This is a genomic window from Alkalicoccus luteus (assembly GCF_012034335.1).
GTDB classification, from domain to species: Bacteria; Bacillota; Bacilli; order Bacillales; family Salisediminibacteriaceae; genus Alkalicoccus; species Alkalicoccus luteus_A.
Genome location: NZ_JAATHJ010000011.1, coordinates 1 through 82,349, shown reverse-complemented (window position 1 = coordinate 82,349; position 82,349 = coordinate 1). Strand labels below are relative to the sequence as shown.

General features: G+C 51.5%; 77 protein-coding genes and 1 pseudogene. 43 read left to right on the top strand and 35 right to left on the bottom strand.

Annotation, left to right across the window (positions count from 1 at the left end):
• Positions 1 to 257: 257 nt before the first annotated feature.
• The 4 genes and pseudogenes from HCN83_RS09420 to HCN83_RS09405 all read right to left on the bottom strand — a co-directional run bounded on the left by HCN83_RS09420 (position 258) and on the right by HCN83_RS09405 (position 3,098).
• Positions 258 to 1,475, bottom strand: coding sequence for an MFS transporter (locus HCN83_RS09420; RefSeq protein ID WP_168006629.1), 1,218 nt, complete (start codon positions 1,473 to 1,475; stop codon positions 258 to 260).
• Between the two features lie 12 nt (positions 1,476 to 1,487).
• Positions 1,488 to 1,925, bottom strand: coding sequence for an Rrf2 family transcriptional regulator (locus tag HCN83_RS09415; protein ID WP_168006627.1), 438 nt, complete (start codon positions 1,923 to 1,925; stop codon positions 1,488 to 1,490).
• Between the two features lie 113 nt (positions 1,926 to 2,038).
• Positions 2,039 to 2,529, bottom strand: a pseudogene (locus HCN83_RS18855) (hypothetical protein).
• Between the two features lie 26 nt (positions 2,530 to 2,555).
• Entirely contained in the window at positions 2,556 to 3,098 is a 543-nt protein-coding gene (locus HCN83_RS09405; RefSeq protein ID WP_168006625.1) for a flavin reductase family protein, read from the bottom strand.
• A gap of 119 nt (positions 3,099 to 3,217) precedes the next feature.
• Between HCN83_RS09405 and HCN83_RS09400 the strand changes: the two genes are divergently transcribed.
• From HCN83_RS09400 to HCN83_RS18615, 5 genes are all read left to right on the top strand, one after another.
• A complete protein-coding gene (locus HCN83_RS09400) occupies positions 3,218 to 3,829 on the top strand; it encodes a histidine phosphatase family protein (protein ID WP_168006623.1) in 612 nt (203 codons plus the stop codon).
• Between the two features lie 21 nt (positions 3,830 to 3,850).
• Positions 3,851 to 6,367 (top strand): penicillin acylase family protein, encoded by a 2,517-nt coding sequence (locus HCN83_RS09395; protein WP_168006621.1) that lies wholly within the window; start codon positions 3,851 to 3,853, stop codon positions 6,365 to 6,367.
• The gene (locus HCN83_RS09390) at positions 6,364 to 6,990 is read left to right on the top strand and encodes a pyridoxamine 5'-phosphate oxidase family protein (RefSeq protein ID WP_168006619.1); all 627 of its coding nucleotides are present in this window, start codon (positions 6,364 to 6,366) and stop codon (positions 6,988 to 6,990) included. The genes HCN83_RS09395 and HCN83_RS09390 overlap by 4 nt, the downstream gene beginning before the upstream one ends.
• Before the next feature lie 72 nt (positions 6,991 to 7,062).
• Complete coding sequence (locus HCN83_RS09385; RefSeq protein ID WP_168006617.1) at positions 7,063 to 7,812, top strand: SDR family oxidoreductase; 750 nt, start codon at positions 7,063 to 7,065, stop codon at positions 7,810 to 7,812.
• Positions 7,813 to 7,853: 41 nt separating this feature from the next.
• Positions 7,854 to 7,982, top strand: a complete 129-nt coding sequence (locus HCN83_RS18615; protein ID WP_281351715.1) for a hypothetical protein — start codon at positions 7,854 to 7,856, stop codon at positions 7,980 to 7,982.
• Between the two features lie 724 nt (positions 7,983 to 8,706).
• On the opposite strand, the gene hpt is transcribed toward HCN83_RS18615, so the two are convergent.
• The gene (gene hpt / locus HCN83_RS09380) at positions 8,707 to 9,246 is read right to left on the bottom strand and encodes a hypoxanthine phosphoribosyltransferase (RefSeq protein WP_168006615.1); all 540 of its coding nucleotides are present in this window, start codon (positions 9,244 to 9,246) and stop codon (positions 8,707 to 8,709) included.
• A 142-nt stretch (positions 9,247 to 9,388) separates the two neighbouring features.
• Between hpt and HCN83_RS09375 the strand changes: the two genes are divergently transcribed.
• Positions 9,389 to 9,811, top strand: coding sequence for a VOC family protein (locus HCN83_RS09375; RefSeq protein ID WP_168006613.1), 423 nt, complete (start codon positions 9,389 to 9,391; stop codon positions 9,809 to 9,811).
• Between the two features lie 14 nt (positions 9,812 to 9,825).
• On the top strand, positions 9,826 to 10,587 hold the full coding sequence (locus HCN83_RS09370; RefSeq protein WP_168006611.1) for a 3-oxoacyl-ACP reductase: 762 nt from the start codon (positions 9,826 to 9,828) through the stop codon (positions 10,585 to 10,587).
• A 19-nt stretch (positions 10,588 to 10,606) separates the two neighbouring features.
• Here HCN83_RS09370 and HCN83_RS09365 read toward each other — a convergent pair whose 3' ends face one another.
• Positions 10,607 to 10,768 carry a hypothetical protein gene (locus tag HCN83_RS09365; RefSeq protein WP_168006609.1) on the bottom strand — a complete coding sequence of 54 codons (162 nt, stop codon included), beginning with the start codon at positions 10,766 to 10,768 and terminating at the stop codon, positions 10,607 to 10,609.
• 85 nt (positions 10,769 to 10,853) lie between these two features.
• On the opposite strand from HCN83_RS09365, the gene HCN83_RS09360 reads away from it, so the two are divergent.
• From HCN83_RS09360 to HCN83_RS09340, 5 genes are read left to right on the top strand one after another with little or no spacing between them, the layout of a single operon-like run.
• Positions 10,854 to 11,741, top strand: a complete 888-nt coding sequence (locus tag HCN83_RS09360; RefSeq protein WP_168006607.1) for a phosphotransferase family protein — start codon at positions 10,854 to 10,856, stop codon at positions 11,739 to 11,741.
• The gene (locus tag HCN83_RS09355) at positions 11,729 to 12,319 is read left to right on the top strand and encodes an NUDIX domain-containing protein (RefSeq protein ID WP_168006605.1); all 591 of its coding nucleotides are present in this window, start codon (positions 11,729 to 11,731) and stop codon (positions 12,317 to 12,319) included. The genes HCN83_RS09360 and HCN83_RS09355 overlap by 13 nt, the downstream gene beginning before the upstream one ends.
• Before the next feature lie 15 nt (positions 12,320 to 12,334).
• The gene (locus HCN83_RS09350) at positions 12,335 to 12,898 is read left to right on the top strand and encodes a GNAT family N-acetyltransferase (protein WP_168006603.1); all 564 of its coding nucleotides are present in this window, start codon (positions 12,335 to 12,337) and stop codon (positions 12,896 to 12,898) included.
• Positions 12,895 to 13,407, top strand: coding sequence for a GNAT family N-acetyltransferase (locus HCN83_RS09345; protein ID WP_168006601.1), 513 nt, complete (start codon positions 12,895 to 12,897; stop codon positions 13,405 to 13,407). The genes HCN83_RS09350 and HCN83_RS09345 overlap by 4 nt, the downstream gene beginning before the upstream one ends.
• On the top strand, positions 13,398 to 13,799 hold the full coding sequence (locus tag HCN83_RS09340; RefSeq protein ID WP_168006639.1) for a VOC family protein: 402 nt from the start codon (positions 13,398 to 13,400) through the stop codon (positions 13,797 to 13,799). The genes HCN83_RS09345 and HCN83_RS09340 overlap by 10 nt, the downstream gene beginning before the upstream one ends.
• Here HCN83_RS09340 and HCN83_RS09335 read toward each other — a convergent pair.
• The 3 genes from HCN83_RS09335 to HCN83_RS09325 form a co-directional block, all read right to left on the bottom strand.
• Positions 13,796 to 14,425 carry a hypothetical protein gene (locus HCN83_RS09335; protein ID WP_168006599.1) on the bottom strand — a complete coding sequence of 210 codons (630 nt, stop codon included), beginning with the start codon at positions 14,423 to 14,425 and terminating at the stop codon, positions 13,796 to 13,798. The two genes, HCN83_RS09340 and HCN83_RS09335, sit on opposite strands and share 4 nt — an antisense overlap.
• A gap of 807 nt (positions 14,426 to 15,232) precedes the next feature.
• On the bottom strand, positions 15,233 to 16,372 hold the full coding sequence (locus HCN83_RS09330; protein ID WP_168006597.1) for a S8 family peptidase: 1,140 nt from the start codon (positions 16,370 to 16,372) through the stop codon (positions 15,233 to 15,235).
• A 31-nt stretch (positions 16,373 to 16,403) separates the two neighbouring features.
• Positions 16,404 to 16,544 (bottom strand): hypothetical protein, encoded by a 141-nt coding sequence (locus HCN83_RS09325; RefSeq protein WP_168006596.1) that lies wholly within the window; start codon positions 16,542 to 16,544, stop codon positions 16,404 to 16,406.
• A 68-nt stretch (positions 16,545 to 16,612) separates the two neighbouring features.
• Between HCN83_RS09325 and HCN83_RS09320 the strand changes: the two genes are divergently transcribed.
• The 3 genes from HCN83_RS09320 to HCN83_RS09310 all read left to right on the top strand — a co-directional run bounded on the left by HCN83_RS09320 (position 16,613) and on the right by HCN83_RS09310 (position 21,038).
• Positions 16,613 to 17,509 carry a helix-turn-helix domain-containing protein gene (locus tag HCN83_RS09320; protein ID WP_168006595.1) on the top strand — a complete coding sequence of 299 codons (897 nt, stop codon included), beginning with the start codon at positions 16,613 to 16,615 and terminating at the stop codon, positions 17,507 to 17,509.
• 386 nt (positions 17,510 to 17,895) lie between these two features.
• Positions 17,896 to 20,196 (top strand): glycoside hydrolase family 65 protein, encoded by a 2,301-nt coding sequence (locus HCN83_RS09315; RefSeq protein ID WP_168006637.1) that lies wholly within the window; start codon positions 17,896 to 17,898, stop codon positions 20,194 to 20,196.
• Between the two features lie 5 nt (positions 20,197 to 20,201).
• Positions 20,202 to 21,038, top strand: coding sequence for an aminoglycoside 6-adenylyltransferase (locus HCN83_RS09310; RefSeq protein WP_343033688.1), 837 nt, complete (start codon positions 20,202 to 20,204; stop codon positions 21,036 to 21,038).
• A 75-nt stretch (positions 21,039 to 21,113) separates the two neighbouring features.
• Here the strand turns inward: HCN83_RS09310 and HCN83_RS09305 are convergent, their stop codons facing one another.
• From HCN83_RS09305 to HCN83_RS09295, 3 genes are read right to left on the bottom strand one after another with little or no spacing between them, the layout of a single operon-like run.
• On the bottom strand, positions 21,114 to 22,112 hold the full coding sequence (locus tag HCN83_RS09305; RefSeq protein WP_168006593.1) for a FecCD family ABC transporter permease: 999 nt from the start codon (positions 22,110 to 22,112) through the stop codon (positions 21,114 to 21,116).
• Positions 22,109 to 23,098, bottom strand: a complete 990-nt coding sequence (locus HCN83_RS09300; RefSeq protein ID WP_425483608.1) for a FecCD family ABC transporter permease — start codon at positions 23,096 to 23,098, stop codon at positions 22,109 to 22,111. Before HCN83_RS09300 ends, HCN83_RS09305 begins: the two co-directional genes overlap by 4 nt.
• Positions 23,099 to 23,128: 30 nt before the next feature.
• Positions 23,129 to 24,034 (bottom strand): iron-hydroxamate ABC transporter substrate-binding protein, encoded by a 906-nt coding sequence (locus HCN83_RS09295; protein WP_168006591.1) that lies wholly within the window; start codon positions 24,032 to 24,034, stop codon positions 23,129 to 23,131.
• Between the two features lie 126 nt (positions 24,035 to 24,160).
• Between HCN83_RS09295 and HCN83_RS09290 the strand changes: the two genes are divergently transcribed.
• Positions 24,161 to 25,183 carry an NAD(P)/FAD-dependent oxidoreductase gene (locus HCN83_RS09290; protein ID WP_168006590.1) on the top strand — a complete coding sequence of 341 codons (1,023 nt, stop codon included), beginning with the start codon at positions 24,161 to 24,163 and terminating at the stop codon, positions 25,181 to 25,183.
• A 175-nt stretch (positions 25,184 to 25,358) separates the two neighbouring features.
• On the opposite strand, the gene HCN83_RS09285 is transcribed toward HCN83_RS09290, so the two are convergent.
• A complete protein-coding gene (locus HCN83_RS09285; RefSeq protein ID WP_168006589.1) occupies positions 25,359 to 26,558 on the bottom strand; it encodes a cation:proton antiporter in 1,200 nt (399 codons plus the stop codon).
• Positions 26,559 to 26,706: 148 nt separating this feature from the next.
• Here HCN83_RS09285 and HCN83_RS09280 point away from each other — a divergent pair, with 148 nt between their 5' ends.
• Complete coding sequence (locus HCN83_RS09280; protein ID WP_168006588.1) at positions 26,707 to 27,717, top strand: permease; 1,011 nt, start codon at positions 26,707 to 26,709, stop codon at positions 27,715 to 27,717.
• A 16-nt stretch (positions 27,718 to 27,733) separates the two neighbouring features.
• A complete protein-coding gene (locus tag HCN83_RS09275) occupies positions 27,734 to 28,609 on the top strand; it encodes a TIGR03943 family putative permease subunit (RefSeq protein WP_246238171.1) in 876 nt (291 codons plus the stop codon).
• A gap of 178 nt (positions 28,610 to 28,787) precedes the next feature.
• On the opposite strand, the gene HCN83_RS09270 is transcribed toward HCN83_RS09275, so the two are convergent.
• Positions 28,788 to 30,215 carry a sodium/glutamate symporter gene (locus HCN83_RS09270; protein ID WP_168006586.1) on the bottom strand — a complete coding sequence of 476 codons (1,428 nt, stop codon included), beginning with the start codon at positions 30,213 to 30,215 and terminating at the stop codon, positions 28,788 to 28,790.
• 161 nt (positions 30,216 to 30,376) lie between these two features.
• Between HCN83_RS09270 and HCN83_RS09265 the strand changes: the two genes are divergently transcribed.
• Together HCN83_RS09265 and HCN83_RS09260 are read left to right on the top strand one after the other, a co-directional pair.
• Positions 30,377 to 30,535 carry a hypothetical protein gene (locus HCN83_RS09265; protein ID WP_168006585.1) on the top strand — a complete coding sequence of 53 codons (159 nt, stop codon included), beginning with the start codon at positions 30,377 to 30,379 and terminating at the stop codon, positions 30,533 to 30,535.
• Positions 30,536 to 30,636: 101 nt separating this feature from the next.
• Entirely contained in the window at positions 30,637 to 31,356 is a 720-nt protein-coding gene (locus tag HCN83_RS09260; RefSeq protein WP_168006583.1) for a hypothetical protein, read from the top strand.
• A gap of 57 nt (positions 31,357 to 31,413) precedes the next feature.
• On the opposite strand, the gene HCN83_RS09255 is transcribed toward HCN83_RS09260, so the two are convergent.
• Positions 31,414 to 31,812 carry a hypothetical protein gene (locus HCN83_RS09255; RefSeq protein ID WP_168006581.1) on the bottom strand — a complete coding sequence of 133 codons (399 nt, stop codon included), beginning with the start codon at positions 31,810 to 31,812 and terminating at the stop codon, positions 31,414 to 31,416.
• A 233-nt stretch (positions 31,813 to 32,045) separates the two neighbouring features.
• Here HCN83_RS09255 and HCN83_RS09250 point away from each other — a divergent pair, with 233 nt between their 5' ends.
• The 5 genes from HCN83_RS09250 (at position 32,046) to HCN83_RS18760 (ending at position 37,800) form a co-directional block, all read left to right on the top strand.
• A complete protein-coding gene (locus HCN83_RS09250) occupies positions 32,046 to 32,726 on the top strand; it encodes a lytic transglycosylase domain-containing protein (protein ID WP_246238170.1) in 681 nt (226 codons plus the stop codon).
• 132 nt (positions 32,727 to 32,858) lie between these two features.
• Positions 32,859 to 34,664, top strand: coding sequence for an oligoendopeptidase F (gene pepF, locus HCN83_RS09245; RefSeq protein ID WP_168006579.1), 1,806 nt, complete (start codon positions 32,859 to 32,861; stop codon positions 34,662 to 34,664).
• Positions 34,665 to 34,927: 263 nt separating this feature from the next.
• Positions 34,928 to 35,446 (top strand): GNAT family N-acetyltransferase, encoded by a 519-nt coding sequence (locus HCN83_RS09240; protein ID WP_168006577.1) that lies wholly within the window; start codon positions 34,928 to 34,930, stop codon positions 35,444 to 35,446.
• A 65-nt stretch (positions 35,447 to 35,511) separates the two neighbouring features.
• A complete protein-coding gene (locus HCN83_RS09235; RefSeq protein WP_168006575.1) occupies positions 35,512 to 35,856 on the top strand; it encodes a hypothetical protein in 345 nt (114 codons plus the stop codon).
• A gap of 471 nt (positions 35,857 to 36,327) precedes the next feature.
• The gene (locus HCN83_RS18760; RefSeq protein WP_168006573.1) at positions 36,328 to 37,800 is read left to right on the top strand and encodes a methyl-accepting chemotaxis protein; all 1,473 of its coding nucleotides are present in this window, start codon (positions 36,328 to 36,330) and stop codon (positions 37,798 to 37,800) included.
• A gap of 5 nt (positions 37,801 to 37,805) precedes the next feature.
• On the opposite strand, the gene HCN83_RS09225 is transcribed toward HCN83_RS18760, so the two are convergent.
• From HCN83_RS09225 to HCN83_RS09215, 3 genes are read right to left on the bottom strand one after another with little or no spacing between them, the layout of a single operon-like run.
• Complete coding sequence (locus HCN83_RS09225) at positions 37,806 to 39,173, bottom strand: HAMP domain-containing sensor histidine kinase (protein ID WP_168006571.1); 1,368 nt, start codon at positions 39,171 to 39,173, stop codon at positions 37,806 to 37,808.
• Positions 39,170 to 39,850, bottom strand: coding sequence for a response regulator transcription factor (locus tag HCN83_RS09220; protein ID WP_168006569.1), 681 nt, complete (start codon positions 39,848 to 39,850; stop codon positions 39,170 to 39,172). The genes HCN83_RS09225 and HCN83_RS09220 overlap by 4 nt, the downstream gene beginning before the upstream one ends.
• Positions 39,851 to 39,877: 27 nt before the next feature.
• Entirely contained in the window at positions 39,878 to 41,272 is a 1,395-nt protein-coding gene (locus HCN83_RS09215) for a cell wall-binding repeat-containing protein (RefSeq protein ID WP_168006567.1), read from the bottom strand.
• A 182-nt stretch (positions 41,273 to 41,454) separates the two neighbouring features.
• Between HCN83_RS09215 and arcA the strand changes: the two genes are divergently transcribed.
• The 3 genes from arcA to HCN83_RS09200 all read left to right on the top strand — a co-directional run bounded on the left by arcA (position 41,455) and on the right by HCN83_RS09200 (position 44,476).
• Positions 41,455 to 42,678, top strand: coding sequence for an arginine deiminase (gene arcA / locus HCN83_RS09210; protein WP_168006565.1), 1,224 nt, complete (start codon positions 41,455 to 41,457; stop codon positions 42,676 to 42,678).
• A gap of 179 nt (positions 42,679 to 42,857) precedes the next feature.
• A complete protein-coding gene (locus HCN83_RS09205) occupies positions 42,858 to 44,033 on the top strand; it encodes a DUF2157 domain-containing protein (RefSeq protein ID WP_205774565.1) in 1,176 nt (391 codons plus the stop codon).
• Entirely contained in the window at positions 44,030 to 44,476 is a 447-nt protein-coding gene (locus HCN83_RS09200) for a GDYXXLXY domain-containing protein (protein ID WP_168006561.1), read from the top strand. The genes HCN83_RS09205 and HCN83_RS09200 overlap by 4 nt, the downstream gene beginning before the upstream one ends.
• Before the next feature lie 791 nt (positions 44,477 to 45,267).
• Here HCN83_RS09200 and HCN83_RS09195 read toward each other — a convergent pair.
• Positions 45,268 to 46,320, bottom strand: coding sequence for a fatty acid desaturase family protein (locus tag HCN83_RS09195; protein ID WP_168006559.1), 1,053 nt, complete (start codon positions 46,318 to 46,320; stop codon positions 45,268 to 45,270).
• Positions 46,321 to 46,755: 435 nt separating this feature from the next.
• A complete protein-coding gene (locus HCN83_RS09190) occupies positions 46,756 to 47,469 on the bottom strand; it encodes a 3-ketoacyl-ACP reductase (RefSeq protein WP_168006557.1) in 714 nt (237 codons plus the stop codon).
• Between the two features lie 208 nt (positions 47,470 to 47,677).
• On the opposite strand from HCN83_RS09190, the gene HCN83_RS09185 reads away from it, so the two are divergent.
• The gene (locus tag HCN83_RS09185; protein ID WP_168006555.1) at positions 47,678 to 48,661 is read left to right on the top strand and encodes a ring-cleaving dioxygenase; all 984 of its coding nucleotides are present in this window, start codon (positions 47,678 to 47,680) and stop codon (positions 48,659 to 48,661) included.
• Between the two features lie 325 nt (positions 48,662 to 48,986).
• Here HCN83_RS09185 and HCN83_RS09180 read toward each other — a convergent pair whose 3' ends face one another.
• Positions 48,987 to 49,136: a hypothetical protein gene (locus tag HCN83_RS09180; RefSeq protein WP_168006553.1), complete on the bottom strand. Its 150-nt coding sequence runs from the start codon at positions 49,134 to 49,136 to the stop codon at positions 48,987 to 48,989.
• A 398-nt stretch (positions 49,137 to 49,534) separates the two neighbouring features.
• Here HCN83_RS09180 and HCN83_RS09175 point away from each other — a divergent pair, with 398 nt between their 5' ends.
• Complete coding sequence (locus HCN83_RS09175; protein WP_168006551.1) at positions 49,535 to 50,290, top strand: DUF2087 domain-containing protein; 756 nt, start codon at positions 49,535 to 49,537, stop codon at positions 50,288 to 50,290.
• Between the two features lie 69 nt (positions 50,291 to 50,359).
• Complete coding sequence (gene htpX, locus HCN83_RS09170; protein WP_168006549.1) at positions 50,360 to 51,280, top strand: protease HtpX; 921 nt, start codon at positions 50,360 to 50,362, stop codon at positions 51,278 to 51,280.
• Positions 51,281 to 51,346: 66 nt separating this feature from the next.
• Here htpX and HCN83_RS09165 read toward each other — a convergent pair whose 3' ends face one another.
• From HCN83_RS09165 to HCN83_RS09155, 3 genes are read right to left on the bottom strand one after another with little or no spacing between them, the layout of a single operon-like run.
• A complete protein-coding gene (locus HCN83_RS09165) occupies positions 51,347 to 51,745 on the bottom strand; it encodes a carboxymuconolactone decarboxylase family protein (protein ID WP_343033687.1) in 399 nt (132 codons plus the stop codon).
• Between the two features lie 21 nt (positions 51,746 to 51,766).
• Complete coding sequence (locus HCN83_RS09160; protein ID WP_168006545.1) at positions 51,767 to 53,383, bottom strand: thiamine pyrophosphate-binding protein; 1,617 nt, start codon at positions 53,381 to 53,383, stop codon at positions 51,767 to 51,769.
• A gap of 29 nt (positions 53,384 to 53,412) precedes the next feature.
• A complete protein-coding gene (locus HCN83_RS09155) occupies positions 53,413 to 55,662 on the bottom strand; it encodes a putative bifunctional diguanylate cyclase/phosphodiesterase (RefSeq protein ID WP_168006543.1) in 2,250 nt (749 codons plus the stop codon).
• A 249-nt stretch (positions 55,663 to 55,911) separates the two neighbouring features.
• Here HCN83_RS09155 and HCN83_RS09150 point away from each other — a divergent pair, with 249 nt between their 5' ends.
• Together HCN83_RS09150 and HCN83_RS09145 are read left to right on the top strand one after the other, a co-directional pair.
• Positions 55,912 to 56,442, top strand: coding sequence for a GNAT family N-acetyltransferase (locus HCN83_RS09150; protein WP_168006541.1), 531 nt, complete (start codon positions 55,912 to 55,914; stop codon positions 56,440 to 56,442).
• On the top strand, positions 56,417 to 57,082 hold the full coding sequence (locus HCN83_RS09145) for a haloacid dehalogenase type II (protein WP_168006539.1): 666 nt from the start codon (positions 56,417 to 56,419) through the stop codon (positions 57,080 to 57,082). The genes HCN83_RS09150 and HCN83_RS09145 overlap by 26 nt, the downstream gene beginning before the upstream one ends.
• A 324-nt stretch (positions 57,083 to 57,406) precedes the next feature.
• Here the strand turns inward: HCN83_RS09145 and HCN83_RS09140 are convergent, their stop codons facing one another.
• The 7 genes from HCN83_RS09140 to HCN83_RS18755 form a co-directional block, all read right to left on the bottom strand.
• Positions 57,407 to 58,030 carry a YesL family protein gene (locus HCN83_RS09140; protein ID WP_168006537.1) on the bottom strand — a complete coding sequence of 208 codons (624 nt, stop codon included), beginning with the start codon at positions 58,028 to 58,030 and terminating at the stop codon, positions 57,407 to 57,409.
• A 2-nt stretch (positions 58,031 to 58,032) separates the two neighbouring features.
• Positions 58,033 to 59,610: a glycoside hydrolase family 43 protein gene (locus HCN83_RS09135; RefSeq protein ID WP_168006535.1), complete on the bottom strand. Its 1,578-nt coding sequence runs from the start codon at positions 59,608 to 59,610 to the stop codon at positions 58,033 to 58,035.
• A gap of 75 nt (positions 59,611 to 59,685) precedes the next feature.
• Positions 59,686 to 60,567 carry a carbohydrate ABC transporter permease gene (locus HCN83_RS09130; protein WP_168006533.1) on the bottom strand — a complete coding sequence of 294 codons (882 nt, stop codon included), beginning with the start codon at positions 60,565 to 60,567 and terminating at the stop codon, positions 59,686 to 59,688.
• 17 nt (positions 60,568 to 60,584) lie between these two features.
• Entirely contained in the window at positions 60,585 to 61,463 is an 879-nt protein-coding gene (locus HCN83_RS09125; RefSeq protein WP_168006531.1) for a carbohydrate ABC transporter permease, read from the bottom strand.
• 85 nt (positions 61,464 to 61,548) lie between these two features.
• Positions 61,549 to 62,901: an extracellular solute-binding protein gene (locus tag HCN83_RS09120; protein ID WP_246238169.1), complete on the bottom strand. Its 1,353-nt coding sequence runs from the start codon at positions 62,899 to 62,901 to the stop codon at positions 61,549 to 61,551.
• Positions 62,902 to 63,011: 110 nt separating this feature from the next.
• Positions 63,012 to 63,791 (bottom strand): response regulator transcription factor, encoded by a 780-nt coding sequence (locus HCN83_RS09115; protein ID WP_168006529.1) that lies wholly within the window; start codon positions 63,789 to 63,791, stop codon positions 63,012 to 63,014.
• Positions 63,760 to 65,532 (bottom strand): histidine kinase, encoded by a 1,773-nt coding sequence (locus tag HCN83_RS18755; protein WP_168006527.1) that lies wholly within the window; start codon positions 65,530 to 65,532, stop codon positions 63,760 to 63,762. Before HCN83_RS18755 ends, HCN83_RS09115 begins: the two co-directional genes overlap by 32 nt.
• Before the next feature lie 396 nt (positions 65,533 to 65,928).
• On the opposite strand from HCN83_RS18755, the gene HCN83_RS09105 reads away from it, so the two are divergent.
• On the top strand, positions 65,929 to 66,300 hold the full coding sequence (locus HCN83_RS09105) for a hypothetical protein (RefSeq protein WP_168006525.1): 372 nt from the start codon (positions 65,929 to 65,931) through the stop codon (positions 66,298 to 66,300).
• A 214-nt stretch (positions 66,301 to 66,514) separates the two neighbouring features.
• Here the strand turns inward: HCN83_RS09105 and HCN83_RS09100 are convergent, their stop codons facing one another.
• Positions 66,515 to 67,687, bottom strand: coding sequence for an ROK family transcriptional regulator (locus tag HCN83_RS09100; RefSeq protein WP_168006523.1), 1,173 nt, complete (start codon positions 67,685 to 67,687; stop codon positions 66,515 to 66,517).
• 273 nt (positions 67,688 to 67,960) lie between these two features.
• Between HCN83_RS09100 and xylA the strand changes: the two genes are divergently transcribed.
• The 5 genes from xylA (at position 67,961) to HCN83_RS09075 (ending at position 73,525) form a co-directional block, all read left to right on the top strand.
• On the top strand, positions 67,961 to 69,298 hold the full coding sequence (gene xylA, locus HCN83_RS09095) for a xylose isomerase (RefSeq protein WP_168006521.1): 1,338 nt from the start codon (positions 67,961 to 67,963) through the stop codon (positions 69,296 to 69,298).
• Between the two features lie 101 nt (positions 69,299 to 69,399).
• On the top strand, positions 69,400 to 70,923 hold the full coding sequence (gene xylB, locus HCN83_RS09090; RefSeq protein ID WP_168006519.1) for a xylulokinase: 1,524 nt from the start codon (positions 69,400 to 69,402) through the stop codon (positions 70,921 to 70,923).
• A gap of 229 nt (positions 70,924 to 71,152) precedes the next feature.
• Positions 71,153 to 72,181 carry a LysM peptidoglycan-binding domain-containing protein gene (locus HCN83_RS09085; protein ID WP_168006517.1) on the top strand — a complete coding sequence of 343 codons (1,029 nt, stop codon included), beginning with the start codon at positions 71,153 to 71,155 and terminating at the stop codon, positions 72,179 to 72,181.
• Between the two features lie 166 nt (positions 72,182 to 72,347).
• Complete coding sequence (locus HCN83_RS09080) at positions 72,348 to 72,878, top strand: GrpB family protein (RefSeq protein ID WP_168006515.1); 531 nt, start codon at positions 72,348 to 72,350, stop codon at positions 72,876 to 72,878.
• A gap of 2 nt (positions 72,879 to 72,880) precedes the next feature.
• Positions 72,881 to 73,525: an SDR family oxidoreductase gene (locus tag HCN83_RS09075; protein WP_168006513.1), complete on the top strand. Its 645-nt coding sequence runs from the start codon at positions 72,881 to 72,883 to the stop codon at positions 73,523 to 73,525.
• Between the two features lie 509 nt (positions 73,526 to 74,034).
• Here HCN83_RS09075 and HCN83_RS09070 read toward each other — a convergent pair.
• Positions 74,035 to 75,333 (bottom strand): Na+/H+ antiporter NhaC family protein, encoded by a 1,299-nt coding sequence (locus tag HCN83_RS09070; protein WP_168006511.1) that lies wholly within the window; start codon positions 75,331 to 75,333, stop codon positions 74,035 to 74,037.
• Positions 75,334 to 75,706: 373 nt separating this feature from the next.
• On the opposite strand from HCN83_RS09070, the gene abc-f reads away from it, so the two are divergent.
• Positions 75,707 to 77,242 carry a ribosomal protection-like ABC-F family protein gene (abc-f, locus tag HCN83_RS09065; protein WP_168006509.1) on the top strand — a complete coding sequence of 512 codons (1,536 nt, stop codon included), beginning with the start codon at positions 75,707 to 75,709 and terminating at the stop codon, positions 77,240 to 77,242.
• 57 nt (positions 77,243 to 77,299) lie between these two features.
• Here abc-f and HCN83_RS09060 read toward each other — a convergent pair whose 3' ends face one another.
• Positions 77,300 to 77,746, bottom strand: coding sequence for a DUF4385 domain-containing protein (locus HCN83_RS09060; RefSeq protein ID WP_168006507.1), 447 nt, complete (start codon positions 77,744 to 77,746; stop codon positions 77,300 to 77,302).
• Between the two features lie 82 nt (positions 77,747 to 77,828).
• Here HCN83_RS09060 and HCN83_RS09055 point away from each other — a divergent pair, with 82 nt between their 5' ends.
• Entirely contained in the window at positions 77,829 to 78,647 is an 819-nt protein-coding gene (locus HCN83_RS09055; protein WP_168006505.1) for a methyltransferase domain-containing protein, read from the top strand.
• 54 nt (positions 78,648 to 78,701) lie between these two features.
• On the opposite strand, the gene HCN83_RS09050 is transcribed toward HCN83_RS09055, so the two are convergent.
• Positions 78,702 to 79,187, bottom strand: coding sequence for a glutathione peroxidase (locus HCN83_RS09050; RefSeq protein ID WP_168006503.1), 486 nt, complete (start codon positions 79,185 to 79,187; stop codon positions 78,702 to 78,704).
• Positions 79,188 to 79,332: 145 nt separating this feature from the next.
• On the opposite strand from HCN83_RS09050, the gene HCN83_RS09045 reads away from it, so the two are divergent.
• Positions 79,333 to 80,526, top strand: coding sequence for a GTP-binding protein (locus HCN83_RS09045; protein WP_168006501.1), 1,194 nt, complete (start codon positions 79,333 to 79,335; stop codon positions 80,524 to 80,526).
• A gap of 154 nt (positions 80,527 to 80,680) precedes the next feature.
• A complete protein-coding gene (locus tag HCN83_RS09040; RefSeq protein ID WP_246238168.1) occupies positions 80,681 to 82,171 on the top strand; it encodes a potassium/proton antiporter in 1,491 nt (496 codons plus the stop codon).
• Positions 82,172 to 82,349 lie beyond the last annotated feature (178 nt).

Here is an 82,349-nt window from a genome sequence, read left to right as displayed (position 1 = left end):
TATATTCTGGCGATACATGATAGCTCAATCTATTCACGTCCTTCCCAGATTTTGAACTCCGTGATCGTGCGTTACCTTTGAGTCTACCTGTCACGCCTATCATCGTCCACTTTAGAGACTAACACCATTTCAGGCCCCCCACTGTCGTTTTATTCGTTATAACGTATGCTTGTGTTGCCTGAGTTACTTTTGCACCGTCTTGTGTCACGTTTGACCGCTCCCGCAAAAAAGACCGTCTCCTACGAGACAGCCTAAGGTTATTGCGCCGGCAGGATTCGTTTTTTTGGAAAGACGAGCGGCAGCAGAAGCAGCGACAGCAGTCCGCCGGCTGCTGCGAGAAACGGAAAGCTTGTTCCGGCGACGACCATGCCGGAAAGGGCACCGCCGGAGGCGCCGGAGAGGGCGACGAAAATATCGGCCCGGCCTTGTACAGCAGCTCTTTCTTTTGGCGGAGCAGAGTCAACGATCACTGTTGTGCCGCTGATCAGACCGATGTTCCAGCCGATTCCGAGCAGGATCAGCGCGGTCGTAATCAGAACGAGAGAAGGGCCTGCCAAAGCAGCCATGACGCCGGAAGCGAGCAGAATGACGCCGGCTGCGGCAGTCATCACCCTTCGCCCGAGCCGGTCGATCAGGCGGCCGGTAACGAGGGAAGGCAGGTACATCGCTCCGATATGCAGCCCGATCACGAGTCCGACAGCCTGCAGGTGATGCCCGTGTCCTTCCATGTGAATCGGCGTCATCGTCATAATCGCCACCATAATGAAATGGGAGAGCACCATGATAAAGACGCCCGCAAAGAGGCCGGTTCTAACAGCAGGAGCGGAGACGGTTTCCTCTACGGCTGGAGTAGACAGTTTACGGGCAAGCTCCATCGGTTCCGGGCGCAGAAACAAAGTTAAAATAAGTCCCGCGCCAGCATATGCAAAAACAGCAAAGAGAAAGGGGCCGCTCAGCGGAGGCAGGCCGATGAAGGCTGCTGCGTTCCCTGTCACATCAACAAGAAACGGACCGGCGACTGCACCGAACGTCGTCGCGACGAGAACGAGGCTGATCGCTGTTGCGCGCTGGTTTTCAGATGCGAGATCTGTCCCTGCAAAGCGGGCCTGCAGGTTCGTTGCCATCCCCGCGCCGTAAATAAACAGCGCTGGCAGCAGCAGCAGAAAATGACCGGAAGCAGCGGCGGCTACGACGGCGAGAGAGCCGATGGCGCCGGTGTAAAAGCCGGCAGAGAGTCCTTTTCGCCGTCCATATTTTTGACTTGCTTTTCCGACGAGCCAGGCAGCGAGTGCCGATCCCAGCGTAAAGACTGCAATCGGCAGTCCGCCGGCGGTTGCGGTTCCGGTCATATCGCGGGCGAGCAGCGAGCCGACGGTGATTCCGGCTGCGAGCCCGCCGCCAGCGAGCACCTGTGCCAGAGCGGTGACGAGAAGCGTACGCCGGAACCAGTATTCTCTTGATTTTCCGTTATACATCGCTTCTTCCTCCTAACGCTGGTGCTTCAGCAGAAATGATTTCACACTCTCATCCAGCTCTTCTACTATTTCCAGAATCGTAATGCCTGCAAGATAGGACTTCAGCTGTTGTTCTCCAACTTCCATCTTCTGCTGAATGACGCACGCCTCTTCTTTTTCAACGCCGGCAAGCTGGCACGTTAAAATCGCCTGCCTTCCTTCGACGGCTTCAATGATGTCGAGAAACGTGATCGAATCAGCGGAACGGGCAAGACGGTAGCCTCCGTTGACACCTGGGCTGGAGGAAACAAGGTCTTCTTTGGCAAGCTTCGTTAATATTTTGGATAAGTACGTGGTTGAGACGCTTTGCAGCTCTGCAAGCAGCCGGACGCCGACGAGCGAATCGGGAGAAATGCTCGCTAAATAGACCATCGTGTGAAGGGCATAGTTCGTAGCCTGCGCGTATTTCATCTACAGCGCTCCTTTTTAACGTAATTAAAGAGTCTTAATGTCTATAATTAGTATAACATAGAAAAAAGGCGCGGAGTAAAAGGAATGACCTTTACTCTGCGCCTTTCGATGAGTCAGTCAAACAGACGGTACCAGCGCCGTGCATTGTGATGGAAAATACGTTCACTGTTGGAGAAAGCATGCTGCACGCGTTCGATATCCTGCTCGGAAAAAGGAACGGGCGCTCTTGTTGAAGGAAGGTCAGTGCCGAACATAAGCGCTTCGAGGTTTTCCTGGTTAATCTGCACCATGGCCTCGATCGGATCTCCTTGATAGCGTCCAAAGCCGGTCGCTTTCACTGCAGCGCCGTTACTTCCTCTGCTGTCACCGTGGAAGGCAGCTGGGTGACGCCGACATAGCCGCTGCCAAGCTGCCTGAGCGCATTGGTTACATACGTTTGATCGACCCCTTGAAACGATCCGGAAACGACAGCTCCGCCGCCGTTCTGCCACGCGCGCTGTTTTTCGTAGTCAGAAACGGTGAATACCGGCGGTTCATAGCCGTTGTTCATCTGCAGCGGATAAGCCGGATCGATGATATGCAAATGAGCATCAAACAGATTGATCATGAACGCTGCCTCCTCCTGTCCGGCTACTTTTTCAAATCAAATCCGTCAAACGGAAGCGTCAGCGGTCCGGTCATATAATCGGCGTTGCGCTCGGCGGAAAGGTATTCGACGTTCAACGTTTTTTTATCAGGGTGAAGCGCCTCTCCTTCGACAATATAACCGATGGCGATGACAAAATCGCCGCTGTCGATCAGCTCGCGCACCTCCATATCAAAATAGGCCACGGCATCCTTTAAAATCGGCGTACCGTTTTTCGTGTAGAAAAACTGGTCCTCGCCTAGTGCCTCGATCGACTGGCTGCCTGAGAAAAACGTATCGTGGAGCTGTTCCTGATCGGCTGCGGCCATGCTGAGTCCCCATCGTTTAGAGGTTTCAAGCAGCTTCGTCCCTTCAAAATCTTTCGGGAAGCACGTGATCATCTGCGGCGGCTCATGGGAGCACTGGGTGCTCCAGCAGCCGAAGTGAAAGTGGCCCCGGTCCCCGTCTCGGACAGAGACGAAAAAGACACCCCGAGAGCGCAGGTCATAAATGGAGCTGTAGCGGTCTTTCGATTGTTTGGAATCCATTTGTCTTCCTCCTTTCGTCGTCCGTTTACTCATACCCGCTCAGCCGGAAAGCTAACAGCAGGCAGGAAAATGCACGGCCGGCAGGGAAGTAAAGAGAAGCATAGAAAGGGAGGATGCCGATGAAGCTGTATATCGTGAGGCACGGACAGACAGAATGGAACGTGGAAAAGCGGATGCAAGGATGGGGTGATTCACCTCTCACCCAGACGGGAATACGCGATGCCGGGCTGCTTCGGGAGAGGATTAAAGAAGTTTCCTTTGATGAAGCATGGGCCAGTCCGCTCAAGCGGGCAGAGCAGACAGCTGACATTCTTGTGCCTGATCAGCAGATCCACCTGCACGATGGCTTAAAGGAAATGAGGCTCGGCTCGATGGAAGGAAAGCGTCAGGAAGACCTGCATCCCTCCGAAAAAAAGACGTGGCAGACGTTTTGGAAAGATCCGGAGCGCTTTCAGCCGAACGGCGGCGAAACGTACGGTGAAGTGGAGAAGCGCGTGGACGGCTTTTTGCAGGAAATCAGCCGGTGCTCGGCCGGTAACGTCCTGCTCGTCACCCATACTGTCGTGATCAAGCTTCTGATTAACCGATTTGAAGATCGTCCGCTCCGTCGTATTTGGGAACCGCCATATGTGCATGAAACGTGTTTGACGATCGTGGACTGGAACGGAACGAACGGACAGATCGAGGTAAGCTGCAGCATCGACCACACGAAAGCCGGCAGAGGCTGGTAACAAAAGCAGGGGGAATCAACGATGCAGGACCGAGGCTACATAGAGAAAAAACCATTTTTTCAGCGCCGCTACGTGCGTGTCGGAATTATCATGCTGCTCACGATGTGCAGTTTGCTGCTGGCAGGACTGCTGTTTATCTGGTGGTTTTCAGCTCAGAGCCATCCGCAGCTCGACGGGGAAACGATCGAGGCGCCTCTCACGGCAGAAGTGGAAGTAATCCGGGACAGCCGCGGCGTCGCAAAGATACAGGCGGACGAGCTGGAAGATTTGTTTTATACGCAAGGATACGTGATGGCTCAGGACAGGCTGTTTCAAATGGATATGACCCGCAGGCTAGCCGGCGGGCGCCTGGCAGAGGTGATCGGCGAGGATGCACTGGAAAGCGATAAGTATTTCCGTTCCTACGGGATGCACCGCGCAGTCGATGGGATCATCGAGCAGTTTGATGACGAAACGGAGCGGATGGTGGATGCCTTTGCGGCCGGGGTCACAGGTTACATTGATGATGCGTTTGAGGCAGGCGAACAGCCGTTGGAATTTCGCATTCTCGGCTACCGGCCGGATGAATGGACAGCAGAAGATACGGCCATTGCCGTTAAGTACATGGGCTACACGCTTACAGGGAATTTCCGGGATGAGCTGACCCATTATGAACTCGTGCGCCGCTTCGGGGCAGAAGCGGAAGCGATGTTTCCCGATTATGCGGCTGTCGATGAATTTCCGGTGATCGGCGACGGGCTGCCGGAGCCTTCAGAAAGCACGGCTGTCGCAGCATACGAGGAACTGACGAAGGAGCAGGCGGGAATCGTGGAGCCGGATCTGGAGGAGCTGTCAGCCTTTTTGCCGGAGCCGTGGAACGGGAGCAATAACTGGGTCATCGGCGGGGAATGGACCGAGTCAGGCGCTCCGCTGATCGGCGACGATCCCCACCTGGATCTTGCTGTGCCGAGCGTCTGGTATCAGACACACCTGGAGCTCACCGGCGATTTTCATTCGATTGGCGTGACGGTGCCCGGTATCCCCGGCGTCGTGCTCGGTCATAACGGAGAGGTTGCCTGGGGTGTCACGTCATTGAGCGCGGACTACGAGGATGTGTTTCTGGAGCAGGTGAATCCGGAAAATCCGAATGAATACTTATACGACGGTGAATGGGAAGAAGCAGAGCGTCATTATGAGGAAATACACATTGACGATGAACCGGAGCCGTATGTTCACTACGTGGACGAAACGAGAAATGGCCCGGTCATGAACCGGGTGATCGAAGAAGGACCGTATCAGGCATATTCTTTGCGCTGGAGCGGGCTGGAGCCCGGTGAAGAACTCGACGGTATTCTCCGTGTCAATCGGGCGGAAACCGCTGAAGAATTTGCGGCCGGGCTGGAAGGGTTTGTCACTCCGGGACTTGGCTGGGTTTTTGCAGATACAGACGGTAATTTCGGCTGGCAGGGACAGGCGCTTCTGCCAGTGCGCCAGAACGGTGACGGCATGTTTCCGGTTCCGGGGTGGGACCCGGACTTTCAGTGGGATGGGTTTCTGGAGCCGGATGAACTTCCGGGCGAGATGAATCCGGAGCAGGGCTATGTGATGACGGCAAACCACATGCCGGTTGATGAGGACTTTGACTATGAAATCGGACGCAGCTACTTTCCTTACCGCGGTCTCCGGCTGGAGGAGATGATTGCGGAACAGCAGGCATCCGGCGATCCATTTACGCTGGAAACGATGCGGGAGATGCAGACCGATGTCGTCAATACGCAGGCAGAAATGCTCGTTCCGCTCATGACAGAAGCGGTCCGTGACTGGGATGCAGAACTGCACGGCGGAACGGATCTGGAAGGGGAGATACTGGACGAGCTGTCCGATCTGGAGGAAGAGGCACTGGAGCAGCTCGAGCAGTGGGATTATCTCGAAGATGTCGACAGCAGCGGAGCGCTCATCTGGCACCTTTGGTACGAGGGGCTGCCGCAAACGCTGTTTGAGCGCTACCTGCAGGTTGAAGTGACGAATCACGTATCGAGACACCGGGTCATAGCCGATGCTGCGGAAACGGAAGTCGTTTTTGCTTATTTGGATGAGCGGTATCAAGTCCCGTTTGCGCAGGCTGCGCGGGAAACATTTTTTGAAGCCGTCCAGCAGGCAGAGGAGCTGCAGGGAGGAAATGCCTCATCCTGGCGCTGGGGAGACTGGCATCAGGTGGAAATTGCACATCCGCTCGGAGCAGTCTGGCCGTTAAATCATCTGCTGAACGTAAACGGCGGGGAGATGGGCGGAAGCGGATTTACGCCGGGAGCGTCGAGCTTTGATGAGGAAACCGGGATCGCCAATCATGGTGCGGGCTGGCGGTTTATCGGAGATTTAGCCTCCACAGACCGGTTTTACGACGTGAACATTCCAGGACAGTCCGGTCAGTGGCGCTCGCCGCATTATGAGGATCAGATGACCATTTGGACGGAAGGAGAATTTGAAGAGATGATTTATAATAAAGAAGAGGCAGAAGACATGAACCGCGTGCGGTTCGTGCCGGAGGGTGCATCATGACGGACTGGAAAGACATGATCGCCTCCGAGGCTGCGCTGCGGGAAAAGCTGGGAGCCCCGAGTGAACTTGCCGTAAAAAAAGAAATTCAGCTGATTGACCATCATGCGGCTTCGTTTATCGCACGCTCCCCATTTCTGGTCATGGCAACGGCGGACGCGTCAGGGAGCTGCCAGGCGTCGCCGCGCGGCGATCAGCCCGGCTTTGTCCGCGTGCTGGACGATCAGCGGCTCGTCATACCGGAGCGGCCGGGCAATAAGCGATTCGACTCCCTGCTTAATCTGATCGAAAATCCGCGCATCGGACTGGAGTTTTTCATCCCGGGGATGGGTGAAACGCTCCGCGTCAATGGGACAGCCGTGTTGACAGAAGAGGAAGACCTGCTCGCGAGCATGGCGATGAAGGAGAAGAAGCCGTGGCTTGCGATCGGGGTGACAGTGGAAAGCTGTTTCGTCCATTGTGCCAAGGCGTTGAGGCGTTCCGAGCTGTGGAAGCCGGATACGTGGCCGCCGGTCGAAAGCCTGCCGCGCGCTGCAGAAATGATAAAGGCGCACGCCGCTTCCGAGCAGTCGGCAGCAGAGCTTGAAGAACGCCTTCAGACCGGATACCGGGAGCGGCTGTACTAAGTCGCGTTTTTAATCAGACAATTGCGGGTAGACAAACCTTGCACGCAAAAATGACGAAAAGGTGGTTCTACCATGTCTGATATGAACGGAAAAACGATTGTCATCACCGGCGCAAGCAGCGGAATCGGAGAAGCAACAGCTGCAAAGTTTGCAGGAGAAGGAGCGAACGTCGTGCTTGCTGCGCGTCGAAAAGACCGGCTGGAGGAGCTTCAGAACAGCCTGCAGGACAAGCCGGGTAAAGTAGAGATCAAGCAGACGGACGTGACATCAAAGGATGAAGTCCACGAGCTGATCCAGTTTACGGTCGACACGTTCGGCGGCGTCGATGTGCTTTTCAACAACGCCGGCTTGATGCCGCTCAGCTTCATGGAAAAAGGCAAGGTCGATGAGTGGGAAAAGATGGTCGACGTTAACATCAAGGGCGTTTTGTACGGCATTCACGCTGTGCTGCCGCATATGCAGGAGCAGAACAGCGGACACATTATTACGACGTCCTCAATTGCGGGCCATGAAATTATGCCTTCCGGAGCCGTCTACTGCGGGACGAAGTTTGCAGCACGTGTGATTATGGAAGGTCTCGGTAAAGAGCTTGCCGGCACCGATATCCGCACAACATCTATTTCACCAGGCGTCGTGGATACGGAGCTGACAGAAACAATCACAGACGAAGACGTGCTGGAAATGTTCGAAAAGAACTTCGGCAAAGGCAAAATGACGCCGCTTGACAGCAAAGACATCGCCGAAGCTGTCTACTATACGGTGCAGCAGCCGAAAAACGTCGATGTGAACGAAATCATCGTCCGCCCGAACAATCAGGGCTGATAGAGAAAGACCGGGAAGCGGCCGCACGCCGCTTCTTTTTTGTGCAGGTGCAGCCAGACCGGCACCGTTCATCGGTCGTTGCACAGGAACAGCTTCACGCCTTTGCATGGCTTTCCGGATCGAATGATCAGCAAAAAAACCGCCTTCAGGAGGCGGTTTCAGGCTGTTGACAAAGTCAATCAGCTTATATGTTGATTCATTTGGGGGTATTTCCCCTTTGTTTCCCGAGCCTGCCGTGGGCTTCTCTTCAGCTATTTCTCGGGTGGCCCCTGTATGAATGGAAGAAAGGCACTAGGATGGCGCGGCTTCACACGGACACAGGCTTCTCGCGAGAAGCCTTTAAGACCCGGTCCGGCTCCACTCGCGCTTTTCATGCCGTTCAAGATCGAACGGCTATGAGGCTTCACTCGGACACAGGCTTCTCGCGAGAAGCCTTTAAGACCCAGACCGGCTTCACACGTGCGTTAATGCCGTTCGCAGATTTGAACGGCATTGAATCTTCAGACTGCTTGTTGCGCCCCCGCCGGACCCGTCGGTGAAACGGATCTGCTTATTGGAGAATAACGATACGATAGGAAGACGTGACTGCTCTTTTGCTTTCATGGTGATTTCCATGACGTACTGGCAGTGCTATTCCACATAGAAACGTCACATAACGAAAGGTTTCATCTGCATCTAATAAGCTCGTGCCAATCAGAATCAGGCATTTGAATCGTACTGTCAGCTGCCGACATGGGAGGACCTCGACTCCGAGAGGATCAGAACGAGACGAAAGCCGAGCCCGTTCCCTCCGGAAAGCGAGTGTCCGCAGATACAGGCAGGTGCAATCTTATTCACCTGAAAATACGTTATCGACACACTGAAGCCGCCCCCTGAGGACGGCTTACGTATCGCTTATTCAGCTGTCTGACGCACGCTTGCGATATACGGAAGGTTGCGAAACTGCTGGGCGTAATCAATGCCGTAGCCGACGATAAATTCATCGGGAATGACGAAGCCGACGTAATCGATCGGCAGCTCCACGCGGCGGCGCTCCGGTTTGTCGAGCAAGGTACAGACAGCCATCTTTTTGGGACGGTGCATACGCAGGTGGTCGACGAGAAAATCAAGCGTCAGGCCGCTGTCGACGATGTCTTCAACGACGACGACGTTTTCACCGGTGATGTTGCTGTCGAGATCCTTTAACAGCTTGACCTTGCCAGTTGTTTCTGTCTGATTGCCGTAGCTGGAAACCGAGATGAAGTCGACCTGGACATTGACCGTTGACTTAAACGCCCGCATCAGATCAGCTGCAAAGACGAACGAGCCTTTCAATACTGCAATCAACGTGACGGGCTCATCGTGAAAATCCTTCTGAATCTCATCCGCAAGCTCCTGAACACGTCGTTGAATCGTTTCCTCGGAAAGCATCGTATCATGGATTTCGTATGCCATAACGTCTCCCTCTTTTCACATAAATATCGAGAAGAATATCCCTACGTATCATAACGCCACAAGCTGAAAATGTAAAACGCCTGCAGGAAAAAAGAGGAATCCTTGAATCAGAATCGAATAAAAGAGCGGAGGAGGGATTTACGTGAACAGCATTCATCTCATTACGCTTGGGTGCAGCAGCCTGGAGCGCTCGCTCGCCTTTTATCGGGACGGGCTCGGCATGCAAACGAGCGGCAGCCCGGAGGACGGGATTATCTTTTTTCAAAACGCAGGCACCCGGCTTGCTTTGTTTCCAAAAGACCAGCTTGCTGAAGATATTGGCGCAGCACCTGCCGAAGGGTTTACCGGCATGACGCTTGCTTATAATACAAAATCGGAGCAGGAAGTGCGGGACGTGCTGCAAGCTGCTCATGATGCAGGCGGAACGATCGTCAAAGAAGCGCAGCGCGTCTTTTGGGGAGGGTACAGCGGCTATTTCCGCGACCCGGACGGCTACTACTGGGAAGCCGCCTATTCAGAAGACTGGGAATTTAACGATCACGACATGCTGATTATAAAAGAATAAGGGGAGAAGCAGATATGAATATTCGGGACCAGGTTGTTCTGATCACCGGTGCAGGGCGCGGACTCGGTGCCGCATGCGCCAAGGCATTTGCAGCACAGGGAGCGCGGGTGATCATTAATTATTATCAAAGCCAGGAAAAAGCAGAGGCGCTGGCCCGTGAAATCGGGGAACAGGCAGTGGCTCTTCAGGCCGATGTCAGAAAGAAAGAAGAACTAGCGCGTCTCGTTCAGGAAGGAGAGCGTCATTTTGGAGCGCCGGTGTCCACCGCTGTTCATAATGCGCTCGTCGATTTCCGCTTTGACCCGGAGGCGCAGGAGGATCTGGAGCACGTCTCATGGGAATCGTTTGAAACGCAGATGGAAGGAAGTGTGAAGGGCGCGCTGAACGTCGTGCAGGCCGTGCTGCCTTCGATGAAGAAGCAGGAGTTCGGCCGCCTCATCATGATCGGTACGAATCTCGTCCAGAATCCGGTCGTCCCGTATCACGAGTATACGTCAGGCAAAGCTGCGCTCCTCGGCTTTACCCGTAATGCAGCGAAGGAGCTCGGCCCGTCCGGCATCACCGTCAATATGGTATCGGGTGGTTTGCTGGAAGAGACCGACGCAAGCAGCGTGACGACGCCTGAAGTTTTTGATATTATCCGGCAGACAACGCCGCTGCAGCGGGTGACAACACCGGAGGAAATGGCAGATGCCGTTCTGTTTTTCAGCTCGCCGTGGTCGCGCGCAGTGACCGGACAGAATTTGATTGTTGACGGCGGACTGGTCATGAATTAATCACGCCGGTGGCCGCCGGCTAACGCTTCGGGTAGCCGCGCCGCTCAGCGTAAGGTACACACTGAAAGCAGACGTGGATCGGCCTGCCTGTTTCATCTTCATAGCGCTGTGCTTCACTGGAAGCTTTGCCGCAGAACTCGCAGCGTCGTCCTCCAAACAGGGTGCGGAGTTTTCGAAACATGCGTATCGCCTCCTTCGTAAAGACAGTGTACATAACGAGAGGGCTGGATGTCTTCTAACATGCACAGCGTCAAGGAGAGAAAAATATGGACCTATTTGCGGGCAAGCGCGTAAAGCAGTTAAAGGGATTTTCGCAACATCCCTGCTACCTGGCAGAGAACAGGACAGGAAAGTCGGTCATAAAACGGTTCCCGCTTGCAGAGCAGGCAAAGCGCCGGGAACAGCTCCGCGTGATGGAGCGGTTGTTTATGGAGGGCCTGCCGGTGCAGAAAGTAATGTGTGTGCAGGAAGAAGCCCCGTATCTCTGGGTGCAGCTGAGCTGGATCGAAGGAGAGGATGTGCGAAGCTGCAAGGAGTCAAAGACAGAAGCGGACATGTACAGGCTGGGAAGGGAAGCAGGCGCTCTGCTGCGGAAGCTTCATGCCGTAGAAGCGCCTGCAGAGAAAATCGGCTGGGCCGATCGTGCGTGGGAAAAGCACCTCCGCTACGAAGCGATGTGTAAAGAGAAAAAGCTGACCTTTGCGGGAATACATGACGTATCCGCATGGGTGAAGCGGCACCGGCATTGGATGAATCACGTGCCGGAGCGGCTGCAGCACGATGATTTTCATCTTGGGAACCTTCTTGTATCCGACGGCCGGCTGACGGGTGTAATTGATTTTGACAATATGGACTGGGGTGACCCTTATCACGATTTTGTCAAAACAGCGCTCTTTCAGCTTGATGACAGCAAAGCCTTTGCCTGCGGGCAGATTCACGGGTACTTTCACGATCAGGTACCGTCTGCTTTTTGGGAACGGTACAGCTTATATACCGCTATGGTGCTGTTCTCGTCGCTTGCCTGGGGTCAGATGTTTGCTCCGGAAGAAGAGAAGATGACGAGACGGCGAATCGACCGGGCCTTGCGCGATCACGATCATTTTAAGCGATTAAAGCCGGCATGGTATGAGGGGGAAAATGTGTGGAGCACGTAACTACTTTCACAAGGGACTACGAGAAAAGAGGCACGATGAGCCGGGATGAGGTGCACCGCACAGGTGAATGGCACGAGACGTTTCAGTGCTGGGTCACGTTTGATGACGAGGAAGACCGCTATGTAGTGCTTCAGCTTCGAAGCAGCGAAAAGCGTGATTTTCCCTCGCTTTATGATATTACAGCTGCTGGTCATCTGACGGCGGATGAACAGGCGGCAGACGGTGTCAGAGAAATGGAGGAAGAAATCGGTCTGCAGGTGACGATGGCGGATCTTCGTCCGCTCGGGCGACTGCGCGACGAGCTTGAAATCGGTGCTTTTTTGGATCGGGAGCACTGCCACGTGTTCCAGCTGCATACCGATCGCGATGTCGTTAAGCGGCTTCAGTTTCGTGATGGCGAAGCGGACGGGGCCTGCAGTGTGAAGCTGGAGGAGTTTCATGAGCTTACAGCAGGCGTGAGGTCAGCCTGCAGCGGGAGTACAGACACGGGCGGAAAGGTCGTCCTTACTCGGGAAGACATCGTGCCGCACAGCAGCCGGTACTGGGAGCAAGTAATGCCGGCCTTAAAAAGAAGTTGACGAGGAGGAGTAGAGATGGAGGATATATTACGAACGGTTCCGGAGCAGTTTGAAACAGAGCGGCTGATCATCCGTATGCCGATGCCGGGCGACGGCCAGGCCGTCTGGGAAGCGAAGCAGGCGACTCGCTCGTCATTAGCAGAATGGCTGCCGTTTATCCCGCTGGATGACACAGTGGAAGAAACAGAAGCCGAGCTGCGCAGAGCGGCACTCCGCTATTTGGAACGAAGCGATTTCCGGCTGTTTTTGTTCCGGAAAGGAGATGGCGCCTACGTCGGCTCGAGCGGACTGCACCGGGTGGACTGGACCGTTCCGAAAGTGGAAATAGGATACTGGGTGGATGCGCGCTACAGCGGGGAGGGGTACATAACAGAAGCGGTTGACGGGGTCGCACGCTTTGCTGAACGTGAAATGGGTGCGCGCCGGATCGAGATTCGCTGCGACAAGAAAAACGACAAAAGCCGGGCGGTGGCGGAGCGGCTCGGTTTTACGCTGGAAGGAATTTTGCGTCAGGATACGCGCTATGAACGCGGAGGCCTGCGCGACACGTGTATTTATGCAAAGGTGGTGACGGAATGATGAACGTCGAACGGCTGGAGGAATGGGATGCGGCAGCTTATTTCCAGCTTCGGCTGCAGGCGCTGCATATGCACCCCGAGGCATTTGCGACGAGCCTGGATGAGGAAGCGAAGCATGGGGTGGAGAAATTCAAGAAGCGATTTCAGGAAAGCAGCGCCTGGACTTACGGCGCCTTTGACGGAGAGAGACTTTGCGGCGTGATTACACTGTTCCCGCAGCAGCTGAAGAAGGTGCTGCACCGGGCCGAAGTAACCGCTTTTTTCGTCCATCCGTCCATGCGAAGGCACGGCATCGGTCGCAGGCTGCTGGAGGCAGTCTGGGAGGCGGCCAAAGATGATGCCTACATTGAACAGCTGAATTTGTATGTTACCGCGCAAAATCACGCGGCGATCTCGCTGTATGAAGAATTCGGCTTCTACGTTACAGGAAGAGAAGAGGAAGCGCTGTTTGTGGACGGCGTGTATTATGATGAGCTGCGCATGACGGCGAAGCTGGAGGAATCGCTGTGAACCCGCTTCATCATCTGGAGCTGTACGTCAGCCGGCTTGATAAATCTGAGACCTACTGGGGATGGCTGCTGCCGGAGCTTGGATTCACCCCGTTTCAGCATTGGGAAAAAGGGAGAAGCTGGCGCCACGGCGACTTTTATCTCGTCATCGTGCAGACCGAGGAGCGGTTCCAGGACGTGTCGTATCATCGCTGCCGCACTGGGTTGAATCATCTCGCCTTCCGGGTGCCGAAGAGAGCCGACGTTGACTGGCTCACGCAGGAGGTCAAAAAAAGAGGGATGCCGGTCCTGTACGAAGACCGCCATCCGTTTGCGGGTGGACCGGATCACTATGCGCTTTACACGGAGGACCCCGACCGGATCAAAGTAGAAATCGCAGCGGAAGAAGCTTAGTGAGGCAGCTGCAAAGCCCGCTTTCGCCAACATTCAAAAACAAGTCCGAATGCCAGCAGCAAAGCGAGAAAAACAGCACCGTAGACGAGGCTGAACATGAGATCGCCGGTGCCGATTAGAAAGAAAAGACCGAGGTGAATGGGAACCGCGGCAAGCAGAGCGGCATACACCCAGCGCATTTGTTTCACGACGGAGAGCAGGTAGGCGTTCGGCCGCCTGCGGAAATAGAACATGAATACGAGCAGGCCGATGACGAGGGCCGTCAGCCAGAACGCATAGCGGCCCGGATCGTTCCATGAACCGTGCATGATCGGCCACTGCAGGAAAAAGAGCGGAACGAGCATCCCCTGGGAAAGCAGCGGACCGAGGCCGAGATTTCGGGGCTGAAACTGCTCGTCATACCGCTCCTGCTCGGATTCATTCCATTCCGCAGCAATCTCAGATGGAGGCGGAAACTGACGCACGGCCAGCTTTTCAGCCTGAACGCTGTCCTCGCCGTGCTCGATCAGCCCGGCCTTTGCTTCCTCTAAATCCTCACGCACCTGTCGCAGAACCGGTTTTTTCTGCCGGTCCGTAAACATATAGAGCTTTCCGGAAAACGCCCGCAGATAGTCTTCAATCATCATTCATCCTCCCCCTGCTATTCAAAGAAACCTTTCCTGTTCACCCGTTTACAGTTTACGAAATTTGCATTTCTTTTCTGAAACGAATGGCTGCCAATAAGTGATGTACGATATGGTAATCGTATTCCAATTTGAAGGCGGGTGTCAACTCGCCTTCGTCTGTCAGCATACTGCGTATGTGAGAAGCGCCGGCCGCAGGGAAAATGTTCAACTTTTTCCGCGAAAGCATTAACCTCGGCCAGCAAACCCTAACGTTCAACTTTCGCCCGCAAAGCATCAACCTTGCTGCGAAAGTGTTCACGAGCATCAACTTAGAACTGTTATAACGAAGAAAACGTTAACTGGAGGAGGAAAAAATTCAACTTTTACAGGCAAACGTTCAACTTTTCGAAGGCGAAAGTCCAGTCCAGCTTTTTCCGCGGGAGAAAGTTATGAAGGATGTGCGCAAACTTATTATTTGGAGCATCAAACATTTCAATCCCGGCTCTGAACTTATGATTTCAAGGCTGAAACTTGACTTTGTTATCAACTGGCGTTCTTGATAGCGAAAATCTTATCACGATCGTGCCGGAAGTTTTCATTCTGGACGTTCAAATTATCATTTCACCGCTGCGTACTCATATCCGGCGCCTGCAAAAAAGACCGGCACGAAAACGTCGAAAGCTGGACTTGATGCAGGCGGGCTCCCATGCAAAAACCGCTGTATCTCCTTAAAGTCCCGATCCTTCGCCGACGTCACTTTTTCCACACAAAAAAGGGCCGTCCCGGGCAGGGGGACGGCCTCTCAAGAAAGGGGGAGAGGGGTGTTACTTACTGATTGATTGCGTCAACAGACTGAATCAGACCATTTCCGTAGTCACGCTGGGCGCCGAGCGGTTCTGCTGTGTCGTTCAGCAGCTGGCGTAGCTGGACGTTGGAAAGGTGCGGTTTCGCCTGCCAAACCTGAGCAGCGACACCCGCGACGTGCGGTGCTGCCATAGACGTACCGTTCAAGGCATCATAGCCGTTTCCAGGCACAGTACTGAGCACGTTTACACCTGGTGCAGAAATTTCAACAGCTGGTCCGGCGCTGGAGAAGGAAGCCGTGTTGTTGTTTTCATCAACAGCGGCGACAGCCATGGCGGACTCATACTGGGCTGGGAATCCGACTGTATCGAAGAAGCCCATCCCTTTACCGTCGTTACCGGCTGCTGCGACGACGAGAATACCTTCGTCATAAGCGAGATCAGTGAAGTTCTCGAGCACGGAGGAGCCGGAAGCACCGCCTAGACTCATGTTGATGATGTCCATATCGTTTTCAATCGACCATTCGATGCCGCGAGCGATGCCGTCGAGGGAACCGCTGCCGTCATTGCTGAGCACTTTGACTGCATGTAAATCCGCATCCGGTGCGACGCCGAGAACGCCGAGATCATTGTCTACGGCTGCGACGGTACCAGCTACGTGCGTACCGTGTCCGTTTCCGTCAGAGAACGGATTGGAGTTAGCCGAGTCGCTGAATACGGAAAAGCCGCCCTGCACGTTAGCTGCCAGGTCTTCATGGTTAATGTCGATCCCTGTATCAAGAATCGCTACATCCATACCGTCACCGCGGAAGCCGAGCTCCTGCGCCTGCACACCCTGTACGCTCTCAATGCCGTAAGGGATATCCTGCAGCGTGGTCACCTCAGCGTTCTCATCCAGTGCCGCAACGTGCGGGTGATCCTCAAGCGCCTCTGCCTGGCTGTCTGTCAGTTCGACCAGGTTGACGGGAAGGTAGTCATACTCATACAGAACATCCTCGTCTTCCACACCGAAAGCGTTCATTAAGCCCGCTTCAGCCGGTCCGTCGAACTGAACCAGATACTCCTCTTTATCGCCTTCCGTTTCCACATCGGCCGTTTCAGCACCAGCCGTAAACGGGATTAAAAACAATGCAGCAGTAAGTCCTCCAAAAGCAGCTTTCTTCATCCAATCATCCTTTCATCAAATAGTAGGAATTTTAGTCTTCATAAGGCAGGTCCATCGGCTCGACGGAATCTTCGTAAGGCAGATCAGCCGTGTCTTCAGCAGCTGTGAGAGAGCCTGAGACGGCACCTCCGGCAAACGTGACGATGAGTGCTGCCATGAGCAGGTATTTCATGATTCGTTCACCTCCTTTAAAAAGTACGGTATAGTGAAAAGACCAAGTCCAGAAACAGGTGATGCATAATGAACAGCCAAATGCTCGGGTCTACCATCGCTGCGATCCGCAAAGAAAAAGGAATGTCGCAAAAGCAGCTTGCCGAAGGTATTTGTACGCAGGGTGCAATTTCTCAAATAGAGAAAGGCGATATGATTCCGAAGATTGATACGCTTTACTACCTGGCGCTCCGTCTTGATTCGCCGTTGACGCTTTTCATTGACGTTTTCATTGAACCCGATTTTGAAGCGCGTGATCAGGTCGTCAGTCAGATTGAAGCAGCGGCTCGTGAACGGAAGCACGAAGAGATTTACGAGCTGATTGAGAAGCTGCGTGCAGAGAGTGAGATTGAAGACGCTTCTCTCGACTGCTATCTCTCCTGGTTTCACACCGTTGCCTGCTATTACACGGATCGAATCGATACCCGTGAAGCGATTCACCGGCTGCGCTTTTTGCTGGAAGAGGGAGACGATACGGAAATCCGCCGTCATCACCTTCACCTGCGCATCATGAACACCCTCGCCTACCTTCATGCGTTCGAAGGTCGTCCGCTGCAGACGATTTACTACCAGGATCGGATATTAAATACCCGCGTCCGGACAAAATCGGCCGCTAACGAGCTGAACTATGATGCTTTTTTAATCCGCGTCATGTACAACAAAGCGAAAACGTTGTATGACATGGGCGAGATCGATCAGGCGCAGCAGGTCATCAATCGTGCAATTAACCGTTCCATTGAGCAGGAAAACATGTCGATGCTCGGCCAGCTCTATTACTACCGGGGACAGTGCCTTGAGCGGACAGCTCCGGGAGAAACGGCCGATATCGAAGAGGCTTACCAGCGGGCGCTCTTATTTTTTGAGATATTGAACAAACGCCAGTATACGAAGCTGGTATGGGAGCAGAAAGCACAGTATCTTGTGTAGGCTGCTGCCCGCCTCTGTGATGAATTCAGAATACTTGCAACAGTAGCAATTATCAATGCGATTCGCCCATCGAAATATTAGTACACTAATATCCAGCTTATTGGCACTAGGGACTTTTATCGATAAGCAGTTGCCAAATCTTCCGGCACACCAGCAGAAAACAACTTTTGCGACAGTTGGGACTTTTATCGATAGAAGCCGGCTGCGCAAATGGTGGACGCTGGCTGGACATCGGTCTGATGAAGCGCTTTCTTTAAATTGAAAAACATGGTAAACTGCTTGTATAGTCAAAAAACGGCTTTTCTTTTTTATTTCGGGATGCAAACGATTGCACAATCAAACAGCGCTGCAAAAGCCGTTTATTCGTGAAAGGAGATGCACATATGATGAAGCCTTATGTAAAGCAGGATCCATGGTCCATAATTGAAGAGGGATTTGATCCGCAGAAGCAGGAAATATCCGAAAGCCTGTTCAGCATCGGTAACGGTCATACCGGTCAGCGTGCAAATTTCGAGGAGACCTACAGCGGCTCTTCCTTGCAGGGAAGCTACATGGCAGGCGTCTACTATCCGGATAAAACGCGCGTCGGCTGGTGGAAAAACGGCTATCCGGAGTACTTTGCAAAAGTATTGAATGCAACGAACTGGATCGGGCTAAAGCTGATCATTGACGGAACGGAGCTTGATCTGGCGACGGTTGAGGTGACCGATTTCCGCCGGGAGCTGAACATGAGGGAAGGGTTTCTGAAGCGGACGTTTACCGCGAAGCTCAGTTCCGAAAAGCGCGTTCACGTTAAGGCTGTCCGCTTTGTAAGCATGGCGCGCAAGGAAATCGGCGCGCTGTCCTATGAGCTGACACCGGAAGGATTCAGCGGCCGGCTGGAGCTGGATTCGTATCTCGACGGCGACATTAAAAACACCGATGCCAACTACGACGAAAAGTTCTGGGATCCGGTGGACCAGTCTGTGAACGGCATGCGCGCCTCTGTAACTGTGAAGACAAAGAAGCTTGATTTTCACTACTGCACGGTGAAGGAAACAGAAATCCAACAGAACGGTAGCTACACCCCGATCGAATCGACACCTGTCCTCCGCGATAAATACGCGGGCGTCCGGGCAGATATTGCTTTGAAAGACGGTGAAGCAACGACGATTTACAAATACACCGCCCATGTGACAAACCGCGACCACAGAAAGGAAGAACTTCAGGGTAAGGCGGAGCAGGCGCTGGAGGCTGCGCTTCAGGCCGGCTTCAGCCAGCTTCAAAAAGAGCAGGCAGAGGCGTGGGAAACCAAATGGCTCGACAGCGACATTGTGATCGAAGGAGACACGGCGGCGCAGCAGGGAATCCGGTTTAATATTTTCCAGCTGAATCAGACGTATACCGGCGAGGATGCAAGACTAAACATCGGTCCAAAAGGCTTCACCGGCGAAAAGTACGGAGGCAGCACCTATTGGGATACAGAAGCCTACTGTCTGCCGTTCTACCTGGCGACGGCTGACTCCCGCATCGCCCGCAACCTGCTCGTCTACCGCTGGAATCAGCTCGGAAAAGCAAAAGAAAACGCAGCGAAGCTGGGCTTTTCGAAGGGCGCCCTCTATCCGATGGTCACGATGAACGGGGAAGAGTCCCATAATGAATGGGAAATTACGTTTGAAGAGATCCACCGCAACGGGGCGATCGCCTATGCGGTTTATCAATATACGGACTATACAGGGGACACCTCTTATATAGAAGAAGCGGGGATGGAGGTGCTCGTGGAGATTTCCCGGTTCTGGGAGGACCGCGTGCTGTATAACAAACGTCGCGGGTCATACATGATGCTTGGTGTTACTGGTCCGAACGAGTATGAAAACAACGTGAATAATAACTGGTATACGAATCGGATTGCCGCATGGACCCTCTCCTACACGCTCGAAACGCTTACCACGTGGAAAGAGAAACAGCCGGAGCTGTTTGCGAAATGGCAGAAACAGCTGGGTATAACTGATGACGAATTGAACAAGTGGGATGAGATCCGCTCCAATATGTATGAGCCGTATGATGAGGAAACGGGCGTGTTTTTACAGCAGGACGGTTTTCTGGATAAAGAGCTGATGGCTGTCAGCGAGCTGGAGGCAAAGCATCTTCCACTCAATCAGAACTGGTCATGGGACCGGATTCTTCGTTCCTGTTTTATAAAACAAGCGGATGTTTTACAGGGGCTGCACTTTTTAAATCACGAGTATGATGAAGAGACGAAGCGACGCAATTTTGATTTTTATGAGCCGATGACGGTGCATGAATCATCGCTCTCTCCGTGTGTGCACGCGGTGCTTGCCTGTGAGCTGGGCTACGGGGCAAAAGCGTACGACATGTATCTGCGGACAGCGCGGCTCGATCTTGATAATTACAACAACGATACGGAAGACGGCTGTCATATCACCAGCATGGCCGGCACGTGGATGGCGGTCGTGCAAGGCTTTGGCGGTATGAGAGTCCGCAATGGAGAGCTCCATCTGAATCCGGCTCTCCCGGAGAAGTGGAACGGCTATTCGTTTAAAATTGTATTCGGAGGCGCACGACTGCTGATCCGTGTAAGCAAAAACGGCGTGACGGTGATCAACGAAACAAATCAGAGCGTTGAGCTGTACGTAAATGGCAGCCGGATCACCGCTTCTGCCAATCAGGAAATTCAGGCAGGCTGACCGGGGTGCGGACAAATGCCGATATGCTCAAGCTGATTCTGGAAACAGCTGAAGCGATGGACGAGGTGCGGACGGTGACGCTCCACGGCTCCAGAGTTTCCGGAGCGCCGGAAGACAGGTGGATGGACTATGACGTTGCCTATTACGTCACAGAGATGGGTGCTTTGCAACAGGAAACAGCATGGCTGGCGCCTTTTGGAGACAGATTAATCATGCAGCGGCCTGAGCTTTCCACGCTGGCTGAGCCGCACGGGCTCGGCTGGTTCCCGATTCTCATGCAGTTCGCCGACGGCAGCCGTATTGACCTGACGCTCGTTCCGGTCAAGCTCACAGAGAACTACCTGCAGCAGGGCGAGCCGGGCAGGATGCTTCTCGATAAAGACGGACTGTTGCAAAGGTTGTCACTGCAGCAGGAGCCTGGATTTGCGGTAGTTCTGCCGACAGCAGCTGAATATGCGGATTGCTGCAATGAATTCTGGTGGGTGTCTCCCTATGTCGTAAAAGGGCTGGCAAGAGGGCAGCTGCTCTATGCGTTGGAACACATATCGATTCTCCGGAAAGAATACAGGCGGATGCTCAGCTGGAAGGCAGCTGCAGAAGCGGACGGACCGGTGTACGCGGGAAAGCAGGGAGACGGTCTGGAAGCGATCGTACCGGAATTGGAGTGGCAAATGCTGCAACGGACGTATGCACGAGCAGAACCAGAGAAAATCGCCGGGCTTCTTCCGGCACTCTGGCAGGCTTTTTCCACTGCATCGAATGAAACCGCAGGCCTGCTCGGTTTTCCTTATCGTGTTGAGGACAGGCTTCAAAGCTGGCTGCATGAGCGCCTGCAGGAATAACATAAATGAAAAGCGGTGCCGGGATCTGAACAAGATCTCCGGCACCGCTTTTCTGATATAAAAACCATGGGGGGTTCACGCCCGGCCGCGGAGCAGCAGATAAACAAAATATGGTGCTCCGATTAAAGCAACGACGACACCGGCAGGAATCCCGTCCGTAACCGGCACTGTCCGTCCGATCGTATCCGCCAAAACGAGCAGGAAAGCGCCGATAATCATGGCGAGCGGAATCGTCCGCCGATAATCCGCCCCGGAAAAGGAGCGGGCAATATGCGGTGCCATTAAACCGACGAAGGCGATGCCGCCGGTAACGGAAACAGCAGCGGCTGCAAGCGCCACGGCACAAAGGATAAGCAGAATCTGCGTACGCTTCATAGGAACGCCAAGCCCGACCGCTGCCTGTTCACCAAGGCCGATCACGTTCAGCGACCGGCTGCCGAAAAGCACGAGCGGAACGAGCAGCAACAGCCACGGGGCGAGCGCAGCAACGAACGGCCAGTCGGTTCCCCAGACGCCGCCGGCAAGCCAGCGGGCAATGAAGTCCACTTTCATTCGATCCGTACCGGAGATGAGCACGATCATGAATCCGGACAGGGCTAACGAAAACCCGACCCCGATTAACACGAAGGAAGTCGGCTCCAGGCCGGTGCCTTTCTTATAGGCAGCCGCATAAATACAAACGGCTGTCAGCAGAGCTCCTGCAAAGGCGACGAGCGGAAGTACATAAATAAAGCTGCCCGCACTGATCGGGAAGAACAGAAAAAAGACAGCAACTGCTGTTCCTGCACCGGAGTTGATGCCGATGATGCCGGGGTCTGCAAGATCATTTCTCGTCAGTCCCTGCAGCACAGCGCCGGAAACAGCAAGTGCTGCTCCGGCAAGCAGTGTAATCAGAATTCGCGGGAGCCGAATGTCAAAAAGCAGAAACGACTCGGTTTCGGTTCCGAACCCGAACAACACCGGAATCATTCTCGAAAGCGGAAGAGATGCCTGGCCAAGTGCAGCGGAACCGGCGGCGGTGCAGAGAAGTAAAATCGAACTGATGATGAGCGCATGACGGTAAAGGGGCGTCATGTTCGGCCTCCTTTCCGGACGAGCCATAAAAAGAAGGGGAGACCGACGATCGCGGTCAATGCGGCAACCGGCGTTTCATAAGGCGCGTTAATCGTTCTGCCGAGCGTATCGGCAACCAGTAAAAAGGCGGCTCCGACGAGCATGGAAAGTGGCAGAATCAGCCGGTAATCGGTGCCGGCAACTTGCCGGACGATGTGCGGGATCATGAGACCGATAAACGCCATATTTCCAACAAGCGCCACCGCTGAGCCGGCCAGTATAATCACAATGAGAAAGAAAGCCGCTTTGATCAGTTCAGTCCGCTGGCCGAGCCCGACAGCTGTCTCTTCATTCAGACTGAGAACAGTCAGCTGCCTCGATAGTAAAAGAGCAATCGCAATCCCGGTTGCAATGAGCGGCGCTACTATTTGAATTTGAGTCCAGTTCGTACCAATTAATCCGCCGGCCGTCCACATGGAAACCTCCTGTGAAATACGAAAGAGCAGACCAAGCCCTTCCGCTGCGGCAGCAAAAAAGGCAGTGACGGCAGCTCCAGCCAGGACAATCCGAAATGGCGAGACGGGACCCCGCGCGGCACGGCTGATACCGAAGACGATCGCTGCGGCTACAGCAGCACCGATCATCCCGGCAATCATCGTACCGAAATAGGTTGTCGTAAAAAAAGCGATGGATACAGCGAGCGCCAGATTCGCTCCTGCTGTCAGGCCAAGCAGTCCCGGGTCGGCAAGCGGATTACGCGTCATTCCCTGAAGAATCGCACCGGAAGCAGCAAGCGCCGCTCCGGTCAGCGCTGCTGCCGTTTCGCGCGGCAGACGCATGCTTCGGATGATATCACGGTTTTCTCCGCCTTCCGCCGTAAATAGAGCCCGGAAGACATCTGCCGGGCCAATCTCTGCAGCACCGAGAAACAAGGACATAAAAAAACAAGCTGCCAGCAGCAGAAAACCGGCCGGCAGCAGGACAGCTGGAGGAAGGGCACGTTTCATAGCAGGCATGCCGTTCGTCCTTCCCGTAGTTTAGTTCAGAAATTCTTCTTCAAATACCTCGAGCTGGTAGTCGAGCGTAAGCGGATCGTTGAAGTAAAAGGACATGGCGTCTACTTCGATGACGTTCCCGTTCTCGACAGCAGGAATGTTCTGATAGGTTTCCGTTTCTGTAAACGAGTTGTCGGTTTCCGCTACTTTGCTGAAAATCATATAGTCGCCGGCGAATTCCGGCAGCACCTCAGCAGAAAGGGCATAGTATCCTTCGTCCAGTGCCTCTTCCTCTACTCGTTCCGGCATAGCAAGCTCCATCTCCTGATAAAGAATTTCGGTACCGCGTCCCCAGTTGTCGCCGAATACGTACAGCTGTTTATCAAAGTTTTCAAAAACGGAAATCGTCGCGTCTTCCCCGATTTCAGCTTTGATGTCGTCACCGAGTGCAGAAGCTTCTTCCTTAAAGCTCTCTACCCAGGAGACTGCTTCCTCTTCTTTGTTTAACAGCTTGCCGATTTCGATATGCTGCTCCAGGTAGTCGACTTTACCGTATTCATATGTGACAACCGGAGCAATCTCTTCCAGTTGGCTGATATTATTCATATTATCAAGACCGATGATTAAATCCGGATCCAGCTCAATCAGCTGCTCGATATTCTCATCTGAAATGGCTTCGACACCTTCCAGCTCCTCTGCGAACTGCGGGTTGTCCATGCTCCAGGAATCAACGCCGACAAGCGGTACATCCAGTGACATGACGTTACCGGCAAATGTTGAAAGCACAGCTACACGCTGTGGATTTTCAGGAACTTCGACAGGTCCGTTTTGAGATTCATATGTAAACGTCCCTCCGCTGTTCTCGTTGGATGCTCCCGCATCGTCTCCAGAGCCACAGGCAGTCAGTACAAGCGTCGAAACAGACAGCAGCATCAGTGCTTTTTTCATTATTCATACTTCCCTTCGCTATTTATATTGAAAATGATTCTCAATTTCAGTACAATGATTATCATAGTGCGAATGAGAATCGTTGTCAATAAAAGTTTTTACATATTGAATGCAGGAGGCGCAACTATGAAGGATGTAACCATCATCGGCGGAGGTCCGGCTGGGCTGTACGCTACTTTTTACAGCGGACTTAGGGGCATGAGTGTAACGTTAATCGAGGCCCAGGCGCAGCTGGGCGGGAAAGTTCGGCTTTATCCGGAAAAAGTCATTTGGGATGCAGGCGGGATGCCGCCGTTAAGCGGTGAGGATTTCTGTGCCGGATTGGTTCGGCAGGGAAGAACATTTGACCCGGAGGTTCATCTCGAAACAATTGTAGCGGATATCAAACAGACCGAGAATGGCTTCGAGGTCTTGACCGAAGGGGGGAGCTCGTTTGAATCTTCAACGGTGATTGTCGCTGCCGGAGGTGGTATTATCACGCCGCAGCGTCTTGAAGTTGAGGGGGCGGAACGATTTGATATGACGAACCTGCACTATACGGCGCAGGGGCTTGAAACGTTCCGGGACAAAACTGTTCTCATTTCCGGAGGCGGCAATACAGCAGTTGACTGGGCGAACGAACTGGAAGGAATTGCGGCAAACGTTATTATAAGCTGCCGCAGTGCGTTGAAAGGACATGAAGCAGTCGTCGAAAAAGTCATGTGCTCCACCGTCGACTGTATGCTGCAAACGTCGATTCAGCGGCTGATTGCCGATGAGAGCGGTACGAGAATCAAACAGGTGGAGCTGCAGTGCGGCCTGGATGCAGGCAGAATTGTTGATGTGGATCATGTCCTTGTGAATCACGGCTATGAGCGGGAGCTGGCCTTTTTGAATGGCACGAGCCTCGCGCTTGAGATGGAGGAGCAGCGAATCACTGCCGCTGCGAACGGAGCGACGAGCGTACCCGGCCTGTTTGCAGCTGGCGACGTAGCGCTTCACCCAGGTAAAATCAACCTCCTTGCCGGTGCGTTTCATGACGCAGCGAACGCCGTGAATGCAGCGAAAACATACGTTGATCCGGAAGCGGCAGCCTCCGGCATGGTCTCGTCTCATCACAGCGGCTTTGCAGAACGGAATGAGGCGTTAAAGAAAGCGGGACAGGTGTAGCGGGCTGGCCAAGGAGACAAGCTGATGGCGACCTTGAGAGATAGAGAAAGGCAAGTACGTGGCAGGCTGGATCATAATGAATAGACAGGTAAGCAGATTAACTTTGTCGACAGCCTGACGAGCCGGAGAATACTGCCGACTCGTTATTTCACGTCATAAAGCGGCTGGAGAGCGGTCAGGAGCGTCCAAGAAAGCGGATGAATCTGGCGGCTGGGTGAATCGCGAGACTTTGAAGCAGCAGGGATAAAAAGACGACGCTGAAGGAGACTGCTGCAAGGAGCGCTGCCTGATCAGCTGCAGATTCCTGGATCGTCAGGATTAAATAAACAGACACTGCTCCTTTCACACCGGAAATACTGACGAGAAAACGCTCGGAAAACGTTGGCTTATGAACCGTTGGCGTTGCGCGCATGATCAGCTCGACCACCAGCCAGCGAAGGACAACCATCAGAATAAAAAAGAGAACGATAACGTGCCAGTAGCTATTAAAGAGCGACGGTCCTGCAGCGATGCCGATCAGTAAAAACAGCAGTGATAAAATGGATAGTTCAACGATCTCCCAAAAGCCATCGAGTGATTCCCGTAAATGGCTTTCGCGGCTGCTTGCTTTGATCCGATGAGAAAGAAAAAGTCCGGCTGTAACGACGGCGAGCACTCCGGATGCATGCACCGCTTCTGCAGCAATAAACGAGGCATAGGCGATGATAATACTGAGCATAATCTGATAGCTGCGCTCGTGTGTATAATGAAGCGCGAGACTGAACAGCCAGCCGAAGGCAGCGCCGATCGCAGCACCGCCAAGCGAGGTGACGAGAAGCTGACTGGTGCCCTCCAGAAAAGTAGGCGGGCTTTGGACGTACCAGCTGAAAACGAGCGAGAAGACAACGATACTCGTTCCGTCATTGATCATCGATTCCCCCTCGACGACGCTTGTTACGAGTTCGTCGTCCAAATCAGATGACAATATTTCAATCACAGAAACCGGATCCGTTGGAATCAGGACAGCCGCAATAAGCAGCGCTGCGGTAAACGATATCGTCATAAACGGAATTGACACGGCAAAAAAGGCTGCTCCTGAAAGAAAGACCGCGGCTACAATGCCGGCGGTGCTGAGCAGCAGAATAAAGCGGCGGTACCGGAAAAACTGCTGAACGGGAAAACGGTAAGCTCCGACAAACAAAAGAGCAGGAAGCAAAATATGATAAATAAACGAGGCGGTAACCGGCACCTCGGAATAAAACGGAATAAAGGAAAGCAGAATACCAAGGAGGACAAGTACGGGCGGAGCCGGAAACGCCTGCTTATTCCGGTCAAGTGTATACACGAGGTAGCCGATCAGCAGCAGGCTTAAAACCAAGGCGACATCTTCCAGCATAGCTTCAGGCCCCCCTTCTCTTTTCTATCCTTATACCCTTTTTAACCAGTCTCGCACCGTCAGAAATACGAATGAAATTTCGTATAAAGGGGTGAGATTTAGACGAGCGCGTTGTACACTGATAAGAGAAGCTGTGAAGGAGATTGTTATGGTGAACCAAACCCGGATCCGGCCAGATATTCTGGGCGGTGCTGTTTTGCTGTTTATTCTTATAATGTTTTTATTTCAGGACGTGCTGACGTTTGAGGCTGCGCCGTCTGCGTGGATTAACGTGAACACGATCTTTCTCGGTATTGTCATTGAAGCAGCACCGTTTCTTTTGATCGGCGTGCTGCTCTCCTCCATGATCCACCTGTACGTTACCCCCGAACAGATTGCCCGCTGGATGCCCGGCAAAGGGATTAAAACACTCCTCCCTGCAGCGCTTGTCGGCACGATTCTTCCGCTGTGTGAATGTGCGATTGTGCCAGTCGTCAGGCGGCTGATTAAAAAAGGCGTACCCTTTCAGGCCGGGATGGTCTTTCTCGTTGCCGCACCAATTCTGAATCCGGTTGTGCTCGCTTCTACGTTTTTTGCGTTCCGCAATCAGCTGGAGATCGTCTATGTCCGTTTCGGGCTGGCATTCGTGCTGTCTCTTGTCATTGGGCTGATTTTATATCTTGTATTTAAAAACAAGGGCCCGGTGATCCGTACAAGACCGGGAGAAGTGCACGTGCATCACCATCATCACCACGAACATGGACAGGGGGTTGCCGCGCGGCTGAAGGAAATCTGCTCTCACGCAGCAGAGGAATTTTTTATGATGGGGAAGTACCTGCTGATCGGCGCTTTTATTGCCGCGCTCTTCCAAACGTTTCTCGACAGGTCAGTGCTGCTCAGCATCGGATCGGATGAAATAGCCTCTGTAGCCGTGATGATGGGATTTGCGTATATTTTATCGCTCTGTTCGGAAGCAGATGCGTTTGTGGCATCATCGTTTGGAAATCAGTTTACACCGGCATCAATTTCAGCCTTCCTGCTTTACGGGCCGATGCTTGATCTGAAAAATACGATCATGCTGTTTGCTTTTTTTCGCACGAAATTTGTCATTGTCTTTATGATTACCGTAACCGCCGCCGTCTTTGCAGGTGTTCTGCTGACGTTTGCGGTCATCAGCTGATAAGGAGGGGAAATCATTGTCCTATGCTTTTTTACGAGGTGTGATTCTGATGGGCTTCGGCCTGCTGATTCTCGGACTCGTTCTGTCAGGCGGTATCGTCTATTACATTGCACCGATCATGATGCCGTTCATCTATTTCGGCATGGTCACGTTTTTTATTCTTGGAGCGGTACAGCTGTTTCAGGATAAAGAGGATGATCACCCGCAGCCCTGGCCGGTGTATGTGCTGTTTCTCGTTCCCCTTACGGCGGGATTCATTTTGCCGGAACGCGGTCTTGACAGCTCCGTCGCTGAAAATCGGGGAGTTCAATACGGAGCTGCAGCACATGGTCCCGGTCTTCAGGCGGAGGAATCCGAATCCGATACCCCGCGTGCTGATTCCTATCTTGATGACCCGGACGGTTATATGGAGGCGCTCGGCGGAACGGAAGAAGAGGAAGCCGACGAGCATGCCCCGCTTGATTACGAAGATGAAGAATGGTTCGAAGGCTATTACGAAGAACTGTTCGAAACTTACGCTGGAGCGGATGAAATTGCTGTGGATGAAGATACGTTTATCGATGTCCTCACTCTGCTTGATCTGTATACCGATTCTTTTGAAGGAACAGAAGTGGAGGTGTATGGATTCGCGTTTCGCGAGCCGGATTTTGATGAGAACAGACTCGTCGCGGCACGCTTCGGCATGACCTGCTGTGTAGCTGACGCAGGTGTTTACGGGCTGATTATCGACTCTGAAGAAGCGGCTGATTTCGGTGATGATACATGGTTCCAGGCACGGGGGACGATTCGTGCCGGCACATATAACGGTCAGGAAGTTGCCATCTTAGAAGATGCAGAGCTTGAACCGATCGAACAGCCCGACAGCCCTTACGTTTATCCAGGCTATCAGTAGGCGAACTGTTTATGAAAACGGCGCTGCCGGCCAAAAACGGAACCGACTAAAAGTCATTTCGTTGCTTTGACGAAAGAAAAGGAGGCCCCTTGGCCTGCACTAACCGCCGTTATGAAGCATAAGAACCGGTACGGAGCTGAGGGAGACACCTCTCTGCTCCGTGCCGGTTTCTTGTTAATCAGCTGGTCGAATCAGCCGTCTTTTTCCGTCCGAAGTAAAGGATACCGAACAGAAGCCAGAACAGCGTCATCGCGGCGGAACCGATTAAAAACGGGACGGCTCCGAACTGGAAGATGAGCGGCATCGCCGCAGCTGTTACAAGTCCGCCGCCGACGAACGGTTCGAAAAGTACCTGTTTATAGCCGAACCCTTCCAGCGCCGGTGTTTCATTGTTCGGGTCGGCTACTTTCATAAGGAGCAGGCCGGTAGCGGCAATCCCGGTGGCCTGACCGAAATCACCGAGCCCGCGCTCAAACCAGTAGCTCGGAATCATTTTAGGAGCGAGATACAAGAACGCAAGCACGTTCCACACGACACCTACGATGGCTAGACCGAGAAACGCTGCAAGGTTATCACCGATAACGGCAATGGAAATCGTCGCTAACGCGCTGACGATCAAAATGTCCAGGGAAAGGCCACTTACACGGTTGATCGTTTTTCGGTCAATCAGCTGAAAGCGGTCAAATTTCTGTGAGAACGCCTGAACAATAATACCGCCAACCATGGCTAGCGGGAAGAGAGGCACGTATTCGAACAGATATACGTCTGTCGCCTGCCCGTACGTTATGTCTTCCAGCCAGACGAAAAACTCGAGCAGCACCCAGCCGACCCCGATTGCGAGTCCGACGTAGGCGATGTGAACGGAAAACGGATCAATTGATTCCGGCCGCGTCGTCATATCAGCACTGGCGTCACGGTTATCGAGGTCTACAATGCCAGTCTTCCCTTTGTCGGAAAAAGACTGTTTCCCGCCGACAAATTTTGCTCTGCCGGTTCTGGCACCGATGTTAATCAGGATAATCCCGATGATGACCCCGCTCAAAATCCCAATTGTTGCAAGCCCGATTGATAAATCGTACCCTTCAGAGAACCCGAGCTCGTTAAACGTTTCCCCGAGTCCGGCTGCGGTACCGTGTCCGCCGACAAAGCTGATTTCAATCAGTGCTCCGGCAAGCGGATTCGTTCCGAATAAAGGAGCGAGCACCAGCAGGACAAGGACGATCCCGATGACATACTGCCCCCACGAAACCATCTGGCCCATTGCCACTTGCGGACCACCGACAATCCAGACCTTCTGCAGATCCGGCAGCCGGGTTCCGAGGAACAACGATGCGAATACGATGTTAATAAACAGGCCGGGGAGTTCTGCCCAGACATCGATCATAAAGGCAGGAAACATTCCCCTTGCAAAGATCGATTCCGGTGCGAACTGAGAAACGATGCTGCCGAGAACTTCGGGCCCCAGCAGGAGGGCGAGTGCTCCGGCGATGATGGAAGATGGTAAAAACAGCTGCTGCAGTTTTACCGAATAGACCCGAATCCATTTACCGATGATGAGAAGAATTCCAATAATGATAAAGCTGAAGCCTATTTCATTAGGGCTCATGGCAGGCACTTCCTTTCCATTTTTATGTAGTCCTTTTCATGCTATACCCTTCAAAGCTGTAAAAACGTATGGAAAATAATGAAATATTTAGTGTGCTCTCTACGGAAAGCTGATAAACGTTTCAAAGAAACGGGTACAGGTACGTAGGAGGTGCTTCCGCTATGCTTCTTTACAGGATCGGCTGGATTGTCTCGCTGCTGGCAGCTGCAGCTGGTTTTACAGGCTCTGCTTTCCGGGAAGACGGACTGCTGCTGACGTTAGGGGTTGCCATGCTGTTTTGTGCAGCAATACTATTTTTTCTGGACAGGCAGGGGTTATAGATTCTTTTAGATTTTTATAGTCTTATTTGACATGAAAAGCCTGCAGAATCGGGTAGTGTGCAGGATGGATGACTATTACAGATAAAAGGGTGAGTCAAAACATGAAAAAATCAATTGCATTGACAGGTGCAGTCACAGCTTCGCTTGTACTGGCTGCTTGCGGAAACGCAGAAAACAATGGTGAGGAGAATGACGGAGCAGACAATAATGCCCCGGAAAACAACACAGCTGAAGAGAATAACGCAGATGAGAATGCGGATAACGAAGCGAATGAGAACGAAGAAGCAGAAGATGGCGGGGAGATTGAAGACCTGGCATCCGAGTATGATATTGACGTGACGGTCGGAGAAGGAGACGGCGGTGAAGAAGCTTCTATGGAAGAATTAGAAGAACTGTTTGCTGCAGTAGCTGCTGCACGCGATGCAGACATGCTCCCGAAAGATGAATCACCGGATGAAGGTGAAGGAGAAGAATCCGGCACAGCTGAAGGTTATTATCTGATCCCTGGTGCAGAAGAATCAGACATGCGCGTCCTGCTTTCATTCTCGTATGAGCTGGAAGGAGATTTGGAAGACGAAAGCCGCTTCCCGTCGTTCGGAGACGTATCTGACTCTGAAATAAGCGTGGATGGATCTGATGTTCTCAGCTGGAACGCTGATTCTGTTGAAGAGGAAATCGTATCCGCCGGTACAGGAGCAGAATTCCAGACAGCCGGTGCATGGCACATTGAAGTAGAGGTTGACGGCCAGCATGTAGAAGCGGAAGAAGAGGACGAATTTATCCTTGAATTCAGCACGGGCACACTGGTCGGAATCGAATAATAATAAACAAAAGAGCTGTTCCGCCGGATCGTCCGGAGGAACAGCTCTTTTGTTGTTCTATACGTCTTCTTCAGCCAGCATTTTTCGCGTGAAGCGGTCGACGTTTCCGTTTAACTCATCAATAATATCATCCATGGATGCAGCATCATCCAGATGCATGACGACTTCTCCATTCTCATACAAAATCAGGCACGGGAAGTGATCGGCGTGAAAATAGTCCGGAACCTCCGGATGGTCAGATGCTGACACGATGTGTGGCTGAACGATGTCGAGGTTGTTTACTTCGAGCAAAGCATTGTAGTAAGGGTGGTTGTTCTGATCATTCGAGTCTTCAATCAGTACGATCGCGTGGAGCTTATTGTCTTCTTCAATTTCCGGTATAATGTCATAAACGGACTCTGAGCCGCATCCAAATACAAACGCGCTCATACCGATTAATAAGATGATCAGTTTCATGATGTCTCACCTGCTTACTTCTATTTGTCTCTATCATACTGCCTGAACACCAAAAATGGGTAAACGTTACAGAATGATAACGAAACTGTCATCATTCTGAGAAGTGAACGCCGGCCTTGTAGTACGGCTGTCATACAATTAGAGGTTGAAATAGAATTTATCCGGCTTTCAGCAGGAGCTTTTTGTAGAAATGAGTTATACTGAAGCATAGAGAGAAGGAGCGGAGGAAGCTGATGAAACAAATGATAAAAACGAGTGCTGCCGTAGCTTTTTCACTCAGTGCAGCAGCGATATTCTTCGTTCTGTTATTTGCGGTTTCGCTGGATGAGCGAAATGGAGAAGAAGAAGCCGAACCGGAAGAACAGCGCACGATCTATATTGCGGCAGAAGAAGTGCCGGAGGAATATCTGGAAGCTTATCAGGAAGCTGCAGATGCCTACAGCATTCCGTGGGAGCTGCTGGCAGCCATTCACCGAGTGGAAACGATTTTTTCCACAATGGATCCGCTCGTCAGCCCGGTAGGCGCAGAAGGTCATTTTCAGTTTATGCCGTGTACCTGGACAGGATGGGGCCATCCCAGCTGTGAAGGGCTCGGTGAAGGGGATATCCCGGAAGAAGAGAAAACCGACCCGGAGGTGATTGAAGCCTACGGCGGCTATGGTCAGGATGCGGCAGGAAACGGAGAAGCAGACCCGTTTGATCTGCATGATGCGATGCATAGTGCGGCTTACTATCTGGCGAGAAACGGAGCAGATGAGGGCAATTATGAACAGGCGGTTTATCAGTATAATCGCGCTGAGTGGTACGTCGACGATGTGCTCAGCTATAAGGAGGCGTACGAGCAGGGCTACCGGCTCTTCAATCTGGAAGATCGGGAAGCTGAATATGCAGGCGGCAGTGACAGAGTATCATAGTGAGAGAAGCAGCAGGGCCGGCGGCGGTCCTTCTTTTTCATATTGGAAGGGCTTTTCATAAACGCTTAAATCACGTACAATAAAGGTATGTTTCGAAAATCGAAATATTCAGACGGAAGGTGGAGATGACAAATGAAGGAAACGCTCGACAGAACGCAAATACCAGAAGAAGAAACGTGGGACTTAACGGATTTATTCAGCGACCGCAGCACGTGGCTCAGCGAGGTCGCGCAAGTGCCGGATGCGCTTGCAGAGGTATCAGCTTTTAAGGGAAAAAGCGTACAGGATGCTGCGACATTATTGCAGCTGCTGGAAGCAAAGGAAAAGCTGGAAGAGCGTCTGACGCGTATTTTTACATATGCGATGCTGAAGGAATCTTCCGACGGAGGCAACCCGGAAAATCAGGCAGATGCCGCCCGTATAGCCGCTCTCGGTTCCGAGGCCGGGGCTGCGACCTCATTTATTAAGTCAGAAATTCTTGAGCTCGATCCGGAAACGCTTCAGAAATGGCTGAACGAGGAGCCAGGTCTGGAAGATTTCCATAAAACACTGAAAGATTTAATGGAGGAAAAGCCGTATCAGCTCAGTGCAGAAACAGAAAACGTACTGGCCGCTTTCGGGGAAGTGCACAGTTCGCCGTTTATGATTTACGAGCGAAGCAAAACATCTGATATGACGTTCCGCTCGTTTAAAACAGCTGACGGCACGGAGTACCCGCTCACATTTAATACGTTCGAGAGCTATGAGTCCCATCCGGATACCGACGTGCGCAGGCGCGCCTACGAAGCATTTTCCGACGGTCTTCGTGCATATCAGAACACGTACGCGGCTACCTATGCGACAGAAATCACACGCTCTATCACAGAATCAAGGCTCCGCGGATATGAGTCCGTGACGCAGATGCTGCTGCACGGTCAGCAGGTAACAGAAGAAATGTATCACCGTCAGCTTGATACGATTCAGGAGGAGCTCGCGCCGCATATGCGCCGGCTTGCCGCCTTAAAGAAAAAAATGCTGGGCTTGGATAAGATGACATATGCCGATCTGAAAGCACCGCTCGATCCTGATTTTGATCCGGATATGTCGTATGAGGAAGCAGGCGACATGATTTTGAAATCCCTTGAGGTCATGGGCGAAGAATACATGCAGTTCATGGAAAAAGGATTAAAAGAGCGTTGGGTTGACCGTGCCGATAACCACGGAAAGCGCTCCGGCGCCTTCTGCTCAAGCCCGTACGGCGTTCATCCTTACATTCTCGTGACATGGAATGATAATATGCGTGACGCGTTTACGCTTGCGCATGAGCTTGGACATGCAGGGCACTTCAGCATGGCCGGCCGCTATCAGCGCATTTCCAATACGCGTCCATCGCTTTACTTTATCGAAGCGCCGTCTACGATGAATGAAATGCTCTTGAGCCGCCATATTCTTGATCAGTCCAACGATACGCGCATGCGCCGCTGGGTCGTGCTGCAGTCGCTCGGAACGTACTACCACAACTTCGTCACACACATCCTTGAAGGCGAGCTGCAGCGACGGATTTATGCCCTCGCTGAGAAAGGCGAGGCGATCACGGCACAGGTGCTCAATCGGGAAAAGCGCGATACGCTGCAGAAGTTCTGGGGACCCGACGTGGAAATTGACGAAGACGCCGGTTTGACGTGGATGAAGCAGCCGCATTACTACATGGGACTGTATCCGTATACGTACTCTGCCGGTCTGACAGCGTCCACCGCAGCTGCTCAGCACATTCAGCAGGAGGGAGAACCTGCTGTGGAGCGCTGGCTTGCTGCATTAAAAGCAGGCGGAACAAAAAAGCCGCTGGAGCTGATGCAGCTTGCAGGTGTCGATATGACCACGAAAAAGCCGATCCAGGAAGCGGTTGCTTATGTAGGCACGCTCGTCGATGAGCTGGAGCAAAGCTTCGAAACAACTTAATGTCTCGTTAAATAAGAGCCTTTATCCCGATTGCGGGGTAGAGGCTCTTGTTTGTGGAGAAAGCTTGAGCACAGCTGGCAAAAAGAAAGCAATTGCTCCATTTAAATCAGTACGATTGAAACAGGATCGCTCCATTAGGTCTTGAATTGACATTGCAGGAAAGTCGTACTTGCGTTTTTCCCCTCATTTAAGCCGTTGCAGCAGGAAAACGGTTTTTCCTGCCGAACTGTTTTAGCAGGATAAAACGGAAGGAGAGATGGGGTGTGAAACAGTGGACGCTGCAGCGAATGACCAGGGAAGATGCAGATGAAATCAGCAGCTGGGTGTACGAACCGCCATACGAGCGCTACAGTTTTGAGCCAACTGCTGAAACGTACGAAACGCTGCTCGGCGGCAGCTACTTCAGCGTCAGGCACGCTGACGGCAGTATCATCGGCTTCTGCTGTCTCGGACGAGAAGCACAGGTGCCAGAAGGAATACAGAATGGTGTCTATCGCGATCCGGCGGTCGATATTGGACTTGGTTTGAACCCCGCCTTAACCGGCAAAAAGCTCGGCGTCCCGTTTACAGCATACGTTGTACGCTGGGCATGTGATGCGACAGACTGCCTGATGCTCCGTCTCTCTGTTGCTGACTTTAACGCCAGGGCCAGAAACACGTACGAGAAGATCGGTTTTTATAAACATCAGGAATTCATCAACCGGGGCACGCTTTTTTACACGATGCTTCTCCCGGCGTCCGCCCTTAAGAATGATTACCGCCTGGAAGCCAAGGCCGATTAAGGGATTACGTGCATGAATGTCAGGGAATGGAATACTAATCCAGAATAAATAAAAGGAGGCTCCTCATGACAAAATGGCTTAAAGCATTTGCTGCAGGGGCAGGTGCAGCGGCATTATCCGCAGGCGTTGGCGCGCTGACCGGATCGATGACGGTATTCGTTATGCTGATGCTGGCAGCGGTTGCGGTCATGACGGCTCCGGTTGTGATCCGCTTATTTACTTCACCCGGAAGCGCAAAACCGACCGTGTACGGAACATCCGCGCCAAATTCATATTCTACCATCAGCAAGTCTGCCGAATCGGATGGACCTAAACCGTTCGATGGCATCCCAGGCATACTCGCAATCGGTGCCTTGATCGTGTTCGGCATTTTGCTGCTGACAGCCCTGATCGCTCCGGCTGTCGCTTAACAGAAAGGCTGCTTCAGAAAAAATCTGAAGCAGCCTTTCAATTGTTTAAACGTCGGGATCCTGTTTACTGCTTCCATCTCAGACGAGGCGGTATTTCATTTGAAAAATAACTTTGCAGGCTGCAAAAGCGACACAACGCCCGGCAATTGTAACAGAACGCCCTCTGAACGTTACTTGGCAGCGGTCAAAAGTGACTCACGCAACTTAACAGATCGTTATAACGAATAAAACGACTTAAGACTTGGCAAATGTAACTTAACGAGAAGCAAAACGAACAATCCGCTGAAATATCTGCTGGACTCTGAAAGCAGAGGAAACTGCATGTATGGGTGCAAATGTAAATACGTTAAGAGGCTGCTTCAAAAACATGTGAAGCAGCCTTTTTCGTGCAAGCGCTTCACATTCAGTCAAAGTTGTTCGATATATTCCTTATGATGGAAAAAATGTGTTGATAAAGGGGTTGTCTCATCGGTGAGTATCGTGACTGAAATGAAGGAGAAAGATTTGCAGACGAAAAACCGGCTCGCTGTCGGTCTTTTTGCCGCTACGGTTGCAGCGGGCGGTCTTATGAATTTTATACTCGGGGACGGACAGACTGCGCTCGTTTACGGAATCCAGTTTGCAGCGCTGTGGGGGCTCTACGCGATAGCTGTCTATTTAATTCGAAAGCCGGAACTCGTGCCGCTGCTGCTGATCATTGCAGCTCATTTATTCGTAACGTCGGCCGTATTTTTGCTTGGCGGAGGGATCGGCGTTGCTGTCATTTACTATTTTCTGCTCATTTTAGCGGTTCTGCACCTGTACCGGCACGTGCTGATCACGGCCCTTGTGCTCGGATTGGCAGGCCAGCTGATCAACGCCTTTTACAGTACAGCTGAATCTGCGGTGATCAGCGCGAATCTGCCAACTATTTTGCTTACATACGTCCTTGCGGGGGCTTTGGGAGGTGCCGTTATTCTCATTGGCGGCCGCCAGTCTGACGTGCTGGAACAGCTGCTTGATGAGTCCCAGCAGGAAACGGAAGCGAAAGAGCAGAAGGCCGTATTTTTACAAGAGCAGGCAGCAGCGCTTCGGGAGTCGCTTACGGGAACAAACGCGGCCGTTCAGCAAAACATCAGCTCCTACAAAGAAATGACAGCTGCGGCTCAGGAGCTTGCAGAAGGAGCAGAAGTGCAAAACAGCGATGTCCAGGCGCTGTCTGAAGAGGCAGAGCGCACTGCTATAGAAGCAAACGGCATGCAGCAGGAGGTGCTGGAAGCATCCAATTCTGCAGACAGCATGGCAGAGGGGGCGCAGGCATTTAGGACGGAGCTTGAAAAGCTGGAAGGTGAAACGGTCGAAATGAATGAGCGCTTCGGCAGGCTGGAGCAGGAATTTGAACGGGTAACGGCAAAGATTAATGAAGCAGACAGCCTTTCAGCGTCGATTATTAAGGTCGGGGAACAAACGAATCTGCTTGCGCTGAATGCTTCAATTGAAGCGGCGCGTGCCGGTGATGCGGGACGCGGATTTGCCGTGGTAGCCGATGAAATAAGGAAGCTTGCGGAAACATCCGGTCAGGCAGCAGAAGGCATCACCCGCGTACTTGAGGAGCTGGAACAGGCGAACGGAAATGCGCTCGATGAGATGAAGCGGAGCGGCGAAGCAGCCGAAAATCAAAATGAAGCCGCAGCATCGATGCTGCAGGCTTCTGAAAAAATGGAGCAGGGTATTCATCAGTTAAAGTCGTTGACTGCTTCTCTTACAGGACGGGCTGCTGCTGTACAGCAGGCAGCTTCCTCCATGAATCAATCAACCACCGGGCTTGCAGCCGGCATTGAGCAGTCATCAGCCGCTGTTGAGGAAGTGAGCGCCTCTATAGAAGCGCTGCACGAACAAAACGAAGGCATCGGCCGGGAAACAGCCGCAGCGGAAGAGGCGGTAGAACGGCTGTCAGCAGACTAGCGTTATTAATCCGTCAGAGACGGCAGCTCTATACGAAACCACGCGCCGCTGCCGTTTCTGTTTCCGGCAGCAACTTGTCCGCCGCTTGCAAGTACGATCTGTCTTACAATCGCAAGCCCGAGCCCGCTTCCAGGAACTGCAGAGCTTCTCGCTTCATCTGCTCTGTAAAAACGATCCCAGATGTGGGGAAGCTTATCGGGCTGGATGCCCGGTCCTTCATCCTGAAGAAGGATGAAGCTTCTGATTTCATCGCAGCTGATCTCCCACGTGATGACCGTGCCGGCAGGAGTGTAGCGAACAGCATTTTGAAACAGGTTGAACAGTGCCTGTTCCAGCCGGGCGGGATCAGCGTATACGGTGCTGTCCTTCTGACAGATAACCTGGATACGATGCCCGGTTTCTTCAGCTAAAAGCTGATGATGCCGGGCTATTTCATGCAGAAACGGACAAAGCTGAATCGTATCCGGATTAACAGAGAGTGCGCCTTCCTCCATTTTTGTTAAGTCAACGATATCGGTAACAAGCTTTTCCATCCGTGCAGCTTCCCGATGAATCACTTCTGCCTGTTTACGTTCATCTGCCTCCAGTTTTCCTTTGAGAAGGGAAGAGTAGCCTTTTACATAAGTCAACGGGGTACGCAAATCGTGGGATATATTCGCGAGCAGACGTTTTCTGGAAGCCTGGTAAGCGGCAAGCCGGCCGGCCATTTGATCAATGCTGCGGCTCAAATCCCCTATCTCATCCGTACGCTTCCATGCGAGTTCGGAAGTGAAATCCCCTTGTGCGATACGCCTGGAAACAGACCGTATTTGTGTTAATGGATTTGTAATCCATCGGGTTAACAGCATCGTCAAACCTCCGGCAAGAAGCAGCCCGAGAAACGTGGTGACGCCAGTCAAATAGATAAGTGTTTCCCTCGTAGCGGCAAACTCTCCGGAAGCCTGGTCGACAAACAGATAACCATCGGCTCGGTCCGTTTCAAACTCGTGATACGCGTAAACGTGCGGCTCGTTATGTGTGGAGGCTTCCGTAAGTGCTGCATCCGATTCGGATCGCTCTATCCAGTCCCAATACCTGGCTGTATCAGCTGGAGTGAGGCTGTCTGAGCTTCGCACGGCCCCTCCGTCAGACGAAAATTGAACGAACGCGACTTCCCCCTGCGCTTCCTCCATCGTTTGAATGTGTGCAAAGGCTCCATCATGATCATCCTGTTCCAATACTCGGCCGTGGGCAGTCATTCGATCTGAAACGTCATGCAGCAGACGATCTTCATAAAATTGCCGGGATAGTTCATAAAAGGCAGCACCCATGACTACTAAAAGCAATAAGATGACGGAAAAAAACAGCAGGGCAATGCGTAAGGAAAGCTTCATTTTCTGTTCCCCAGGCGGTACCCTATTCCCCAGACGGTTTCAATCAGCGAAGAAGAGCCGCCTGCACGGCGGATCTTTTCACGTATGTTTTTCATGTGCGTGTCCACTGTTCTGTCTGAAGCAGCGCTGGCGTGGTCATCGATTTCATCGAGCAGCTGCTGGCGCGTAAATACTTGACCTGGCCTCTTTACGAGAAGTGCCACAAGGTCGAATTCTTTTTTGGTAAGCGAAAGACAGGAGCCTTCGAACGCGGCTTGCCGTCTCACACTGTCGACTGTCAGGCCGTTACAGCTTATCGTGCTGCCCGAGTGCGGGCGTTTCCTGCGGAGGACCGCTTCCACTCTTGCTGCAAGAATGGCAGGCTCAAAAGGCTTCGTTACATAATCATCTGCACCATGCTGAAGACCGCGCACGACTTGGTCATTGTCACCTAATGCCGTCAGCATGATAACGGAGGGGGGCGAAGGAAGTCCCGCAGTCTCTTTCAGCAGTTCCCAACCGTCAGGAGAAGGCATCATCACATCGAGCATAACAAGATCAAACGACTCTGTTTGCAGTCTCTTTCGTGCTGCGGCAGAATCATGCTCGGTCTGGACCTCGACTGGAAGCAGCTGCAGGCAGTCTGTAATCAGCTCCAGCATTTGCGGTTCATCGTCAACGATTAGAATGGTATTCATCTTTGTACCTCCCTGGCGGAGAAGGCATCAATGATCTGCGTGGCCGCCCCCGTCTGCTGCTTCAATTTCCATCAGTGTATCAATTAATCCTTGTGTATGAAAGGAGATGTCCTCTTCTGTACCAAGCAGATAGCTGTGATTATAAGGCCCTTCCATCGGATTGTCTGTAAAAGAAGGTTTAATTGTTGCTAAATAGTCGCGATGCTCGTCTTCAAGTTCTCCGTCTTCAAGCCAGAGGACAGGAGCATGTTTACCTAAGTGCGCAAAAGGGGCTCCGGCAAGCGCTAACTCAGGACGATCCGTGGAAGTAAAGACGAAACCGTGTCCCGGCTCTGTGATGCCCCAGCCGAACCCGTCTTCTTCAAATTGGGCAAAGGCAATGGACAGCTCAACCGGTGTTCCTGCGTCAATTCTGGATGTATGTCCAAATTCACTGAGCTGCTGTTCAGTGTCCTCGGATATAATTTCTTCGCTTCCGAGCAAATACATCTTTGCCTGATCCCGTTCTGACAACGCTTCTTCTGTTTCGGCAGGAATGCCGTCATCATCTACAAACAGCACCGGTTCGTTCATATGGGAAATCCAGCTTCCAGCGGTCATGGAAAGTAGCTGATGTTCCTCCTCAGAGGAAGCAATTAACACCTTCTCGGGGAATTCACCCAATGTATCAGCAAAAGCAGCATCTGCTTCCCGGGCAAAGTCAGCAGGAGAGTCTGCAGTCATTTCTGCCCATTCATAATCACTGAGCATATCTTCTTCTTCAGCTGTCAGTTCTGTCGCGGCGAGGATTTCCAAGCCTTCATTGTTGCCAAGTGGTGCTAGTCGTTCGATTTCTGTCAGTAGCTCGTCGCTTAGTCCGTCCTCCATTAGCAGAACGGGCCCGTCGTTAGGGTGGTGCACGAGTGTAAGCGCACTGAGCGTCTGCTGCCACTCATCCGGATTTGCAAGAATGACGGTGCCAGGCTGATTCGTTTCATGAGTGGCAGGCCAGATCGTTTGAGAAACTTCAATGGAAAAGTCCTCCGGCTCTTCCTGATCGATTCTGGTGACGTTTTTAGTGTTTGTCGTTAAAAGGTTTTCAGATGCCCCGTCATTTTCGGCAGGAAGCTCGGCTGCGTTCTCCTCGAAGGAATCTCTGTCGCCGTTCATGCCGTGATCGATGTCTTCATTATCATGGTTCATATCCTCATTCATGTCTCCGTTATCGTGGTCCATATTATCATGATCCATTTCATCGTGGTTCATGTTGTCGTTATTCATATGATGCTCATCTGACTGCTGATTCTCATTCTGTTCGTTTGTTTCGGCAGTGCTCATATTGTTTTCAGTTTCGGCATTGCTATTCGTATTCGTTTCCTCTGCATTAGAGCATGCAGCCAGCGTCAGCATCACACCAGCGCTTAAGATCCAAGTCTTTTTCATTTGCCAATCACTCCTTTACGACCAAGCCTACCTCCTAAAAATGAAGAAAGTATGAAGCAGCTTTGAATTCGAGTTTTTCCCACATTTGGGAAGGGAATAGACAGGAAAGCATGATACATAATCTGACAGCTTTTCACGTGAGGCCGATGCGGTCTGCTACGGTTAAATAAGAGAGGTGGGGGATGACGATGGCAGTAAACGTAACGTCTGAAATTGGCCGACTGAAAAAAGTGCTGATTCACCGGCCCGGAATTGAAATTGAACAGGTAACACCTGATGCGATGGGGCAGCTGCTGTTTGATGATATTCCGTACTTGCCGGCGATGCAGAAAGAACACGACCGTTTTGCAGAAGTCCTGCATGAGCAGGGGGCTGAAACGGTCTATGTGACCGATCTGCTTGAACAATCCCTCCAGTCTCACACTGAGAGAGAACAGTTTCTGGAGCGGATGATGACAGAATCACGATTAACGGTGAATGGTTCTTCAGAAGCATTGAAGGAGTACCTGCTCGACTTTTCAACAGCCGACTTCGTACGCAGTATGATCGGCGGTGTGCTGAAGGAGGAGCTGCCGAACCGTAAGAAAAAACATTTGTACGAGTGGATGGACCAGCACTATCCGTTTTATTTGGATCCGATGCCGAACCTTTATTTCACCCGCGATCCGGCAGCTGTAATTGGAAACGGGATTTCATTGAACCCGATGAGCCAGGAAGCGCGACGCCGCGAATCGCTGCTAATGGAGCATATTATCAGCAGTCATCCGGATTACCGGGATGCCCGGGTGCCGCAGTGGATGAACAGAAGCTACGATTTTCCGATTGAAGGGGGAGATGAGCTCGTTCTCAGCGACACCGTGCTGGCAATCGGTGTCAGTGAACGCACCTCTGCCCGGGCAGTCGAAAAGCTGGCGACAGAGCTGTTTGCCTCCGGTTCAGGCTTTGAGAAGGTGGTTGCGGTGGAAATTCCGAAGCGCCGTGCTTCGATGCACCTGGATACCGTCTTTACGATGATCGATCACGATCAATTTACGACTCACGCCCAAGTGGTCGATAAAGACGGACGAATGAACATCTTCATTCTCGAACCCGGCGACCCGGTGCGAATTACGAAACGGTATAATTTAAAAGAAACGCTGAAGGAAGTGCTCAAGCTTGATGATGTGAATCTCATTCCCTGCGGAGGCGAAGATAAAATAGCGTCGGCCCGCGAACAGTGGAACGATGGCTCCAATACGCTTGCTGTGGCACCGGGAACGGTCGTCACCTATGAGCGTAATTACGTCTCGAATGACCTGCTTCGTCGAAACGGGATCACCGTACTCGAGGTACCGAGCAGCGAGCTCGTCCGCGGAAGAGGCGGTCCGAGATGTATGAGTATGCCGCTAATTCGAGAGTCTGTCTGACATAATCAAAAAGCACCCTCCGTTACTAGCTGCGGAAGGTGCTTTTTGCTTTGACAAAAGCTGATGGAGAGCGTTTTCGGCATGAAAAAATTGTCGAAATCAGGAAGAAAATAAGTGGTTATTTTCCTGGTTCAGGATTATACTGGAATTATCAGACAGGGAGGTGGAAAGCTGTGGAGATGGAACGTAAGCTGCGGGAATGGGAACGAGAAAAGCTGCTCAGTGAGGAAACAGCTGCAACCATTTTAGAGTATGAAAAGCAGAAGCATCCTGCCGGTAAAAAAACCAGGCTGCCGCTGCTGATGATTGTTGGTCTTGTCTTTTTCACACTCGCGGTCTTCAGTTTTATTGCCGCGAACTGGCAGGTAATGCCGCCTCTCTTAAAAAGCGGGCTCGTTCTCACGCTTATGTGGCTGATCTATGGGTTAGGCACAGTGTCGGAAAAACGAGGCTTCAGCCGGCCGGTGCTGTTCCGGCTGATTGGACTTGCGATGTTCGGCGCCTCCCTGATCGTCACTGCTCAGGCGTTTCACTTCTCTACATCCGGCACGATTCTTCCGTGGGCGGTCTTTCTTGCGGCACTGCTTCATCTCGCCATCTGGCGCCATAACGCTTATGCTGTTGCCGCCTTTATCATGGGCGCGGTGACGCTTGCCGCTTCTGTCCCCGTCGTTTCATGGCTGGAGTGGGGTCTCTTTGCAGCTGCAGCACTCACCTGGCTTATCGTCAGCCGCGGGCAGCTGCCGCTCGTTTTCAGCTGGATGCTCGTCTTCGGATCCGGGCTCAAGCTCTGGAGCACCCCGGCCTATGAAAGTCCGTTCTGGCCTGTATGGACGCTTTTCTTTCTCGTGTTTCTGCTGCTTGCGCTGCAAGAGGAACAGCGGCGTATTCTGCTTCCGCTTTATCCGGCATTCGGAGCTGTTTCGCTGCTAGTGTATTTGTCTGTCCGCGGCGAAACAGCCGGAGCACTGCCCGATCTCAGCTGGCTGGAAGCGTGGGGGCTTGCCGCTGCAGGTGCAGCTGTATTCGGCATTTGTATATGGAAGCTGAAGCCGGCTGTGTGGACAGCTGTGTTAGGAGCAGTGGGGTTGATGATGTTTGACCAGTCGGCTGTTTTGCTGGCAATTACAGCAGAAGCGACCGCTCTCGGCTACTTGTTTTACGCTCAGAAGCGCAGTATGCCGCTTGCACCCGGCTTCATCTATTTTGTGCTCGTGCAGGCAGTCATTTATGTCATCTTCGCATGGGGCAGAATGGATATGGCACTATTCTTCCTGATCGGTGCGCTCCTGTTGTTCGCCCTGTCCGGAGCTGCCTGGTGGTTTAATCATCGCAGAGAGGAGGCTGTATCATGAAAAACTGGGTGATGCCGGCTCTTCAAACTGTGTTCACTGCTCTGATCATCACAAGCTTTTTCGCTGTCAGCTGGTTCGGGGAATCCTTAACGCTGCGAGCAGAGCCGTATGATCCGTTCGATCCCTTTCTCGGGGAGTACGTGATGCTGCAGTATCCTGATCTGGAGGCACCTTCCGGTCTGGAGCACGGCACTGTCTACTTCACACTCAAGGAAGGCGAGGATGGCTACGCCGTCGTGGATCAGGCAGATAACAGACCGTTTTTTGGAGCGATTGAAGGCTATACGTTTGACCGCACGATCACAGCTCCTCAGCTGGAGCAGTTTTACGTAGAGCAGGGCAGGGGACCCGAGCTTGAGAGAGAAGAGAATCTTCAGGTAACCATTGACGTAGCTCCATGGGGCGCCATCCGTCCCATGGAAATTGATGTACGACAGGATTAAGTACGAAAAAGTTTTTCATTGTACGAACAGGCGAGGCTTGTTCAGCATGGAACATTCCTTTTTACCCGATTCTCATTATAGAAAAGAAGCCGGTTTCCAATGCGGAAGCCGGCTTTACAGGCTATTGACAGAGTCAATCTGCTTACATGTTTGTTCATTTTGATGTATTTCCCTTCTGCTTACCGAGTTTGCCTCCAGCTATTTAGACCCCTCCTTTCTGCAGGAAAGAGAGGCTCGATAGGAGGGGACGACTTCGCTAGACACGTGCTCTTGTCAGAAGCACTCCGTCGTTTTCGTGTTTTTACTGATGAAGGTATCCTGTTTGTCGCTCCTATCGCTGGCGAGTGATCTGACAGGAATTTTTTTATTCAAAACGAACATTGCGGGCTGCAAAAGTGACACGACGTAGCGAAATTGGAACACAACGCTCCTTGAAACTCACTCAGCAGCGGTCAAAAGTGATTTACGTAACTTAACAGATCGTTATAACGAATAAAACGACTTAAGCATCCGCAAAGGTTACTTAACGAGAAGGAAAACGAACAGTTGGGCAAAACTATAAATGAGACATTCTCGCTGGAAGATTATTTGGCAGGCATACGCCAAAGAGAGTTAGGATTATAAACCATTCTTGTCAGTTTCCAAAATCAGAACGAGGTGCTGCTCCCTCCGGAAAGTGAGTGTCCGCAGACACAGGAAGGGCTGTCCACTTAAATCGATTTTATCGATACTCTGAAAAGCCGGTTTCTTCTGTGGAAACCGGCTTTATTTGGACTATTTTGCTCTATCGGTTACTGAGCACGTGTTGAAGCTGACTCGCCTGACTCGGTTAACCCATTGCCGAGTGTCCCGTAAACTTCCCCGCGGGACGGGTCGATCAGGTTTTTTCCGTTAAAATAAGGACGCGGTGTTTTCCATAAGGCGATAAGGGCTTTACTCATTGGCATCTCATGATACAGATGCGGCCAGTATTCCTTAATCTTCTGTTTGACGAGCGGATAGTATGTTGAATTGACGGCTGGAAACAGGTGATGTTCGGTATGGTGAGAAAAATGAAAGTGAATCACATCCACCCATTTCGGCACCGTTACTGTCAGACTGTTGGCCAGCGGATCATTGATTTCCACCTGTGGATTCAGCCGGTGGTTCGTGGAAATGTAGGCCATCACGACGCCGTTTGCAATGAGAAGCGGGATCAGATACATGAAAATCCAGTTGGTAACCCCCGCGATAAGCAGAAGCGAAATCCACGTGATCCACGGAAGCAGCAGCTGCAGCCAGAGAGCCGGTGCTGCGTTGGACTTAAATTCAGAAGCATACGTCTTAAACATGCGCAAAGAATGAAGCGTAAACATGACGGTCTGTGTCGCAAACTCAAAGAAAGCACGCACGGATATTGGCAGCCGGTAAATCAGACGAAGCATGGCGTTTTTACGGACAGCAGTATCTGTGAGCCACGTGTCCGGATCTTTCTCTTCATGCTGGGTATGAACGTGGTGGCTCATGTTGTGCCACTTGCGCCACAGCCGCGGACCGGTGCAGAGCGGCCAGAAAAACAATCCGCCGAGCGTATTGCGCCAAAAAGGCGAGCGTACTACGGTGCCGTGCAGGATTTCGTGACCGAGAAAACCCATCGCTGCAAAGCTCATGCCGATGATCAGAGAAAGAAGCAGGTTAACGGGCAGCGGCAGCGACAGGAAAACGATCCCTAGCATCGCAGCCGTCGTAATAAGCAGGTAGGCGGCACCGCCTAGCAGCTTGCCCGGATCAGGCCGGAAAGCTTTCTTGGGCAAATGTCCCTTCAATTGTTTGGCATACCAGCCGAATGAATGTAGTTCACGCATAACCTTCCTCCTTTTACGTTATACCGCTTTGCCGAATGAAAGCGTTGTTGCGCACAGCTTACCATCATCCTCTGGTGTGTACAATAGACTATTATACCTGGTACTAATGTTTTCGCCTAAAAAAGCCTCTGTTCTGCCGGGCCGGGCAGTACAGAGGCTTTTTTACAAGAAAGGATAAACAACATGAACGGCAGCGGCTGCGCTTATCAACGAGACCTGCAGCGAGGTGGCATGGGCAGTGCCGGGTGTCATGTGACAGGTGCTGCAGACACACAGGAATAAAGGGGTATGAATACACCGGATTTTCCGGTCGCACAGGCCGCTGCCTGTTGAATACCTTCAGCTTAATATACTGATTCGTAAAGCGGCAAGCGCCTCCGGAAAACAAAATATTAGTACACTAATATTTTGTTTCGTTATTACGAACAACTGCTGCTAAAACGGGTTTGTTCCCCATAGTGCAGCTTGTTTGATAAAGGTGCGCTGTTCAAGCTTCAGCGTGGCTACCATATACTCCGCCAAATCTTCCGGCTGCATAAATTTATCCGGACGAGACTCTTCGCCTGCGCGTGTCATCTCCGTTTCAACGAGGCTCGGCGTCAGTGTGGATACACGAATGTTATCATGACGTACTTCCTGCATAAGGGCTTCTCCGAGGCCGATGACAGCAAACTTGGATGCGCTGTAGGCGCTGGAGCCTCGCGTTCCCTTTAAGCCGGACATCGATGAGATATTGATGATGTCCCCTCGCTGCTTTTTCTGCATCCCGGGGAGGACTGCCTGGGTAACGTAAACAATGCCCATCACATTCGTCTGCAGAACGTCCTGCCAGTCATTGCTAGAAAGCTCGAGAAAGTCTCCCTTGCGACCTATGCCGGCATTGTTGATTAAAATATCAAATGAACCGAGTTCATCTTCCAGTTTGCGCACCGCTTCTTTTACCGCTGTTTCATCCGCTACGTCTGCTGCTGCGGAAGCGGAACGAACGCCTGCTTCTGCGACGATCCGTTCTGTTTCATGAAGCGGGCCCTCTGAGCGTGACAGCAGGCCGATGCTGCAGCCTTCCTGAGCTAAAGCCTTTGCTGTTTCCCGTCCGATTCCTCTGCCGGCTCCTGTGATCAGCACATTTTTCCCTTTAAGTGATTGCATGTCGGACACATCCTTTCCGTGTAATATACTGCGCTCTCATCGTAGCAGACAAAAAGGGGATAAAAAAGAATGAGCTCCCTATTGACTTACAAAAAGTAAGTGTTTATAATGAAATTATCTCGAATTCAAACTATTTTCAGGTGTATCTTTCCGGTTGAAAAGGAATAGAATGCCGGAGAGCAAGGATAATCAGAGGAGGAAGATAACTATGAACGGACTTAAAGGCTTGCACCACGTAACAGCGATCACGAGCAGCGCTGAAAAAAACTATGAATTCTTCACGTATGTTTTAGGAATGCGTCTCGTCAAAAAGACGGTAAACCAGGATGACATTCAAACGTATCACTTGTTTTTCGCCGACGATAAAGGAAGTGCCGGAACGGATATGACGTTTTTTGATTTCCCGGGTATTCCAAAAGGAAGTCACGGAACGAATGAATTGTATAAAACCGGATTCCGGGTGCCGAGCGACGATGCACTCGACTACTGGCAGAAGCGCTTCGACAGGCTGAAGGTGCAGAACAGCGGTATTAAAGAAGTGTTTGGGAAAAAGACATTGTCATTTGCCGATTTTGACGATCAGCAGTATATGCTCGTGTCCGACGAGCATAATGAGGGCGTTCCTGCAGGCACCCCATGGCAGGATGGACCGATCCCGCTTGAATATGCGATTACTGGACTCGGACCGCTCCACATCCGCATCGAACCATTTGATGGATTTAAAGAAATTCTGGAAAAAGCGTTTGAATTTAAGGAAATAGATGCGGACGGTTCTCTCCATTTATTTGAGGTAGGCGAAGGCGGGAACGGCGCCCAGATTATTGTTGAGAAAAATGTTGTCCTGCCGCCAGCCCAGCAGGGGTACGGTACAGTGCACCATATGGCATTCCGGGTAGAGGACCGGGACGCAATTGAGCACTGGATCGAGCGTCTGCACGGCTTCGGCTTTCAGACATCGGGCTACGTCGACCGCTTTTACTTTAAATCTCTTTATGTACGCACCGGTCCGCAGATTTTGTTTGAACTCGCCACAGACGGGCCAGGATTCATGGATGACGAGCCTTACGAAACGTTAGGGGAAAAGCTAGCCCTTCCGCCAAAGCTCGAGCCGAAGCGAGAAGAAATTGAACAGTACGTGCGTCATATTGATACTGTCAGAAGCACAAAAACGATTGAAAAAGAATATGAGTAGCGAGAAAGCTTCCGCCAGGCTTCATTCCGAAGTGAAGCTCAGAGTGTTGATAATGTGATTTTAGGTGAATCACGTTGCATCTGCCTGTATCTGCGGACACTCGCTTTCCGGAGGGAACGGGCTCAGCTAACCGCTTCCTCCTGCTTTCGGAAGCGCTGGATCTTCGCCTCGTTCTGATCCTCCCGGAGTCGAGGTCCTTCGAGGTCGGCAGCTGGCAGTCCGTTTCAAGTGCCTGTTTATGAAGGTACGATCTGATTCCATAAAGATAAAACCTTCCCGATAAGACGTTTCGATGTTAAATAGGGATGCCAGTACTTCTTAGAATTCATGATAAACGTAAGAAAAGCAGTCGCGTCTGCCTGTCGTCACGTTGTTCTCCAAGAAGCAGAGCCGTTTCCTTGATGTGTCCAGCGGGGACGCCTGTGGAATAAGCGCAGTCTGAAGATCCAGTGCCGTTCAGATCTGCGAACGGCATCAACGCACGAGCGGAGCCGGACTGGTTCTTGAAGGCTTCTCGCGAGAAGCCTGTGCCCGAGTGAAGCCGTGCCTTTCTTCCCTTCATACAGGGGGTCACCCCTGAGAAATAGCTGAAGGCAAGCCCACGGCAGGCTCGGTAAGCGGAGGGGAATACAACTAAACGAATAAACAGGTAAGCAAATAGATTTTTTCAACAGCCTTTGCTTCCGCCCGGATCCATACCGGGCGGAAGCTTTTTTATGATGGTTATCCAGCATGTGCTGAGCGGCGGGAACAGAATCATTTCACAGCTGTTAATGAGTAGTTCATTGTGCCTTTGATCTGCTTTTGTTTACAAATAAGCAAACGAAATATATAATTGTTTATATAATAACAAATTTAACAGGAGGGAAGAGGATGTCATATATGGACGAGGCTTCGATAGACGAGATTACACAAGGCTGGCTGACGCGTAACGGCATAAACTCGTGCTTGTTTTGCGGGTTTCAGACAGAAAACGGAGTGGTGTATCAGCATCAGGGTCTCTTGTTTGAAGCAGCAAAACGAATGAGCGTACACATAACGGAGGCGCATCAGTCAGCTGCCGCAGCGCTGCTCGCGATGGACCGCCGCTATACCGGCCTGACGCAGGTACAGCAGGAGGTACTCGTTCACTTGCAAGCTAGCAGCACAGACAAACAGACAGCGGCCAAGATGGGAATAGCAGAAGCGACCGTGCGCAGTCACCGCTTTAAATTGAAGGAAAAGGAAAAGCAGGCGAAGCTGTTTCTGGCACTGATGGCGCAAAAGCCGGAGCGTGAAAAGCTGGTGCCGTATCATGAGGGGGCCGTTATGAGAGACGAACGCTATGCCGTAACTGAAGCAGAAGCAGAAAAAATACTCGATACCTATTTAAAAGAAGGCAGAGAGGGGCCGCTCAGCTCATTTCCCCGTAAAGAAAAGCGGAAGCTTGTTCTTCTGCGTCACCTCGCTGAGCAATTTGAGCCTCAGCGGACGTATGAAGAGAAGGAAATAAATGAGCATTTAAAACAGAAGTATGACGATTTTGTGACGCTGCGACGCTACCTGATCGAGTACGGGTTCCTGGACCGCAGCCGTGACGGGTCCTCCTACTGGGTGAAGCACACCCGTCCGGCCCCGCAAGATTTCTGAAACCTTCTATGCGCCTGTTCGTACATCATGTATAATAAATATGGATTACAGACGGGGAGGATATGACAAATGGGTAAACGAATCATGTTATGGATCATGACGAACATCCTTGTCTTAACGACAATAATGATTGTCTGGTCGCTTATCGTTACTTTTACAGATATCGGCGGGGGCGGCTTCGATACAGGAGAAGGCGCGCTCGGAATCGATTTAGTCGCACTCGGTGTGTTTAGTATCATCGTCGGGTTTGCAGGCTCCTTTATTTCACTGGCTATGTCGCGCTGGGTAGCTAAGAAAATGATGAAGGTCGAAGTGCTCGACCCGGAAGGCAACTTGTCTGCGCGTGAGCGTGCGGTAGTCGAAAAGGTACACCGTTTCTCAAGGGCAGCAGGTTTGGCACATATGCCGGAGGTGGGGATTTACCGCTCGCCGGAAGTGAACGCCTTCGCAACCGGGCCGTCGAAGAAGCGGTCGCTCGTAGCTGTCTCTGAAGGGCTGCTTCAGAATATGGATGAAAATGCAGTAGAAGGCGTTATCGCCCACGAGGTGGCGCACGTAGCCAACGGTGATATGGTTACGATGACGCTGCTGCAGGGGGTCGTTAACACGTTCGTCGTGTTCTTCTCCCGCGTAGCTGCGATTCTTGTTTCACGGCTTGTCCGTTCGGAGCTGCAGTTTGTCGTTCGATTTGCGGCAATCATTATTTTTCAGATTCTCTTCTCCATTCTCGGAAGTCTGGTCGTTATGGCCTTTTCCCGCTACCGGGAATACCATGCGGACCGAGGCGGGGCAGATCTCGCCGGAAGAGACAAAATGGCACACGCCCTACGCTCTTTAAAAGCTTACGTGGAGCGGGCGAACGTGAAGAACGACCGCACGGACGATTCCGCCATTCAAACGATGAAAATCAGCGGGAAAGGCGGCGTCTCCAAGCTGTTCTCATCCCACCCGGATTTGGATGACCGGATTGCACGACTCGAACAACGATAACGCAAAAAAAGCTGTTCCTGCACGTTCACGTGCGGGAACAGCTTTTTTATGTATGATAAAGCATGTTCAACTGCTTTCACCAGGAAGCTCAACGCCAAGCTCCTGAAATAAGTCCCGGGCAATCCGCATGCCGGACGCTGCTTTCGGAAAACCGGCGTAAGCTGCACAGTGCAGAATAACTTCGACAATTTCCTGAGGAGAGATACCCAGGTTGATGGCAGCACGTATATGAAATGGCAGCTGCTCGAACGCTCCCTGACTGACGAGAGAAGCCATCGTCAGCATCGTGCGCTGCTTTAATTCCAGTGAACCCGTCGTGTATACAGTGCCGAACCCGAAGGAAATCATCATTTCCGTAAATTCAGGGGAGATATCCTTGTAGCTTTGAATCATGGAAATACCATGTTCATCTGTCAGCTTTTTTAATACATCAATCCCTTTTTCATATGACTCCTTATTGTTCACGTCCATCCCTCCAAATAAGAATTATCCTCTCCGCATGGTAGGCGGTATTTCATCCGGGTCTGTCATGACTTCCAAAACCGTGGTCTGTTTTAGGGGGAACAGGTTTTTCATAACTGAACGCAGGCCGTCCTCGGAATCGATTCTGTACGCGTCTGCTCCGAGTGATTCTGCAAACGAAGTGGCGTGGAGCGGTTTTTCATAGGTGGTGCCGGCAGCCCGGCCAATATTTACTTTCATACCTTTATCAACCATATCCAATGCCTGATTATTGATGACGATAAACAGCAGTGCAGCTCCTCCGGATACAGCAGTGGATACTTCAGCGCCGTGCATGAACATACAGCCGTCGCCGGTGAGGCAGACGATATCGGCATCAGGGTCAGCAAACGCTGCCCCAACAGCGTAGCCGATTCCGTGTCCCATCGCACCAAACACATCATCAAAGAAAAAGTGACCCGGCTCGCGCACGATATATCGCTGGATGGCATAAAACGTGTGGCTTCCATCATCGCCATAAATGAAGGCACGATCAGGAAGCCTCTCGTTCAGAACGTCCATGACGGAACCTGCTGAAAGCCAGCGTCCTCCTCTGCGGTCTTCCGGTTGTTGAACAGCAGGCAAATCAGCAGGTGAAGCAGGAACGGCTTCCAGACGCAAAAGCTGCTGCAGATTTAACCGGAGATCTCCGGCGATTGTGAGAGAAGGGCCCGGAAAGGACATTCCGGTGACATGCTGGCGGGCATCAAAGTGAATGATCCGCTCCGGATAATGTTCCGGCTTCCATCCGGCGACGCTCATGTCACTGAGCGATGAACCGCAGACGATAAGCAGATCCGTTCCCTGCTCGATATAAGCATGTGCCCGTTCAGTGCCGCCAAGCCCGAATGCACCGAGCGAAAGGGGATGATCATCCGGAAACGTTCCTTTCCCTCCGGGGGTTGTCATGACCGGCAGCTGATACAATTCGGCACATGCCCTAACCTCTGCATACGCGCTGCTTGTATGGACGCCTTTTCCAAGCAGAAGAACCGGACGTTTGGCGGACGCAGCTGCCGTTGGAAATTCGTTTATGCGCAAGGAATACGTAACATCAGGCTGCGGCATCGCATAGGAAAACGGCTCTGCTTCAGCCATGAGCACATCGGCTGGGATGCTGAGATGGACCGGGCCTGGGACGCCCTCTACAGCCATCTTCACAGCATGAAGCAGCATCGGGCCTACTTGATCAGCCCGCTCAACCTGCGCACTGAATTTTGTCACAGGTTTAAACAATGCTTCAGTGTCGGTGCCAAAAGCGCTCGAATCCTGTCCCTGAGGCTTGCCGGTGCTTGCTGCCGAAGGGTGGCCGGTGAAAAAAAGAACCGGGATACCAGACGCTTTTGCCTGAGCGGCGGCAGTCAGCATGTTCGTGGCACCGGGACCCGACGTGCCGACAGCTGCACCTAGCCCTCTTGCCTGCATGGCGTAACCGGCTGCTTCGTAGCCGGCGCCGCCTTCATGCCGGCTGAGTACGAACGTGATGCCGCTGTCTTCAGCAGCAAGAATGAAAGGAACGACAGGTTTTCCGGGTATACCGAATAGGTGACGAATGCCCCAGCGGTATAGCTGTTCAGCGATCAGTAAAGCCGTTCGTTTCATGAATGATGACACCTCTTCCAATAATATGTTCAGCCCGCCGTTTTTTCCTCAATACTTTTTTGCATCTCATGATAGGAGGCGGAGATCGTATCGGGAGAGACCGGCTCCATAAAATAATAGCCTTGAATATACGTACAGCCGAGGTCGCGAAGCGTTTTAAACTGGCACCACTCTTCGACTCCTTCTGCGGTTACATGGAGCTCCAGTGCTCCGGCCATCGCAATGATCGTTTTAATGAGTGCAGCGCCATTGCTCCCGGCAGCGAGATCATCAACAAAGAACTTATCGATCTTAAGCGTATCAATGCGAAACTGCTTTAAATAGAAGAGCGAGCTGTAGCCGGTTCCGAAATCGTCCATGCTGATCGACAAACCAAGGCCTTTCAGCTCTTCTAAAACGCTCGCCGCATAGTTGAAATCCATCGCCATCGATTCAGTGATTTCAAAGTCGAGATAGCGCGGATCAATCCCGGATCGGCTGATGACGTCAGCTGTGAATTCGGTGAAGTCCTGCTTTAAAAACTGCTGTGCCGAAAGATTGAGGCTGATTTTGAGCGGAGGAAGCCCTTCGCTCAGCCACTGCATATGCTGTCTGCACGCCTCCTGAATCACCCAGTCCCCGATGGGAATAATTAATCCGGTTTTTTCTGCGAGCGGAATAAAGGCAGACGGACTCAGCATCCCTCTTTCCGGATGCTGCCAGCGGATCAGTGCTTCAAAGCCGGAAATACGTCCGGTATCGGTTTCCACCAGCGGCTGGTAGAACAAACGCAGTTCATTGTTTCTAACTGCAGCCCGTAGGTCATTTTCTAAAAGCAGCTCATCGCTGGAGTTAACGTACATTTCCGGGGAGAACATACGGTAATCGTTTTTCCCCTGGGATTTAGCTTTGTACATTGCCGCATCGACGTGCACCATATAATCTTCAAGACTCGGGGGAGCCTCTTCATACACCGCCGCCCCGATGCTAGCTGTCATATAAAAGCTCCGCTCTCCAAGGTAAAAGGGCTGCTGAAACTGATCCAGCAGGTGTTTCGCAAACTGACTGACAGAAGTCTCGCTGGTTACATCGGTGAGGAGCACCATGAACTCATCGCCGCTGATCCGTGCGAGCAGTTGTGAGCTGTCAACGCACGTCTGCAGCCTCTTAGCGACGGACTGCAGCAGTTTATCGCCGTTGGAGTGGCCGAACGTATCGTTAATGTTTTTAAAGCCGTCTAAATCGATAAGAAGAAGCGCTGTACCGGCGGCCCCTTCTGCAATCAGGTTTTCCAGTTCGCTCTGAAAATAACGCCTGTTCGGGAGCGTGGTCAATTCATCGTGGTAGGCGAGATAATTATACTGCTCCTGGAGCTGGTAGCGCTCTGTAATGTCACGCAGCTGAGCAAAAGCTCCGATGATCTTCGCATTTTTCACGTCGTAAATCGGCTGGGCATCAAACAGGCAGATGTGTTCATTATTCAGATTGTTGATAAACTTCATTTCAACATCCTTAAACTGCTTTTCGTGACGCAGGACCTGATAAAAATAGTCTCCGGTGATGTCGGATTTAAAAATATCGCGTCCGATTATCTCCTCCCGTTTAAAACCGGAAAGGTTTTCGGCGAAATCGTTATATTCTGTTACGGTTCCTTCTGTATCTGTAATAATGACAGCGTTCCGGGTCCGCTGAAGCATAATTTGATTCAAAATGTTTAAACGCCGATTCTGTTTCCGTAAAAGCAGCTCTCGTTCGATCGAATCAACGACGTTCATCAGCATGTTCAGAAACAAGCTGTTTTCAAGCTGAATTCCCGTCATAATCGAAACGGTTCCAAGCAAGTTATCCAGGTCCGTGTAATGAAACGGGGCAGAATAGCAGGCCGACCCGTGCAGAAATTCGAAATAATGATCGTCGCCGATTAAAGCGACAGGATGTTCCTGCTGCAGCGCTAGTGAAATGACGTTCGTTCCAAGATCCTCCTGCGTGAAGCGGACCCCTGTTTCGATTCCGAGCTGCTGAACGGTTGAGCGGATCGTTTCGTCCCCGTCTATTTTTAAAATATATCCTCGTTCGTCCGAAATGACGATCAGTACCGGTGTTCCGGCGAGTGAATGAAGCACCTTTTTAGCAAAGAAATCGACAACTTCCAGTATCTCATTGTATTCGTCCCGCTTTCCTGCAAGCTCTTCAGCAGACATTTTTTCTTTAGGAATCCGGATCTCAGCAGGATCCATGCCGGCTTCCTCGCACATTCTGCGTGACTGCTGTACAAAATCTTCTAAAGATGCGTCCGTCATTCGTATCACCGTCCTTTGCACCCATTATACTTGTTCTTCATGAAGAACAATACTCACAACTATACATATTCATGAAGAGAGGTGAATGAACTAGTTCTTTGTACCTGTTAGTATCCAGGATTAAGACCAACAGCAAGGCTATCTGCAACAGCGGCGTTCTAGCCATCCTTTTGACAGAATGGAGGCTGCAGGCAGTCTGATTTGTGTTACGATAGGCATATCAACCTGTGAAACGGAAGGGTGAGGGTGATGATCACGCTGCATCGACTGCAAAAGGAAAACTGGACTCAGGCAGCGGCTGTTTATAAAGCCGGTATGGAGAATGGGGACGCAACGTTTGAAACAGAAGTGGCAGACTGGGAAACCTGGCATCTCAGCCACCACGCCTTTGCACGGATTGCAGCCTGCTGGAACGGTACGTTTGCCGGATGGGCTGCCCTGTCACCGGTTTCACCGCGAATGGTTTATGCTGGCGTTGCCGAAGTCAGTGTGTACGTTGATCCAGCCTTCAGCGGCAAAGGAATCGGCTCCAGTCTTCTCAAGGAAATCGAACGGGAAGGTGCTGCGAATGGAATCTGGACGCTACAGTCGGTTATTTTCTCATCCAATAAAGGAAGTCTGTATGTACATCAAAAATCAGGGTTCCGGACGGTGGGCTATCGGGAAAGAATAGCAGTAAGGGACGGCGTATGGCACGACACCGTGCTCATGGAAAAACGACTGCCCGATCAGCCAGCTCATAAGGAGGTTCACGATGAAATACAGCACAATCATGTATGATGCGTACGGCACATTGTTTGATCTTCGCTCGGTAGAAGGGGCACTGTCGGAATATTATCCACAGCAAGCGGCGTCAATTGGACAGCTGTGGCGTAAAAAACAAATTGAATACGCCTTTACCGCCCAGATGAGCGGGAGCTACCGGCCGTTTTTGATTATTACAGAAGAAGCGCTGCGGACGGCACTGCTTGCTGAAACGGGTTCCGCAGCCGCAGACGCTGTAAACCGAGGCATGCGGGCGTATGAAAAGCTTAATTTGTATGCTGAAAGTGCACCTGTCCTGCAGCAGATGAGCGGACCGCTGCATATGATTGTTTCAAACGGCTCCAGAGACATGCTTGAGCCATTAATTGAACAGTCTGCTGTCGCGTCACATATTGACCGGATCGTCAGCGTCGACGATATCAAGCAGTACAAGCCGTCATCAGCCGCCTATTATCATGCGATGCGGGAAGCAGGTGTTTCCAGGAGCAGCATTTTATTCGTATCGTCTAATACGTGGGATATCATCGGTGCCAAGACATTTGGGTTCGACACGCTCTGGATCAGCCGGGATAAAACAGCGTTTGAATCTGTGCCGGCGCAGCCGGACTATATTGCAGAAGATCTTCACTTTTTAACCGAGCTTTTCGCGGATTAAACACAGCTCGCAGCACGACTGCAAAAAAACCGTTCTGCCGGGGAAGCAGAACGGTTTTTTAGCGTGTGCAGCGAATGCGCCGGTCAGGCCGTTCTCATAATCAACGTGTTTACCTCTCGATGCAAAAGTAAAAACCTCGGTTCTAAAAGCTTCAGTTTTTCGCAAACAGTGGAAGGCAGCTGTTTACGAGCATCAGCGCAGAACTGCTATAACGAATATACATTCAGCTGCCTCAAGAAAATGATCAGCTTCTCAGCTGAAACGTTCCATTTATCTGAGGCAATTCCCGAGCCGGCCGTTTCTCAACAGTAGCAGGGGGCTTTTTCAGGCCGCAGTTGGAGCGGAAGCGCCCAGGCGCGAGTGCATGATATAGACCGCCAGCAGAGCGAAGGAGGAAATACCCCAGAAGGTCAGCAGCCCTGGGACGAAAAAGAAGAGCGTAAGCAGAGCGATTATGCCACCTGAAGCTTTTACAAACAGCATTGGCTTGCTGAATGGGACAAATAAGGCTGCCTGCAGCAGGATGCTGAAGCGTTTTTCGGCAAGCACCGCCTGTGCTGGAAAGAAAAACAGGCTCACGATCAGAAGCAGCACGGCACAGAGGATCATGCCTGTCAGCAGAACCGGCACTGCGGGACCGTTTAACTGAAACACGAGCAACGTATTCAGCGTAAGAACGGCAGCACCGACCCAGAAGAAGAGGCCGTAGAAGTTGGCCCGGCGAAAGCTGCTTCGGTACGCTGCCCAGAAAGTGGGCAGCACGTCATTCAGCGTTTCACCGGCAACGAGCCGCCTCAGGCAGTGGGAAAGCGCCGCGGATGCTGGAAATAATCCGAGCAGCACGCCGCCGGCAGCAGTGAAAATCACCCAGAGAAAGTTCAAATATGCAAGCTTCACCATCCAGTCACATGCAGCATACACCGGGTTTCCCATCCACCTGATCAGCATGGTCAATCCTCCTTGTAAAGAAAGTAATCAAAGTCGGCGGCGCGTTTCATGCCGCTGTAATCTTGACAGGCCATGCCGACGAAGGTGCCGGTAAAACGAACCTGCGCGGCTGAATCGTCCGACATGTGCGTTGTATCCAGCACTGGTCCGATCCTGGTCCATTCTGTCGTGCGCTCATCCTTGTAAAACAGCGTCATCGTATCTTTATTGATCTCAGCGCGGAGCTGAACAGCGCCAGTCTGTGCAGTGCGGATTGGTGCGAGCAGCAGTTCTTCGTAAACACCGTTTTTCGTGCGGATAATCTGCAGCACGCGGCCTTTTTCTTCATGACCAGTCAAGTGAAGGTAGACGTGATCTTCTGTGTCGTAATAAATAACCAGGCCGGCTTTATGCTGAAAATACTCCGGATCAAAGGAAACGGACGTTTCTGCCACGCACTGAAATGACGTCTGCCGGCGTGCAACGAGGCTCTGATTGTGCACCGATCCGAGTGATTCGCGGCCGTAAAGGCGGAGCCAGCCCGGATTGGCCTTAAGTGAACACCAGGATTCATCCATGGGAACGCGCAGGGAATTCCAGTGGCCGCTCAGTGCATCGGCATCAAAATCATCCTTCACGTCCTCTTTCGGATAAGGATGCAGCGGCAGATCCGGAGCGGGGGTTGCCATATCCGGGTAGCGGGTCCCGTTGGCGAGACGAAGCCAGCCGTCTTCTGTCCACTCCACTTTCTGAATAGCCGTTTCTCTGCCGAGCGTGCAGTACGCGCCGTTTAACGGACGTCCGCAGAGGTGAACGAAGTACCATTCCCCTTTCGGTGTGTCAACGAGACTGCCGTGTCCTGCTTTCTGAAGACCTGATTCCGGATTGCCCTGTGCCGTGATGAGCGGATAGTCCGGATCCGTTTCATAGGGGCCGTCAATGCTGCGGGAGCGGGCAACGGTTTCCGCGTGATCGTACTCTGTTCCACCCTCGGCGACGAGCAGGTAGTACCAGCCGTCCTTTTTATAAATATGAGGACCTTCCGTCAGCTTGATCTCTGTTCCGGTGTAAATCGTTTTAACCGGACCGACGAGTTTCTGTTCCGCTTCGGAAAACTCCTGCAGCACGATACCGGCGAACGGATTGCGTCCGGAGCGGTAGTCCCAGATCATATTCATAAACCATTTGCGCCCGTCATCGTCGTGAAAGAGGGATGGATCAAATCCGCTGCTGTTCAGGTAAACCGGCTCCGACCAGGGCCCTTCAATAGCAGGCGCGGTCACAAGATAGTTGTGTGCGTCTTTATAGGCGCCGTGCCACTGCTTCACATCTGTGTAAATTAAGTAAAACGTACCGTCGTGATAGGAAAGGTCCGGTGCCCAGACGCCGCCGGAATTCATATTTCCTTTCATGTCGAGCTGGGAACGGCGCGTCAGCGGGGAAGCTGCAAACTGCCAGTTTTGTAAATCCTTGGAGCGGTGAATTCGTACACCGGGAAACCATTCAAACGTAGACGTAGCAATATAAAACTCATCATCAACGCGTAAAATGGAAGGATCGGCGTGAAAGCCGGGAAGAATTGGATTTTGAATGGTGGACATAAACAAGCACTCCTTCAGCTAAAATAAACAGCACGTATGTAAGAGAGGAGAGAGGAGATCCCTCTCTCCATTCGGTTATCCTTTTACAGAACCGCTCGTCATCCCTTCTACAATTTTATTGCTCAAAATCAGAAACGCAATCAGAATCGGCAGCATGCTGATGACGAGTGTGGCACCGATCGCGCCCCAATCTGTTGAGTACTGGCCGATAAAGTTCTGGATACCGACGGTCAGCGTTTTCAGGCTGTCCGAGCTGATAAACGTGTTAACAAACACAAATTCGTTCCAGTTGTAAATCATATTGATGATCGCCGTTGTCGCAACGACCGGAGCCGTGATCGGCAGGATGATCCGGAAGAACATTCGGTGAATCGAGCAGCCGTCCATAATGGCTGCCTCTTCAAGCTCACGGGGTAGCGTATAGTAAAAGCCGAGCAGAATCATCATCGTCAACGGCAGGTTAAACGCGGTGTACGTTAAAATAATCGACAAATGGTGATCCATCAGGCCGATCGTATTGAAAAAGCTGAACAGTGGAATCAATGTGGAATGGACCGGAATCATCAGGCCGACCATAAACAAGCCGAGCACGAGTTTATTCAGTTTCCACTGCATTCTCGTGATCGCAAACGTAACGAGACTCGCGAGCAGCACGGTTAAAATAACAGCAGTACCAGTCACGATGACACTGTTAAAGAAGTAAAGTCCGATATTTCCGTCGGTCCAGACTCTCGCATAGTTACTCCACTGCGGATCAGCAGGGAGAGCGAACGGAGCAAGGTTAAACACTTCCTGGTTATCTTTCAGTGAAAAGAGCACGAGCCAGATCAGCGGAAGGATTTGAAGCACCGCTACAAGGCCGAGTATGACATAGAGCAGCAGCTTTCCCGGACGAATCCGCAGCGATCCGAGGCGAAGCCCTTCTGTTTTTTCAACAGCAGCAGTATTAGAAGGCATCTGCAGTTCCTCCTTTATTAATATTGAACTTCATCTTTGGAAGCCGTTGCTTTACGAATCAGATACGTCACGATCAAAATGAGCACGAGCAGGAAGAAGCCGACGGCACTGCCATAGCCGAAGTCATTGGATCGAAACGCAAGCTTATACATGTAGGAGGCCATTACTTCACTGGCTCCGTTCGGTCCGCCGTCGGTCATGACGTAAATCAGATCAAAGTATTTCAATGAACCGATCACGGCAAGCACGATGGTCACTTTAATGATGCCCGAGATGAGCGGGAGCTTGATTTTATAGGCGATCTGCAGCGGGGAAGCGCCGTCGATCTTCGCGGCCTCCTCAAGCTCCTTCGGAATGTTTTTCAGCGCTGCGTAGTAAATAATGATGTAAAAACCGGCATACTGCCAGATGATTGGAACAAAAATCGCGAACAGAACGAGACTCGTATCGGCAAGCCACATCGGTGGATTTTCAATTCCGATCGATGTTAAAAACCGGTTCATCACCCCGTTGGACGGATGATAAATACGGATCCACAGCTGGGCGATCGCGACGCTTGAGAGCAGCATCGGGATGAGAAAAATTTTACGGAACATATCGGCGCCTTTGATATTGCCTGCCAATACGAGGGAAACCGTTAAATAAAGTGCAAGGCTTCCAACTGAAAAGAGCGCGAGCAGCAGTGAATGCCAGGCACTGCGCCAGAACATCGTATCTCCGATTAAGTTTGCATAGTTTTCAAGCCCGATAAACTCCATGCCGCCAATCCCGTCCCAGTCCATCAGGCCGTAATAGCCCGTCAGCACGATCGGCACATAGATTAACGTAAGGATGAGAAGCAGGGCAGGCAGCGTGTATAGTGCGATCACGCGCTTATCCGACATGATCTGATTCATAAAGACGAACCCCTTTCGTTACGGTCAGCTGGATTAAAAACGCCCCGTAAATTCGCGGAGGAACTTACGGGGCGGACGTGCGTGTTTATTCGTCTTCCTGGAGCGCTTCCTCATGCGTCTCTGCAAATTCTTCCGGTGTTACATCCTCTCCGAAGAGGGACTGAATCATATTCAGATGTGTTTCTGCTACGCCTGAGCTCATCTGAACATCTGCAAAGAGCGTGATATCCGACGCGTTGTTCAGCTCATCCAAGACATCGATGAACAGATCCGGAAGATCCACTTCGTCTGTGTTCACCTGTGTGCCCGGAATCACGCCTGCATCTTCAACAGACTGCTTGCCCCATTCTTCTGTGAAGTGCTTAACGAATGCTTTAGCTTCGTCTTTGACATCAGAGTTTTCCGCTACGAAGAGCCCAACCCCAGGTCCGCCGACCCAGCTGTCAATATCGCCGTCGCCGCCGTCAACTTCAGGGAACTTAAAGAAGTCAATGCTGTCACGGAATTCCTGCGGTACTTCTTCATTTGTCGTGTAGTTAGGCAGATCCCATGAACCGATCAGGTACATCGCTGCGTTTCCGTTCATAAATTCTGCTTTCGCTTCCTGATCAGAGAGACCGTTGAATCCGGAGATGAAGGCATCATGGTCAACCATTTCCTGAATGCGGTCAGCTGCTTCCACAAGGCGCTCATCTGTGAAGCTTCCGCTGCGGTCAATAGCTGAGTTCAGTGCTTCTGATCCTCCGATGCGGTCAGCCAGGTACATGTACCAGAGTGAACCTGTCCAGCGGTCGCGGTTTCCGAGTGCGATCGGCGTCATGCCGCCTTCTGATAATGTATCAATCACTTCAATCAAGTCATCATATGTTTCCGGTACTTCCACGCCGTACTCGTCAAAGATTGCCTGGTTATAGAAGACAGGCGCAATGTTCAGTTCAAGCGGCAGCGCGTATGCTTCGTCATCTACGGAGTATGCTTCAATTGTTCCGGCAACGAAGTCGTCCCGCATGTTGTCTTCTTCAAGCGCATCATCAAGCGGAGCGAACAGATCACCGTTAACGTAAGGCTCAAGGAAGCCTGCCGGCCAGGTCATCCCGACGTCAGGCAGCTGGTTGGAAGAAGAGACAACCTGCAGCTTGTTTTTGTACTGCTCGTTTTCAAGAACTTCCATTTCAACTGTGACGTGCGGGTGCATCTCTTCAAACTCTTCAATGATTTCCGTTACAATCCGGTAGTGGTCAGGGGAGCTTCCCTGCGGCCAGAGGTGCATGAAGTCGAGCGTGACTTCTTCCTGCTCAGCAGCTTCGTTCGTGTCGCCGCCGTTGTTGTTTTCATCTGCGCTTGCTGCGTCTTCCGACTCATCGGCTCCGCATGCGCTCAGTGCAATCAGTCCAGCAGTGGAAAGGGCCATCAGTGATAAAAATGATTTCTTTTTCAATTTATTTCCCCCTCAGCGATTTGGTGTAAGCCAAGTATAGCAAGGATGAAAGCGCTTCATAAGGTAACAGTAATTAGGTAAAGTACCACTTTATTTATATGATTGAACTATCATTTTTCGACGTCTGTGCTGCTTTCACGCCGGTAGCGGCTGGGGGTGAGGCCTTCGTGCTCGCGGAAAATCCGGATAAAATATTTGGATGTCTGATATCCAGTCTGCTCGGCAATTTCCGTGATCGGCAAAGATGTTGTAAGCAGCAGCCGTTTTGCGAGCTGAAGACGCTTTTTCGTCACGTATTCACTGAACGTCATCGTCATGTGCTCTTTAAAAAGGACGCTTAAGTAGCTGGGATTCAGGTGAACCTCCCGTGCTACTTCTTTTAAGCTGAATTTTTCACTTATGCGGCTGTCGATGTAAGCGGCTGCCTCCTGAAGCGGTTCCGGCAGCTGGTCGGACGGAATCCTGTCCGGTTCCTGAAAAGCCCGGTCCACCCGTTCGATCTGATCCAGGCGGTAACGGGTTTCAAGCGCTTCCTGCACGGCATCCAGAAACGCCTCTTTTTTAACCGGCTTCAGCAGGTAGTTAACGACACCCATGTGCAGGGCTTCCTGCGCATAGGAAAACTCCGAGTAAGCGGAAATGACGATGAACACCGGACGGCGCTGAAATGATTTGGTCTCTGCAATCAATTCTAGTCCGGTCATTTCCGGCATACGGATATCGGTGATCAGGACGTCAATGTCTTGCTCCTGAAGCAGGTGCAGCGCCTCAGGTCCGTCAGAGGCTGTAAACACCTGAAGCAGATCATGCTCCCATGTTTCCAGTCTCCGTTTCAGGCCATTGCGGGAGCGAGGCTCGTCATCTACGATCAGTACTCGTTTCGTGCGCATGAAGGAGACCTCCTTTAATCGGAATTAATAGCGTGATCGTCGTTCCTGTATGCTCTATGCTGTCAATCAGGAGCTGTGGATCGTCGTCCGGATAAACGAACTCCAGCCTCTGCCAGACGTTTCGCAGTGCAAGCCCTGTCCCCTTCGTGTCAACCTTCTCCCGGTTATCTAGTGACGCCCGCACACGCTCCAGCAGCTCTTTGCTCATGCCGCAGCCGTCATCAGCTACACTAATTTCCAAATAGCCGTCTACTTTTGCCTGGCAGGCTGTAACGGTTACATTGCCACCGCCGCGGCACGTTTCGATTCCGTGCAGCAGCGCGTTCTCGATCAGCGGCTGAATCAGCAGCTTTGGAATGCGCTGCTCCCGGTAAAGGGGATCGATTTCCACTCGCCAGCTGAGTCGGTCTTCAAAGCGGAGCTGCATAATTTGCAGGTAGCGCTCTGCGTGTTGAAGTTCTTCTTCAAGCGTCACGAGATCGTCATCTGTTTCCGAAATCGTATAGCGAAACAGGTCGGATAACGAAATGATCACTTCAGCCATTTCTTCATCCCGTTCATCAAGCGTCCAGTGGATCGCTTCCAGCGTATTAAACAGAAAATGAGGATTGATCTGGGCTTGAAGTGCTCTCAGTTCGGCTTTTGTTTTCAGTAGTTCCTTCTCATAGACGGCTTTAATCAGGTGATTGGTCGTTTCAACCATTTCGTTGTACGTATCGTTTAATTCATTCATTTCAACAGTGGAGGAGATGCGTCTGCTTTTACGGAGCGCACCAAGCGTTCCGAAGCGCATCGCATGGGTCAGCTGCCGAATCGGTCTGGACAAATAGCTCGATACGATCCAGGAAGCGGGAATAAACAGGATCAGACCGGTGCCGCCAGCGATGATCATAGCTGTGCCGATGCCAGGAAGGCCTTCCAGCAAACGGGACACGGGGCTCAAGATCACGAGCGTCCACCCCGAACTGTCGGAAATCACCTCTGCCCGGACGAACTCTTCGTCGTTATAAAGAACGGTTTCGCTTCCGTTCAATCCGTCATCCCGAAGCTCTTCCGGCATATTGCCGGCGATTTCCTGACCGTTCTGATCCAAAAGCAGGGCGTACTCCTCCTGAATGTCAAGCTGCTCGGCTGCTCCGGCAAGGTTAAAGTATGTGTCCTGAACAACGGTGATCAGGTAGCCTCCGCGCTGAAAATCCTCTTCGGGCATGTTAATCTGCTTAATAGCGAGAAAGGCTTGTGCATCAAGCGGATCTTCGCCGGCCCAGAGCAGACGTCCACGTGCTTCTTCAGCAGCCTCTATCCATTCGGGGGATACGCGGATGGATAGAGGAAGCTCATTTAACGGAAACAGCCGGCGCTCATCCGTAAAATACAGCTCGAACGACTGCAGCCCGGTGGTATAAGCCTGGTAGCTGTTGATGATTTCGTTCATCGACTGGCGTTCGGCAAAATTTGCCTGCATTCCGGCAGTTTCCTGTTGCAGCAGCTGCTGCACGGCGGGATCGGTTGCAATCTGACTTGTAATTAAATCGATCGTTTCATACTGGGTGTCGATTCGTCCGAGTGCCTGGACAGCCGTCTGCTCGATTTGTCCCTCGGCGTTTTCCTTAATGATTTCAGTCACGAGGTTATAGGCAAGCAGACCGACTGCACCGAGTACGATAACCATCACGGCAGCAAAAACGGCCAGTATTTGATTCCGCATCGTGTTAGCCGGTCTTAAAAAAGAAAATCGCACCGGAAAGCCTCCTCCTATCTCTGTCACATCTTCCTCCATTGTAGCGGAAAAGAGGATGGAGACGAACAGCGGATATACACCACAATAGTTTTTTCATTAAACTTATGATAATCGTTTTGCATTAGTAAAACAAGAAAGCGCTTTATTTTCTGCGGATGTCTCAGCCTGTCACACAGAAAGGCAGCATAAATCGTTAATTAAAATTCTATCTTGAAAATAGCTTTTTATCAGGAGACAGCTGCCCATGCTTTACTCCTCGGCAAAGCTTGCCCGAGGGCTGATCCTCCAGGTGTCCTGCCCTTGCTCCACGGGGTTTACTATTTTCATCTTTCGTGGTGGAGTATCCCCTGCATACGTGTCTCTGTTACGATTCATTGTTGGTAGAAGGACACGTCATTGCAGCGCGGCAAGCTTGCCGCAGACGAGTTCCTCTGCTTCGGGATCTTCCCGGCTCACAGGCGTTCGCCAGCTTCTGCTTCGTTCTTGCTTCGCAAAACAAAAGACATCGATTGTTTCTTTCTTCAACTTTCCGATCCGAAAAATGGCAGACAAGGCGATTTTCAAGACGCCTGCGAAAAAAGAAAGCGTGAAGATCATTCCGGACGCAAGGAAGGGATAGCGGAAGGATTTTTCCGGGGCAAGCGAAAAAAGATGAGCCACAGGCAAACTTTTTTCCTCTCAACATCAGGCTTTAAAAGAGACACTCATGCAATGACAACCTGCACCATGAAAGATGAACATTACGAACGCTGTGGAACAAAGGCGTGAACACTCAAAGGATCAGCGCAGTGCGAGAATCCATGTTGGCGATACGCTCTTTCGCCAATAGTAGTCGGGAACAAGCCCTTGGGTAAGCCTTCGCCGAGAGTGGAACAGCTTGATGAACGTTGGTTGAACGAGCTATTTTCAAGGTAGCTAATTAAAAAAGGAGCGAAAATAAAAAATGCCCCCGATTTTCTGGCATCGGAGGCAACAGTAAGAACTAAGATGGCGTTGATCCTGCTGTCGCAGGGGGGAGGAATTGTTTCTGTAAAAACGTTTCGATGTTAAAGGCAGTCAAACCGTAGGGAGCAGCATAATAATAGGAGCGGCTGAAGCTGATATCCGTTTGATTATAGAGCTGAGGCAGCGTCCGTTCCTTCACAGAAGCATACATCGCTTCTGCAATAAACCGTTCCGCTTTGGCTAGACGGTTGCCGATCACAATTTTTTCAGGATTAAACGTATGAATGATGTTCGTCAGTCCGACCCCTAAATAGTAGCCGATCTCTTCTAAGGCATTTCGGACGGCTGCATCCGTTTCAGCCTTGCTCAGCAGATTTTCGAGATCGTGTCCGTTTTCAGGGAAGGAACGGAGCAGTGCCATTTCAGATGCATACATTTCCCAGCAGCCCTTGCTGCCGCAGCGGCAGGAGCGGCCTTCGTCTTTAATCGTCGTATGACCGATCTCACCGCTTAATCCGCCGGCTCCCATGACCAGGCGGTCGTCGAGCACAATGCCGGCGCCGATGCCGATTCCGGCGCTTACATAAACGAAGGAGCTTGTGTGCCTGGCACTTCCGAACGTCTTTTCACCGTACGCGCCTGCGTTTGCTTCATTCGTAACGACGACAGGAACGCCGTACTGATCCTCGAAGATTTCCTTTACGTTGGACTGTGTCCAGTCCAGATTAGGGGTCGTCAGGATCGTGCCGTTTTTATCAACGAGACCGGGCACACCAAATCCGATTCCAACAAGGCCAAACGGAGCGTTTTCTGCTTTGACGAGGCATTCATCCAGCATGACTTTGATTTCCATCACGGTACGAGTGAAATCATTCGTATCGAATGAACGGGATATCTCATGAATCACTGAGCCGCGCAGGTCGGTCAGCACCGTCAAAATATAGTTTACGCCGATGTCGCAGCTGAGGGAGTACCCTGCTTTCTCATTAAACTGCAGCATGAGCGGACGTCTTCCGCCGCTTGATTTCCCAAGACCTGTCTGATAACAGTACTGCTCGTTAATTAATTCTTCTACTAATGAAGAAACAGTAGCTTTCGTAAGCCCGAGTGTCTGGGCGAGGGCTGCACGTGAAATGGGTTCCTGCTCCCGGATCGTATTTAAAATGATGGACTTATTCGCCAGTTTAACCGTTTGCTGGTAGGCAGCCATATCGATTCCTCCTACATTGTTTAATGAAGTGCACGGGTTCTTCGATCTAATTGTATGATGAACCGGTTAACATAGTTTAGTTATAGCAAATTGCCGGCTGTACATTGCTCTTATAATCATTCTACCGCACCTTGCCGACTGTAACCTAGCAAGAACGAAAGAAGAACCTAAAAAAGTTCTCTTTTTTTATTAGTTAATTCAATGGACAAACTAAGTTTACCCTGCTACAATACAAATATCAAGAAGTTATCTATAACTTAGGAGGTTTTCATCATGGCAGAAACAAGAACGACGTACTTTTCGAATATTCCTGAAATCGCTTACGAAGGCCCGCAGTCATCAAATCCGTATGCATTTAAGTACTACAATCCGGAAGAGAAGGTTGGAGGCAAAACGATGGAGGAGCAGCTTCGCTTTTCTGTCGCCTACTGGCATACGTTGACGCAGGATGCATCTGACCCATTTGGAGCAGGTACCGCTCAGCGTCCGTGGGATCATTACAGCGGAATGGATTTGGCTAAAGCACGCGTCGAAGCAGCATTCGAGTTTATCGACAAAATCAAAGCGCCGTTTTTCTGCTTCCATGATATTGATATCGCACCGGAAGGAGATACGCTCCGTGAAACGAATCAAAATCTCGATACGATCGTTGCAATGATCAAGGACTACATGAAATCATCTGACACGAAGCTGCTCTGGAACACAGCGAACATGTTCACACACCCTCGCTTCGTTTCCGGTGCAGGGACGTCGAGCAACGCGGACGTATTCGCACATGCGGCTGCAAAAGTGAAGAAAGGACTTGAAACTGGTAAAGAGCTCGGTGCCGAAAACTATGTGTTCTGGGGAGGCAGAGAAGGTTACGAGTCACTTCTGAATACAGACATGAAGCTGGAGCTTGATAACCTTGCGTCGTTTTATCATATGGCCATCGACTATTCGAAAGAAATCGGCTTTAATCCGCAGTTTCTGATTGAACCGAAGCCGAAAGAGCCGACAACGCATCAGTATGATTTTGATGTAGCAACTGCGACTTCGTTCCTTTACCAGTACGGGCTGCAGGATCACTTCAAATTTAATATAGAAGCAAACCACGCAACGCTTGCCGGCCACACGTTCGAGCACGAGCTTCGCACCGCAAGAATCAGCGGGATGCTCGGTTCAGTCGACGCGAATCAGGGTGACCCGCTGCTTGGATGGGATACGGATGAGTTTCCAACGGACCTTTATTCCGCGGTCCTTGCGATGTATGAAATTTTGAAAAACGACGGTCTTGGACGTGGCGGCCTGAACTTCGATGCCAAGATCCGCCGAGGCTCCTTTAAGCCGGAAGACCTTTTTTATTCTCATATTGCAGGCATGGACAGCTTTGCAGTCGGCCTGAAAGTGGCGCAGAAAATGATCGATGACCGTTTCTTTGAATCGATTGTAGACAAACGCTATGAAACGTTTAACGACGGCATCGGGAAAAAGATTCGCGAAGGTACTACGTCGTTCGCGGAGCTGGAAGCATATGCCCTTGATCAAAAGCAGATTGACCACGCATCCGGCCATCTGGAGCGGATCAAAGCAGGGATCAATCAATACATTCTTTCTGTAAATTTCCTTTAATCGGGTTGATACGGGCCGTCTCAGTCCCCCTTCTGAGGCGGCCTTTTTTAACAGAAGTAAACGGCCGAAACGGAAATAATACAAAAGAGAGGAGATCGTATATGGCTTACGTACTTGGAGTTGATTTAGGAACGAGTGCTGTCAAGGTGCTGCTCGTAGATGAACAGGGAACGGTTGCAGCGGAAGCCTCAAGAGGTTATCCGCTGTACCATGACGAGCCGGGCTGGAGTGAACAGGAGCCGGAAGACTGGGTGGAAAAAACAGTTGAGGCGATCGCTGAAGCAGTGCGAGGTATCGACCCGGAACAGGTGAAAGGGATCTCCTTTTCCGGTCAGATGCACGGTCTGGTGTTGATCGATGAGGCAGGTGCTCCGCTGCGACGTGCGATACTATGGAATGATACGCGGACGACAGCACAGTGCCGGAAAATTGAAACAGAGCTGACGCTGGAGACGCTGCACCGTATAACGAAAAACCCGGCACTTGAAGGATTCACGCTGCCGAAGCTGCTCTGGGTGCAGGAACATGAGCCTGCATTGTTTAAACAGGCAGCAGCCTTTCTTCTCCCGAAAGACTACGTGCGCTTCAGGCTCAACGGTGAACTTGGCATGGATTACTCGGACGCAGCCGGAACTTTGCTGCTGGACGTAGCAAATCGGAAATGGAGCCGCAAGATAGCAGATACATTTCAGCTCCGTGCGTCGCTTTTTCCACCGCTCCTGGAAAGTCATGCCGAAGCCGGCACGCTGCTTCCGGAGATGCAGGATCAGACGGGCCTTAGAGGCATTCCGCTGTTTGCCGGCGGGGCAGACAATGCGTGCGGCGCACTCGGAACGGGCATTTTACAGGAGGGAAGTGTGCTGAGCAGCACGGGTACTTCCGGTGTCATGCTTGCCTTTGAAGAAGACGGCAGCAAAGATTTTGGCGGAACCGTTCATTATTTTAACCATGCGGTGCCAAACGCCTATTACACGATGGGCGTGACGCTCGCTGCAGGTCACAGTCTCAGCTGGTTTAAGGAACAGCTGGCCCCTGATCATTCATTTGAAGAGCTGCTTGCGCTTGCAGAGAAATCACCGGCGGGAGCCCGGGGACTGCTGTTTACTCCGTATATATCCGGAGAGCGGACTCCGCATCCGGATGCAGACATCCGCGGAAGCTTCATCGGGCTGCACACCTCTCATACGCTCGGGGATATGACGCGTGCTGTTCTGGAAGGCATTACGTTTTCCTTGAACGAATCGCTTCAGCTTTTCCGTGAGCAGGGAAAGCAGGTTCATACGATTATCGCTTCCGGAGGTGGAGCGAAAAGCCAGCTGTGGCTGCAGATACAGGCTGATATTTTTGGGGCAGCGACTGGAAGGCTGGAAAGCGAGCAGGGACCCGGACTCGGAGCCGCAATGATTGCTGCATACGGACTAGGATGGACAGACAGCTACAAAGAACTGTCAGATCGGTTCACGAAAGCAGCGGACCTTTGCGAACCGGATCCGGACGCAGCAGCTGTGTATGCCAGACTGTTTCCGATTTATCAGCAGGTCTACCAGGCCACTGCAGAGCTGTCGAGAGCGTTAAAGCCGTTCCGGCATGCAGGGAGCAAACAAGGAGCTGAAACAACTTCCTGACAGCACATATTCACTCTAAGCCTGCTTCTTATTTTAATAAGAGGCAGGCTGTTCTTTTCCGTCAAAAAAAAACTGTATTTTGCCGGAATGTTAGAAAATACTACACAGAAAACGGCGACAATTTAAGTATAATCAGGAGTATACTGAGAGTGTGTAGATACTGCTGTAGGCGCTTTTTTCATACATATGCCGGTATTTTTGGCATGACTGAATGAAAGAGGTGGGTGAGATGGGAATGAAGCTTGTCAAACTGATGCTGTCTCTCGTGCTGCTGTTTGTTACTGCCTTTGCAGCTTTTCCGGAAACAGCTGATGCAGCTGCTTCCAAGTGGATTACAAAAGGAAATACGACGAGCAAGGTTGTAGCCCTGACCTTTGATGACGGCGCAGATGGAACGAACCTTTCCAAAATACTGAATACGCTTCAGGAGCACAACGTGAAAAGCACCTTCTTTGTAACCGGCACGGGCATGAACCATCACCCTAAAACGGTTAAGAGAATCACAGATCACGGACATCAGATCGGCAACCATTCTTACTCCCATCCGGACTTTACCAAGCTGACGGCGACGCAGATGAAGCGGGAGCTGGAAAAAACCGAGGCACTTGCGAAGCAGGTAACAGGAAAATCGACAAGGCCGATATTCAGAGCCCCGTACGGAGCGGTAAATAACGCAGTGCTGCAGGCTGCCGGAGCAGCAGGATATACGCACACGCTTCATTGGGATATAGATACCGTCGATTGGAAGGGTGTTTCGAAAACGCAGATCGTTAATAAAGTGGTGAATAACGTCAAACCGGGTTCCATCGTACTGATGCATACCGGTGCAGGAGCATCCGGAACGCCGGGAGCCCTGCCGGAAATCATTAAGCAGCTCAAGGCCAAAGGATATAAGTTCGTGACCGTGTCAGAGCTGTTGAAGCTGGATACAAAACCTTCCGGCACCTCAGGAACAACGTATACGGTCAAATCTGGAGACACGCTCTATGCTATCGCCCGCAAGTATAATACGACGGTTGCGGCACTGACATCTTTGAATAAATTAAGTGACCCGAACGCCTTAAAAGTCGGACAAGTGCTGCAGATTAAAGCAGCTGCTTCGGTTCCGAAAGCGTCGACCTATACGGTTAAGTCAGGCGATACGCTTTATGCAATTGCCATCAAAAATAAGACGACTCTACAGAAGCTCACATCATTGAACGGTATATCAAATCCTAACCTCATTCGAGTCGGACAAGTATTAAAAATCCCGGCCTGACAGTAAAGAGGGACGTGATCAGCACCTCCTGCCAAATGTGGCGGGGGGTTCTTTCGTGATGAAAGCGTGACGGCTGAAAAAAGCTTACTCAGAGCGTGCTTCCTGCTTTACGAAGCATACCGGCTGGATTATGATAAGTGCACCAGCAGCAGAGGAGGCGGAGCGGATGGGCAGAGTTACGATTGCACCGTATGACCCGGCATGGCCCGGGCTGTATGAAGAAGAAGCCGTGCAGCTGCGAAGTGTATTCCATTCCCGGCTGAAGGAGCTGCACCATATCGGCAGCACAGCCGTACCTGGAAGTGACGCCAAACCAGTGATCGATATCATGGCGGTCTTTACTTCTCTTGCAGCTTCAGAAACGATTGAGATATCTCTTTGTGAACTGGGCTACAGCAGATGCACGTCGACAAACAGCCCGGGAAGGCTCTTTTTTAGAAAACGTTCACCCGTCGCTTTTCATCTGCACATTTTTCCGGAGGGAAGCAAAGACATCACCCGGCACCTTGCGCTCCGGGACTACCTGCGGGCGCATCCGGCGCGAAGGAAAGCCTACGCAGGTTTGAAGAAGTCATTAGCCTGGGAATATCCTTTTAATATGAGTGCCTATGCAGAAGGCAAGCATGATTACGTTAAAGAACTGGAATGCCGTGCCCTGCGCTGGTACCGCAGCCCGGCTTCCAAAAGGAGAGGATAAGGATGCGTGTACTAGTAATCGGAGCAAATGGACAGATCGGCCGTCATCTGGTCAAGCTGCTGAAGGACAGCGACAAGCATGAGGTGAGAGCGATGGTCCGCAAACAGGAACAGGCGGATGAATTTAAAGCAGATGGCATTGAAGCGGTTCTCGCAGATCTCGAAGGACCGGTAAGTGAGATTGCTGCGGCAGCTGACGGATGCGATGCCGTCGTCTTTACGGCCGGTTCAGGCGGAAGCACCGGAGCAGATAAGACTCTGCTAATTGACCTGGATGGCGCAGTCAAATCTGTGGAGGCAGCTGAAGAAGCAGGAGCTGCACGTTTTCTGATGGTAAGTGCGATACAGGCGCACAACCGCAGCAACTGGAGCGAAAAAATCAGGCATTACTTTGCTGCAAAGCACTACGCAGACCGAATGCTCATGAACAGCAGCCTGACCTACACGATCGTCCGTCCGGGCGGTCTGACAAACGACAGTGGAACCGGACGCGTCCAGGCAGCTGAAAATCTGGAACGGGCTGACATCCCCCGCGAGGACGTAGCAGCCGTTCTCTATGCTGCACTTGATGAAGAAAGCACGTACTACAAAGGGTTTGATGTGGTATCAGGAGAGCATAGCCCCGAAGAAGCATTAAAAAATCTGTAGTAAACTGGAAAGAGCAGAAGCCGGTACCGGCTTCTGCTCTTTCCAGATTGTTGATAAAGTCATTTTCGGTGAATAACGTTGCATCTGCCTGTATCTGCGGACCCTCGCTTTCCGGAGGGAACGGGCTCAGCTAACCGCTTCCTTCTTCCGTCGGAAGCGCTGGATCTTCGCCTCGTTCTGATCCTCCGATGTCGGCAGCTGGCAGTGCGTTTCAAGTGCGTGGTTATGAATGCACGGTCGGCTTCCATACAAATAGAACCTTTCCGATGAGACGTTTAAATGTTGAATAGAGGGGTCCGTACTTCCTAGAAATCATGATAAACGTAAAAAAGCAGTCGCGTCTGTCGTGACGTTGTTCTCCACTAAGCAGAGGGGAAATACAACCAAACGAATAAACATGTAAGTTGAAAGTCTCTTTCGCATGAATTGGAGGTTCGCCTGGCAACAGGACATCATGCTGCCTGAAAAACAGTGATTTCCTGGAAGGGTGTGAGTAACCAGTCTCAGCTTTATCTGTTTTTCATGGAAAGCCAGCTGCTGTAGCCGATCGTAATGATTGGGGACAGCCATAAAAAGATGGCTGCCGGGGCATACGCCGTCACCGGAACCTGAATGATCGTGCTGCACAGAATAGCCAGCAGGCTCCACGGAACAAGACCGGCAAAAACGACCGTTGAATCAGCAAGAATCCGGGCCATATGGGCGGGTCCGTATGTTTTACGCCAATACGGAAGCATCGTCCGACCAGCCAGTAAAATCGGAAAGGACTGGTTAGGAGAGACGAGCGCTACGGCAGCAGCTGCTCCTGTCGTTTTAGCAGAGGCAGTGCCAAGCGATTCAGATCCGTGAAACACCTTTTTCAGCAGAGGCTGGAGCATGTCTGTATCCTCCAGAAGCTGACAAAAGGCGCCTACAATGATAATGAACAAGACAAAGGGAAGCATGTCGACCAATCCATTTACCCGGTCTGTGCCGTTCCAGAGAACTGTGATCCAGGAAGCCGGGTCGCCGCCCCGTATAAACGCGACCGCAGACCCGGAAGCAATCGCAGCAATAAAACAGCTGTACATGCTTTTACCGCGGACGATCAGTCCAAGCAGCAGGATGGGCGGCAAGAGAGAAAGAAGCAGCGTTGCCGCTTCAGGTATTGCTACGTTGGAAAAACTGGTTCTGGGACCGGAGGCGAGGTCTATGGCTAAAAAAATGACTGCTGTGAGCGGAACAGAAATCAGCAAAGTCGGTGTAATTGTCCGCAGGTGGCGACGTGTTGTCAGGCCCGAAGCGAATCGGAGCAGCTGAAACGAGCTCGAAAGCGGAGACGTTCTGTCACCAACGAAAGCACCGGAAACAAGTGCTCCTCCGAGCAAGACCGGAGCGACTCCAAGGGCAGTGCCAGCTCCGATTAGCGGAATGCCGACGATGCTGAGGGAGCCGACGGCACTGCCGACTGTCAGGGACATCACTGACGCAATCAGAAAGGAGGCAGTTAAGAAATAGCCGGGATGAATCCCGGCGAGAAAGAGCTGATTCAGGTCATCAACGATGCCGGCATAGGTCCACGCAGGCAGCAGCAGCCCGATAAAAATAAGCAGCCAGGCGATGGCCCTGCTCCGGTTCATGCCTTTCAACGATGTGCGGGCCACAAAGGCAGCCGGAGCACCTTTATACATTACAGCTGCTGCTGCAGCGGCGAGCCCGGGCAGCATTGCCGGACCGAGCGGAAGCTCGAAAGCAGCAGCCGACATAAGCGGCACGATCGCACAACTAAAAACGGCTGCGATCAGCCTGTTCGAATACGTTTGGGTCATCATGATCATCTCCGTCCGTCATTGTAGCATACGCCGGACATCTCGTTGACAAAAGAAAAGAGAGGCTATATGCTGAAGAAGAATAAAAACGGAAAGGGTGAAGCAGGCCGATGAAGTAATCTATCCTGATCAGAAACTGAACACGAAAAGACGGGCGTATAGGCCTTTTTATGTTCAGATCAGGATAGGTATCGGCTCTGCAGAGTCCTCAAACGGGTACTAATGAAAGCTGCCGGCAGGAGCAATTCCTCTAGCTGCGTCTCGTCTTATACGGGCAGGCGTCTGTTTTCGCGAACCCTTTTTACCTCTCCTGGTCGAACGACAGATCCGGGAGAGGTTTTTTGTCTTTCCCGAACTAAAGGAGGAATGCAGCATGATGCTGTATGCAGAACAACTGTCGGCGGAAGTCAATGGAAAGGAATTGTTTACGAAACAGACGTTGACGGTGGAGGATGGTGACCGGATCGGATTAATCGGTGCAAATGGAAGCGGGAAATCAACACTGCTGGAAATACTAGCCGGGCGGCGCGAACCTGACAGCGGCAGCTGCAAGGCTGATAGCACTGTTATTTACCTGCCTCAGCTGAAGGAAAGTGAGATGAAGAGCGGCGGAGAGATCACGCAGGCCTGGATACAACAGGCATTTGCAGAACAAGGAGGCCTTCTGCTTGCAGATGAGCCGACAACGAGTCTGGACGAAGCGCACATTCAATGGCTGGAGGAGAAGCTTCAGCGCTGGAAAGGTGCGTATATTGTCGTATCGCACGATCGTGAGTTTCTCGATCGCACCTGCACGTCTATCTGGGCAATGGAACAAAAGCTGATCAAAACGTTTCCAGGCTCCTATTACCAGTACAGAGAGCAGAAGCACCGGGAGGAGCGCGAACATCAGCAGGCCTACAATTCGTACGTGAAACAGAAGCGGTCGCTGGAAGAAGCAGCCCGCAGAAGAGAGGAACGAGCAGATCAGCTGACAAGCACGAAAAACGTCAGCCGGTCGGAGGCATCCATTACCGGAGCCAAGCCGTATTTTGCAAAGAAGCAGAAAAAAATGCAGCAGACAGCGAAAGCGATGGAAAAACGGCTGGAGCAGCTGGAACAGGTCGACAAGCCTTGGGAGGATAAGCCGCTGAAAATGACTCTTCCCGGCGGAAAAGGGAGGCATCATCAGGAAGAACTGTTCGTTAAGCGCATGCTTGCAAAGGCTCACGAAAGGCATCTGTGGACTGCCGAACCATTTCCGATCAGGCATGGAGAAAAGCTGTCGCTGACTGGTCATAACGGGTCGGGAAAAACAACGTTTCTGAAAAAACTGCAGCATGGAAAAGGAGTAGCAAAAGCGGGCTGGAGCAGGCTTGGTTTCTTTCAGCAGGATTTAACAATGCTTCACCCGGAAGAGACTGTATTGGAAAATGCCGGACAGGATGCTGTTCAGCCGGCAGAGGTCGTCCGGACGATCCTTGCTCGGCTCGGCTTCCGTGGATCTGATATCAATAAAAGAGCAGCCGTTCTAAGCGGCGGAGAGCGGGTCAAGCTTTCGCTCGCTATGCTCATGACAGGCAACTATACAGGGCTGGTGCTCGATGAACCGACGAGCTTTCTCGATGTCGAGGCGGCTGAGGCGCTGGAAAGCCTGCTGGTCGACTATCCAGGTACGTTGATTGTCGTCTCTCACGACAGGCGCTTTAGAAGCAGAACGACAGAGTCGGAAATCAGGATAGACGCAGGAAGATTGTGGCGGACCGATATGCAGGCGACTGTGCAGACAGAGGAAGAGGAGGAGCGGATGCGGATTGATACCAGGCTTGCAGAAGTAATTGGAAGGCTCAGTCTGGAACCGGATGCAGCGCTTGAATCAGAATATCAGGAGCTGTTAAAAAAGAAACAAGCATACGCAGCTAAAGAATAAACAGACACCTTAAAAAGCCCGGGTTGCAGAAAGCATCCCGGGCAATGGAGCAGGGCATCAGCCGTATTTCTTCTGATGCTCTTTTTTCATTTTTAAGTACGTTTCATCTTCGCGGATTTTAATCCATTTCTTTTCGAAAATTTTCGCGGACTCTGCTTTCTCGTCATCGATTTGCCGTTTATTTATATTTCCTTCTTTATCATACTTTTTCCCGCCCTTATAATTAGCGTAGCGCCTCGAGCGGGTATAGCCCATTTGTATAAACTTACGAGCCATATCCATCCCGACGAAATCATTGTTTCTCTTATAATCGAGGTACATATCGTAAATCGCTTCAGAAGACTCTTTCGCAATGTCCGGTGTCTTAAATCGCCAGTGCGGCAGAATTTCGCTCTTGTAAGGTTCCACCATGAGGACGCCTTGTTCCCCTCTGCCAACGCGGTATTTATGGGGTTCTTCACGAAAATCCGTGTTCTCAAAATCAGCATTATAGTCGAAAGCCAACCGGATCACCTCCCTTTCTTGCGGTCCTATACCCGGTTGGAAAATAACAGTAAACATACCACGACAGGAGGAATGAATGTCCATGCAGTCAAAAATACAGCTTCGAACCGCTATGTGGAACAATTTAGCCGGCAGTATCCGCTGTCCTTTTTGCGAGGAAGCGGCAGAAGCCGAGGAAGGAGCAATTGTCTGCCGCCGCGGACACCGGTTTGATATGGCTAAAAAGGGGCAGCTCTTTATGCTGCGACGACCGGCATCCGGCGGCTATGATGACGAGCTTTTTGCTGCCAGGCAGCGCGTGATTCGTGCCGGCTTCTATGGACCTATGCACGAAGCGCTTGAACCGTTGCTGCCTGAGCACGGACTTGTGGTAGATGCAGGGTGCGGGGAAGGATCCCACCTCATCATGCTGCGGGACCGCAAAACGTTTTCAGGCATCGGCATTGATAATGCAAAGCCCGGTATTGAACAAGCGGCTGCAGCTGACAGCAGGTTAATGTGGGTGACAGGTGATATTACGTCTATGCCGCTTAACGATCAAGCTGTTGACGTGCTGCTGAATGTATTTTCACCAGCTTCTTATCAGGAGTTCAAGCGGGTGACAGGTGAAGACGGTCTGGTTGTCAAGGCTGTTCCCGGTCCTCGATATCTGCAGGAGATTCGTCAGCTCACCGGCGAAAAATCGCACAGCAGCCAAGAGGTGGAAGAAGGGTTTTTCACTGCTTTTCCAAACGGTACCGTACAGCATCTGCAAGCCGATTGGCGTGTACCTCCTGAACGAACGGCGGACGTCATGCGGATGACACCGCTCACCTGGAAGCACCGGGGAATGCTTAACGAAACAGAAGGACCGGACAAGCTGACGCTGGATGTGCGGCTGCTGCTGTCAAAGCCGCTGTAAGTCGAATCAAAAGCTCCGCCGCCCATCATCGGGCGGCGGAGTTTTTTTAGGACATCAGATGTTCAGAAGAGATTCGATATCGTTCCGTATCTTTCTCGGAGCTGTCTGCGGCGAATATCGTTTGACGACGTGTCCGTTCGAGTCGACGAGAAATTTCGTGAAGTTCCACTTGATCTCTGACCCCAGCATGCCCTTCTGCTGCAGCTTCAAGTGCTGGTAAAGCGGATGGGCTTCGGAGCCGTTAACCTTCGTCTTTTTAGACAGCGGAAACGATACACCAAAGTCACGGCTGCATACGGTAACCATCTCTTCATCGTTTACAGGCTCCTGATTCATGAACTGATCAGACGGAAAGCCCAGAACGACAAGTCCGCGCTCCTGGTAATCCTGATAAAGCTCCTCCAACTCTCTAAACTGAGGCGCAAGGCCGCATTTCGTTGCTGTGTTGACGATCAGCATAGGCCGCCCGCGGTATGTATCCAGCGGCATCTCCTGCCCGTCAGAGGCTGTCATCGTAAAATCATATACGGTTTCAGACATAAGCTGTCCTCTCCTTTCGTCGGCATATGTTCCTCATCAGTATAGCGGAACGGGCTTTTACTGGTCTCTATTTTTGCTCAGCCATTGAAAGGAGAGTAAGAATGTGATTAAATAGTAACCATTACGATTTAAGGAGAGAGCGTGAATGGAAAAGATACCAGTTACCGTGCTGAGCGGTTATTTAGGAGCTGGAAAAACGACGATGCTGAACCATCTGCTGGCAGAGCGAGGGGCCAGACGTACAGCCGTCATTGTCAATGATATGAGCGAAATCAATGTCGATGCAGGACTGATTGAGCAGGGCGGGTTTAAGCGGACAGAAGAAAAGCTCGTTGAAATGTCGAACGGCTGCATATGCTGCACGCTTCGGGAAGATTTGCTCGAGGAAGTGAAGCAGCTTGCGGAAGCCGGCGGCATTGACCATATTCTGATTGAATCGTCCGGGATCAGCGAGCCGGTGCCGGTCGCTCAGACGTTCACGTATATTGACGAAGAAACAGGAATCGATCTGACAGAATTTTGTACGATTCAATCGATGGTAACAGTCGTCGACGCGAACCGGTTCTGGCATGATTTTCGCTCAGGAGAAACGCTGCTGGAGCGGCAGCAGGGCGCATCGGACGACGATGAACGGGATATTGCAGACTTATTGATTGATCAAATTGAATTTTGCAACGTTCTGATTTTAAACAAAATCGACCTTGTATCCGAACAGAAGCTGATCGAAATCGAGCGGGTGCTTCGAAAGCTTCAGCCGGATGCGGAGTTGATTCGTACAGCGCATGGGAGAATAGACGCAGATGTCCTTCTGGCTGAACGCAGGTTTGATTTTGATCAGGCTAGCATGTCAGCCGGCTGGATGAAAGAGCTTCAGCAGGAAGAGCATACGCCGGAAACAGAGGAATATGGCATATCGAGCTTCATTTACAGAAGCCGTAGTCCGTTCCATCCGCAGCGCTTTGTTGACTGGCTGCAGGGGCTCCCGGAAGAAGTCGTCCGCATGAAAGGCATCGTTTGGAGCGCGGCCTACGACGAGATGGCCCTCTCGCTCGCCCAGGCCGGACCCTCTGCCTACCTGCATCCTGTTGCCTACTGGGTTGCAGCGTTGGACCAGGAAGAGCAGGACCACTATCTGCAGGAAAATGCTGAGCTTCGAGATGAGTGGATGGAGGAAATTGGCGACCGTAAAACAGAGTTTGTACTAATCGGTCTGCATATGAATCAGGAAAAGCTTAAGAACGAGCTGGATGCCTGTCTGTTAACGGAAGCAGAGTTGCAAAGCGGAGAGGTTTATACGGATCCAATGGAGACGCCGGAGGAGCTATTTCCCGGGAAATAACAGACGACAGAGCGGGTGCCTGCAGCAGACAGGGCGCCCGTTTTTTACCTGCATGAACCCTGTCAGATTACCTTTCATCATCAGCCTCAAGCCGTGCAGATCCTGAGCAGGTGCGTTATAATGAATCCTATACAGGATGAAAGGAGACGCCGGTTTGGTCGATACAACCCAAATTGATACGTATTTAATTTTAAGTGCCTTTATTTTAATCAGCGGTGTTCTCGCAGCAAAGTTTTCCAACAGAGTGGGACTTCCATCACTCGTTTTATTTATTCTGCTCGGTATGCTGGTCGGAAGCGACGGGCTTGGCATCGTTTATTTTGACAGCCCGGAGCTCGCCCAGCTAGTCGGTATTTTTGCGCTCGTCATCATTTTGTTTGAAGGTGGTCTGCAGACGAAATTTGCGACCGTCCGTGCCGTGGCACTTCCTTCGATCTCCCTTGCTACGATCGGGGTCATGCTGACGTCGGGAATTGTTGGACTTGCTGCGTACCTCATCTTCGACATCACGTTGATGCAGGCACTTCTTCTCGGTGCAATCGTCGGTTCGACCGATGCCGCTGCCGTTTTTGCAGCGCTTAAGGAGCGGAATATTAAAGCGAAAATGGGAGCGACGCTGGAAGCCGAGTCCGGGACGAACGATCCGATGGCGGTCTTTTTAACGATCGGATTTATCGAGCTGATTATGATTCCGGAAACTGCCTGGTGGGCGCTGTTGCCGGAATTTGTCTGGCAGATGGGCATCGGCCTCATTGTCGGGATCGCTGTAGGTAAAATCGCTTCGATTGCGATCAACCGGGTGAAGCTTGATTCAAGTGGTCTGTATCCGATCTTTTCGGTAGCGTTTGCGCTGCTTACATACGGGGCAGCCTCAGCTGCAGGCGCAAGCGGATTTTTAGCGGTTTATATTGCAGCTCTCGTAATTGGGAACTCAGAGCTTACGTACCGGTACTCGATCTTCCAGTTTAACGAAGGGTTTGCCTGGATGGCGCAAATTCTGATGTTTATTTTACTCGGCTTGCTCGTTTTTCCGGCAGACTTGTTCAGCCTTGATATTATCATCGGCGGACTGCTACTTTCCGCAGCGCTGATCTTTATCGCGAGGCCGGCAGCCGTTTATTTATCAACGCTTGGTATGGGGTATAAAAACAATGAAAAGCTGTTTCTGTCGTGGGCAGGTCTTCGCGGGGCGGTTCCGATTATTCTGGCAACCTTCCCGATTGTGGCAGGCGTGGAGAACAGTGAATTTTTCTTCAACATCGTCTTCTTCGTTGTGCTTACATCCGCTCTCGTGCAGGGAACGACGATTTCACCGCTCGCGAAAAGGCTTGGTCTCATGGGACCAAAGAAGGACAATCCACACCACTCCATTGAATTGATATCGATGGGGAAAGCAAATGCAGAAATGGTGCAATTTAAAGTGGACGGCGACGCACTGATTGCTGGACAGAAGCTGAAGGACGTTGATTTCCCACTTAAAGCATCAATTAGCGCGATCGTAAGGGATGAAACGTTAATCACTCCCTACGGCGAAACAGAAATACAGAACGGGGATTTTCTCTATATTCTCGTCGCTTCCCGCTATAAGCGAGAACTGAAGCGGGCGCTCGAACAGAAAAAATCTCCGCAGCCACCGTATTCCTGATCCAGGAGGGAGACTGCCGGAAAGACGGACCGATCATCATCGGTCCGTCTTCCAGGCTGTTGAAAAAGTCTTTCAACTTACATATTTATTCGTTTGATTGTATTTCCCCTCTGCTTACCAGCGGAAGCTTGCCGTGGGCTGGCCTTCAGCTATTTCTCAGGGCGACCCTGTATGAAGG

What these genes read in the sequence shown, in the direction of transcription:
- HCN83_RS09085 (WP_168006517.1), top strand. Translation starts at nt 71,153, where the DNA reads ATGGGAATGAAGCTTGTCAAACTGATGCTGTCTCTCGTGCTGCTGTTT.
- HCN83_RS09150 (WP_168006541.1), top strand. Translation starts at nt 55,912, where the DNA reads ATGATCACGCTGCATCGACTGCAAAAGGAAAACTGGACTCAGGCAGCG.
- HCN83_RS09280 (WP_168006588.1), top strand. Translation starts at nt 26,707, where the DNA reads ATGGTGAACCAAACCCGGATCCGGCCAGATATTCTGGGCGGTGCTGTT.
- HCN83_RS09345 (WP_168006601.1), top strand. Translation starts at nt 12,895, where the DNA reads ATGATGAACGTCGAACGGCTGGAGGAATGGGATGCGGCAGCTTATTTC.
- HCN83_RS09160 (WP_168006545.1), bottom strand. Translation starts at nt 53,383, where the DNA reads ATGAAACGAACGGCTTTACTGATCGCTGAACAGCTATACCGCTGGGGC.
- HCN83_RS09335 (WP_168006599.1), bottom strand. Translation starts at nt 14,425, where the DNA reads ATGATGATTGAAGACTATCTGCGGGCGTTTTCCGGAAAGCTCTATATG.
- HCN83_RS09305 (WP_168006593.1), bottom strand. Translation starts at nt 22,112, where the DNA reads ATGACGCCCCTTTACCGTCATGCGCTCATCATCAGTTCGATTTTACTT.
- HCN83_RS09420 (WP_168006629.1), bottom strand. Translation starts at nt 1,475, where the DNA reads ATGTATAACGGAAAATCAAGAGAATACTGGTTCCGGCGTACGCTTCTC.
- HCN83_RS09370 (WP_168006611.1), top strand. Translation starts at nt 9,826, where the DNA reads ATGAATATTCGGGACCAGGTTGTTCTGATCACCGGTGCAGGGCGCGGA.
- HCN83_RS09145 (WP_168006539.1), top strand. Translation starts at nt 56,417, where the DNA reads ATGAAATACAGCACAATCATGTATGATGCGTACGGCACATTGTTTGAT.
- HCN83_RS09300 (WP_425483608.1), bottom strand. Translation starts at nt 23,098, where the DNA reads ATGAAACGTGCCCTTCCTCCAGCTGTCCTGCTGCCGGCCGGTTTTCTG.
- HCN83_RS09185 (WP_168006555.1), top strand. Translation starts at nt 47,678, where the DNA reads ATGAACGGACTTAAAGGCTTGCACCACGTAACAGCGATCACGAGCAGC.
- HCN83_RS09225 (WP_168006571.1), bottom strand. Translation starts at nt 39,173, where the DNA reads ATGAAGCTTTCCTTACGCATTGCCCTGCTGTTTTTTTCCGTCATCTTA.
- HCN83_RS09250 (WP_246238170.1), top strand. Translation starts at nt 32,046, where the DNA reads ATGAAACAAATGATAAAAACGAGTGCTGCCGTAGCTTTTTCACTCAGT.
- HCN83_RS09360 (WP_168006607.1), top strand. Translation starts at nt 10,854, where the DNA reads ATGGACCTATTTGCGGGCAAGCGCGTAAAGCAGTTAAAGGGATTTTCG.
- HCN83_RS09330 (WP_168006597.1), bottom strand. Translation starts at nt 16,372, where the DNA reads ATGAAGAAAGCTGCTTTTGGAGGACTTACTGCTGCATTGTTTTTAATC.
- HCN83_RS09080 (WP_168006515.1), top strand. Translation starts at nt 72,348, where the DNA reads ATGGGCAGAGTTACGATTGCACCGTATGACCCGGCATGGCCCGGGCTG.
- HCN83_RS09195 (WP_168006559.1), bottom strand. Translation starts at nt 46,320, where the DNA reads ATGCGTGAACTACATTCATTCGGCTGGTATGCCAAACAATTGAAGGGA.
- HCN83_RS09125 (WP_168006531.1), bottom strand. Translation starts at nt 61,463, where the DNA reads ATGAATCAGATCATGTCGGATAAGCGCGTGATCGCACTATACACGCTG.
- HCN83_RS09070 (WP_168006511.1), bottom strand. Translation starts at nt 75,333, where the DNA reads ATGACCCAAACGTATTCGAACAGGCTGATCGCAGCCGTTTTTAGTTGT.
- HCN83_RS09045 (WP_168006501.1), top strand. Translation starts at nt 79,333, where the DNA reads ATGGAAAAGATACCAGTTACCGTGCTGAGCGGTTATTTAGGAGCTGGA.
- HCN83_RS09400 (WP_168006623.1), top strand. Translation starts at nt 3,218, where the DNA reads ATGAAGCTGTATATCGTGAGGCACGGACAGACAGAATGGAACGTGGAA.
- HCN83_RS09220 (WP_168006569.1), bottom strand. Translation starts at nt 39,850, where the DNA reads ATGAATACCATTCTAATCGTTGACGATGAACCGCAAATGCTGGAGCTG.
- HCN83_RS09385 (WP_168006617.1), top strand. Translation starts at nt 7,063, where the DNA reads ATGTCTGATATGAACGGAAAAACGATTGTCATCACCGGCGCAAGCAGC.
- HCN83_RS09180 (WP_168006553.1), bottom strand. Translation starts at nt 49,136, where the DNA reads ATGCCGTTCGCAGATCTGAACGGCACTGGATCTTCAGACTGCGCTTAT.
- htpX (WP_168006549.1), top strand. Translation starts at nt 50,360, where the DNA reads ATGGGTAAACGAATCATGTTATGGATCATGACGAACATCCTTGTCTTA.
- HCN83_RS09155 (WP_168006543.1), bottom strand. Translation starts at nt 55,662, where the DNA reads ATGACGGACGCATCTTTAGAAGATTTTGTACAGCAGTCACGCAGAATG.
- abc-f (WP_168006509.1), top strand. Translation starts at nt 75,707, where the DNA reads ATGATGCTGTATGCAGAACAACTGTCGGCGGAAGTCAATGGAAAGGAA.
- HCN83_RS09205 (WP_205774565.1), top strand. Translation starts at nt 42,858, where the DNA reads ATGGAACGTAAGCTGCGGGAATGGGAACGAGAAAAGCTGCTCAGTGAG.
- HCN83_RS09135 (WP_168006535.1), bottom strand. Translation starts at nt 59,610, where the DNA reads ATGTCCACCATTCAAAATCCAATTCTTCCCGGCTTTCACGCCGATCCT.
- xylB (WP_168006519.1), top strand. Translation starts at nt 69,400, where the DNA reads ATGGCTTACGTACTTGGAGTTGATTTAGGAACGAGTGCTGTCAAGGTG.
- HCN83_RS09175 (WP_168006551.1), top strand. Translation starts at nt 49,535, where the DNA reads ATGTCATATATGGACGAGGCTTCGATAGACGAGATTACACAAGGCTGG.
- HCN83_RS09190 (WP_168006557.1), bottom strand. Translation starts at nt 47,469, where the DNA reads ATGCAATCACTTAAAGGGAAAAATGTGCTGATCACAGGAGCCGGCAGA.
- HCN83_RS09395 (WP_168006621.1), top strand. Translation starts at nt 3,851, where the DNA reads ATGCAGGACCGAGGCTACATAGAGAAAAAACCATTTTTTCAGCGCCGC.
- HCN83_RS09270 (WP_168006586.1), bottom strand. Translation starts at nt 30,215, where the DNA reads ATGAGCCCTAATGAAATAGGCTTCAGCTTTATCATTATTGGAATTCTT.
- HCN83_RS09390 (WP_168006619.1), top strand. Translation starts at nt 6,364, where the DNA reads ATGACGGACTGGAAAGACATGATCGCCTCCGAGGCTGCGCTGCGGGAA.
- HCN83_RS09265 (WP_168006585.1), top strand. Translation starts at nt 30,377, where the DNA reads ATGCTTCTTTACAGGATCGGCTGGATTGTCTCGCTGCTGGCAGCTGCA.
- HCN83_RS09255 (WP_168006581.1), bottom strand. Translation starts at nt 31,812, where the DNA reads ATGAAACTGATCATCTTATTAATCGGTATGAGCGCGTTTGTATTTGGA.
- HCN83_RS09320 (WP_168006595.1), top strand. Translation starts at nt 16,613, where the DNA reads ATGAACAGCCAAATGCTCGGGTCTACCATCGCTGCGATCCGCAAAGAA.
- HCN83_RS09290 (WP_168006590.1), top strand. Translation starts at nt 24,161, where the DNA reads ATGAAGGATGTAACCATCATCGGCGGAGGTCCGGCTGGGCTGTACGCT.
- pepF (WP_168006579.1), top strand. Translation starts at nt 32,859, where the DNA reads ATGAAGGAAACGCTCGACAGAACGCAAATACCAGAAGAAGAAACGTGG.
- HCN83_RS09215 (WP_168006567.1), bottom strand. Translation starts at nt 41,272, where the DNA reads ATGAAAAAGACTTGGATCTTAAGCGCTGGTGTGATGCTGACGCTGGCT.
- HCN83_RS09285 (WP_168006589.1), bottom strand. Translation starts at nt 26,558, where the DNA reads ATGCTGGAAGATGTCGCCTTGGTTTTAAGCCTGCTGCTGATCGGCTAC.
- hpt (WP_168006615.1), bottom strand. Translation starts at nt 9,246, where the DNA reads ATGGCATACGAAATCCATGATACGATGCTTTCCGAGGAAACGATTCAA.
- HCN83_RS09350 (WP_168006603.1), top strand. Translation starts at nt 12,335, where the DNA reads ATGGAGGATATATTACGAACGGTTCCGGAGCAGTTTGAAACAGAGCGG.
- HCN83_RS09315 (WP_168006637.1), top strand. Translation starts at nt 17,896, where the DNA reads ATGAAGCCTTATGTAAAGCAGGATCCATGGTCCATAATTGAAGAGGGA.
- HCN83_RS09415 (WP_168006627.1), bottom strand. Translation starts at nt 1,925, where the DNA reads ATGAAATACGCGCAGGCTACGAACTATGCCCTTCACACGATGGTCTAT.
- HCN83_RS09115 (WP_168006529.1), bottom strand. Translation starts at nt 63,791, where the DNA reads ATGCGCACGAAACGAGTACTGATCGTAGATGACGAGCCTCGCTCCCGC.
- HCN83_RS09200 (WP_168006561.1), top strand. Translation starts at nt 44,030, where the DNA reads ATGAAAAACTGGGTGATGCCGGCTCTTCAAACTGTGTTCACTGCTCTG.
- HCN83_RS09050 (WP_168006503.1), bottom strand. Translation starts at nt 79,187, where the DNA reads ATGTCTGAAACCGTATATGATTTTACGATGACAGCCTCTGACGGGCAG.
- HCN83_RS09100 (WP_168006523.1), bottom strand. Translation starts at nt 67,687, where the DNA reads ATGGCTGCCTACCAGCAAACGGTTAAACTGGCGAATAAGTCCATCATT.
- HCN83_RS09130 (WP_168006533.1), bottom strand. Translation starts at nt 60,567, where the DNA reads ATGCCTTCTAATACTGCTGCTGTTGAAAAAACAGAAGGGCTTCGCCTC.
- HCN83_RS09260 (WP_168006583.1), top strand. Translation starts at nt 30,637, where the DNA reads ATGAAAAAATCAATTGCATTGACAGGTGCAGTCACAGCTTCGCTTGTA.
- HCN83_RS09055 (WP_168006505.1), top strand. Translation starts at nt 77,829, where the DNA reads ATGCAGTCAAAAATACAGCTTCGAACCGCTATGTGGAACAATTTAGCC.
- HCN83_RS09365 (WP_168006609.1), bottom strand. Translation starts at nt 10,768, where the DNA reads ATGTTTCGAAAACTCCGCACCCTGTTTGGAGGACGACGCTGCGAGTTC.
- HCN83_RS09405 (WP_168006625.1), bottom strand. Translation starts at nt 3,098, where the DNA reads ATGGATTCCAAACAATCGAAAGACCGCTACAGCTCCATTTATGACCTG.
- HCN83_RS09140 (WP_168006537.1), bottom strand. Translation starts at nt 58,030, where the DNA reads ATGCTGATCAGGTGGATGGGAAACCCGGTGTATGCTGCATGTGACTGG.
- HCN83_RS09295 (WP_168006591.1), bottom strand. Translation starts at nt 24,034, where the DNA reads ATGAAAAAAGCACTGATGCTGCTGTCTGTTTCGACGCTTGTACTGACT.
- arcA (WP_168006565.1), top strand. Translation starts at nt 41,455, where the DNA reads ATGACGATGGCAGTAAACGTAACGTCTGAAATTGGCCGACTGAAAAAA.
- HCN83_RS09325 (WP_168006596.1), bottom strand. Translation starts at nt 16,544, where the DNA reads ATGAAATACCTGCTCATGGCAGCACTCATCGTCACGTTTGCCGGAGGT.
- HCN83_RS09235 (WP_168006575.1), top strand. Translation starts at nt 35,512, where the DNA reads ATGACAAAATGGCTTAAAGCATTTGCTGCAGGGGCAGGTGCAGCGGCA.
- xylA (WP_168006521.1), top strand. Translation starts at nt 67,961, where the DNA reads ATGGCAGAAACAAGAACGACGTACTTTTCGAATATTCCTGAAATCGCT.
- HCN83_RS09075 (WP_168006513.1), top strand. Translation starts at nt 72,881, where the DNA reads ATGCGTGTACTAGTAATCGGAGCAAATGGACAGATCGGCCGTCATCTG.